General features: G+C 69.4%; 84 protein-coding genes and 1 riboswitch. Of the genes, 48 read left to right on the top strand and 36 right to left on the bottom strand.

The genetic code is table 11. The features are described from left to right. The first annotated feature begins 346 nt into the window (after nt 1-346). On the top strand, nt 347-2,437 hold the full coding sequence (locus ACFKCF_RS43165) for a S9 family peptidase (RefSeq protein ID WP_394501168.1): 2,091 nt from the start codon (nt 347-349) through the stop codon (nt 2,435-2,437). Then, entirely contained in the window at nt 2,434-3,426 is a 993-nt protein-coding gene (gene mgrA, locus ACFKCF_RS43160; protein ID WP_394501167.1) for an L-glyceraldehyde 3-phosphate reductase, read from the top strand. Before ACFKCF_RS43165 ends, mgrA begins: the two co-directional genes overlap by 4 nt. Here mgrA and ACFKCF_RS43155 read toward each other — a convergent pair whose 3' ends face one another. Continuing rightward, the gene (locus ACFKCF_RS43155) at nt 3,427-5,802 is read right to left on the bottom strand and encodes a YbhN family protein (protein WP_394501166.1); all 2,376 of its coding nucleotides are present in this window, start codon (nt 5,800-5,802) and stop codon (nt 3,427-3,429) included. Nucleotides 5,803-6,004: 202 nt separating this feature from the next. Between ACFKCF_RS43155 and ACFKCF_RS43150 the strand changes: the two genes are divergently transcribed. Beyond that, nucleotides 6,005-8,020 (top strand): molybdopterin-dependent oxidoreductase, encoded by a 2,016-nt coding sequence (locus ACFKCF_RS43150; RefSeq protein ID WP_394501165.1) that lies wholly within the window; start codon nt 6,005-6,007, stop codon nt 8,018-8,020. On the opposite strand, the gene ACFKCF_RS43145 is transcribed toward ACFKCF_RS43150, so the two are convergent. After that, nucleotides 7,998-8,771, bottom strand: a complete 774-nt coding sequence (locus tag ACFKCF_RS43145) for an alpha/beta hydrolase (RefSeq protein WP_394501164.1) — start codon at nt 8,769-8,771, stop codon at nt 7,998-8,000. The two genes, ACFKCF_RS43150 and ACFKCF_RS43145, sit on opposite strands and share 23 nt — an antisense overlap. Nucleotides 8,772-8,840: 69 nt before the next feature. On the opposite strand from ACFKCF_RS43145, the gene ACFKCF_RS43140 reads away from it, so the two are divergent. Then, a complete protein-coding gene (locus ACFKCF_RS43140; protein WP_394501163.1) occupies nt 8,841-9,383 on the top strand; it encodes a PadR family transcriptional regulator in 543 nt (180 codons plus the stop codon). On the opposite strand, the gene ACFKCF_RS43135 is transcribed toward ACFKCF_RS43140, so the two are convergent. Next, nucleotides 9,362-9,826: a GNAT family N-acetyltransferase gene (locus ACFKCF_RS43135; protein WP_394501162.1), complete on the bottom strand. Its 465-nt coding sequence runs from the start codon at nt 9,824-9,826 to the stop codon at nt 9,362-9,364. The two genes, ACFKCF_RS43140 and ACFKCF_RS43135, sit on opposite strands and share 22 nt — an antisense overlap. A gap of 76 nt (nt 9,827-9,902) precedes the next feature. Between ACFKCF_RS43135 and ACFKCF_RS43130 the strand changes: the two genes are divergently transcribed. Beyond that, nucleotides 9,903-10,352, top strand: a complete 450-nt coding sequence (locus ACFKCF_RS43130; protein ID WP_394501161.1) for a hypothetical protein — start codon at nt 9,903-9,905, stop codon at nt 10,350-10,352. Nucleotides 10,353-10,354: 2 nt separating this feature from the next. On the opposite strand, the gene ACFKCF_RS43125 is transcribed toward ACFKCF_RS43130, so the two are convergent. The 3 genes from ACFKCF_RS43125 to ACFKCF_RS43115 form a co-directional block, all read right to left on the bottom strand. Then, nucleotides 10,355-10,738, bottom strand: a complete 384-nt coding sequence (locus ACFKCF_RS43125) for a VOC family protein (RefSeq protein ID WP_394501160.1) — start codon at nt 10,736-10,738, stop codon at nt 10,355-10,357. Between the two features lie 37 nt (nt 10,739-10,775). Beyond that, complete coding sequence (locus ACFKCF_RS43120) at nt 10,776-11,090, bottom strand: multidrug efflux SMR transporter (RefSeq protein ID WP_185069007.1); 315 nt, start codon at nt 11,088-11,090, stop codon at nt 10,776-10,778. A gap of 32 nt (nt 11,091-11,122) precedes the next feature. Beyond that, nucleotides 11,123-11,181: riboswitch (guanidine-III (ykkC-III) riboswitch) on the bottom strand. Nucleotides 11,182-11,206: 25 nt separating this feature from the next. Then, nucleotides 11,207-12,004: a class I SAM-dependent methyltransferase gene (locus tag ACFKCF_RS43115; RefSeq protein WP_394501159.1), complete on the bottom strand. Its 798-nt coding sequence runs from the start codon at nt 12,002-12,004 to the stop codon at nt 11,207-11,209. 103 nt (nt 12,005-12,107) lie between these two features. Here ACFKCF_RS43115 and ACFKCF_RS43110 point away from each other — a divergent pair, with 103 nt between their 5' ends. The 3 genes from ACFKCF_RS43110 (at nt 12,108) to ACFKCF_RS43100 (ending at nt 15,197) form a co-directional block, all read left to right on the top strand. Next, nucleotides 12,108-13,913: an acyl-CoA dehydrogenase gene (locus tag ACFKCF_RS43110; RefSeq protein ID WP_394501158.1), complete on the top strand. Its 1,806-nt coding sequence runs from the start codon at nt 12,108-12,110 to the stop codon at nt 13,911-13,913. Between the two features lie 49 nt (nt 13,914-13,962). Further along, complete coding sequence (locus ACFKCF_RS43105; protein ID WP_394501157.1) at nt 13,963-14,901, top strand: MBL fold metallo-hydrolase; 939 nt, start codon at nt 13,963-13,965, stop codon at nt 14,899-14,901. Between the two features lie 71 nt (nt 14,902-14,972). Continuing rightward, nucleotides 14,973-15,197 carry a hypothetical protein gene (locus ACFKCF_RS43100; RefSeq protein WP_394501156.1) on the top strand — a complete coding sequence of 75 codons (225 nt, stop codon included), beginning with the start codon at nt 14,973-14,975 and terminating at the stop codon, nt 15,195-15,197. Here ACFKCF_RS43100 and ACFKCF_RS43095 read toward each other — a convergent pair. From ACFKCF_RS43095 to pdhA, 4 genes are all read right to left on the bottom strand, one after another. After that, a complete protein-coding gene (locus ACFKCF_RS43095; protein ID WP_394501155.1) occupies nt 15,194-15,487 on the bottom strand; it encodes a Dabb family protein in 294 nt (97 codons plus the stop codon). The genes ACFKCF_RS43100 and ACFKCF_RS43095 overlap by 4 nt on opposite strands. A gap of 117 nt (nt 15,488-15,604) precedes the next feature. Further along, nucleotides 15,605-16,987 (bottom strand): dihydrolipoamide acetyltransferase family protein, encoded by a 1,383-nt coding sequence (locus ACFKCF_RS43090; RefSeq protein ID WP_394501154.1) that lies wholly within the window; start codon nt 16,985-16,987, stop codon nt 15,605-15,607. Nucleotides 16,988-17,004: 17 nt separating this feature from the next. Further along, the gene (locus tag ACFKCF_RS43085) at nt 17,005-17,985 is read right to left on the bottom strand and encodes an alpha-ketoacid dehydrogenase subunit beta (protein WP_394501153.1); all 981 of its coding nucleotides are present in this window, start codon (nt 17,983-17,985) and stop codon (nt 17,005-17,007) included. Further along, complete coding sequence (pdhA, locus tag ACFKCF_RS43080) at nt 17,982-19,076, bottom strand: pyruvate dehydrogenase (acetyl-transferring) E1 component subunit alpha (RefSeq protein ID WP_394501152.1); 1,095 nt, start codon at nt 19,074-19,076, stop codon at nt 17,982-17,984. Before pdhA ends, ACFKCF_RS43085 begins: the two co-directional genes overlap by 4 nt. Before the next feature lie 300 nt (nt 19,077-19,376). Here pdhA and purS point away from each other — a divergent pair, with 300 nt between their 5' ends. The 4 genes from purS (at nt 19,377) to purL (ending at nt 23,367) form a co-directional block, all read left to right on the top strand. Then, nucleotides 19,377-19,622: a phosphoribosylformylglycinamidine synthase subunit PurS gene (gene purS, locus ACFKCF_RS43075; protein ID WP_185069016.1), complete on the top strand. Its 246-nt coding sequence runs from the start codon at nt 19,377-19,379 to the stop codon at nt 19,620-19,622. Between the two features lie 219 nt (nt 19,623-19,841). Beyond that, nucleotides 19,842-20,228 (top strand): ATP-binding protein, encoded by a 387-nt coding sequence (locus ACFKCF_RS43070; RefSeq protein ID WP_394501151.1) that lies wholly within the window; start codon nt 19,842-19,844, stop codon nt 20,226-20,228. A 138-nt stretch (nt 20,229-20,366) separates the two neighbouring features. Then, entirely contained in the window at nt 20,367-21,050 is a 684-nt protein-coding gene (purQ, locus tag ACFKCF_RS43065) for a phosphoribosylformylglycinamidine synthase subunit PurQ (RefSeq protein WP_192788396.1), read from the top strand. Between the two features lie 67 nt (nt 21,051-21,117). Beyond that, nucleotides 21,118-23,367 carry a phosphoribosylformylglycinamidine synthase subunit PurL gene (gene purL, locus ACFKCF_RS43060; RefSeq protein WP_394501150.1) on the top strand — a complete coding sequence of 750 codons (2,250 nt, stop codon included), beginning with the start codon at nt 21,118-21,120 and terminating at the stop codon, nt 23,365-23,367. A 52-nt stretch (nt 23,368-23,419) separates the two neighbouring features. Here the strand turns inward: purL and ACFKCF_RS43055 are convergent, their stop codons facing one another. After that, nucleotides 23,420-24,292: a hypothetical protein gene (locus ACFKCF_RS43055; protein WP_394501149.1), complete on the bottom strand. Its 873-nt coding sequence runs from the start codon at nt 24,290-24,292 to the stop codon at nt 23,420-23,422. Between the two features lie 194 nt (nt 24,293-24,486). Here ACFKCF_RS43055 and ACFKCF_RS43050 point away from each other — a divergent pair, with 194 nt between their 5' ends. From ACFKCF_RS43050 to ACFKCF_RS43040, 3 genes are read left to right on the top strand one after another with little or no spacing between them, the layout of a single operon-like run. Further along, complete coding sequence (locus ACFKCF_RS43050) at nt 24,487-26,499, top strand: adenylate/guanylate cyclase domain-containing protein (RefSeq protein ID WP_394501148.1); 2,013 nt, start codon at nt 24,487-24,489, stop codon at nt 26,497-26,499. Nucleotides 26,500-26,532: 33 nt separating this feature from the next. After that, entirely contained in the window at nt 26,533-27,195 is a 663-nt protein-coding gene (locus ACFKCF_RS43045) for a Crp/Fnr family transcriptional regulator (protein ID WP_394501147.1), read from the top strand. A 36-nt stretch (nt 27,196-27,231) separates the two neighbouring features. Next, complete coding sequence (locus tag ACFKCF_RS43040; RefSeq protein WP_394501146.1) at nt 27,232-28,701, top strand: MFS transporter; 1,470 nt, start codon at nt 27,232-27,234, stop codon at nt 28,699-28,701. Here ACFKCF_RS43040 and ACFKCF_RS43035 read toward each other — a convergent pair. After that, on the bottom strand, nt 28,662-29,408 hold the full coding sequence (locus ACFKCF_RS43035; protein WP_394501145.1) for a methylenetetrahydrofolate reductase: 747 nt from the start codon (nt 29,406-29,408) through the stop codon (nt 28,662-28,664). The genes ACFKCF_RS43040 and ACFKCF_RS43035 overlap by 40 nt on opposite strands. Before the next feature lie 10 nt (nt 29,409-29,418). Further along, nucleotides 29,419-30,057, bottom strand: a complete 639-nt coding sequence (locus ACFKCF_RS43030; protein ID WP_394501170.1) for a TetR/AcrR family transcriptional regulator — start codon at nt 30,055-30,057, stop codon at nt 29,419-29,421. A 72-nt stretch (nt 30,058-30,129) separates the two neighbouring features. Between ACFKCF_RS43030 and ACFKCF_RS43025 the strand changes: the two genes are divergently transcribed. Further along, nucleotides 30,130-31,542 carry a DHA2 family efflux MFS transporter permease subunit gene (locus ACFKCF_RS43025; RefSeq protein ID WP_394501143.1) on the top strand — a complete coding sequence of 471 codons (1,413 nt, stop codon included), beginning with the start codon at nt 30,130-30,132 and terminating at the stop codon, nt 31,540-31,542. On the opposite strand, the gene ACFKCF_RS43020 is transcribed toward ACFKCF_RS43025, so the two are convergent. Continuing rightward, nucleotides 31,509-33,383 (bottom strand): ABC transporter ATP-binding protein, encoded by a 1,875-nt coding sequence (locus tag ACFKCF_RS43020; protein ID WP_394501141.1) that lies wholly within the window; start codon nt 33,381-33,383, stop codon nt 31,509-31,511. The genes ACFKCF_RS43025 and ACFKCF_RS43020 overlap by 34 nt on opposite strands. Before the next feature lie 35 nt (nt 33,384-33,418). After that, nucleotides 33,419-35,482, bottom strand: coding sequence for a PhoX family protein (locus ACFKCF_RS43015; RefSeq protein WP_394501140.1), 2,064 nt, complete (start codon nt 35,480-35,482; stop codon nt 33,419-33,421). 114 nt (nt 35,483-35,596) lie between these two features. On the opposite strand from ACFKCF_RS43015, the gene ACFKCF_RS43010 reads away from it, so the two are divergent. Beyond that, on the top strand, nt 35,597-36,034 hold the full coding sequence (locus ACFKCF_RS43010; RefSeq protein ID WP_394501138.1) for a sterol carrier family protein: 438 nt from the start codon (nt 35,597-35,599) through the stop codon (nt 36,032-36,034). A 4-nt stretch (nt 36,035-36,038) separates the two neighbouring features. Here ACFKCF_RS43010 and ACFKCF_RS43005 read toward each other — a convergent pair whose 3' ends face one another. Beyond that, on the bottom strand, nt 36,039-37,013 hold the full coding sequence (locus tag ACFKCF_RS43005) for a hypothetical protein (RefSeq protein WP_394501137.1): 975 nt from the start codon (nt 37,011-37,013) through the stop codon (nt 36,039-36,041). A 138-nt stretch (nt 37,014-37,151) separates the two neighbouring features. Between ACFKCF_RS43005 and ACFKCF_RS43000 the strand changes: the two genes are divergently transcribed. From ACFKCF_RS43000 to purM, 4 genes are all read left to right on the top strand, one after another. After that, nucleotides 37,152-37,559, top strand: a complete 408-nt coding sequence (locus ACFKCF_RS43000; protein ID WP_394501136.1) for a MarR family winged helix-turn-helix transcriptional regulator — start codon at nt 37,152-37,154, stop codon at nt 37,557-37,559. Between the two features lie 91 nt (nt 37,560-37,650). Further along, complete coding sequence (locus tag ACFKCF_RS42995; protein ID WP_394501134.1) at nt 37,651-38,397, top strand: SDR family NAD(P)-dependent oxidoreductase; 747 nt, start codon at nt 37,651-37,653, stop codon at nt 38,395-38,397. 51 nt (nt 38,398-38,448) lie between these two features. After that, on the top strand, nt 38,449-39,885 hold the full coding sequence (gene purF, locus ACFKCF_RS42990; protein WP_394501132.1) for an amidophosphoribosyltransferase: 1,437 nt from the start codon (nt 38,449-38,451) through the stop codon (nt 39,883-39,885). Between the two features lie 67 nt (nt 39,886-39,952). Then, nucleotides 39,953-40,978: a phosphoribosylformylglycinamidine cyclo-ligase gene (gene purM / locus ACFKCF_RS42985; protein ID WP_394501130.1), complete on the top strand. Its 1,026-nt coding sequence runs from the start codon at nt 39,953-39,955 to the stop codon at nt 40,976-40,978. Between the two features lie 7 nt (nt 40,979-40,985). Here purM and ACFKCF_RS42980 read toward each other — a convergent pair whose 3' ends face one another. After that, entirely contained in the window at nt 40,986-41,711 is a 726-nt protein-coding gene (locus tag ACFKCF_RS42980) for a TetR/AcrR family transcriptional regulator C-terminal domain-containing protein (protein WP_394501128.1), read from the bottom strand. 106 nt (nt 41,712-41,817) lie between these two features. Between ACFKCF_RS42980 and ACFKCF_RS42975 the strand changes: the two genes are divergently transcribed. From ACFKCF_RS42975 to ACFKCF_RS42960, 4 genes are all read left to right on the top strand, one after another. After that, on the top strand, nt 41,818-42,411 hold the full coding sequence (locus ACFKCF_RS42975) for an NADPH-dependent FMN reductase (RefSeq protein ID WP_394501127.1): 594 nt from the start codon (nt 41,818-41,820) through the stop codon (nt 42,409-42,411). A gap of 6 nt (nt 42,412-42,417) precedes the next feature. Beyond that, nucleotides 42,418-43,944 (top strand): MDR family MFS transporter, encoded by a 1,527-nt coding sequence (locus ACFKCF_RS42970; RefSeq protein WP_394501126.1) that lies wholly within the window; start codon nt 42,418-42,420, stop codon nt 43,942-43,944. An 83-nt stretch (nt 43,945-44,027) separates the two neighbouring features. Then, on the top strand, nt 44,028-44,312 hold the full coding sequence (locus tag ACFKCF_RS42965) for a hypothetical protein (protein ID WP_394501124.1): 285 nt from the start codon (nt 44,028-44,030) through the stop codon (nt 44,310-44,312). Beyond that, nucleotides 44,309-44,530 carry a hypothetical protein gene (locus tag ACFKCF_RS42960; RefSeq protein ID WP_394501122.1) on the top strand — a complete coding sequence of 74 codons (222 nt, stop codon included), beginning with the start codon at nt 44,309-44,311 and terminating at the stop codon, nt 44,528-44,530. The genes ACFKCF_RS42965 and ACFKCF_RS42960 overlap by 4 nt, the downstream gene beginning before the upstream one ends. 32 nt (nt 44,531-44,562) lie before the next feature. On the opposite strand, the gene ACFKCF_RS42955 is transcribed toward ACFKCF_RS42960, so the two are convergent. After that, the gene (locus tag ACFKCF_RS42955; RefSeq protein ID WP_394501121.1) at nt 44,563-45,096 is read right to left on the bottom strand and encodes a hypothetical protein; all 534 of its coding nucleotides are present in this window, start codon (nt 45,094-45,096) and stop codon (nt 44,563-44,565) included. Nucleotides 45,097-45,250: 154 nt separating this feature from the next. Here ACFKCF_RS42955 and ACFKCF_RS42950 point away from each other — a divergent pair, with 154 nt between their 5' ends. From ACFKCF_RS42950 to ACFKCF_RS42910, 9 genes are all read left to right on the top strand, one after another. Continuing rightward, nucleotides 45,251-45,745, top strand: a complete 495-nt coding sequence (locus ACFKCF_RS42950) for a DUF3592 domain-containing protein (RefSeq protein ID WP_394501120.1) — start codon at nt 45,251-45,253, stop codon at nt 45,743-45,745. A gap of 188 nt (nt 45,746-45,933) precedes the next feature. After that, complete coding sequence (locus tag ACFKCF_RS42945) at nt 45,934-47,106, top strand: helix-turn-helix domain-containing protein (protein WP_394501118.1); 1,173 nt, start codon at nt 45,934-45,936, stop codon at nt 47,104-47,106. A 72-nt stretch (nt 47,107-47,178) separates the two neighbouring features. Continuing rightward, entirely contained in the window at nt 47,179-47,712 is a 534-nt protein-coding gene (locus ACFKCF_RS42940) for a hypothetical protein (protein ID WP_394501116.1), read from the top strand. Further along, the gene (locus tag ACFKCF_RS42935) at nt 47,709-48,032 is read left to right on the top strand and encodes a hypothetical protein (protein ID WP_394501114.1); all 324 of its coding nucleotides are present in this window, start codon (nt 47,709-47,711) and stop codon (nt 48,030-48,032) included. Before ACFKCF_RS42940 ends, ACFKCF_RS42935 begins: the two co-directional genes overlap by 4 nt. Before the next feature lie 736 nt (nt 48,033-48,768). Further along, the gene (locus ACFKCF_RS42930) at nt 48,769-49,086 is read left to right on the top strand and encodes a hypothetical protein (protein ID WP_394501112.1); all 318 of its coding nucleotides are present in this window, start codon (nt 48,769-48,771) and stop codon (nt 49,084-49,086) included. After that, complete coding sequence (locus tag ACFKCF_RS42925; RefSeq protein WP_394501110.1) at nt 49,043-49,570, top strand: DUF6879 family protein; 528 nt, start codon at nt 49,043-49,045, stop codon at nt 49,568-49,570. The genes ACFKCF_RS42930 and ACFKCF_RS42925 overlap by 44 nt, the downstream gene beginning before the upstream one ends. A gap of 46 nt (nt 49,571-49,616) precedes the next feature. Then, the gene (locus tag ACFKCF_RS42920) at nt 49,617-50,483 is read left to right on the top strand and encodes a helix-turn-helix domain-containing protein (protein ID WP_394501108.1); all 867 of its coding nucleotides are present in this window, start codon (nt 49,617-49,619) and stop codon (nt 50,481-50,483) included. Nucleotides 50,484-50,544: 61 nt separating this feature from the next. Continuing rightward, the gene (locus tag ACFKCF_RS42915; protein ID WP_394501106.1) at nt 50,545-50,949 is read left to right on the top strand and encodes a hypothetical protein; all 405 of its coding nucleotides are present in this window, start codon (nt 50,545-50,547) and stop codon (nt 50,947-50,949) included. After that, a complete protein-coding gene (locus tag ACFKCF_RS42910; RefSeq protein ID WP_394501105.1) occupies nt 50,946-51,602 on the top strand; it encodes a hypothetical protein in 657 nt (218 codons plus the stop codon). Before ACFKCF_RS42915 ends, ACFKCF_RS42910 begins: the two co-directional genes overlap by 4 nt. 196 nt (nt 51,603-51,798) lie before the next feature. Here ACFKCF_RS42910 and ACFKCF_RS42905 read toward each other — a convergent pair whose 3' ends face one another. Then, entirely contained in the window at nt 51,799-52,194 is a 396-nt protein-coding gene (locus ACFKCF_RS42905) for a hypothetical protein (protein WP_394501103.1), read from the bottom strand. Between the two features lie 392 nt (nt 52,195-52,586). Between ACFKCF_RS42905 and ACFKCF_RS42900 the strand changes: the two genes are divergently transcribed. Then, nucleotides 52,587-53,789, top strand: a complete 1,203-nt coding sequence (locus tag ACFKCF_RS42900; protein WP_394501101.1) for a tyrosine-type recombinase/integrase — start codon at nt 52,587-52,589, stop codon at nt 53,787-53,789. A gap of 61 nt (nt 53,790-53,850) precedes the next feature. On the opposite strand, the gene lpdA is transcribed toward ACFKCF_RS42900, so the two are convergent. Next, nucleotides 53,851-55,230, bottom strand: a complete 1,380-nt coding sequence (lpdA, locus tag ACFKCF_RS42895; protein ID WP_394501099.1) for a dihydrolipoyl dehydrogenase — start codon at nt 55,228-55,230, stop codon at nt 53,851-53,853. Between the two features lie 20 nt (nt 55,231-55,250). After that, nucleotides 55,251-55,625, bottom strand: coding sequence for a tautomerase family protein (locus ACFKCF_RS42890; protein WP_394501097.1), 375 nt, complete (start codon nt 55,623-55,625; stop codon nt 55,251-55,253). Nucleotides 55,626-55,643: 18 nt separating this feature from the next. Here ACFKCF_RS42890 and ACFKCF_RS42885 point away from each other — a divergent pair, with 18 nt between their 5' ends. Genes ACFKCF_RS42885 through ACFKCF_RS42875 form a run of 3 tightly spaced genes read left to right on the top strand, consistent with a single transcriptional unit; the run spans nt 55,644 to nt 57,927 of the window. Further along, nucleotides 55,644-56,294, top strand: coding sequence for a response regulator (locus tag ACFKCF_RS42885; protein WP_394501096.1), 651 nt, complete (start codon nt 55,644-55,646; stop codon nt 56,292-56,294). 6 nt (nt 56,295-56,300) lie between these two features. Continuing rightward, nucleotides 56,301-57,353, top strand: coding sequence for a quinone-dependent dihydroorotate dehydrogenase (locus ACFKCF_RS42880; RefSeq protein WP_394501094.1), 1,053 nt, complete (start codon nt 56,301-56,303; stop codon nt 57,351-57,353). Nucleotides 57,354-57,372: 19 nt separating this feature from the next. Further along, nucleotides 57,373-57,927 carry a GNAT family N-acetyltransferase gene (locus ACFKCF_RS42875; protein WP_394501092.1) on the top strand — a complete coding sequence of 185 codons (555 nt, stop codon included), beginning with the start codon at nt 57,373-57,375 and terminating at the stop codon, nt 57,925-57,927. A gap of 1 nt (nt 57,928) precedes the next feature. Here the strand turns inward: ACFKCF_RS42875 and ACFKCF_RS42870 are convergent, their stop codons facing one another. From ACFKCF_RS42870 to ACFKCF_RS42855, 4 genes are all read right to left on the bottom strand, one after another. Next, nucleotides 57,929-59,518: a beta-N-acetylhexosaminidase gene (locus ACFKCF_RS42870; RefSeq protein WP_394501091.1), complete on the bottom strand. Its 1,590-nt coding sequence runs from the start codon at nt 59,516-59,518 to the stop codon at nt 57,929-57,931. Continuing rightward, on the bottom strand, nt 59,515-60,351 hold the full coding sequence (locus ACFKCF_RS42865) for an N-acetylmuramoyl-L-alanine amidase (RefSeq protein WP_394501090.1): 837 nt from the start codon (nt 60,349-60,351) through the stop codon (nt 59,515-59,517). The genes ACFKCF_RS42870 and ACFKCF_RS42865 overlap by 4 nt, the downstream gene beginning before the upstream one ends. A 96-nt stretch (nt 60,352-60,447) precedes the next feature. Beyond that, nucleotides 60,448-60,696 carry a hypothetical protein gene (locus ACFKCF_RS42860; protein WP_185069048.1) on the bottom strand — a complete coding sequence of 83 codons (249 nt, stop codon included), beginning with the start codon at nt 60,694-60,696 and terminating at the stop codon, nt 60,448-60,450. 215 nt (nt 60,697-60,911) lie between these two features. Beyond that, complete coding sequence (locus ACFKCF_RS42855) at nt 60,912-61,961, bottom strand: LacI family DNA-binding transcriptional regulator (RefSeq protein ID WP_394501089.1); 1,050 nt, start codon at nt 61,959-61,961, stop codon at nt 60,912-60,914. A gap of 147 nt (nt 61,962-62,108) precedes the next feature. Between ACFKCF_RS42855 and ACFKCF_RS42850 the strand changes: the two genes are divergently transcribed. Further along, entirely contained in the window at nt 62,109-62,759 is a 651-nt protein-coding gene (locus ACFKCF_RS42850; RefSeq protein WP_394501088.1) for a TetR/AcrR family transcriptional regulator, read from the top strand. Between the two features lie 179 nt (nt 62,760-62,938). Here ACFKCF_RS42850 and bldC read toward each other — a convergent pair whose 3' ends face one another. Both bldC and ACFKCF_RS42840 read right to left on the bottom strand, forming a co-directional pair. Next, nucleotides 62,939-63,142, bottom strand: a complete 204-nt coding sequence (gene bldC, locus ACFKCF_RS42845; protein WP_013133571.1) for a developmental transcriptional regulator BldC — start codon at nt 63,140-63,142, stop codon at nt 62,939-62,941. A 322-nt stretch (nt 63,143-63,464) separates the two neighbouring features. Continuing rightward, nucleotides 63,465-64,328, bottom strand: coding sequence for a hypothetical protein (locus tag ACFKCF_RS42840; RefSeq protein ID WP_394501087.1), 864 nt, complete (start codon nt 64,326-64,328; stop codon nt 63,465-63,467). 107 nt (nt 64,329-64,435) lie between these two features. Here ACFKCF_RS42840 and ACFKCF_RS42835 point away from each other — a divergent pair, with 107 nt between their 5' ends. Then, nucleotides 64,436-65,515, top strand: coding sequence for a Glu/Leu/Phe/Val dehydrogenase (locus ACFKCF_RS42835; RefSeq protein WP_394501086.1), 1,080 nt, complete (start codon nt 64,436-64,438; stop codon nt 65,513-65,515). Between the two features lie 151 nt (nt 65,516-65,666). Further along, nucleotides 65,667-65,897 carry a DUF3073 domain-containing protein gene (locus ACFKCF_RS42830; RefSeq protein ID WP_394501085.1) on the top strand — a complete coding sequence of 77 codons (231 nt, stop codon included), beginning with the start codon at nt 65,667-65,669 and terminating at the stop codon, nt 65,895-65,897. Between the two features lie 89 nt (nt 65,898-65,986). On the opposite strand, the gene ACFKCF_RS42825 is transcribed toward ACFKCF_RS42830, so the two are convergent. Continuing rightward, nucleotides 65,987-66,820, bottom strand: coding sequence for an alpha/beta fold hydrolase (locus tag ACFKCF_RS42825; RefSeq protein ID WP_394501084.1), 834 nt, complete (start codon nt 66,818-66,820; stop codon nt 65,987-65,989). Between the two features lie 85 nt (nt 66,821-66,905). Here ACFKCF_RS42825 and ACFKCF_RS42820 point away from each other — a divergent pair, with 85 nt between their 5' ends. Beyond that, nucleotides 66,906-67,463, top strand: coding sequence for a CGNR zinc finger domain-containing protein (locus ACFKCF_RS42820; protein WP_394501083.1), 558 nt, complete (start codon nt 66,906-66,908; stop codon nt 67,461-67,463). Here the strand turns inward: ACFKCF_RS42820 and ACFKCF_RS42815 are convergent. Continuing rightward, a complete protein-coding gene (locus tag ACFKCF_RS42815) occupies nt 67,448-67,915 on the bottom strand; it encodes a DUF1772 domain-containing protein (protein ID WP_394501082.1) in 468 nt (155 codons plus the stop codon). The genes ACFKCF_RS42820 and ACFKCF_RS42815 overlap by 16 nt on opposite strands. A gap of 70 nt (nt 67,916-67,985) precedes the next feature. Here ACFKCF_RS42815 and ACFKCF_RS42810 point away from each other — a divergent pair, with 70 nt between their 5' ends. Continuing rightward, the gene (locus tag ACFKCF_RS42810) at nt 67,986-69,425 is read left to right on the top strand and encodes a hypothetical protein (protein ID WP_394501081.1); all 1,440 of its coding nucleotides are present in this window, start codon (nt 67,986-67,988) and stop codon (nt 69,423-69,425) included. Here ACFKCF_RS42810 and ACFKCF_RS42805 read toward each other — a convergent pair. After that, on the bottom strand, nt 69,396-70,214 hold the full coding sequence (locus ACFKCF_RS42805) for a hypothetical protein (RefSeq protein ID WP_394501080.1): 819 nt from the start codon (nt 70,212-70,214) through the stop codon (nt 69,396-69,398). The two genes, ACFKCF_RS42810 and ACFKCF_RS42805, sit on opposite strands and share 30 nt — an antisense overlap. Before the next feature lie 114 nt (nt 70,215-70,328). Here ACFKCF_RS42805 and ACFKCF_RS42800 point away from each other — a divergent pair, with 114 nt between their 5' ends. The 3 genes from ACFKCF_RS42800 (at nt 70,329) to ACFKCF_RS42790 (ending at nt 72,311) form a co-directional block, all read left to right on the top strand. Continuing rightward, nucleotides 70,329-70,922: an exonuclease gene (locus ACFKCF_RS42800; protein ID WP_394501079.1), complete on the top strand. Its 594-nt coding sequence runs from the start codon at nt 70,329-70,331 to the stop codon at nt 70,920-70,922. 45 nt (nt 70,923-70,967) lie between these two features. Continuing rightward, nucleotides 70,968-71,438 (top strand): hypothetical protein, encoded by a 471-nt coding sequence (locus ACFKCF_RS42795; RefSeq protein WP_394501078.1) that lies wholly within the window; start codon nt 70,968-70,970, stop codon nt 71,436-71,438. 144 nt (nt 71,439-71,582) lie between these two features. After that, the gene (locus tag ACFKCF_RS42790) at nt 71,583-72,311 is read left to right on the top strand and encodes a hypothetical protein (RefSeq protein WP_394501077.1); all 729 of its coding nucleotides are present in this window, start codon (nt 71,583-71,585) and stop codon (nt 72,309-72,311) included. On the opposite strand, the gene ACFKCF_RS42785 is transcribed toward ACFKCF_RS42790, so the two are convergent. Then, nucleotides 72,308-73,168 (bottom strand): fructosamine kinase family protein, encoded by an 861-nt coding sequence (locus ACFKCF_RS42785; protein WP_394501076.1) that lies wholly within the window; start codon nt 73,166-73,168, stop codon nt 72,308-72,310. The genes ACFKCF_RS42790 and ACFKCF_RS42785 overlap by 4 nt on opposite strands. A gap of 123 nt (nt 73,169-73,291) precedes the next feature. On the opposite strand from ACFKCF_RS42785, the gene ACFKCF_RS42780 reads away from it, so the two are divergent. Next, the gene (locus ACFKCF_RS42780; RefSeq protein ID WP_394501075.1) at nt 73,292-75,331 is read left to right on the top strand and encodes a cellulose binding domain-containing protein; all 2,040 of its coding nucleotides are present in this window, start codon (nt 73,292-73,294) and stop codon (nt 75,329-75,331) included. A 137-nt stretch (nt 75,332-75,468) separates the two neighbouring features. On the opposite strand, the gene ACFKCF_RS42775 is transcribed toward ACFKCF_RS42780, so the two are convergent. The 5 genes from ACFKCF_RS42775 to ACFKCF_RS42755 all read right to left on the bottom strand — a co-directional run bounded on the left by ACFKCF_RS42775 (nt 75,469) and on the right by ACFKCF_RS42755 (nt 80,490). After that, complete coding sequence (locus tag ACFKCF_RS42775; protein WP_394501074.1) at nt 75,469-76,677, bottom strand: RICIN domain-containing protein; 1,209 nt, start codon at nt 76,675-76,677, stop codon at nt 75,469-75,471. A gap of 130 nt (nt 76,678-76,807) precedes the next feature. Continuing rightward, nucleotides 76,808-77,449, bottom strand: coding sequence for a response regulator (locus ACFKCF_RS42770; RefSeq protein WP_394501073.1), 642 nt, complete (start codon nt 77,447-77,449; stop codon nt 76,808-76,810). Between the two features lie 78 nt (nt 77,450-77,527). Next, on the bottom strand, nt 77,528-78,691 hold the full coding sequence (locus ACFKCF_RS42765) for a sensor histidine kinase (protein ID WP_394501072.1): 1,164 nt from the start codon (nt 78,689-78,691) through the stop codon (nt 77,528-77,530). 6 nt (nt 78,692-78,697) lie between these two features. Then, complete coding sequence (locus ACFKCF_RS42760; protein ID WP_394501071.1) at nt 78,698-79,393, bottom strand: ABC transporter permease; 696 nt, start codon at nt 79,391-79,393, stop codon at nt 78,698-78,700. A 188-nt stretch (nt 79,394-79,581) separates the two neighbouring features. Then, complete coding sequence (locus ACFKCF_RS42755; protein WP_394501070.1) at nt 79,582-80,490, bottom strand: ABC transporter ATP-binding protein; 909 nt, start codon at nt 80,488-80,490, stop codon at nt 79,582-79,584. A 744-nt stretch (nt 80,491-81,234) separates the two neighbouring features. Between ACFKCF_RS42755 and ACFKCF_RS42750 the strand changes: the two genes are divergently transcribed. Further along, on the top strand, nt 81,235-82,263 hold the full coding sequence (locus ACFKCF_RS42750; RefSeq protein ID WP_394501069.1) for a serine hydrolase domain-containing protein: 1,029 nt from the start codon (nt 81,235-81,237) through the stop codon (nt 82,261-82,263). The last annotated feature ends 370 nt before the right edge of the window (nt 82,264-82,633 follow it).

Raw genomic sequence — 82,633 nt, 5'->3', positions numbered from 1 at the left:
GTTCTCAAGAAACGGACGCGTACTTCCTCACTTGAGACCGTTCAGGTCTTTCGCTCGGAGGCGTTCATTTCGTTGTGTCTTTATTCTTTCAGCCGTTCAAGTCCCTGTCAAATTGACCCGACTCGCTCGACTTGCTGGAATTAAGACCTGCCCCGCTTCCGGGACAACCCCTCTAACTTACCAGCCCTCACGAGTGGACGCGCACGTCCGCCGTGATGGAGGAGGAGAAGAAGGGTTGTGCCGTACTGCTTCGGCTCTTCAAGATTAGCAGCGCTCCCGACCCCTCGGGCCGGATCGCCACGTCCGGCGGACACAGATCGATCACGGCCGAACATAGACTCCCCACGTGAGCAGTTACACGCCGCCAGTGGCGAAGAAGGTTCCGACTGAGCGCACCCACCACGGTGACACCGTCATCGACGAGTACGCCTGGCTGAGCAACAAGGAAGATCCCGATACCACCGCCTATCTGGAGGCGGAGAACGAGTTTCTCAAACAGCAGACCGCTCACCTCTCCGATCTTCAGGAGCAGGTGTTCCAGGAGATCAAGGGCCGCACGCAGGAAACCGACCTCTCGGTGGCCAGTCGCAAGGGCTCCTGGTGGTACTTCTCGCGCACCTCGGAAGGCAAGCAGTACGCCGTCTCCTGCCGGGTCCCGGCCGACAGCGACGCGCCTCCGGAGATCACCCCGGGAGTCACGCTCGAACGCGAGGAGGTGATTCTCGACGGCAACGAGCTCGCCGGCGACAGCCCGTTCTTCTCGATCGGCACCAGCTCCGTGTCCCCCGACGGCACGATGCTGGCCTATTCGACCGACTTCAAGGGCGACGAGCGATTCACGCTGAAGTTCAAGAACCTCGAAACAGGCGAGGCGCTCCCCGACGAGATCACCGACATCTTCTACGGCGGCGCCTGGTCGGCCGACGGCTCGACGTTCTTCTACACGCGCGTCGACGACGCCTGGCGCCCGTACCAGGTCTACCGGCACACCCTCGGCACCGAAGAGGACGTGCTGGTCTACGAGGAGTCCGACGAGCGTTACTGGGTCGGCATCGGCCTCACGCGCAGCGAGAAGTACCTCGTGCTCGGCGCGGGCAGCAAGATCACCAGTGAGGTGCGCATTCTGGACGCCACCGATCCCACCGGTGAGTTCACGGTCGTGCGCCCCAGGAAGACCGGCGTCGAATACGGCGTCGAGCACGCGGGCGACTTCTTCTACGTACTCCACAACGAGAACGCCGAGAACTTCGAGCTGGCCACCGCCCCGCTCGACGCCCCCGGCACCTGGACCCCGCTGATCGCCCACCGCGACGACACCAGGCTCCTGGAGATCGACGCCTTCTCCGACCACGCCGTGGTGCACTTCCGCCGCGACGGGCTGACCGGCCTGCGCGTGCTGCCGTACCCGGGCGACGTCCAGGACGGGCGCGATCGGATCGAGGCCGCCGAGCGGAACGCGTACGAGATCGACTTCCCCGAGCCGCTCTACGACGTCGGCCCCGCGGGCAACCCCGAGTTCACGACGACGCGGCTCCGGCTGGCCTACACGAGCATGGTCACCCCGCCCAGCGTCTACGACTACGAGCTCGACACGCACGAGCTGATCCTGCTCAAGCGGCGCCCGGTGCTGGGCGGCTACGACCCGGCCGACTACGAGCAGTTCCGCGAGTGGGCCACGGCCGAGGACGGCACGAGGATCCCGGTGTCCATCGTGAAGCGCAAGGACGCCGCCAAGCCCGCCCCGACCGTGCTGTACGGGTACGGCAGCTACGAGACCTCCATCGACCCCGGCTTCTCGGTCCCGAGGCTCTCGCTGCTCGACCGCGGGTTCGTCTTCGCCGTCGCGCACATCAGGGGCGGCGGTGAGATGGGCCGCCGCTGGTACGAGGACGGCAAGCTCACCAGCAAGCGCAACACGTTCACCGACTTCGTGGCCGTGGCCAGGCATTTGAAGGCGACCGGCTGGAGCGAGCGGATCATCGCCAGGGGCGGCTCGGCCGGCGGCCTGCTGATGGGCGCGGTCGCGAACCTGGCGCCGGAGGAGTTCGCGGGCGTGGTGGCCGAGGTGCCGTTCGTGGACGCGCTGAACACCATCCTCGATCCGTCGCTCCCGCTCACGGTGATCGAATGGGACGAGTGGGGCGACCCGCTGCACAACGCCGACGTCTACGCCTACATGAAGAGCTACACGCCGTACGAGAACGTGGACGGCCGGTCGTACCCGCCGATCCTGGCCATCACCAGCCTCAACGACACCCGCGTCCTCTACCACGAGCCCGCGAAGTGGATCGCCCGGCTGCGGGCGACGGCGAACGGCGGGCCGTTCCTGCTCAAGACGGAGATGGGCGCCGGGCACGGCGGCCGCAGCGGGCGCTACGACGCCTGGCGCGAGGAGGCCTTCGCGCTCTCCTGGATCATCGAGAGGGGCACCTCATGACCTATCAGGCCGACGACGGGCGCTACGAGCGGCAGCCGTACAACCGCAGCGGTCGCAGCGGGCTGAAGCTGCCCGCGGTCTCCCTGGGCCTGTGGCACAACTTCGGCGACACCCGTCCGATCGAGAACTCGCGGGCGATCCTGCGGCGCGCGTTCGACCTCGGGGTGACGCACTTCGACCTGGCCAACAACTACGGCGTCCCGTACGGCTCGGCGGAGCAGAACTTCGGCCGCATCCTGCGCGAGGACTTCACCCCCTACCGGGACGAGCTGATCATCTCGACCAAGGCCGGCTACGACATGTGGCCGGGCCCGTACGGCGAGTGGGGTTCGCGCAAGTACGTCCTGGCCAGCCTCGACCAGTCACTGCGGCGCATGGGGCTGGAGTACGTCGACATCTTCTACAGCCACCGTCCCGACCCGGAGACGCCGCTGGAGGAGACCATGGGGGCGCTCGACCGGGCCGTGCGCTCGGGCAAGGCGCTCTACGCGGGCATCTCCAACTACTCGGCCGAGCAGACCGCCCAGGCCGCGCGGATCATGCGCGAGCTGGGCACGCCGCTGCTCATCCACCAGCCGTCCTACTCGATGATCAACCGGTGGATCGAGGACGGGCTGCTCGACGCGGTGGAGGAGGCGGGCATGGGCTGCATCGTGTTCTCGCCGCTGGCGCAGGGCCTGCTGACCGACCGCTACCTCGACGGCGTGCCGGCGGACTCGCGGGCGGCGACGAGCAGGTTCCTCAGCGCCGACCGGATCGATGTCGACCTGGCCCGCGACCTCAACGAGATCGCCAGGGGCCGCGGGCAGACGCTGGCCCAGACGGCGCTGTCGTGGACGCTCAGGGACCCGCGGGTGACGAGCGTGCTCATCGGGGCCAGCAGCGTGCGGCAGCTTGAGGACAACGTGGCGTGCGTGGACGGTCCGGACTTCACGGAGGACGAGCTGGAGACCATCGACAAGATCACGGCCGGCTACACGACCCGTTGATCACAGCGCTTCGTGCCGCTGGAGATAGGTGAAGGCGGCCCAGCCGGGCAGCACCGGGAGCCAGAACGTGAGCAGCCGGTGCAGCAGCACGGCCGAGGTGGCCAGCTCGGCGGGCACGCCGGCCACGGTAAGGCCGCCCGCGAGCGCGAGTTCGACCGCGCCCAGACCGCCTGGTGTGGGCGCGGCCGAGCCGATGGCGTTGGCCGTGAGGTAGACGACCGCGACGGCGGTGAAGCTGAGCGTGCCCCCGAACGCGGCCACGCAGGCGTCCAGGCAGAGCACGAACGCCAGGGTGATCATGAGCGTGCCCGTGCACGCCTCCACCATCTTGCGCGGCGACTGCAGCACGTCTAGCAGCCTGGGCAGCACGTTCGAGAACAGCTTGCGCATCCTGGTGGTCACCAGCCTGCGCAGCGGCGGCACGCCGAGCACCACCACGACCAGCACCGCGACCGCGAGCAGCACCACGACGAGGCCGCGCGACGGGGTGAACGACGTGGTCGTGGTGGAGCCGGTGATGTAGGCGAACAGCAGCAGCAGCGCGATGTGGAAGACCAGCATGATGAGCTGCGAGGCCCCCACGCTGGCCACCGCGCTGGCCGGCGGGATGCCGCGCTTCTGCAGGTAGCGGGTGTTGATCGCGACCCCGCCCACGGCGGCGGGCGCGACGAGCTTGACGAACGACGAGGCGAACTGCACGAGCACGGTACGCCAGAGCGGCAGCGGCTCGGGCACGAAGCCCCGCAGCATCAGGGCCGCGGCCACGAAGCTGACGAACGAGGCGACCAGCGCCACCCCGGACCAGGCCCAGTTGGCCGTGGTGACCACGCGGTAGATGTCGACCCGGCTGAGCTGGGAGAGCACGATGTACGCGGCGAGCGTGCTGGCGATGATCGTGATCAGGGTGCGCGGTTTGAAGCGTTCGAGGCGTACTTCCTCGACCTTGCCCTGCGGCTTGAGCGCGACGATGTGCTCGCGGATGCCGGCCAGCAGGTTCTTGTTCTTCGAGAGAGCCGAACGGGTCTCCCTGGTCAGCGCGATGCGCTGGAGCAGCGGCATGGCGGCGGCCAGCGTGTCGGGCCCCATGACGGCCGCCGCCGTCCGCACGGAGCGCTCCGGGCCGACGCGCAGCGCCAGGTAGGTGAGCAGCTGGGCGATGTCGAGCCTGAGCAGCAGGTCTCCGGCGGCGATCTCGCCGCTGCGCGCGTCGGTCAGCACGACGCGGCCCGCCCGGTCGAGGTGGATGCTGTCGCCGGTGAGCCGCCGGTGCGCCAGGCGCTGGATCTGCAGCAGCTCCACCTGCTCCCAGATCTGGGCGAGCAGCTCGTCGTCGATCTGCTCGTCGGGCACCTCGTCGAGGGGGCGCGTCTCGATGTGCTCGTACGCGAGCACCGCGGCCTCGGTGCCGATCTCGCTGGTGCCGAGCAGCCTGGGGGTGCTGGCGCCGGCCGCCTGGGCCGCGTACGCCATGAGCGCCTCGCGCTCCAGCTCTGCCCGGAGCGACCTGATGGCCCTGCGCCGGGTCTCGGAGTTGAGCCGGATGCGCCGCCACAGCCGGTACGGCAGCCCGGCCACCTGCCGGTCGCGGTCGAGCACGGTGACGTCGAGGCTGGTGCCGTCCCTGAGCCCGATGGCGTAGCGGCGGCTGCCCTGGTGGTCGTCCTCGATGCGGCGGGCCGAGACCACCGCGAACGACAGCTTGCGCAGCGCGGTCACCACGGCGCTGCCCGCCGGCCTGGTGTTGGGGCTGCCGACGCCGTAGAGAGTGGCGTAGCCGATGACCATGCCGACCAGCACCGTGACGATGGCGCTCGGGATCGTGATCTGCCGGCCGGAGAAGAAGGCGAGGACGTAGAGGGCGATCGTGGCCCACATCAGCATGCGCCAGGTGGGCCGGCGCGAGATGCGGACGGCGGTGGCGTACGCGACGACCGAGGTGAGCAGCGTGTTGACCGGCTCGATCGTCCGGTCACCGGTCAGCAGCACGCGCAGGTCGTCGGCATTGCCGGCGACCAGCCACTGCCCCAGCAGGAACGACCCGGCCATGCCGATGATCGCGGCGATCAGCCCTTCGGCGACGCGCAGCCCGTCGCGGTGGAAGACCCGCTCGACGGCGAACGCCGCGGGCACGATGAGCACCGCCGCGCCACCGAGGAAGGCGGCGATCCTGCTGAGCAGCGGTACGAGCTGCGCGCCCTCCTTGACGTCGGCCTCCAGGCCGATGAGCGTCTGCTTGGCGACCAGCGCGAGCAGGATCACCGCGCCGAGCACGATGAGCGTGGCGAAGAAGCGCAGCAGGTCGGAGGGGCGGCGAAGACGCTGGGGTAGCAGCGGCTCTACAACGTAGACGTCGCTTTCCGCGCGTGACTCAACCACGGCTGGATCCCCCTCGAGGTCCTCCGTGTCATCTCGTTCCCTGATTTCGGCCACCGACAGCGATTCTGCACCTTCCCGGCCGGACCGTGCGATCTCTAGGTTTCCAGTGTCCTCAATCGTCCCCCGCACACATCGCACCGGGCAGGCTACACGCATTTCCGCGCCTCCCGTCATTCCAGGTACGGGACGTAGTCTGTGTCCCATGTCGGGTGAATTGAGGGTTTTGGGAGCCTGTCCGCTGGACTGCCCGGATGGCTGCTCCTGGGTGGTCACCGTCGAGGACGGCAAGGCCGTCAAGCTCCGGGGCAACCCCGACCACCCGTACACCAGGGGCGCCCTGTGCGTGAAGGTCAACCGTTACCTCGAGCACACCCGGGCGGACGACCGCATCCTCCACCCGATGCGCCGCATCGGGCCCAAGGGCTCCGGCCAGTTCGAGCGCATCTCCTGGGACGAGGCGCTCGACGAGATCTCGCGGCGGCTGCGCGGCATCGTGGAGGAGCACGGCGGGCAGGCCATCTGGCCGTATCTGGGCACCGGCACGCTCGGTTACCTGCAGGGCTGCGAGGGCGTGGCCGGGCGGCGGTTCTGGAACATGCTGGGCGCCTCCAAGCACTGGCTCAACATCTGCTCGGCGGCCGGCAGCAGCGGACTGATGCGCACGAACGGCACCCCGGGCGGCATGGACCCCGAGAACTTCGCGCTGGCCAAGCTGATCCTGCTCTGGGGCACGAACACGCTGACCAGCGGCCACCACCTGTGGAAGTTCATCCAGGACGCGCGGGCGAACGGCGCGCACGTCGTCGCCATCGACCCGATCCGCACCAGGACGGCCGACCAGGCGGACGAGTACCTGGCGATCAGGCCGGGCACGGACGCGGCGCTCGCGCTCGGGCTGCTCAACGTCGTGCTGGCGGAGAACGCGCAGGACGAGGAGTTCCTGGCCGAGCACACCGAGGGCTGGGAGGACTTCCGCCAGGAAATCCTGAAATATCCGGTCGAGACTGTGGCCGAAATCACCGGCATCCCGGCCTCCGTCATCCACAGCCTGGGGATGAGACTCGCCCACACCCGCCCGACCGCCATCCGCGCCACGCAGGGCCTCCAGCGGCACCAGGGCGGCGGCACCGCGCTGCGCACGATCGCCTCGATCCCCGGCGTCACCGGCGACTGGCGCCACCCCGGTGGCGGCATCGCGTACTCCACCAGCGGCCACGTGCACTTCGACATCGACATGCGCGACGATCTGCTGGCCAAGCCCGTCCGCACCCTCGTCATGACCAAGCTGGGGTCCCAGCTCGACGACGTGAAGTGCCTGTGGGTGTACGCGGCCAACCCGGCGGGTTCGAGCCCCGACGCCAACGCGATCAGGCGGCAGCTCGCCCGCGAGGACCTGTTCACGGTGGTCATGGAGCAGTTCCCGACCGACACCGTGGACTACGCCGACATCGTGCTGCCCGCGACCATGCAGACCGAGCACCAGGACCTCCACGCCGGATACGGGCACCTCTACCTGCTCTGGAACGAGCCCGCCGGCCCCCCGCCCGGCGAGTGCCTGTCCACGACGGAGACGTTCCGGCGGCTGGCGGCGCACATGGGGATGACCGAGCCGTCGCTGTTCGACTCGGACCTGGAGCTGGCCGAGCAGCTGCTGTCGAGCGGGCACCCGTCGCTGGAGGGCATCACGCTGGACCGGCTGCGCAAGGAGGGCTGGGTGCGGATGAACTATCCCGAGCCCTTCGCGCCGTTCGCCGAGGGCTTCCCGACGCGGTCGGGCAGGATGCGCTTCCCGCCTGCGGGCAAGGCGTACACGCCGTCCCACACGGCCGACGCGCGGGACGGCTCGCCGTACCCGCTGGCGCTCGTCACGCCGGCGTCGCACACGTTCCTCAACACGACCTTCGGCAACAACCCGGAGCTGCGCCGCCGCGCCAAGGATCCGGTGGTGCTGGTCAACCCGGCCGACGCGGCCGCCAGGGGGCTGGTGGCCGGTCAGCGGGTACGCGTGCACAACGACGGCGGCGAGTTCCTGGCGGACGTGGAGATCAGCGACCGCGTGGCGGCCGGGGTGGTGGCCTCGCCGAAGGGGCGCTGGCCGAAGCTGACCCCCGGCGGCGCCAACCCGAACGCGGTCGTGGCCGAGCGGGACGGGGACATGGGCAAGGGGCCGGGCTTCCACGACAACCTGGTCGAGATCAGCCCTTGTGCCGGTCCATGAACGCCACGATCCGGTCGAGCACGTCCTTGCCGTGAGGACTGGCGAACAGGGCCGAGGCGTGCAGGCTCTCCCCCGGGATGACCATCGTCTGGTTGTCGGGGGCCTTGGTGGCGGCGTCGTGCGCCTTGGCGAGGTCGTCGGCGCCGCCGTACCCGTCGTTCGCGGAGCCGATCTGGAGCAGCGGCACGGTCAGCCTGGCCGCCTTCTCCGCGCTGATCTCGCCTGAGACGGCCACCACGCCGGCCGCCTTCGAGCCGAGCCTCAGGGCCGCAGGGACCGCGGTGGTGGCGCCGATCGAGCCGCCGACCAGGAAGATCCGCTTGATGCCCGGCTCCTTGACCAGGCGCCTGCCCATGGCGACGGCGCCGTCCTCGGGGAGCGTGGCGGAGCTCCTGGCGTACAGCAGGACGCGGTAGCCGGCGGCCACGAGCCGGTCCGACAGCGGCCGCCACGTGCACACGTTGCCCCGGCGCTCGTAGGTGATGACGACGCCCACCGGGCCGTCACCGGTGATCACGCCGGGGAGACCGCCGTCGTGCTTGAAGATCTTGCCGTCCGCCTCGGTGAAGCACCCGGAGACGTTCGGCCCCGTGGGAAGCGGGGCCGACGTCGTCGCCTCGGGGACCGGGGCCGGACTCGTCGCCTCGGGAGCCATGCTCGGGCCGGGCACCGCGGCACCGGTGCTGGCCGCGCCCCCGCAGGCCGTCAGCACTCCCACCATGAGCCCCACCACACCTACCAACGCGCGCATGGCCGCCCTTTCCTCTCAACTATGTCAGTTCTGACATAGTTGCAAGAGCACCATATCCTTGGGCGAACCATGACCTCAACGCTGGGATTCGCGATCCTCGCCGTGCTGGCGCGCGGCGAGCGCACGGGGTACGACCTCGCCGCGGCCATGCGGCGACCCGTCGGCTACTTCTGGACGGCCGGGCACAGCCAGATCCACGCCGAGCTGCAGAAGCTGCGGGCCGGGGGGCTGGTCGGATTCGAGGCCGAGCACGGGCCTGGGCCGCAGGGCAGGAAGGTCTACCACCTGACCGCCGAGGGCGGGGCGGCGCTGCGGGAATGGGTCACCGAGCCGCCCCGCGAGCGGCCGGAGCGCGACGAGCTGGTGCTGAAGACGTACGCGTCGTGGCTGGCCGAGCCGGAGCTGGTCAGGCGGATGTTCGCGGACCAGCTCGCCGCGCACGAGGAGCGGCTGGCCGAGTACGAGCGGCAGGAGGCGTCATTCGACGGGCCGCCCGCCTTCGGCGATCCCCGGTTCGGCAACTACGCCACGTTGCGCTGCGGGCTGAGCTACGAGCGGCACCGGGCCGACTGGTGCCGCTGGATGCTGGCTCAGCTCAGCGAGAGCTTGTAGCCCTCGTGGGAGGCCGTGAAGCCGAGGTTGTCGTAGAAGCGGTGCGCGTCCGTACGTGACTTGTCGGAGGTGAGCTGCACGATGGCGCAGCCGCGCTCCCGGGCCCGGTCGATCGCCCACTCGATCATCCGGCCGCCGAGGCCCTGGCCGCGAGCGGCGGCGGCGACCCTCACGGCCTCGATCTGGCACCGCTCGGCGCCCAGCCGCGAGAGTCCGGCCAGGTACGTGAGCTGCATCGTGCCCACCACCTCGCCGTCCAGCTCGGCCACGATCAACTCGTCGTACGGATTGCCGTCGACCCGCTCGAACGCCGCCAGATAGCGCTCGTCGCCGGGGTCACCCTCGCGCGCGGCGCCGAGATGGTCGTCGGCCAGCATCGCCACGATGGCCGGCACATCCTCCTTGCGGGCCGTGCGGAAGAGCACTTTCTCACTTTGCTGCATGTCCGAATGATGTCAGGGATGGCTCAGGGTCCGTCCCCGATGCCCCCAAGGGGGCCGAAAAGGCACCATGAGTGACATGAACGAAATCAGCCGACGGGATGAAGTCTCGCTGTCGGGCGCCGCGCTCCGCGGCGCCCCCTGGAAGGCCGCCGCCATCGGCGGCGGCGCCATCGCCGCGACCAGCTTCGGCCTGGGCGTGCTCACGGGCGGCGCCGACCTGGTGTGGGCGCTGGGCCTGGGCATCAGCCTGTTCGCCCTGATCGCCGCGATCGGCGCGGTCTCCAAGCCGCACGAGGGCGACCGGGTGACCCGCCAGGCCCGCCTCTGGTCGCTGAAGCACCCGTGGAAGTTCGCGCTGCTGCCCGCGGGCATCACGGCCGTGCTGGACTATCCGGTGCAGCTCGTGCTCGACGGCGAAGGAGTGTTCGGCTCCGGCATCCACGCCCTGTGGCACGGCGCGCTGGTCTATCTGATCGCCGGCATCCTGACCCTCACCATGCAGGGCCGCGCCAATTCGGCCCGGTGAGGTCAGCTCTGCGCCTCCCGCTCCGCCTGGCTCCGGCACACGCAGAACTCGTTGCCCTCCGGGTCGAGCATCGTCACCCAGCCGGTGCCGTCGGGCTGCCGCCGGTCGTCGTGGACGGTCGCGCCCAGCCCGATCAGCCGCTCGACCTCCTGGTCGCGGGTCCTGCCCTCGGTGCCGTTGACGTCGAGGTGGATCCGGTTCTTGACGGTCTTGCCCTCGGGCACCCGGATGAACAGCAGGAACGGGTCCTGCTTGGTACGGAGCATGACCTCGTCGTCGCCCGGTTTGTCGCCCTCGCCGAGCGGCAGCCCGGTGGCCTTGCTCCACCAGGTGGCAATCTCGTACGGGTCGGCGGCGTCGATGGTCACGGCATGAATTTCGATCACCCCGCCACCCAACCGGTGACAGGCCGGAACGTCAAGGTCAGGCGAGCACCCGCAGGCCGATGACCCCCGCCAGGATCAGCGCGATCGAGACGATGCGCGCCGGCGAGACCTCGTCCCCCATGGCGATCATGCCCAGCACCGCGGTGCCCGCGGCGCCGACGCCGGTCCAGACGGCGTACGCGGTGCCGACTTCGAGGGTCTTGAGCGCGTACGAGAGCAGCCCGAAGCTCAGCACGGCCGTGACGAGGAACGACAGGGTCCACCACAGATTGCCGAACCCGTTGCTGAGCTTGAGCGAAAGGGCCATGGCGACTTCGAAGACGCCGGCCAGCACGAGGACGATCCACGCCATGATCAGAACTCCCTTGGGACGAGACTGCGGTGCCTGCGTCGTCTTGGCGTTCCGGGTACGGCGCGTCTCGTCCGGGAGCTGTCAGCTCATGGGCAAGAACGCGGACCTCGACGGGATCATTCCCACCAGATCGTGACCCATCGGTCGCGCGGCAACGGCCACATGCCCAGCTCCAGCACCGTGGCAGCCACCTCCTCGGCCCTGGAGGGGTCGAGGCACACCCTGCGGCACGCGCTGGCCGCCAGGTCCTCCAGCGAGGTGAATCGTTCCAGGGGCGCTTCCCGTTCCTCCACCTGCACCGGGTAGCCGAGCGCCGCCGCCAGCGCCACGCAGTCCTCGGCGATGGGCCGGACCGGCCGGTCGACTCCGTGGAAGTGCTGCCACAGCGGCGTCATCCAGCTCATGGGATGGCGGTGCGTGAGCTCCAGCACCACCCGCCCGTGCGTGCGCCCGTCGAGGGCCCGCAGGAAGCCGGCCAGGTCGAGGACGTTGTAGACCACGTGGGCGGCGACGGTGACGTCCACCACGGGCACCCGGCCGGCCACGTCGGGCCAGCGCCCCTCGATCGCCGTGACCGGCACGCCGAGCTTCTCGGCCCTGGCGGTCAGCCCCTCCAGCATCGACGCCGAGGTGTCCACCGCGTAGAGGTGGCCGATGCGCTCGTGCAGCGGCAGGGACGAGGCACCAGGGCCCGAGCCCACGTCGAGGAGCGTGCCCTTGTCGGGCAGCGCCTCCAAGAGCCGGGTCATGGTGGGACCGTCGTCGGGCTCGGCCAGCGCCCTGTCGGTCCGGGTGCCGAACCGCTCGGGCGAGTGACTCCAGGGGTCGGCAGAAGCCTGGGCCATGATCTGGTCGGGGATGGCCCAGGATTCCAGGCGCTCTCGCCATCTCGCGGCGAGTTCTTCGGCGTCCATGGAGACGAGCATGCCACGCATACCTCGGGTTACCCGCGGGTAGCATTGCAGAGTAAGGTTACTCGCCAGTACGAATACCCCTCGGTTCAAGGAGATCGACCCCATGGGCCACTACAAGAGCAACGTGCGAGACCTGGAATTCAACCTTTTCGAGGTGTTCGGGCGACGCGAGATCCTCGGCACAGGGCCTTTTGCGGACGTGGACGAGGAGGTCGCCCGGGGCATCCTCGACGAGGTCAACAGGCTGGCCACCGGCGTCCTGGCCGACTCCTTCGAGGAGGGCGACAGGAACCCGCCCGTGTTCGACGCCGCGACGAGCTCCGTGAAGGTGCCCGAGGGCTTCAAGAAGTCCTACAAGGCGCTGGTGGACGGCGGCTGGGCCAACCTCGACCTGCCCGCCGAGCTGGGCGGCCCCGGCATCCCGAGGAGCCTGGCCTGGGCCACGGCCGAGCTCGTGCTGGGCTCGAACCCGGCGCTGTATATGTACGCCGCGGGCCCCAACTTCGCCTACACGCTGTGGAAGGTCGGCACGCCGGAGCAGAAACGCTTCGCCGAGCTGGCCATCGAGCGCGAGTGGGGCGCCACGATGGTGCTCACCGAGCCGGACGCCGGCTCCGACGTGGGCGCCGGACGGACCAAGGCGGTGCGCCAGGAGGACGGCAGCTGGCACATCGAGGGCGTCAAGCGCTTCATCACCAGCGCCGAGCACGACTTGTCCGAGAACATCTTCCACCTCGTGCTGGCCCGCCCCGAGGGCCACGGCCCGGGCACCAAGGGGCTGTCGATGTTCCTGGTGCCGAAGTTCCACGTGAATCTCGAGACCGGCGAGCTGGGCGAGCGCAACGGCGTCTACGTCACCAACGTCGAGAAGAAGATGGGGCTGAAGGTCTCCACGACCTGCGAGCTGACGTTCGGCGACAAGCACCCGGCCGTCGGCTGGCTGGTGGGCGACGTCCACGAGGGCATCAGGCAGATGTTCATGGTCATCGAGCACGCCCGCATGATGGTCGGCACCAAGGCCATCGCCACCCTCTCCACCGGCTACCTGAACGCGCTGGAGTACGCCAAGTCCCGCGTGCAGGGCGCGGACCTGACCCGGATGGCCGACAAGGCCGCCCCGCGCGTGACCGTCACCCACCACCCGGACGTGCGGCGCGAGCTCATGCTGCAGAAGTCGTACGCCGAGGGCATGCGGGCCCTGGTGCTCTACACGGCCACGTTCCAGGACGCCCTCCTGGTCGACCCCGGCGACCGGCACGCCAGCGAGATGAACGACCTGCTGCTGCCCATCGTCAAGGGCGTCGGCTCCGAGCGGTCGTACGAGCTGCTCTCCCGCTCGCTGCAGACCCTCGGCGGCTCGGGCTACCTGCAGGACTACCCGATCGAGCAGTACATCCGGGACGCCAAGATCGACTCACTGTACGAGGGCACGACCGCGATCCAGGGCCTGGACCTGTTCTTCCGGAAGATCCTGCGCAACCAGGGCGCGGCGGTCGGGTCGCTGCTGGCCGAGATCGGCGAGTTCGCCGGCTCGGAGGCGGGCAACGGCCGGCTCAAGGAGGAGCGCAAGCTCCTCGCGGAGGCCGCCGGCGAGGTCAAGGCCATGGGCGACACCATGGCGGGCTGGGCGCTGAGCTCGCTGGAGGCACCCGCCGAGGTGTACAAGGTGGGGCTGAACACCAGCCGGCTCCTGCTGGCGCTGGGCGACCTGGTGATCGGCTGGCTGCTGCTGCGGCAGGCCGAGGTGGCCCTGGCCAGGCTGGCCGACGGCGAGGACCCGTTCTACCTCGGCAAGGTGGCCGCGGCCTCGTTCTTCGCCAAGACCGTCCTGCCGCGGCTGGCGGTCGAGCGCCGGGTGCTGGAGTCCACGGGGCAGGAGCTCATGGAGCTTCCCGAGGAGGCCTTCTAACCCGCGGAGGCGGGGGTCGGAGAGCGCTTCGAGGGAGTACGGTCGCGGCATGAGCTCGACTTCTCACGACCATCCCCTTCCCCCGCCCCGGGTCGAAGAGGTGTCCGAGGGTGTCTTCGCCTACATCCAGCCCGACGGGAGCTGGTGGATCAACAACACCGGCTTCCTGGCCGGCCGGCGTGGCGTGATCTGCGTCGACGCCTGCTCGACCGAGCGCCGTACGCGGACGTTCCGGGAGGCCATCGGCAAGGTCACCGACCGGCCGATCACCACGCTGATCAACACCCACCACCACGGCGACCACACGTTCGGCAACTGGCTCTTCCCCGAGGCCACGATCGTCGGGCACGAGGGCGTGCGGGAGCAGATCCTGGCCGAGGGCGTCCCCACCTACCGCGCCGCGTGGTCGCCCGAGGTGGAGTGGGGCGAGATGGAGGTGGCGCCGCCGTTCCTCACCTTCACCGACCGGATCACCCTGCACTCCGACGACCTGCGGTGCGAGGTGCGGCACGTGGGCCATGCCGCGCACACGACGAACGACTCGTACGTGTGGATTCCCGAGCGGCGGCTGCTGTTCGCGGGCGACCTCGTCTTCAACGGCGGGACGCCGTTCGTCCTGATGGGCTCGGTGGCCGGGGCGCTGGACGCGCTCGACCAGCTCAGGGCCTTGGGGGCGGAGACGATCGTGCCGGGGCACGGCGGGGTGTGCGGGCCGGAGGCGTACGACCGGGTCGAGGGTTACCTGCGGTTCGTCCAGGAGACGGCGGCGCGCGGCCGGGCGGCGGGGCTGTCGCCGCTGGAGGTGGCCTGGGAGGCCGACCTGGGCGAGTGGGGCGGGCTGCTGGACTCCGAGCGCATCGTGGGCAACCTGCACCGCGCCTACGCCGAGCTCGACGGCCAGCCGCTGGGTGCGCCGATCGACCTGGTCACCGCCGTGTTCGACATGATCACGTACAACGGCGGCAAGCCATTGTCGTGCCTCGCCTGAGATGTCACGGGTGTGATCTTCTTTACCCGGGTATGACCGTGGCTGTACTCGCCGTTTGCCTGGAGGTCGTCATGGGTGTCGGGGTTAGCATCTTCTTCCTCACGCTTGGCGCCATCCTGAGATTCGCGATCGAGCCCGACGTGTTCGGCAAGGCCGTCCACATGGACGTCGTCGGGCTCATCTTCATGATCGTCGGTGGTGTGGGCGTGGTGCTGAGCATCGTGCTGGCCCCCAGGAGGGGCCACACTTCCGAGGACAGGCTGATGCGCCGCGAGAACAACCCGCCGGAGATCTAGAGGCTGAGCTGCACCGCGGCCCGGGAGGCCAGGATCGGCCTGATGTGCTCCGCGATCACCGCCTGATGCTGCGGGTGGTCGCGGTAGACCAGGTAGTCCTCCACGTCGTCGAAGTCGGCCACCACCGCGTAGTCGTGGTTGCCCTGGTTGATGCCCGCGTCCGCGCCCACGGTGAACGAGCGGAGCTGCGGGATGATGCCGGGCAGCTTGCCCAGCTCGGCGGTCACCGTCTCCTTCTGCTCGTCGGTCGCGGCCTCGGTCCAGGTGAACAGCACGATGTGGCGAATCATGCGATCAGGTGTATCAGATCGCGACGGCGCGACTCTGTACGGGATGGGTGCGGGTGTTCCGGCCTACTGCGACCGCCGGGGGAGGGGTCCTCCCGGCGGTCGCCGTAGTCTCCCCGGCTAGCTCCAGGCCAGCATGTGCAGCGGGTCCTCCAGCATGTCGCCGACGTCGCGCAGGAACATCGAGCCCAGCTCGCCGTCCACGATGCGGTGGTCGAACGAGAGGGCCAGGGTGGTCACCTTGCGCACCGCCAGCTCGCCGTCCACCACCCACGGCATGTCCCTGATCTGGCCGACGGCGAGGATGGCGGCCTCGCCGGGGTTCAGGATGGGGGTGCCGGCGTCGACGCCGAAGACGCCGACGTTGGTGATGGTGAAGGTGCCGCCGGCCATCTCGGCCGGCTGGGTGCGGCCCGCCCTGGCGGTCTCCGTGAGCTCGGCCAGCCGCCCGGCCAGCTCGGGGAGCGACAGGGCGTGGGCGTCCTTGACGTTGGGCACCACCAGGCCGCGGGGGGTGGCGGCGGCTATCCCCAGGTTCACGTAGCGCTTGACCACGATCTCCTGCGCCGCCTCGTCCCACGACGAGTTGATCATCGGGTGGCGTTTGACGGCGGTGAGGACCGCCCTGGCCACCAGCAGCAGCGGGGACACCTTGACGTCCGCGAAGTCCCGGAAGGTGCGCAGCCGCTGCACCGTCTCCATGGTGTTCGTCACATCGAGCTGGAGGAACTCGGTGACGTGCGGAGCGGTGAAGGCGCTGGCGACCATCGCCTGGGCGGTCATCTTGCGCACGCCCTTGACGGGGATGCGCTCCTCCGGCCGCTCGGATGCCGCCACCTCGGCGACCGGGGCCGCCTTGGCCTCCGCCGCGGCGTGGACGTCCTCGCGGGTGATCGAGCCCTCGGGGCCGGTGCCGGCGAGGGTGGCCAGGTCGACGCCGAGGTCCTTGGCCAGCTTCCGTACGGGTGGCTTGGCGAGGACGCCGGCCCGGCCGGCGGGCGGCGCGACAGGGGCAGGAGCAGGGGCGGTGCCGCCGTCCACCTCCACGCGGGAGGGGTTGGCCACCGGGTTCGCCGGGATGCCGGGAACCTGGGGCTTGCGGGGACGGCGCTTGGTGGCGCCGGTCTTGACGCCGTAGCCGACCAGGACCGCCTGGCGCTCCTCCTTGGGAGCGGGGCTGCCGTGGGCCCCGGGCTCGACGGCGCCCTCCGCCGGAGGCGTGGGCACCAGGTCCTCGGCCAGCGCCTTGGTCTCCTCCGAGACCTCGGAGGTGTCGACGGCGATGATGGGGGCGCCGACGTCGACCGTCTGGCCCGCCTCGGCCAGCAGCTCCGCGACCACCCCGTCCCAGGGGATCGGGAGCTCGACGATCGACTTGGCCGTCTCGATCTCCACGACGATCTGGTTGACCTTGACCGCGTCACCCGCCTCGACGTGCCAGCGGACGACCTCGGCCTCCGTCAGCCCTTCGCCGACGTCAGGGAGCTTGAACTCGCGTCGCATGAGAATCCCAACCCCCCTCAGTACCCGAAGGCCCGGTCGACGGCGTCGAGCACCCGGTCCAGGTCGGGCAGGTAGTGTTCCTCCAGCTTCGACGGCGGGTAGGGGGTGGAGAAGCCGCCGACCCTGAGCACCGGCGACTCCAGGTGGTAGAAGCACTGCTCAGTGATCCTGGCCGCCAGCTCGGCCCCGAAACCGCTGTTGACGGGGGCCTCGTGGACGACCACCACCCGTCCGGTACGGCGCGCGGAGTCCATCACGGCCGCCTCGTCCAGCGGGTTGAGCGAGCGCAGGTCGATCACCTCCAGCGAACGGCCGTCCTCCTCGGCGGCCGTGGCGGCCTCCAGGCACGTCTTGACCATGGGGCCGTAGGCCAGCAGCGTGACGTCGGACCCGGGCCGCACGACCCTGGCCGCGTGCAGCGGCGGCCACCAGTCGGTGGAGCCGGTGTCGATGTCGGCCTTCTCCCAGTAGCGCCGCTTGGGCTCGAAGAAGATCACCGGGTCGTCGCTGCGGATGGCCTGCTGGATCATGGTGTACGCGTCGGCCGGGTTGGAGCAGGAGACGACGCGCAGCCCCGCCGTGTGGGTGAAGTACGCCTCGGGCGACTCGCTGTGGTGCTCGACCGCGCCGATGCCGCCGCCGCACGGGATGCGCACGACGACCGGGAGCTTGATCGCGCCCAGCGAGCGCATCGGCATCTTGGCGAGCTGCGTGATGATCTGGTCGGCGGCCGGGAAGACGAACCCGTCGAACTGGATCTCGCACACCGGCCGGTAGCCGCGCAGCGCCAGCCCGATGGCGGTGCCGATGATGCCCGACTCGGCCAGCGGCGTGTCGATGACGCGGTCCTCGCCGAAGTCCTTCTGCAGGCCGTCGGTGACCCGGAAGACGCCGCCCAGCTTGCCGACGTCCTCGCCCATGATGAGGACCTTGGGGTCGTCCTCCATGGCCTTGCGCATGCCCTCGTTGAGCGCCTTGGACAGGCTCATGACCGTCATTTGGCGAACCCCTCCAGGTAGGCCGCGTACTGGGCGCGCTCCTGGTCCATCAGGGCGTGGGGCTCGCGGTAGACGTGGTCGAAGATGTCGAGCGGCTGGGGGTCGGGCATGGCCAGGCAGCGCCTGCGCAGGTCGGCCCCGAGCTGGTCGGCCTCGGCGTCAACGGAGTCGAAGAACGACGGGTCGGCGTGCTCGTTCTTGAAGAGGTACGACCTGACCCGCTCGATCGGGTCCTTGAGCTTCCACGCCTCCAGCTCGCTGGCCACGCGGTAGCGCGTCGGGTCGTCGGTGGTGGTGTGGGCGCCCATCCGGTACGTGAACGCCTCGATGAGCGTCGGCCCCTGACCGGTGCGAGCGGCCTCCAGCGCCTTCCTGGTCACGGCCAGGCAGGCGAACACGTCGTTGCCGTCCACCCTGATCCCCGGGAAGCCGAAGCCGGAGGCGCGCCGGTAGAGGGGGATGCGGGTCTGCTTCTCGAGGGGCTCGGAGATGGCCCACTGGTTGTTCTGGCAGAAGAACACGATCGGCGCGTTGAACACGCTGGCCCAGATGAACGACTCGTTCACGTCGCCCTGCGAGGTGGCGCCGTCGCCGAAGTAGACGATCGTGGCGGCGCTGGCGTCGTCGCGCTGGATGCCCATCGCGTAGCCGACCGCATGGAGGGTCTGGCTGCCGATCACGATCGTGTACAGGTGGAAGTTGTGCTCCTTGGGGTCCCAGCCGCCGTGGTTCACGCCTCTGAACAGGCCGAGCAGCTTCACCGGGTCGACGTCGCGGCACCACGCCACGCCGTGCTCGCGGTAGGTGGGGAAGGCCATGTCGGAGTCGGTCAATGCGCGGCCCGAGCCGATCTGGGCCGCCTCCTGGCCCAGCAGCGAGGCCCAGATGCCCAGCTCGCCCTGGCGTTGCAGCGCCACGGCCTCCAGGTCGATGCGCCGTACGAGGACCAGGTCGCGGTAGAGCGACCGGACCTCCTCATCGGTCAGGTCGATGTCGTAGTCGGGGTGCTCTACCCGCTCCCCCTCGGGGGTGAGCAACTGGACGAGCTCCGGAGGTGCGTCAGAGGCACCACGAGAGGCGTCGACTGTCACGAGGCCTCCTTTGTCGGCCTCGTGACACATGTGCTGTGTCTATCGATGACCTCGACAAGCTCGGTCATGAGCCACTCCTGTTGCGTTCGTCAGGGCAGGTCCTCGATGGGGTTGCCACCTTGGGCCGGCCTTCCAGGCGATGAACCATCTGGTGGTGGTTCGTACGCGTTTGGGGACATCGTGGCAGACGTCACAGCCCTGCGCGCAAGCCCCATGTCCTCCCCGTTCCCGTTGTGTCGGCAGCCACACGCGCCGGTAGGCTGTGCTTCCCAGTCACCCACCGCATCCAGGAGGAACGCAGTGGCCCGCGTCATCGTGGACGTCATGTTGAAGCCCGAGATCCTCGATCCGCAGGGCCAGGCGATCGCCAGGGCGCTGCCCAGGCTCGGCTTCTCCGGCGTCTCGGCCGTGCGCCAGGGCAAGCGCTTCGAGGTCGAGCTCGACGGGCCGGCCGACGAGGCGGCGCTCGAGGAGGTCCGCAAGATGGCCGAGACCCTGCTGGCCAACACGGTGATCGAGGACTACAGCGTCCGGGTTGAGGATTAGGGGAGATTTGCCGCCCGCATTCCCCCCTGGCCGGTTAAAGCGGGGTTCGGGGGAGGCACAATGCCACGGGCGTGCCAACACTAAATAACAACAACGTGATTTTGCGGTTAGCCCCGTTTTCACAGGGAAACCTACTCCAGGTGACGTTCTGGCGCCCGGAGGAGTCCGGTGGATATTGAGTTCTCGTTGGCACTGCCTCGGGATGCGATCGGCATACCGATGGTCAGGCGAGTGCTGGGCGATGCCATGCGTTCACTCAACGTGAGTGAGACGTGCATCGCCGACATGCTCCTCGCCGTCTCCGAGGCGTGCTCCAACGCGGTCCGGCACGGGGGTCCCGCCAACCGCTACGAAGTGAGCGCGGCGATCGGCTATGGCCGCTGCGACGTGCGCGTCGCGGACAGCGGCGACGGGCTGCCGACGATGCCGCCGCACTTCCCTCCACCCGACACGGAGAACGGCCGTGGTCTGCTGATCATGCGCTCCGTGGTGGACGAGATCTCCTTCGGCATCACGCCCGGCCGCGGCACCACGGTCCACCTGCGCAAGCACCTCGCCTGGGACGACGCGGCGGATGCCCGTCCCCGTGAGCTGGCAGCCGTCTGACCTGCGCCTCCGCCCGACGCACGAGCCGATGTGGACCACCCGGCAGCACCCGATAATCTGAAGACACCGCCGCAGACCGCCGTCCACCCGAAGAGACGGTGGCGCGTGCGCGCGCATTCCTCGGAGGGGACGACTGTCATGAGCGCTGCCCGTGTGGGCGTAGTCACGTTTCCAGGAACTCTCGACGACCAGGACGCCGCCAGGGCCGTACGCCTCGTGGGCGCGGAGGCGGTGCCGCTGTGGCACGCCGACCACGACCTGAAGGGGGTCGACGCCGTCTTCCTGCCCGGCGGCTTCTCCTACGGCGACTACCTGCGCTGCGGCGCCATCTCCCGGTTCGCGCCGCTGATGGACGAGCTCATCCCGGCCGCCAGGGCGGGGCTGCCCGTGATCGGCACCTGCAACGGGTTCCAGATCCTCTGCGAGGCCCACCTGCTGCCCGGCGCGCTGACCCGCAATGCCTCGCTCCACTACGTCTGCCGTGACCAGCGGGTCCGGATCGAGCAGACGGCCACCCCCTGGACCAGCTCCTTCGAGCCCGGCCAGGAGATCGTGCTGCCGGTCAAGCACGGCGAAGGCCGCTACGTGGCCTCCGAGGACACCCTGGCCGCGCTGGAGTCGGGCGGCCACGTGGTCGTGCGCTACGTCGGCGGCAACCCCAACGGCTCGCTCAACGACATCGCGGGCATCCGTAACGAGGCGGGCAACGTGGTCGGCCTCATGCCGCACCCCGAGCACGCGGTCGAGGACCTGGTCGGCGCGCCCAGCACCGACGGCCTCGGATTCTTCACCTCCGTCCTCAAGAAGCTGGTGAACGCATGAGCGAGCGAAGCGAGCGACCAATGGGCGCAGTCGACAAGTCGGCCATTCGACCGACGAAGGAGGGCGAATGACCGACAGCGTGAAGCGGGCGGCGGAGACGCCCGAAGAGCCGATGCCCTTCGCCGAGCTGGGGATGAAGCAGGACGAGTACGACCGGGTCAAGGAGATCCTGGGTCGCCGTCCCACCGGCTCCGAGCTGGCCATCTACAGCGTCATGTGGTCCGAGCACTGCTCGTACAAGTCGTCCAAGGTGCATCTCAAGCAGTTCGCCACCAAGGCGCCCAAGTCTGACGCGCTGCTCGTGGGCATGGGTGAGAACGCGGGCGTGGTGGACATCGGCGACGGCTGGGCGGCCACGTTCAAGATCGAGTCGCACAACCACCCGTCCTACGTCGAGCCGCACCAGGGCGCGGCCACCGGCGTCGGCGGGATCGTCCGCGACATCATGTCGATGGGCGCGCGCCCGATCGCGGTGATGGACGCGCTGCGCTTCGGCGGCGCGGACGCCGTGGACACCCGCCGGGTCCTGCCCGGCGTGGTCGAGGGCATCAGCCACTACGGAAACTGCCTGGGCCTGCCCAACATCGGCGGCGAGGTCGCCTTCGACCCCTGCTACATCGGCAACCCGCTGGTCAACGCCCTGTGCGTGGGCCTGCTGCGCAAGGACCAGATCAAGCTGGCCACCGCGCCCGGCCCGGGCAACAAGGTCGTGCTGTTCGGCGCGTCCACCGGCCCCGACGGCATCGGCGGCGCCTCCGTGCTGGCGTCGGCGACCTTCGAGGACGAGTCGCAGGCCAAGCGGCCCGCCGTGCAGGTGGGCGACCCGTTCATGGAGAAGCTGCTCATCGAGTGCTGCCTGGAGCTGTACGCGGCCGACGTGGTCGTCGGCATCCAGGACCTCGGCGCGGCCGGGGTGTCGTGCGCGACGACCGAGCTGGCCGCCAAGGGCACCGGCGGCATGCACGTCGACCTCAACCTCGTCCCGCTCCGCGACCCCTCGCTCAGGCCCGAGGAGATCCTCATGAGCGAGTCGCAGGAGCGGATGATGGCCGTGGTCCGGCCCGACGACATCGCGGCGTTCATGGCGATCTGCGACAGGTGGGACGTCCCCGCCACCGTCATCGGCGAGGTCACCGACACCGGTCGCCTGGTCATGACCTGGGACGGCGAGGTCATTGTGGACATCCCGCCGGGCACGGCGGCCGACGACGGGCCCGTCTACGAGCGTCCCTACCACGAGCCGTCCGGGCAGGCCGCGCTCAACGCCGACACGCCCGACCGGCTGGAGCGGCCCGCGGACCTGCGGGCCACGCTGTTCCAGCTCCTCGGCTCGCCCAACCTCGCCTCCAAGGAGTGGGTGACCTCCCAGTACGACCGCTACGTCCGCTCCAACACCGTGCTGGCCCAGCCGGCCGACGCGGGCATGGTGCGGATCTCGGAGGTCATGGCGGGCGCGGAGCCGACCACCAGGGGCATCGCGCTGTCCACCGACGGCAACGGCCGCTACGCCAAGCTCGACCCGTACGCGGGGGCGCAGCTGGCGCTGGCCGAGGCGTACCGGAACGTGGCCGTGACCGGCGCCAAGCCGCTGGCCGTGACCAACTGCCTCAACTTCGGCTCGCCCGAGGACCCCGAGGTCATGTGGCAGTTCGCCGAGGCCGTGCGCGGCCTGGCCGACGCGTGCCGCACCCTGGGCGTGCCGGTGACCGGCGGGAACGTCTCCTTCTACAACCAGACGGGCTCGACGGCCATCCACCCGACGCCGGTCGTGGGCGTGCTGGGCGTCATCGAGGATGTGGCCAAGCGGGTGCCGTCCGGCTTCACCGCCGAGGGGCTGAAGGTCGTGCTGCTCGGCGACACGCACGAGGAGTTCGGCGGCTCGGAGTGGGCGCACGTCGCCCACCGTCACCTCGGCGGGCTGCCGCCGCGGGCCGATCTGCAGGCCGAGCAGGCGCTGGCGACCGTGCTGGTCGAGGCCGCCAGGCGGGGGCTGCTGGAGGGCTCGCACGACCTGTCGGACGGCGGGCTGGCCGTCGCGCTGGCGGAGTCGTGCCTGGCGCGGGGCGTCGGGGCCTCGGTGGCGCTGAGCGGTGACGCCTTCACCGACCTGTTCAGCGAGTCGGCCGCGCGGGCGCTGGTCACGGTGCGGCCGGAGGCCTACGAGGAGTTCGCGTCGCTGTGCGGGCGGCACGAGGTGCCCTGCTACGGGCTCGGCACGACCGGAGGCGCTTCGCTGGTGGTCGAGGGCGTGTTCGAGGTGCCGGTCGAGGAGCTGCGGGAGACGCACTCGGCGGCGCTGCCCGCGCTGTTCGGCTGACGGTCTTCCGGAGGGCCGGTACGGATCGCCCGTACCGGCCCTCTTTCGCGTGTTACGCCTTCTTCTGGCCCAGGCACACGACGTAGACGGTGCCGCTGACGCTGGTGCCGTGGTTGGCGCTGCTGGTGGTCTTCTGGTCCGTGTCGGTGGCGGAGTAGGTGTTGCTGCCGTTGTCGTCCTTGGCCACGCTCACCGTCCATCCGGTGCCGCCGCTGGGCGCGCTGCTCATGACGACGGCGTTCTTGAGGGCGGTGAACGAGAAGCCGCCGCCGGTCGCCATGCCGCCCTTGTCGCAGCTGGCCGTCGCCGAGCCGGTCGAGGTCAGGGACGCGGTCTTGGTGTAGGTGGCGTAGTCGGCGCCGTCGCCGGGCTCGCCCTGCGGACCCTGGGGGCCCCGCGGGCCCTGGTCGCCCTTCTCGCCCTGCTTGCCGGGCAGACCGTCCTTGCCGTCCTTGCCGTCCTGGCCGTTCTTGCCGGGGAGGCCGTCCTTGCCGTCCTGGCCGTTCTTGCCGGGCAGGCCGTCCTTGCCGTCCGCGCCCTTCGGCCCCTGCGGGCCGGTCTCGCCCTTCGGGCCCTGGGGGCCGGTGGCGCCCTTGAGGCCCTGCGGACCCTTCGGGCCCATCTCGCCCTTGGGCCCCTGCGGGCCGGCCGGGCCGGTCTCGCCCTTCGGGCCCTGAGCCCCCTGCTGGCCCTGCTGGATGGTCGTCTGGGAGGCGCCGCCGATCAGGATCCGCTCCTCCGTCTTCCGGCACTTCGTGCCGGGGTTGACGATGCGGGCGTACCGCGTCTTCTTGTGCACGCAGGCGTGCACCTCGCCGGCGGCCGACGATGCGGTGGCGACGCCACCGACGGTGAGGAGCGAGGCGGCCAGCGCCCCCACGGCGGCGAGGGTGAGCGTGCGCCCACCGCGAACCTTGTTAGCCACGGCTGTCCTTCCGGAACCAGTGATGCTCATGTTGTCCATGAGATGCACGTTTCAATCGTTCCAAGAGATGACAGAAACTACATAACGCATCCATCACGAAACGGAGGGTTACTGACCAGATTGACAGGATTTCGAAACGCCGGTGAGTAAAACGACGCATTGGCGGCGTCGATCTCCGGTGGATAATCGGGTCTGTGTCAACCCCCTACCTGCCCAAGGCCACCCAGCCCGTGCGCGGTGTGGTCTGGGGCATCCACCTGGTCCTGCCACTGCTGGGGCTCTGGCTGCTGCTCGCCCAGCCGACGATCAACATCATGTGGCACCACAACCTCAGCCACTTCTGGATGATCATCACGGTGGCCGGGATCAACGTGGTCCTCGGAGTGATGATCAGCGAGGCGTCGCGGCGCCGCCAGGACGCCCGGCTGTTCCTCGTGTCCATGGTCTTCCTGAGCAGCGCCGGCTTCTTCTTCATGCACGGCCTGGCCACGCCGCAGATCATCCTGCCGATCGGTTCCCTGGGCTTCGACGTGGGGCAGCAGGTGGGGCTCTCCGTCGCGGCGGCGTTCGCGTTCGCCTCGGCGCTGCCGCTGGGCGACGCGGCCGCCAAGAAGGTGCTGGACGCCCAGCACTTCATCCGCGCGGTGCTGTTCGGCTTCATGGTCGTCTGGGGCGTCACGTCCCTGATCCCGGGGCTGACGCAGCTCAGTGAGCCGCCGCTGGCGTCGCCGGTCGACTGGCTGGCCTGGGCGTCCGTCCCCGGCGTCCTGCTGTACGGCGCGGCGAGCGTGATGATGTTCCTGCTGCACCGCAAGCGGCCGTCGGCCATGCTCGTCAGCCTCATCACGGCGTACGCGCTGCTGGCCGAGGCCATGATCGCCGGGATGTCGCAGCTCAACTGGCATCTGTCCTGGTGGGAGTGGCACCTGCTGCTCACGCTGGCCTTCGTGTTCGTGGCCTACAGCGCCTACCTGCAGTTCAGGCGGGAGGGGTCGAGCGCGGGCCTGTTCGACTCGGTGACGCTGGCGGCGACCGTGCGGCGCATCCAGCAGGACTACGACAAGGCCCTTGAGGAGCTGGTCGAGCACGTACGGCGGGGCGAGCCGCTGGCCGCGGCCCGGCTGTCGGGCAAGTTCCGGCTGAACGAGAGCCAGGTCGCGGTGCTCGACCGGGCGGGCGAGGCGCTGGCCAACGAGCGCGAGCTGTCCGGGCGGCTGGCCGCCCTGGTGTCCGTCAGCGCCCAGACCCGGGTGGGGCTGCCGGAGGACCAGCTCCTGGCCACGGCCCTCGACCGGGTGCGGCAGGCGTACGGCGACGTGAAGATCGGCCTGGTCGCGGAGGGCAGGACGGAGATCGGCTCGCGCGAGTACGAGTTTGCCGGCAACCAGCCCGTCAGGCGCGACAACCTGCTGGCCTTCCCCCTGACGGTCAAGGGCCATCTGGCGGGCGTGCTGGAGGTGCCCATCGGGCGCACCCAGCAGGACGAGGCGCTGGCCGCCACGCTGGCCGGGCAGCTGTCGATCTCCCTGGAGAACGCCCGCCTCTACCAGGAGCTCGACACGCTCTTCCGGCAGTACATGTCGCCCGACGTGGCCAACGCCCTGCTGGCCGACCCGGCGCAGGCCGCGCTGGGCGGCGAGCTGAAGGAGCTGACCGCGCTCTTCGCCGACCTCAAGGGCTTCACGACGTTCTCCGAGAAGGTCACGCCGGGCGAGATCGTCGAGATGCTCAACCGCTACCACACGGCCGCCGTCCCCTGCATCCTCAGCAACGGCGGCACGATCGTGCAGTTCGTCGGCGACGCGCTGCTGGCCCTGTTCAACGCCCCCGCCACCCAGGCCGGTCATGCGCGGGCCGCCTGCAAGGCCGCGCTGGAGATGCAGCGGGCCGCCGCCGAGGTGGCCGAGGAGATGGCGTGGAAGCGGGTGGACGACGTCCCGTGGCCGACGTTCAGGGTGGGCGTCAACACCGGTCCCGCGCTGGTCGGCAACATCGGCAGCCCGGAGCTGCGCGGCTTCAACGCGATGGGCGACTGCGTGAACGTGGCCGCCAGGCTCGAAGGCATCGCCGAGCCGGGCACCGTCGTCATCGGGGAGACGACGCTCAGGCAACTGGGGCCTGGCGCGTCGGTGAACCCTCTGGGGCCGCTCAACCTCAAGGGCAAGGAAGAGCTCGTCAATGCGTACGTTCTGACTGATTTGCAATAGAAGGGTGACTCCCGTACCGACATAATCGGGCGCATGGAGCCAGAGTCCGGCGAGTTTCTGTCCATGCTCACCGATGAGGAGGTCGCGGCCCTGCGCGCGGCCGGCCGTCCGCGGCGTTGGGATCGCGGCACCACCGTGATCAACGAGGGCGACACGTCCGACTGGGTCCTCGTGCTGACGGATGGCCGGGTCAAGTGCTCGTCTCACACGAGCGCCGGCACCGAGGTGGTGCTGGCCGTGCGCGGCCCCGGTGCGCTGCTCGGGGAGATGTCGGCCATCGACGGGTCGCCCCGCTCGGCCACGGTGACCGCACTGGAGCCGATCTCGGGCATCGTGGTGCGGGACTTCTCGTCGTTCCTGGAGTCCCACGGGCGCATCGCCGTGCTGCTCATGCAGCTCGTCACCGGCAGGCTGCGGGACGCGGACAGGAAGCGCATCGAGTACGGCGCGTTCGACACCACGGGCCGGGTCGCGACGCGCCTGCTGGAGCTGGCCGACCGGTACGGCGAGAAGACCAACAGCGGGGTACGCGTGGCGCTGCCCCTGTCGCAGGACGAGCTGGCCGGCTGGACGGGCGCCTCCCGCGAGGCGGTCAGCAAGGCGCTGCGCACGCTGCGCGACCGGGGGCTCATCGAGACCGGGCGGCGGCGCGTGGTCATCCACGACATCGACGGCCTGCGCAGGAGGGCCCGCTAGAAGCCCATACGTACGCCGTACGTCATAGTGGAGGGCATGGTCGCGGTCATTCCTCAGGACGCCAGCCGCTTACGCTACGCCTGGCGGGTCTGCGCGGTCACCAGCCTGGGGCTGGTGCTCATCGGCATCGCCGGCAGCACGCTCAACGTCGCGCTCCCGACGGTCGTGCGGCACTTCCACGCCAACGCCCTGGAGTCGGGGTGGATCCTCCTGGCGTTCCTGCTGGTCAACACCGCGAGCCTGGTGTTCTTCGGCCGGGTGGCCGACCTGCTGGGCAGGCGGGAGGTCTACCTGACGGGGTTCGCCATCTTCACCGTGGCCTCGCTGCTGGCCGGGCTGTCGCCGAGCGTGTGGTTTCTCATCGCGATGCGGGTGCTGCAGGCGGTCGGGGCGGCGATGATCCTGGCGAACGGCACGGTGATCATCACGGACGCGTTCCCGCCCGACCGGCTGAGCCAGGGCATGGGCGTCTACATCGGCACGCTGTCGGTGGCGCAGCTGGCCGGGCCCACCCTGGGCGGGCTGATCGCGGAGACCGCGGGCTGGCAGTGGATCTTCTGGGTGAACGTGCCCGCCGGGCTGGCCGCGCTGAGCGTGGGGGCGGTGCTCCTGCGCAGGATGCCCAGGCGGCCGAAGGAGCCCGTGGACGCGCTGGGCAACGTGCTGCTGTTCGCGGCGCTGACGGCGGTGCTGCTGGCACTGTCGGAGGCGGGCTCGGCCGGGCTGACCAGTCCCGTGGTGCTGACGGGGGCGGCGGTCTTCCTGGTGCTGCTGCCGCTGATCGTGCTGGCCGAGCGGCGCTCCTCGAATCCGGTGCTGGACCTGCGGCTCTTCGGCGGGCGGCTGCTGACCTACGCGAATCTGGCCTCGTTCTGCAACGCCCTGGCCCGATCTGCGCTGATCCTGGTGGTGGCGCTGTACTTCCAGGCGGCCAGGGGGGTGGACGCGTTCACGGCGGGGCTGAGCGTGCTGCCGGTGCCCGTCGGGATCGGGCTGGCCTCGCCGATCGTGGGCCTGCTGGGGCGGCGGGTGTCGCCGTACGCGCTGTCCATCGGCGGGGCGGTGCTCAGCGCCCTGGGGCTCGGGACGCTGATGCTGACCGCCGATCCCGCCACGCCGTACTGGGTGATCGGGATCGGCCTGTTCGTTGCCGGCTGCGGCAGCGGAACGTTCCTGACCGGCAACACCACCCAGGTCATGCGAGCCCTGCCGACCGGGAGCCTGGGCGTGGTCAACGGGTTCCGGGTCATGATCATGAACGTCGGCATCGTGATCAGCGTCGGCCTGTCGCTCAGCGTCCTGACCGCCTCCGTGGGGCCCGGGCTGCGGGCCCAGGTGTACGCGGGCACGCTGTCCAGGCTTTCACCGGTGGCCGTGGGACAGCTGATGGACGGCTTCCAGCGCGCGTACGCCGTGCTGTTCGCCGTGGCCCTCGCGGGCGCGCTGCTCGCGGCCCTGGCGCGCCCTCAGAGGGCGGCGGCGAGCCTGGACTCCACGTCGCGGTAGCGGGAGACCGGGATGAGGTGGACGCCGTCGAAGGCGCCCGACTCGCGCAGGGCGAGCACCTGCTCGCAGGCCGCCTCGACGCCCGCCATGCGGTCCGCTGCCACCTTCGCGATCAGCTCTTCCGGCAGGTCGATGGCGGGGATGCTGGCGGCCAGGGCGCGGGCGTGCTTCTCGCTGGCCAGGACCATGACGCCCGCGTAGACCGGCACGTCCACCGGGTGGGCCTCGCGCCAGCGCAGCTGCGCTTCCAGGGAGAAGCCGACCTGCAGGAACAGGAAGTCGGCCGCGCGCTTCCACGCGGGCAGCGAGCGCATCGAGGCCGCCGCGCCCAGCCGCATGCCGGGCGAGAACTCCCGGGCCTCCTCGATCATCGAGCGCACGGTCAGGTCGCTGGTCCGGTTGCCGCTCGTGGGCTTGTCGCCGTAGACGAACAGGAACTGGTCCACCCCGTACGCCGCCGCCGTGAGCAGGTCGCGGCGGAAGCCCAGCAGGTTGCGGTCGCGCGAGTTGAGGCAGGCGATGCCGCGCCCGCCCATGGCCTGAACCTCGTGCGCCACCGCCACGCTCGACACCGTCGCGCGCCCGATGTGGTTGTCAGGGATGAGGAACGAATGGGCGATCTTGCTCATGGTGCCGATCTGGTGTCTGACGTGCTTCAGATCGGGCTTGGTGGGAGGTTCGATCTCGCAGATCAGCTCGAAGGACATGATCGAGACTCTAACCTTTGGGTGCGAGCGCCTCTATGCCGCTGAGCACCAGATCGACGCCGAACGTGTCGTACAACCCCTTCTCCGTCCCCCTGACCAGCGGTGAGGCCATCTCGACCAGGTGCGGGTACGTCTCCTCCGGCAGCGACCGCAGGCCCGCCAGCTTGGCCCTGACCGCCTCCGGGTCGATCGTCTTGACGTGCACGGGGGCGTCGGCGATGGCGATGGCGCTCTGCAGCAGATATTTGCTGATCAGGCAGCTCTCGTCGATGCCGAACCCGGCGCTGCGGGCCAGGCCGAGCGACTGGTCCCAGACGGCCAGGAAGTTCGGCACCTCGATGGGGTCGATCTGCTCGAGCACGCTCTTGGCGCAGGGATGCGTGCGCAGCGTCCTGATCAGGCCCTCGATCAGGTCGCGGAACTGCTCCCGCCAGGGGCGCTCGTCGGCCTGCTTGGGCGCGAAGCCGCCGATCAGGTGGTCAGCCATGCCGACGAGCAGCTGCTCTTTGTTCTTGTAGTGCCAGTAGAGGGCCATCGGGGTCACGCCCAGGTCCGTGGCCAGGCGCCGGATCGTCACGGTGTCGAGCCCTTCGGCGTCACCGATCTCCAGAGCTCGCTCCGCGATCGCCTGCGCGGTCAGTTTTCCCATCACGGTTGACAACTATACGCCGTACAAGTTCAACTATACGACGTACAAGTACGGCGTATAGGAGGAAATGACGTGCGGTGGTGGGCGCTGGTCGCGGTGACCTTGGGCACCTTCATGACTTACTTGGACAACAACGTCGGCAACGTTGCGTTGCCGACGATCCAGCGGGAGCTGGGGCTGACGATCTCGGGCCTCGAATGGATCGTGAGCTCGTACATCCTGGTCTTCGCCGGCCTGATGCTGGTCGGCGGCCGGCTGGCGGACGTGTTCGGGGCCCGCCGGGTGTTCCTCGGCGGGCTGGCCGTCTTCACGCTGGCCTCGATGGCGGCCGGGCTGGCCACGTCCGGCGCGGCGCTGATCGCCGCGCGGGCCGTGCAGGGCGTGGGGGCGGCGCTGCTCACGCCCACCGCGCTGACGCTGATCAGCCAGATCTTCCCCGACCCCGGCGAGCGCGGCCGGGCCGTGGGCATCTGGAGCGCCGCGGGGGCGCTCTCCATGGCGCTCGGGCCGATCACGGGCGGCTTCATCAGCCAGAACCTGCACTGGGGCTGGATCTACCTGATCAACGTGCCGATCGGCGTGGTGACGTTCGGCCTGGGGATGTGGGCGGTCAGGCCCGCCTTCACCCGCGTGCGGCACCGGATCGACGTGCCCGGGCTGGCCACGTCCGCCCTCGCCCTGTTCGCCCTGACATATGCGCTCATCGAGGGTGAGAGCGCCGGATGGACCTCGCCGGAGATCCTGGCCGCGTTCGGCGTGTTCGCGGCGGCGGCCGTGGCGTTCGTGCTGGTCGAGGCGCGGGCCGCCGAGCCGATGATCGCGATCTCGCTCTTCAGGTCCAGGGTGTTCAGCGGCGGGCTGCTCACCAGCGGCATCTGGTCGTTCGGCGTGTTCGGGATCTACTTCTTCAGCGCCCTGTGGCTGCAGAACGTGCTCGGCTTCTCCCCCACCCAGGCGGGCGCGGCGTTCGTGCCGATGGCCCTGGTCATGGCCGTGATCGCGATCCTGTCGCAGCGGATCAGCGCGCGCATCGGCATCGGCCCCACGGTGGCGCTGGGCATGGCGCTCATGGGCACGGCGATCTACCTGCTCTCCGGCGTGGGCGCCGACGCCGACTACGCCGACGTGGCCCCCTGGTTCCTGCTGTACGGGCTCGGCGGCGGCATGCTGGTGCCCCTGACGGCCGCGATCCTCGGGGGCATGCCCCAGGGCAGGTCGGGCGTGGCCTCGGGCGTCCTGAACGTGTCACGCGAGGTGTTCGGGCTGCTCGGCATCACCGTGCTGGGGGCGATCCTGAGCGCCAGGCAGAGCGGCAGCGACCGGGCGCCGCTGCTCGCCTTCCTGGACGCTTACCAGTTCACGCTGGTGATCGCCGCTGTCGTGGTGCTGGCTGCGATCCCGGTCGCCCTCTACTCGTTGCGAGCCCGACGTGAGATCCAGCGCGACGAACCTCAGGCCATGGCCACCGTAGGTTCGTCGAACTGAGTGCGATAAAGCTCCTCGTAGCGGCCGCCGGCGGCGAGCAGGTCGGCGTGCGTGCCGCGCTCGACCACGTGCCCGTCCTCGATCACCAGGATGAGGTCGGCGGCGCGGATGGTGGAGAGCCGGTGGGCGATCACCACGGCGGTCCTGCCGTCGAGCGCCTCCCCGAGCGCCGCCTGCACGGCCGCCTCGGAGGTGGAGTCGAGCGCCGCCGTGGCCTCGTCCAGGATCACCACCCTGGGCCTGGCCAGCAGCAGCCGAGCGATCGTCAGCCGCTGGCGCTCGCCGCCCGACAGGCGGTAGCCGCGCTCGCCCACGACCGTGTCGAGCCCGTCGGGCAACGACTCGATCAGGGTGGCCAGCCTGGCCCTGGTGAGGGCGTCCCAGATGTCGTCCTCAGTGGCCTCGGGCCTGGCCAGCAGCAGGTTCGCCCTGATCGTGTCGTGGAAGAGGTGGCCGTCCTGGGTGACCATGCCGAGCGTGTCACGGAGGGAGTCGGCGGTCAGGTCGCGTACGTCCACGCCGCCGAGCCGTACCGCGCCGGAGTCCACGTCGTACAGCCTGGGCAGGAGCTGGGCGATCGTGGACTTGCCCGCGCCGGACGAGCCGACCAGCGCCACCATCTGGCCCGGCTCGGCCCGGAACGAGACGCCGTGCAGCACCTCGACGCCGCCGCGCGAGTCGAGCGTGGCGACCTCCTCCAGCGAGGCGAGCGAGACCTTGTCGGCCGAGGGGTAGGCGAAGCGGACGTCGTCGAACTCGACGGAGACCGGGCCCTCCGGGACCTCTCGGGCGCCGGGCTTCTCCTTGATGAGCGGCTCCAGGTCGAGCACCTCGAAGACGCGCTCGAAGCTGACGACCGCGCTCATGACGTCCACGCGGGCGCTGGCGAGCGCGGTCAGGGGCGCGTACAGGCGGGTGAGCAGCATGGCCATCGACACGAGCGCGCCGGGCGCGAGTTGGTCGCGCAGGGCGTAGAAGCCGCCGAGGCCGTACACGAGCGCCAGGGCCAGCGCCGAGACCAGCGTCAGCGCGGTGACGAAGGCCGACTGGGTCATGGCCGAGCGCACGCCGATGTCGCGCACACGCCTGGCCCGGGCGGCGAACTCGGCCGACTCGCGCGCGGGCCGGCCGAACAGCTTGACCAGCGTCGCCCCGGGCGCCGAGAAGCGCTCGGTCATCTGCGTGCCCATGGCCGCGTTGTGGTCGGCCGCCTCGCGCCGCAGCCTGGCGATCCTGGTGCCCATCCGCCGGGCGGGCAGCACGAAGATCGGGAGCAGCAGGAGCGCGAGCAGCGTGATCTGCCAGGAGATGCCGATCATGGCGATGAGCGTCAGCACGAGCGTCACGATGTTGCCCGCCACGCCGGACAGGGTGTCGGTGAACGCCCGCTGCGCCCCGATCACGTCGTTGTTCAGGCGGCTGACCAGCGCGCCGGTGCGCGTCCTCATGAAGAACGCGACGGGCATCTTCTGCACGTGGTCGAAGACGGCCGTACGCAGGTCCAGGATCAGGTCCTCGCCCAGGCTCGCCGACAACCACCGGTTGAGCAGCCCGAGCCCCGCCTCCGCGAGGGCCAGGCCCGCGATCGCGAGCGACACCATGACGACCACGTCGAGCGGCTCGCCCTTGAAGATCGCGTCCACCACCCGCCCCGCGAGCAGCGGGGACCCCACCGCCAGACCTGCCATCACCACGCTGAGCACCAGGAACAGCGCTAATTTCCGGCGGTGCGGGCGTGCGAACCCGCCGATGCGCCGGAGCGTCGCCCTGGAGACAGGGCGACGCTCCTTCTGGTTGTTCATCGAATACAGCTGGTGCCAGGCGGTCATCTCCATGCTCATGGCATGGAACGGTATTGCCTCAAGTTAACTTGAGGTCAAGCGCCGATCTTCTTGCCCTGGCCGTGCCAGACCACCGCGACCGACGGGCGCGGCTGATCGCCGTCGGGCCAGTGGCTGCTGGGGTTGTCGGGGTTCGCGCCGTCGGTCTCGCCGGGGTGCTGCACCGCCACGAAGACGCTGCGCTGGTCAGCGGTCACCAGCGGGCCGCAGGTCTCCGCGCCGAACGGGACGGTGAGGAACTGGCGCAGGTGGCCGCGCTCCTTGCCGCGCACGGGCATCACGAACATGCCGTCGTTGCTGCCGAGCTGGTTGCCGTCCGTGGAGATCCACAGGTTGCCGTCACGGTCGAACGCCAGGTTGTCCGGGCACGAGATCGGCGAGACCTTGGTCTTGTCGTAGCCGGCGAAGTAGGTGCCGGGGTCGTTCGGGTCGCCGCAGACCAGCGGGAGCGACCACGCGAACGTCTTCTCGCCCGCGTCGTTGCGCCGCTCGACGATCTCCAGGACGTGGCCGTGCTTGTTCGAGGGGCGCGGGTTGGCCTCGTCCACCTGGGCCGCGGTGCGGTTGGTGTTGTTGGTGAGCGCCACGTACACGGCGCCGGTGACGGGGTTGCGCTCCATGTCCTCCGGGCGGTCCATCTTGGTCGCGCCCACCTTGTCGGCGGCCAGGCGGGTGTAGACCAGGACCTCGACGGCGGTCATGCCGTCCACGTACGACTTGCCGCCCGAGACGAGCGGGATCCACTCGCCCGAGCCGTCGAACTCGCCGTCGGAGGGCAGCTTGCCGCTGCCGTCGATCTCGGAGGCGGGGCTGTCGCCGGTGAACTTGGCCACGTACAGGGTGCCCTCGTCCAGCAGCGTCCGGTTGTGGCGGTCGAAGCCGGGGATGTAGCGGTTCTTGGAGACGAACTTGTAGATGTACTCCGAGCGCGAGTCGTCGCCCATGTACACGACCAGGCGGCCGTCGCGGGCCAGCGTGGTGTTGGCGGCCTCGTGCTTGAAGCGCCCGAGCGCGGTCCGCTTGATCGGCGTGGAGTCGGGGTCGAACGGGTCGATCTCCACGATCCAGCCGAACCTGTTCGCCTCCAGCGGGTGCTTGGCCAGGTCGAAGCGCTCCTCCACCCGGTCGAAGCGGCGGCTGCCCGACGGGGTGCCGGTGGTGATGGTGTAGCGGGTGATGTACGGCTTCTGCGCCTCGGGCACCTTGTCGCCGTTGACGAAGTACTGGTCGAAGTTCTCCTCGGCGGTCAGCACGGTGCCCCAGGGGGTGGTGCCGCCCGAGCAGTTGTTCAGCATGCCGACGGGGTTGCGCCCCTCGGGGTCGGCGGCCGTCTTGAGCAGGTCGCTCCCGGCCGCGGGGCCGGAGAACGTCATCCTGGTCTGGGCGGTGATGCGGCGGTTGTAGCGGCGGCGGCCCCTGGTGACCAGCTTCCACTCGCCCGCGCCGGCCCGCTCGATCTCCACGACCGAGCCGCCGTGCGCGGCCAGCGCGATCTTGATCTGCTCCTCGGTCGCGGCGGCGCCGCCGGTGTAACCGCGGAACATCAGGGCCTCGTTGGTGTACTCGTGGTTCACCCACAGCAGGGCGCGGTCGCGGCCCATGGGGAGGAGCGTGACGTAGTCGCAGTTGTAGCCGAACTGCTTGGCCTGCGCGTCGGCGCTCTGGTTGGCGAAGTCGAAGGCCGGGGCGTCGGGCAGCACGGGGTCGCCCCAGCGCACGACCACGGACGAGCGGTAGCCATCGGGGATGGTCAACTTGTCGTCCTTGTTCGGCGCGACCGGGGTGAACCGGAGGTCGCCGGAATTCCCACCTCGGGCGAGCTCAGCGGCCTGCGCCTCGGGGTCGTCGGCCATGGCCGGCGCGGCCCCCGCGATCCCCGCGCCCGCCACGAGGGCGCCCAGCGCGCCGGCGCGCAGCACGCCGCGGCGCGACAGCGCCTCCTTCACCACATCACCGAAATAGGCGTTGCCACTGGTGTTCGCCACGTCATGCGCGCACGCGTTCCCGCAGCGGAACTGACACGTCATCGCGGAGCGACCGCCGTTGTGCGGGGTGGAAAGCAGCGGCAGCAGCCGCCCGCCCGCGTTCCGGTTCGCCACAGATCCTCCATATATGTGCGCGGTTGTACGGCGGGGACGTTACGGCCGTTGTCAAAACCGGAGGTGAACGATGACCTCCGTCTCGATGAACGCTGCCAGGGAGACAATGGTGGGGTGCCACCACGCAAACTGGATCAGGAAAAGCTGAGATCGGCGCTCGACGGCCAGCTCGTCGCCCTCGACGAGCCTCCCTACGACGGTCCCGCGTCGTCGCTGCCCGACGCGCTCGTGGCCGCCGTGCTGGCCGCCTACGACCGGGGGCTCGAGCCCGAGCGCGCCGCGGCCAGGCAGGCGGTGCGCTACCTGCTCGACCGGCTGGCGACCGCCGCGCCCGGCAGGACCGTGGAGGTACGCGTGCCGCCGTACGCCGCCGTCCAGGCCGTCGAGGGCCCCCGCCACACCCGGGGCACGCCGCCCAACGTGGTCGAGATGGACGGGCGCACCTGGATGGAGCTGGCCCTGGGCCGCCTCACCTGGGCGGAGGCGATGGCGAAGAACCTGGTGTCCGCCAGCGGGTCGCGGGCGGACCTGTCAGATCATCTGCCGCTCTAGCCCGCTAGCCGCGCGTGCCGCTCATCCAGGGAAACTTGTCCTGGACACACTTGTCCACGAGCGGGCTGGGCAGGTTGGCGCACTCCTGCACCACGTTCCAGAACCAGAGCGCCACGATCGCGAACAGGACCAGCGAGAGCACGCTGATCACGATGCCGGCGACGGCGCGGCCCTTGCCGACGCGCTTGGCGAGCGCCACGCAGCCGAAGACGATCGACAGGATGGCGGTGATCAGGCCCGTGAAGCAGACGAAGACCAGAAAGGGGCTGGCCACGCCCAGCACCAGCGACGCCGTGGCCAGGCCGCTGCCGGGCTGGGCCTGCTGGTAGGGGACGCCGTAGGGCGGCGGGCCGTAGCCGGGCGGGCCGCCGTACGGGCTGGAGGGCGTCGTGCCGGGGACGGCCGGCTCGTGGCCCGGCGGTGGGGCGGCGTACCCGCCCTGGTAGGGAGCGCCGCCGACCGGCGCTCCTTGGTCCGGCGGCGGGTAGGGCCGCTGGTCGTCCTGCTCGTAGCGGGACGGCGCCGGCCTGGCCGGCGGCTCCCCCTGGGCGCCTCCCCAGCCTGGATACGTCGGGGTGGCGCCGGGGATCGGATACGCCTGGGTCGCCTCGGCGTCGCCCTCCGTCGGCGGCATGGCCCTGGTCTCCCCGGCGTCGCCCCCAGTGGGCGGCAGGGTCTGCGTCTCCTCGGCGTCGCCTCCCGTGGGCGGCGGGGTCTCGGGTGAGGTGGGCAGGTCGGGATGGGTCGGCTCACCGCCCGGCCTGGGCTCGTGCGTGGGCGGCACGTCGGGCGGGGGCACCACAGGCGGCACGGGAGCGATCGGCTCCTCGCCCTCCTGTGCGGGCTCCCGCCGCTCCTCCTCCGGCTCGCCGTCGCGCCACCATTCGGGCGCGTGCCGGCCGGGCTCTTCCTCTTCCCTACTGCCTTCGCGCGGGCCCTGGCCCGGGCGGGGCTCGTTCGGGTCCCCAGGTGTGGTCATGCCTCTCCCCGACGGCTCAACTGCCGGATACTTCACCCTTGCGCGGAGAGGGTCGGCTAAACCGCGCGACACGGTAAAAGGCTTCCGATACTTGGGTCACCATGCGCCAAAACCGCAGGCGGCGGGCAAGATGGGGGCATGCTGGAGGAGACCCTGACGTACGCGCTGATCAAGGTCATGAAGGCGCACCGCAACCGGTTGGCCGCCGAGCTGGGCCCGCTCGGGCTGCACGCCGGGCAGGAGTTGCTGCTCAACCAGCTGTGGCGGCAGGACGGCCTCTGCCAGGGCGAGCTCATCACCAGGCTCGGCGTCGAGCCGCCCACTGTCACCAAGACCCTCCAGCGCCTGGAGCGCGCCGGGCTCGTCCACCGCGCGCCCGACCCCGGCCGGGCGCGGGTGACCCGGGTCTACCTCACGGACGCGGGCAAGGCGCTGCAGAAGCCGGTGGAGGACATCTGGAACCGCCTGGACGAGGAGCTCCTGCGCGGGTTCGACGCCGATGAGCGGGCGCTGCTGGCCCGGCTCGTACGCGTCATCCCCCATTAGTCGTTTCACTCCCAGCGAAACCCCCTTGCGAGCAGGGCGAGATCTCCAGTTAGCTGGCTAATTAGTCGGCTAACTCGAAGGGAATGTCTCCATGCACGTACTGATCACGGGTGGTTCGTCGGGCATCGGCGCCGCCACCGCGCTCGCGTACGCCAAGGCCGGGGCGCGCGTCACGATCACCTACAACACGGGCGCGGACCGGGCGGCCGGGGTCGTCAAGCGGATCGAGGAGGAGGGCGGCCAGGCCGCGGCCGTACACCTGGACCTGGAGGACCACGCGACCATCGCTCCCGCGGCCGCCGAGGCGGGCGAGGTGGACGCCCTGGTGGCCAACGCCGTCCGCTGGGGCACGATCATGCCCAACAGCGTGCCCTTCGAAGGCGTGCCCGCGGCCGAGTGGTCGGCGGTCATGCACGCGAACGTGGTGGCCAACGCGCTGCTGGTGCAGGCCGTGCTGCCCGGGATGCGGCGCAGGAAGTTCGGGCGGATCGTGTTCGTCTCGTCGGGCGCGGGCGAGGAGGGGCTGCCGGGGCCGGGCGCGTACGGCACCGCCAAGATGGCCCTGCACGGCATGGCCCGCGCGCTGGCCTGGGACGCCGGCAAGGACGGCGTTCTGGTGAACGTGGCGGTCGCCGGCCTCACGCTGACCGAGCGGGAGCGCCCGGTGTCGCAGGAGGCGCTGGACGCCATCGCGGCCCGCACCCCCACCCGCAGGCTGTCCACCGCGGACGACCTGGCCGCGCTGATCCTTTTCCTCGGATCCGCGGCGAACCGAAACCTCACCGGAGAGATCATCCGGGACGGTTCCAATGCCGGTAGATCCAGCCACGTCGCCTGATATCGCCCCCGAGTGTGCGAGCACAGAAGCGGCCGACCTAAACTGAGCCATGTGCTGAAGGGCGACGGCCGGCTCGGCCATGACCTGGACCCCGATGACCGCGCTCCTAAAGACGCCTGTGGCGTCTTCGGCGTCTGGGCTCCGGGCGAGGAAGTTTCCAAACTCACCTACTACGGGCTGTACGCGTTGCAGCACCGCGGGCAGGAGTCCGCGGGCATCGCGGTCAGCGAGGGCAGCCGCATTCTCGTCTACAAGGACATGGGCCTGGTGGCCCAGGTCTTCGACGAGTCGGTGCTCAGCACCCTGCGCGGCCACCTGGCCATCGGACACTGCCGCTACTCCACCACCGGATCGAGCGTGTGGGAGAACGCGCAGCCCACGCTGAGCTCCACCGACGTCGGCGGCCTCGCGCTCGCCCACAACGGCAACCTGATCAACACCCCGGAGCTGGCCCAGCGCCTGGCTCCGGGCTCCACCCGCGCGACGACCGACACCGAGGTCCTGACCACGCTGCTCGCGCAGGACCGCACGCGTTCCATCGAGGACTCGGCGGCGGAGCTGCTCCCGCAGGTCAAGGGCGCCTACTCGCTGGTGTTCATGGACGAGAAGACGCTCTATGCGGCCCGCGACCCGCAGGGCATCCGCCCGCTGGTCCTGGGCCGGCTGGAGCGCGGCTGGGTGGTGGCCTCCGAGACGGCCGCGCTCGACATCGTGGGCGCCACGTTCGTCCGCGAGATCGAGCCGGGCGAGATGCTGACCATCGACGAGCGCGGCGTCAGGTCGCGCCGCTTCGCGCTGGCCGAGCCCAAGGGCTGCCTCTTCGAGTACGTCTACCTCGCCCGCCCCGACACCACCATCGCGGGGCGCGGCGTCCAGGTCACCAGGGTCGAGGTGGGCCGCGTGCTGGCCCGCGAGCACCCCGTGGAGGCCGACCTGGTCATCCCCACGCCCGAGTCCGGCACCCCGGCGGCCGTCGGCTACGCCCAGGAGAGCGGGATCCCTTACGGGCAGGGCCTGGTCAAGAACTCCTACGTGGGCCGCACCTTCATCCAGCCCTCGCAGACCATCCGCCAGCTCGGCATCCGCCTGAAGCTCAACCCGCTGCGCGAGGTGGTCGAGGGCAAGCGGCTGGTGGTCGTGGACGACTCGATCGTGCGCGGCAACACCCAGCGGGCCATCGTCCGGATGCTGCGCGAGGCCGGGGCCAAAGAGGTGCACGTACGCATCTCCTCACCGCCCGTGGCCTGGCCGTGCTTCTACGGCATCGACTTCGCCACCAGGGCCGAGCTGATCGCGGGCTCGCTGTCGGTCGAGGAGATCCGCGCCTCGCTCGGCGCCGACACGCTCGGCTACATCTCCCTGGAGGGCCTGACCAAGGCCACCACCATTCCCGCGGACCGCCTGTGCAGGGCCTGCTTCGACGGCTCCTACCCGATCCCCATCGACCAGGACAACGTGGGCAAGTTCGTGTTGGAGAGCAAAGCGTGAGCGAGCGTAGCGAGCGAACCAATAGACACAGCAGTACTGTGCTCACGCTGCCGACGAAGGAGGCTGCGTGAGTACCTACGAGGCCGCAGGGGTCGACATCGAGGCGGGCGAGCGTGCCGTCGACCTGATGAAGAGCAAGGTCGCGCGCTCGCGGCGGCCCGAGGTGGTCGACGACGCCAGCGGGTTCGCCGGGCTGTTCGACGCCTCGGCGCTCCTGCGTTACGAGCGGCCGCTGCTCGCCACCTCCACCGACGGCGTGGGCACCAAGGTCATGATCGCCCAGCGCTACGGCAAGCACGACACCATCGGCATCGACCTGGTCGGCATGGTCCTCGACGACCTGGTGGTGTGCGGCGCCGAGCCGCTGTTCATGACCGACTACATCGCCTGCGGGAAGGTGGTGCCCGAGCGCGTCGCCGAGATCGTCGGCGGCGTGGCCGAGGGCTGCCGCCTGGCCGGGGCCGCGCTGGTGGGCGGGGAGACGGCCGAGCATCCCGGGGCCATGGGGCCGGACGAGTACGACCTGGCGGGCGCCGGGACGGGCGTCGTGGAGGCCTCCGCCATGCTGGGGCCCTCCCGGGTCGTGGCGGGTGACGTGGTGCTGGGGCTGGCGTCCTCCGGGATCCACTCCAACGGCTACTCCCTGGTGCGCCACGTGCTCCGCGAGGCCTCCCTGTCGCTCGACGCCGTCCTGCCCGAGCTGGGGCGCCCGCTGGGCGAGGAGCTGCTGGAGCCGACCCGGATCTACTCCCTCGACTGCCTGGAGCTGGCCCGGACCGTCGAGGTGCACGCCTACGCCCACATCACCGGCGGCGGCATCGAGGGCAACGTGTCGCGGTCGCTGCCGGATCACCTGGACGCCGTGCTGGACCGTTCGTCCTGGACGCCGCCCGCCGTCTTCGGGGTGCTCGCCGGGCACGGGCAGATCGCCCAGAAGGACCTGGACCGCACGTTCAACCTCGGCGTCGGGATGGCGGCCATCGTGCCCGCCGACTCGGCGGACGAGGCCGTCAGGGTGCTGGGGGCACGCGGGCTGGACGCCTGGGTGCTCGGGGAAGTGGTGCCGGGCGAGGGCCGCGCCCGCTACCGGTAGCCGTCACTCAGATGCCCAGCTTGGCGGCGATGCCGTCGAGGACGTACTCGAGGCCGGTCTCGAACCGCCAGAGCACGTCGTCCTTGCGGGCCGCCGTCATCAGGTAGCCCTCGAAGGTGGGGTAGCGTCCGGTCTGGATGTGCCACGTCATCTGCGGGGCGAGCTCGCTGCGCAGCTCGCCCCCGTCGGCCCAGCCCTGCTGGTCCATGAAGCTCTGCACGGCGATCTCGTACGCCATGGCGCCGTTCGCGTAGGCGTCCACGGCACGGAACACGCTCATCATCGTGTCGGGGTCGAGGCCCGGCCCGGCCAGGGCCGACAGGGAGCGTTCGGTGACGGCCATGCGGCGCGGGGTGAGCGCGAGCATGGCCTGCGGGGACAGCTGCGCCAGCCACGGATGCCGCAGCATCATCTCGCGGGTGCCGTGCCCCAATGCGCGCATCGTCTCGCGCCAGCCGAGGCCCTCGGGCAGCCGCAGCTCCTCGTAGACGTGGTCGACCATCAGCTCCAGCAGCTCGTCCTTGCCTGACACGTACCGGTAGGGCGCCATGGGCGCGACGCCCAGCTCGGTGGCCAGGCGGCGCATGGTGACCGCGTCCAGGCCCTCGCCGTCGGCGATCCCGACCGCGGCCGTGGCGATGCGCTGCGGTGTGAGGGTCTGCCGCGGAGCGGGAGCCGGACGTTCCAGGCGCGCCCAGAGCGGTTCGCGCGGTTTCTCTTTCTCGACGGCCATGTGGCTCCCCTTCCGGTGTCCGATACAGCGTATCTGAAGTAGACAACGTACATTCTCGTGTGTACGTTGTATCTCGCTAAATACGATGTACACAACTGGAGTCCTCATGAACGACAGCCCGCTCAAGGTCGCGGTCATCCTCGGCAGCACCCGCGACGGCCGCCTCGGCACGGTCGTGAGCAACTGGATCGTCGGCCGGCTGGGCCAGCGCGGCGACATGGAAGCCGACCTCATCGACCTGGTCGAGACGCCGCTGCCGACCGTCTTCCCGGTCCTCGGCCAGCCCCCGGCCTCTCAGGAGGCCAGAGACCTGCTGGCCGCGGTGTCACCGCGGATGGCGGCGGCCGACGCCTTCGTGATCGTCACGCCGGAGTACAACCGCAGCTTCCCGGCCGCGCTGAAGAACGCCATCGACTGGCACGGCCCGGAGTGGCACGCCAAGCCGGTCGCCTTCGTCTCCTACGGCGGCTTCTCCGCCGGGACGCGCGCGGTCGAGCAGCTGCGCCTGGTCATGGCCGAGCTGCACGCGGTCACCATTCGTGACAGCATCGGCTTCCAGCGCGTCTGGGAGCAGTTCGACGGCGAGGGCAGGACGGTCGACCCGGCCGTCGAGCCCGCCGCCAAGGTGATGCTGGACCGGCTCGCCTGGTGGGCGCAGGCCCTGCGCGAGGCCAAGGCCGTCCGGCCGTACGCGGCGTGACGCGCCATGACCCGATCCCTCTACGTCGGCGTGTTCGGCCTGCTGCTCGGCATGTTCCTGGCCATGCTGGACGGCCTGATCGTGGGCACCGCGCTGCCCACGATCGCGGGTGACCTCGGCGGCCTGGACCGCCTGCCCTGGGTGGTGACCGCCTACCTGCTCGCCGCCGCGGCCACCACCCCGATCTGGGGCAAGGTCGGCGACCTGTTCGGCCGCAAGGCGACCTTCCTCAGCGCGATCGCGCTCTTCCTGGCCGGGTCGGGGCTGGCCGGCCTGTCGCAGGACATGGGGCAGCTCATCGCCTTCCGTGCCGTGCAGGGGCTCGGCGCGGGCGGGCTCATGGTCGGGGCGCTGGCCATCATCGGCGTGCTCGTGCCGCCCCGCGAGAGCGGGCGGCTGCAGTCGCTGATCGGCGTCATCATGCCGATCGCGTACGTCGGCGGGCCCCTCCTGGGCGGCCTGCTCACCGACTACCTGAGCTGGCGCTGGACCTTCTACGTCAACCTGCCCGTCGGCGCCGTGGCACTGCTGATCATCTCCACCCGGATCCACCTCCCGCCCGCCGAACGCGTCAAGCCCCGCATCGACTACGGCGGCGCGGCCCTGCTCACCACCGCCATCGTGGCCCTGACCCTGCTGGCCGGCTGGGCGGGCACCGCGTACGCCTGGACCTCACCCCAGGTCCTCGCCCTGGGGGCGCTCTCCGTGCTCGCCCTGGCGGGATTCGTCGCCGTCGAACGCCGGGCCGCCGAACCGGTCATCCCGCCCCGGCTGTTCGCCGACCGCGGCTTCACCCTGGCCCAGGTCCTCAGCTTCCTCGTCGGCGCCGCCATGGTCAGCGTGACCAACTACCTGCCCCAGTACATGCAGTTCGTCCAGGGCGCCTCGCCGGCGGCGGCCGGCATGCTGCTGCTGCCGCTGATGTTCGGCATGCTCGCCGCGCAACTGGTCACCGGCCGGCTCATCAGCCGCGACGGCCGCTACCGCCGCTACCCGATCCTCGGCGGCGCGCTCATGACCGCCGGGTCGCTGGTCCTGCTCCTGCTCGACGCCTCCACCCCCGCGCCGGCCGCCTCGGCGCTCACCCTGGTCATCGGGACGGGGATCGGTCTGGTGATGCAGAGCACGACGCTCATCACGATCAACGGCGCCGACCCGCGCGACATGGGGGCGGCCAGCGGCACGGTCACCTTGCTGCGCACCGTCGGCGGATCGCTGGGCATCGCCGTGCTCGGCACCCTGTACGCCGCCCGGATGCGCACCCACCTGACCGCCCGCCTCGGCCCCGGCCAGGCCGAACGGTTGGAGCGGGGCGGCGAGCTGACGCCCGGCTCCCTGCCCCACCTGCCCGTCCCCGTGGCCGGCGCCGTCCGCGAGGCCGTCACCAGCGGCCTGCACGCCCTCCTCCTCGGCGCCGCCGCCCTGGCGGCGATCTCCTTCGGGATCGCCTGGCTCATCCGCGAGATCCCGCTCCGCACCGAAACCGCCCCCCGGCCCGACCCCGAACCGGCGCCCCTGCCCCGGAAAGGCTGAGTCAAGATTCCCGCGGCAACGGGATCCGCGCCCAGAAAAAGGGAATCGCGCCGATAGCGGGCATTGCGATTCCAGAGGGGGCCATGAACGGATTCTATTGGGGATTCGCCACGGCGGCACTGGCGGCCACGGCCTTGACGATGGCCCGCAGCTCCGGCACTCGCGCGGCTCTCCGCGCCATATTCAGGCGCCCGCTCGGGGAGCTGACCCTGATCGCGAAAGCCGGGACCACGCTCGAGTCCCAGCAGGGGGCGCGGCCCGCCATGGAGGAAGAGGTCATCCCCATAGACAAGCTGATCATCAAGGTCGAGGAGGACCGGAGCGGCCCGGTAGCACGTCACCACCGATACGCAGGAGGGCCGGAATGAGCCCGGGCGGCGGCGCGACGACCGTGGACCGGAATTTCCGGCTCGTGTTCTTCGTGGTGCTCGGCTTCACGGTCCTCTTCGTGGGCGGCGCGATATATACGGGCCTCTTCATCGAAAATCCCTCCCCCTCGCAGACGTCAACGATCGAATGGCTGCAAAGAGCCGCGTGGGCCGGCCTGGGCGTGATTTTCGGACTGCTCGGGGGCAAAACCGTTTGATGCCACCCGCCATGGCATCGCAGGAAATCAGGTCAGCTCTCGTGGCTCGGCGGGGCGCCAGGCTCAGGCAAGGGTCGCAGGCCATGAGGCTTCGTCAGGCCGACCACGTCCCGCGACGCATGGGCCACGAATTGGGTAAGCAGGCGGTCGCTCTGCTTGACCTTTACGTCGAACTCCGATCGCGACAGGGTGGGACGCATCTCATCGATCGTCTCGAGCACGCTCCGAGCGCAGGCCGTCACGTCGTTGTCGCCGGCGATGATCTGGGCGCGGAACAGGGCATGCAGGGCCGCTCCTTGAGCGCGGTCGCTCTCGGCACGAGCTTCGCGATAGGTCGGCCCTTCACGATCGTCCTGCTGTCTGTACCAACGCGTGATGCGCGCCTGTCGGTAAGTAGTTGAAGCGGCGGCGAAGGCTCCATATGCCTCGATCCGCTCTTCTCGGAGCTTGGATTCTCGGGACCGTATCTCCATCTGGTCGGTCGTACGGCGCTGTAACCAATGCGTGACGATGGACCCCAGGAGGGTTCCCACTATGGCGACGACTCCTGCGAGCACGGCTTCCATGACCTCATGGCATCACATTCAACGATCTCTTTCCAATGGGGCGGCGCTGGTCAGACATTCAACGCGAAGACCGGTGCCCGGCACCCTCCAGGTGGCGGGAACCCATGACCCTCCAAGACGTTCTGAAGTGCAGACCGACCCGAGGAGATCTGCATTGAAAGACCTGTTCCCGTACCTCCCGCTGCTCTTTGTGGCGTTCGGATTGGTGATCGTTCTCGTTTCGATCAAAGGGATCATCAACGGCAGGCGGTTCGTACGGCAGGCGCAGCGGGTGCAAGGCGTGGTCAGCGACGTCCGGACCAGGTTCACGGGACAGGGCGAGCGCTTGAGGGCGAACCAGTGGCCGGTCCTGACCTTCACGACCCTGGAGGGGCAGGAGATCACCACCGAGGCGGCGACCACCTCCGGCCTCGGCACCGGCGACGAGACCGAGGTGCTCTACGACCCGCAGGACCCGACCATGGCCGTGCCCGCGGAGAACGCCGGCGGCAGCTACGGCGGCATAGTCGTCGGACTCATTGCGGTCGTGATCGGCGTGGTCTTCTTCGGCTTCTGGGACGGCGGCAGTAGGAGCGGGTGCGAGATCCAGCGCCCCGATGGCTCCTTCGAGAGCGTCGCCTGCCCGCCCGGCATCGGAACCGGCGGATGACCAACCTCCAGGCCGTGGGTTGCCAGTGCCACGTCAGGCCGCGTTTGTCCTCTTGACGATCCTGCTTAGACGCTCGTCTTGGGGGTGGCGGTTACGCCGCCTCACCGTCGAGATCACCAGAGGATTCGGGGGTCCTCCCGTCCTCTGTCGCGCCCCCCTGTAGACCCGTTCTGGCGCAGGATAGAGGCATGCTGGGTGAGCGCCTTCAATCCGTCCGCAAGCGGCGCGGCCTGAGCCAGCGCGAGCTGGCCGTGCGGTCTGGCGTCGCCCTGTCCCTGGTCCGGAAGGTGGAGCAAGGAGAGCGCAAGAGCGTGCGTGTTGAGACGCTACGCAAGTGGGCCGAAGCGCTCGGGGTAACCACCACCACGCTTCTGGAGGCTGATAGAGCATCCCAGCCGGAGAACAGGCACCCGGACAACCTCGCGCCGCTCCGGGAAGCGCTCCAGGCTGGCGCCACGGACCTGGAAGATGTCCCTACTGTGGACGGCTTGCGGTCGGCTGTGGCCGGAGCGGTGCGGCTGTACCACGACGGCCGATACGCCGAACTGATCGCTGTCCTGCCCGTACTCGTGAAGGAAGCGCAAACGCTGGTCGAGCAAGGCGGACCGGAAGCGCTGGCCGTCCGCGCGAGGGCTTTGCAGGTGGCCGGCTCGCTGGCGACGCAGACCCAGGCGTTCGACGTCGCAGAGATCGCCCTGGAAGGGGCAGTAACCGACGCGATCGAGACCGGAGACCGAATTGAGGCGGCATCAGCCGTCATCACGCTCTGCTGGCTGCTGTTGCGGGAACGTCGTCTCGATGAGGCGCGTGTGCGCGCCGTCGATTGGGCCGACGAGATCGAGCCGCGCATGTCGAGGACGAGTAACACGGAGCTTTCAGCCTGGGGTTGGCTGCTGTTGCGGGGAAGCGCGGCGGCGATCAGGGACAACCGGCCGGATGAGGCTGACGAGATGATGCGCCTTGCGCTGTCCGGCGCCGTGCGCATGGGGCGCGAGCACGGCAGCTATCACGAGTACTTCACGACTTTCGGCCCCGCCACGGTCCAGATGAAGCGGGTGGAGAACGCCATCATCGAGTCGCAGCCGGAGCGAGCCCTGCAGCTCGCGCGGGAGGTACCGCCCGGCTTGAGGCCGACCAGCGACAACCGGAATCGGCATCTGTTGGACGTGGCGAACGCCCGCGTCATGCTGCGTGAGTACGACAAAGCCCTAGGCATCCTGGCCCAGCTCATGCGACAGGCCCCAGAGTGGTTGCCGAATCAGCGCTACGCCAAAGACCTGCTCAGAACGATCATCGGCAGGCGTCGGACCCTGACACCAGAGATGCGGGTGCTCGCCAACGCGATCGGCCTTGAGCCGTAGACGTGGCACTTCCCGCCAGGGCCAGATGAAAGTGCCACAGACACCCTGACCTGGGCTTCCTACGGTTGAGGCATGGCGGGTACAGACACAATGGGGTCGGGTGGCGTTCTGCTCTGCCAAGCCGTCACACGAGAGACGGCAGAAGCACAGAACGCAGCCTTCGACCGCGTTCTGGAGCATCTGACGGTCGCAGGCCTCAACGCCCAACTGATCAAGCGCCGCGCCGACCGATGCCCGATCACGCTCTACGCAACCGGCGAGAACCTGTGGCATCCACCGGAACTCATCATCTACGCCGATGCTGGTTGGGAGATCGCCACCGTGAGGGTCGGGGAACGCTCCGGAAGCTACATGGTCGAGCTACCGCGCGTTGGCCCTGGCCATGAGCCGCGGGCCGATCGGATCCAGGCTCTACCGGCCGGCTTCCCAGAGCGTGTTGCTCTCCTGGTAGCGCGGAACGCGGAGATGTTCGCTTACGGTGCCGATGCCTGCGGGCGCACGTACCTCACGGCCGCCGATCTCGGACGCCATTCAGTGAACTTCATGTGCGCCGGCAACCTGGACGGGCCGGCGTGGAAACCGGCCACGCAGGAAACCACGCCATGAGCGCCCAGCCTGTGATCAGCCGGGGGCGGTTGAACCGCCTGCCTGAGCTCGAATGGAAGCCGTCCCCGGGTTCCATGACTTGCGAGAAGGGTTGGGTCGGCTCCCGATTGCTGTTCTCGATCGTCGATTACCACCACAAGCTGGTGCTTTACCCGCGCCTGTTCGGGCGCGACGGCATCGCTATGAACAGCGAGACATTCGAGGTGGCTCAGTCCATGGAGCAGGCACGCGCCAAGGCGCATGCACGCGCGGAGGCGATGTTGAGTGACTTCTTGTCCGATGTCCTGACGCCACGAGCACAGCGGAAACGCGCGAGTTAGACGCCCCGGCTATATGAGCTTGTCCATCACGCAGCCGGGACATCGACCGGACAGGAGCTTGACCTCGCCTGCCTCATGGAGGCCTTGGTGCCGCGCCTGCATGCGGGCCAGCGCAAGTGAAATCCTGACGCTCCGCCGCCCGCGACCGCCCTTCGAGCTACCGCTTCACGGCCGACGACGCGCCCGTGGCGAACGCCGCCCACAGCCGGGGGAGCGTGAGGGGGCCGGCAGGCCACCTCACCCGGGGATCGGGGCGAAGCCCCGATCCCCCATCAGCACGCCCGAGCGTCAGCGAGGACCGCGCCTTTGGGGGATCGAAAGGGGCTCGCCCCCTTGGGAGGCAGGGCCCGAGCACTCGCATGGCACGAAGTGCCTCCCGACGCGAGGACCTTGCTTTTCCCCCTGGGAGGTCACATGTTGATCGTGTGGTGCGGTTTCCAGTAGCACAGCGCCTCTGATCTCGTCAAACAAGAGACATAGCCCCAGTTCATGGCGTTTGCCAGGAGTCTGGGGCTTCTTGTTGTTCAGGGTTGATCGCGGCTGTTGTCAGCACCGGTGCTGACCTTGTGCTGACCCTCGGAGGATGCATCCGCTCCGATCGCCTAGTTAGGCGACCACCGCATCTAGACCGGCTTTCAGGCGATACCCAACTCTTCCCTTGACGCTCCAGTCCCACAGGGCGCAGGCTCACCGTGACAGGGCAACATTGGGCAACTCCACCAGTAGGGAGAGGCGCATGCGGCTAGAGTTCGTGGGCGTAGACCCGAACAACGCCACCGACGATTGTCCGGCAGTGTTCGTAGATCCGGAGACGGGCAACTTCTATTTCCAGGGCGATCTGGTGACGGACCCTGACATCCTCGCGTGGATCAACTCCGACAGCAGGATCAAGGACACCGAGGCGGTTGTGATGCTTCCGGCCGCCATGGCGGAAATCATCATGGAGGCGGTCAGTGGGAGCTACGAACGCGGAAAACGCCGGTTCGCCGAAGGGCAGCACCCCCGGCCCGATGAAGATATTCGGACCCAGCGAGAAAAAGCCGACGTTCGCTGAGCTGCTCGCAGACTGCACCATGTCGGCCGTACACCTGGAGATCCACGACGCTCACATGACGTCAGATCCAGGGTTCATCGCGTTCAAGGCCGGGCGAGACTTCATCAACCACGACCAAGCCCGTGCATGGGTCGATGTCGTAGCGCCCGCTGTCGCGCGAGGCGTGGCCGTCCGGCGGGCTCGCATTGTCTCGGAGCCCGTGAGCGACTACACCAGGTACATGCACGCCGTTGCGCCCGCGTTTCAACTGGCAGCCGGAGAACAACTGCGCTGGCTGCCCCGGCATCTGTCGTCAGCGCTGGCCCTGCCGGGCAACCCCTTCTGGGTGTTCGACAACCGCCTGGTCAGGTTCTCGGTGTTCGACGGTGCCGGGGAAGTCGTGGGGCATCAGTTCAGCGACGATTCCAGCGTGGTCGAGCTGTGTGCGACAGCGTTCGAGGCGGTATGGGATCTCGCCATCCCGCACGACGAGTACCGGCTATGAGCTGCCCCGTGTCGAGTAACCGCGCCGACTCTGCGCACTGGTAGCCGTGCCCTCGTCGTCCTCTTCCAGCGCCCAGCAGGCCAGACAGGCGCTTGCCGGTCAGCTCCGCGAGATCCGCGAGGATGCGGGGCTGACCGGTGACGAGCTGGCCAAGGCTGCCGGATGGCACGGGCGATCCAAGGTATCCAAGATCGAGAGTGGGGCACGCCCGATCTCGGCTGAAGATCTGCGGGATTGGTGCCGTGCCTGCGGGGTGTCGCCAGAGCGCACGAACGAACTGCTCGCCGCGCGCCGCGAGGCAGCCGGGATGTGGACCGATTCCCGCCGGATCAACCGCGCCGGGTTGCGCGCCGCCCAAAAGGGCGTGCGCCCGATCTTCGATCGAGCTACATCCGTACGCACGTATCAGCCGAGAATGATCCCCGGGTTACTCCAGACAGCGGACTATGCGACGGCAGTTCTCACCGCAGTGCAGCAGCGTCACCACGTCCAGGCCGACGACGTGGCGGCAGCCGTCCAAGAGCGCCTAGCGAGGCAAGCGATTCTCCGGCAGCCGGGACGCACCTTCGCGTTCCTGCTTGAGGAGGCAGCTCTCAGGTATCAGCTGTATGGCCGGGAAATTCTCCAGGCGCAGCTAGCCCATCTTGAAGACGTCACACGCCTGCCGTCTGTGTCGCTCGGGATCGTCCCCTTGGGTGCGTCAAGAGCCCATTCGCCACATGCTGCACCCGTTGAAGGGTTCACCATGTTCGATGACGAGATGGTCAGCGTTGAACTGGTGTCCGGCCATCTTCAGCTAACGCAAAAGTGGGAGATCGCCCTCTATGCGGGACGCTTCGCGGCCCTGGCGAACATCGCGGTCTACGGTGCCCAGGCACGGCGACTGATCGCCGCCGCCAAGGGGGCTGGCTGATTAGGGGCAACAAGGGGCAACATCATTGCCCCTGGAAAACGCCCACTTCTAGCGTCGAACCATGGCGCCCACACACACCACAGGACCAGGTGGCATCCTGCTCTGCCAGCCAATCACCGGGGAGGAAGCCGCCACGCACCATGCGGCCCTTGACCGGGTTCTTGGGCATCTGAAAGCGGCAGGCATCAACGCCCAACTGATCCAGCGGCGTGCCGACCGGTGTGCAATCACGATCGCCGTAACCCGTGAGCCCCTTTGGCATCCTCCGGAACTCATCATCTACGCGAACGCCGGATGGAGAATCGCCACGGTGACCATCGGCCCTCGCTCCGGTAGCTACGCGGTCGAACTGGCGCGCGTCGAGGCCGACAATGTGCCGTTGGCCGACAGGATCGAACTTGTCCCAGCATCCCAGCCGCAACGCGTCGGCCTGCTGGTGGCACAGAACGCCGGAGCGTCGGCATGACCACTGCCACCACCACGGCCACGGCAAGGGAGCGAGCGTTCCGCTATCCGTACGTGATCGGGTGGACAGGAGAGGCCCAGAACCCTCCACTGAAGTGGGTACCGCGTCGTGGCGGGTTGCGACTGAGCTACGCCGTGCCCCAACGGGACGACTTCCGCAACGGTGTCCTCCTTCTGCGGCAGAGCCAGAACCGTACGGGCCGACCCGACTTCAAGACGGTCAACACGCTGAGGCAGTGGCGTTGCATGGACAAGCGGCTGTGCCAGGTGTGCGCGCGGTCGGCTGTAGATCGGGAGACGGGCCGGATCTGGTGGCTGCTGTCGTCCGGCTACGGCGGTGACGGCGACGGCTATACCAACGCCCCGCCGACGTGCCCGGCGTGCATCCCGGAAGCGATCTCACGGTGTTCCCACCTGCGGCGCAACGCCGCCGTCTTCACCGTAGGCGACTGCTCACCCTTCGGAGTGCGGGCGGATGTGTTTGTTTCCTACTTGCCGCCAGTGGTGCCGTTCGAGAGGAACGCTGTCCTCAGGTTCGATGAGTACGACATGCATCATGTGGTGGCTCGTGAGCTGCTGATGCGGCTACATGACGTGCAGCCGGCCGTGACAGAGGGCGATGAGTCATGGGCGGTACCATCCGTTCGCGGATGACTGGGCAACCGGCGATCTCAAGCTCTTGACGGAGATCCGCCTCAACGAGGGAAGGCTTGGCGCGATTGTGCGCGACCGACAGAGCTTGCGCATGAAGCTCGACCGCATCAAGGACGAGGCCGAGGCAGACGAGCTGCCCGAGGGAGTCGTCGACATGGACCTCTACAGGGAGCTGGGCGGCGCGTGATTCCGTCAGCTACTTGAAGATCACGTCCAACAGCCTGCTGATCGGCCAAGCGACGATCGCGCCCGACAGGGCAGACAGCCACATGACGGTCTTCCAGCCTGGCTGACGCCGCCCCACGCCAAGCGGGCGACGGTGATGCCCTTCTTTCGCTCCGGTGTCGTGCCGGAACCAGATAATCCAGTGAATCAGAAACGAAAGCACTGCGACGGTGCCCACAATCACGGCCAGTAGTGGCGCGGGGCGGAGGTAGTGGTTCAGCCAGGCGGCGAGACCACATACGCCAATGACGCTGCCTGCGGATACGCCGACGTACCAGCACATCCTCCGCTGAGTGCGGCGTCTTTCGATGCGGCTTTGGCGTTGCCAATCTTCTTCCGCAGATAAGGCGTGCGGTTCCGAATCCACAACTTAATCGTAGCTCCGTAGAGCTGTCGAAGGGGTGATGCCGGATGCAGACAGGCAACCTTCCGGAAGGAGTTCCCCACCCGAGCAGGAGCTTGGGCTACCAGATCCTTCGCTGGACTGAAACGTACATCGTCCAGTCTGTAACGCATGCTCGGCCGTCCCCCGGTGCCCTTGGCGCTGTGTCCCTTGACAATCTCGATCGTGTCGAGCTGAGCCACGATCTCCCGAAGATCGGCCGCCTTGATGTTGAGAGCCCGGTAGATCTCCGTGGCCGTACGGCCCTCAGATCCGGCCTCACGAACGAAGTTCTCTACCTTCACGGCCAAGCTGGCCTCCTCCGAGGCTTCGGCCTCAGGAAGCACAACTCAAGGAAGACGAGGGAACTAACTAACGTGGCCAGCCTGATCAAGAAGTGTGAGTGCGCCGACACCAAAGCCGGGCGCACACTCGACCTCCGCAAGGCCGACGATCGCAAGAGCGCCGAACGTGCCTGGGGCAAGTGCGGGCACTCCTGGGTGGTCCGCTACCGGCTCGGCGGGCGCGGCACCAAGCAACAGGAGCAGCCCTACCCCCACGACATGAAGAAAGACGCCGAAGCGTTCATTCTGGAGATCAAGTCAGACAAGGTGAGCGGCCTACGCCGCACCATCGACCCGAAGGCCGGAGCGGTGACCTTCGCGGACTATGCCGACAGGTGGCTCTCTGACCGCGTCGGACTGTCGGGCAAGAGCATCGAGATCTACGGCAGCGCACTGAAGAACCAGATCAACCCCAACATCGGGCACCTTCGGCCCAACGCCATCACGCGGCAGACCATCAAGAACTTCGTCTCGGCGCTGATCAAGGCCGGGTACGCACCGAACACCATTCACAGCGCCTTCACTGTCGTCGCTGCGGTCCTCAACGAGGCGGTGAAGGACAAACTCATCCCCGAATCGCCCTGCACCGACATCGAACTGCCCAGCACCGCCCAGAAACAGGAATTCCTAGTCCCCACCTGGACCCAGATCAAGAAGCTCGCTGACGCCATGCCAGCCCCGTGGGCGGCATCGGTGTGGCTTATGGCGGGATGCGGCCTCCGAGTATCGGAGGCGTTCGCAGTCGCCGAGGGGTGCGTGATGTTCGGCGGCCGGAGACTGCGCATCCATGAGCAAGTGACCAGAAAACGCGTGTTAGGTCCGCTCAAGCACCGCGAGGAAGGGGACTACCGGGACATGCCGTTGCCCCCGTTCGTTCACTCGGCCATCGCTGCGCACATCGACAGCCATGGCACCGCAGACGGGTACCTGTTCCAGGCGACCAGGGGAGGCTGGAACAGGTACGACACCTATCGAGTGGCGTTCGCCGCCGCAACCAAGACGGCGGGCCTTCCCGAGGACTTCACCCCTCACGGACTCCGCCACGCCTACGCCTCGATGCAACTGGCTCAAGGCATTCCCATCACGGACGTGTCCCGATGGCTGGGACACCAGGACATCGGGATCACCTTCCGTACGTACGGTCACTTCGTGGACGAGTCATGGGATAGAGCGCTCGACGTGATGGAGGCGGCCTACCAGACGGGCATCACCGAAGTCGCAGCAGCGGCGTGCTGACTTCGTGCTGACCACGGAGACCCGGAAATGCCTGTCTACCTCGGACTTTTGCTCCAACCGATCACATGTTGATCATGTGGCCGGCGAGGCCGTGGATCGCCTCCTTGACCGCTTCCCCCAGGGTCGGGTGCGCGTGGACGTTGCGGGCGACCTCGTGCACGGTCAGGTCCCACTGCTGGGCCAGCGTCAACTCGGGCAGCAGCTCGGTGACCTCGGGCCCGATCAGGTGGGCGCCGAGCAGCTCGCCGTGCGTGTTGTCGCTGATGATCTTGACGAAGCCGGCCGAGTCGCCCAGGCCGTGCGCCTTGCCGTTGGCCGTGAAGGGGAACTTCGCCACCTTCACGTCATAGCCCAGGTCGCGCGCCTGCGCCTCGGTGTAGCCGAAGCTCGCCACCTGCGGCTGGCAGTACGTGGCCCGCGGGATCATCACGTAGTCGAGCTCCATGGTCTCCGCGTCGGCGATCGTCTCGGCGGCGATGATGCCCATGGACTCCGCGGCGTGCGCCAGCATCAGCTTGGCGGTGACGTCGCCGATGGCGAAGATGTGCGGCACGCTCGTACGGCATCGCCCGTCGACCGCGATGGCGCCCCGGTCGGTCAGCGCCACGCCCGTCTTCTCCAGGCCGTAGCCCTCGACGCGCGGCTGGAAGCCGATGGCCTGCAGCACCTTGTCGGCCTCGAGCACCTGGGTCTCGCCGCCGCGGGTGACGGTGACCTTGACGGAGGCGCCGGTGTCCTCGATGGCGTCCACGCGGGTCGAGGTCAGCACCTCGATGCCGAGCCGCTTGTAGCGCTTGGCCAGCTCGGCCGACACCTCCTCGTCCTCGAGCGGCACGACCCGGTCGAGGAACTCCACGATCGTCACCTTGACGCCGTAGTTGTGCAGCACGTACGCGAACTCCACCCCGATGGCGCCGGCGCCCGCGATGATGATGCTCTCCGGCAGCTCCTCGGTGAGGATCTGCTCCTCGTACGTCACCACGCGCTCGGAAAGCTGCGTGCCCGGGATCAGCCGGGTGGTCGCGCCAGCCGCGATGATGCAGTGGGAGAACGTGATCGTCTCGCCGTTCACCTGGATCGTGTTCGCGTCCAGGAACGTGCCGCGGCCGTCGTACTCGGTGATGGCGTTCTTCTTCATCAGGTAGTGAACGCCCTTGACCCGCCCGTCGGCCACCTTGCGGCTGCGCTGGAAGGCCGCCCCGTAGTCGAAGGTGACCTGGCCGCTGATGCCGAACGTCTTGGCCTCGTTGTTGAAGATGTGGGCCAGTTCGGCGTTGCGCAGCAGCGCCTTGGACGGGATGCAGCCCACGTTCAGGCAGACGCCACCCCAGTACTTCTCCTCGACGACCGCAGCGCGCAGTCCGAGCTGGGCGGCGCGGACGGCGGCCGTATACCCTCCGGGACCCGCGCCGAGAACGACGACGTCATAGTGAGTGCTCATGAGTCGGACCATACCGTCAGCTAGACCTCGACCTTGTACGAGAGGGTGAGCTCGTCGGCGGGCACCCCGCGGATCCCCCAGTTCGTCTTGGGCATCTCGATGATCGTGATCTCCACATCCTCGGGCTCGTAGCCGGATCTGTCGTAGATCTCCCTGATCAGCGCCCGCTTGGCGTCGTCGCTGCGCCCGGTGAAGCAGATCACCTCGATGATGAGGTAATTGTCACTGCGCGCAGGGCAGACGAAGTCGTCCTCCTCCAGCAGCAGGAACCGGTGGAACCGCTTCTCCGGCGGTATGCCCCACGCGCTCACCAGGCATGACTGCACCAGATCGGAGATCTCCCGTTGCCGCCCGGCCCACACGTCCCGGCGCCCGTACACCTTCACTTGTGCCATATCGGCAATATAGAGGGCGTGATCCGCATACTCCTGGCCGACGACGAGGCCATGATCCGGGCCGGGGTCAAGGCGATCCTCGCCTCCGACCCGTCGCTGGAGGTGGTGGCCGAGGCCGGTGACGGCAGGCAGGCCGTCGACCTGGCCATCAGCCACCACCCCGACGTGGCGCTGCTCGACATCCGCATGCCCCGGCTCGACGGCCTGGGCGCGGCGAGCGAGATGCGCCGCGTCGCGCCGCGTACGGCCGTGGTGATGCTGACCACATTCGGGGAGGACGACTACATCGCCAAGGCGCTCGACATCGGGGCGAGCGGGTTCCTGCTCAAGTCGGGCGACCCACGCGAGCTGATCGCCGGGATCCACGCGGTGGCCGACGGGGCCGCGTACCTATCGCCCAGGGTCGCCCAACGGGTGATCGCGCACTTCGCCGGCGGAAAGATGACCAAGGGGGCGCAGGCCCGCGACCGCGTCGGCCCGCTCACCGACCGGGAGCGCGAGGTGCTCGCCCTGCTGGGCGCGGGCATGTCCAACGGCGAGATCGCCCGCGAGCTGCACATCGTCGAGGGCACGGTGAAGGCGTACGTGAGCGCCATCCTCACCAGACTCGGCGTGCGCAACCGCGTGCAGGCCGCGATCATCGCCCACGAGGCCGGGTTGGTAGCCTGACCCGTGATGTATCGCCTCGTGTTCACGCAGGTCTTGCGGCGTTTCGACGCCGAGGCCGTGCACCATCAGACCGTGAGCGCCCTCGCGCTCCTCGCGCGGCTGCCCGTGGTCAAGCGGCTGCTCTTCCGCGCGCTCGCGCCCCACGATCCGGCCCTGCGGGTGAGCGCGTTCGGCGTGCACTTCCCGGGCCCGCTGGGCCTGGCCGCCGGGTTCGACAAGGACGCCGCGTGCGCCGAGGGCGTCGCCGCGCTCGGCTTCGGCCACGTCGAGGTCGGCACGATCACCGCGCACGCCCAGCCGGGCAACCCGCGCCCGCGCCTGTTCAGGCTGGTGGGCGAGCGCGCGGTGATCAACCGGATGGGCTTCAACAACGCCGGGGCGGCCGCCGCCGCCCGCAGGCTGCGCCGCGCCCGCGGCGTCCCCGTCGTGGTCGGGGTGAACATCGGCAAGACCAAGGTGGTGCCCGAGTCGGAGGCCGTGGCCGACTACGTGGCCAGCGCCAGGGAGCTCGCGCCGCTGGCCGACTACCTCGTGGTCAACGTCAGCTCGCCCAACACGCCGGGGCTGCGCAACCTCCAGGCGGTCTCGCTGCTGCGGCCGCTGCTCACGGCGGTCAAGGAGGTCGCGGACGGCACGCCCCGCCGCACCCCGCTGCTGGTGAAGATCGCGCCCGACCTCGCGGACGAGGACGTGGACGCGGTCGCCGACCTGGCGTTGGAGCTGGGCCTGGACGGCATCATCGCCACCAACACCACGATCAGGCACGGCGGCGAGACGGGCGGGCTGTCGGGCCGCCCGCTCAAGGGCCGCTCGCTGGAGGTGCTCAGGCGCCTGCGCGCCAGGGTCGGCGACCGGCTCACGCTGGTGTCGGTCGGCGGGGTGGAGGACGTGGACGACGTCTGGGAGCGGCTGCTCGCCGGGGCGACCCTGGTCCAGGGCTATACGGGCTGGGTCTACGGCGGCCCGTTCTGGGCCTCGCGCATCCACCGGCAGCTCTCCAGGCGCGTACGCCGCCACGGCCTCAAGTCCGTCACGGAGGCCATCGGCCGTACCGCCTGAATCCCTTATCGTGGGGCGAATGATCGAAGAGGTACCTCTAGCGGACGGCATCGTCCTGCGACCGGCCGCCGAACAGGACGCCGAGGCCCTGGTACGCGCCTACGACCGCAACCGCGACCACCTGAAGCGGTGGGAGCCCCGCAGGCCCGACGAGTTCTTCACCCTGGAGGGTCAGGCCAAGCGGCTCAAGGGCCTGCTCGAAGATCAGGCGCAGGGCCGGGCGATGGCGTGGATGCTCGCGGACGGTGACGAGATCGTGGGCCGCGCGACGCTCAGCGGCATCGTCCGCGGCCCCTGGCTGAGCGCCGACCTCGGCTACTGGGTGGACGGCGGCTACGTCGGGCGCGGCCTGGCCACCGGCGCGGTGCGTGAGGTGTGCCGGATGGCCGACGAGGAGCTGCGCCTGCACCGGATCGCGGCCAGCACCCTGCTCGACAACGCGGCCTCGCAGAACGTGCTGGTCAAGACCGGGTTCGAGCCGTACGGCACCGCCGAGCGCTACCTCGAGATCGACGGCAGGTGGCAGGCCTGCCGCCTCTTCCAGCGCATCCTCAACGACCGCCCGGCCTTCTGAGTCACACGCTGGGGCGGGTCGACTCCGCGTCGTGCGTCATGCCGTCGATGTGGGCCATCACCTCGGAGACGCGCACCACGCCCGGCCGGTGCGGGCGCCGCCGCTGCCACGGGTGCGGCCCCGCCGGCGGGCGGTACTCCACCCCGAGCGCGTCCAGCCGCCCCAGGTGCTCCTCCAGCCGGCCCTCGAAGCCGTCGGCGGGGCCCGCCCACCCGACCTCGGCCAGCGCGCACGCCCGCGGCCACAGGCGGTAGTCGACCGTGCGGGCGTCGGGCACGCGCTCGGTCCAGAGCTGCGCCTGGACGCCCAGGACCCGGGCGCGCTCCTCCTCCGTCCAGGAGGCCGGGGCGGGGTCGAAGGCGGCCACGTCCGAGACGGTGACGGCGTCGCCGATGGCCATGGGCTCGTCCGCCGAAGCCGCCTCCGCGTAGTCGAAGTACAGCGGGAACACCGGGGTCGCCACCACGTCGTGCCCGGCAGCCGCGGCCCGGCGGCCCACCCCCATGCCCCGCCACGGCATCACCACGGTGTCCTCCCGCAGCCCGCCGCTGACGAACGCCTCGTCCCACACCACGGCCCGCGTGCCCCGCTCGGCCAGCGCGTCCGCGAGCCGCCGCAGGAACCACGCCTGCAGGTCGTTGGATGTGGCCAGCCCCAGCGAGTCGCGGTACGCGGTGATCTCCGCGGACTCGCCCCAATGGTCCAGCACGACCTCGTCGCCGCCGATGTGCACGTAGGGCGTCTCGCCCAGCGCCCCGATCAGCTCGTCGAAGATCGTGGTCAGGAACTCGACGGTCGGCGGCAGCGGCGACAGGATCGCCGAGGAGATGCCCCACCGGTCGAGCACGTCGTACCGCTCCCCGGTGGCTCCGAGCGCCGGGTAGGCCGCCAGGATCGCCGACGCGTGTCCGGGCACGTCGATCTCGGGGACGACCGTGACGCACCGGGCGCGGGCGTAGGCGCCGATCTCGGCCAGGTCGTCGAGCGTGTAGTAGCCCCCGTGCGGCAGGTCGTCGTACGCGTCCGGCTCCCGCCAGTGGTTGGTCGCCGTGCGCGGCCGGTGCGAGGAGACCTCGTGCAGGAGGGGGTACGCCCGGCTCTCCACCCGCCACCCCTGGTCGTCCACCAGGTGCAGGTGGAGCCGGTTGAGCTTGTGCGTCGCCATCAGGTCGAGCAGGCGGAAGATCTCCCGCTTGGGGAAGAAGTGCCGCGCCACGTCCAGGTGCAGCCCGCGCCAGGCGAAGCGCGGCGCGTCCTCGATCCGCACCCCTGGAACGGGCCACGAGGCCCCGGTGGAGAACCGGTAGGAGGCGGCGGGCAGCAACTGGTGCAGCGACTGCGCCGCGTAGAAGGCCCCGGCCGGCCCGCCGGCCACGATCTCCACGCCCCGCGAACCCGCCGTCAGCCGGTACGCCTCCTCGCCGAGCGCCGGATCCCGCCGGACGTCGATCTCACCCGCGTCGCCGGGCCGCAGGTCGAGCAGCGGGAGCGCGCGGCGTACGGCGTCCACCAGGTCGCCGGACACGATCGCGCCCGAGGTCAGCTCGAAGGAACCGGAAAGATCGCTGCGCAGCTCTGGGCGAGGAATCATGTTTCGAGATAGTGCTGCAATCCGTTCGCCAGCGCCAGCGCGATCCTCTGCCGGAAGGCGGGATCCTGGAACTTGGCCGCCTCGGCGGCGTTGCGCATGTTGCCGCACTCGATGAAGATCTTCGGCACGGTCGACAGGTTGAGGCCGCCGAGGTCGTTGCGGTAGTCGAGCGCGTCGCGGCCGACGTAGTTGGAGTACGGCAGGCCCGTGCCCTTGGCGAACGCGTCGCGCACGTCGATGCCGAGCCTGCTCGACGCGCCCACGACCTTGTCCACGGGGCCCTTGATCTTCTTCGGCATGATGATGTGGAAGCCGTGGTTGGCGGGGGCCGAACCGTCGCCGTGGATGGAGATCGCGGCGTCGGCGTGCGCCTTGTTGCCGATCGCGGCCCGCTGGGTGATGCACGGCCCCACGCCGTTGTTGTTCGTCCTGGTCAGCTTGACCGTGGCCCCGCGGGCTTCGAGGATCTTGACGAGCCGCTTGGAGACGTCGAAGGAGAAGGCGGCCTCGCTGTAGCCGCTGTTGGTCTGGGTGCCCGTCGTGTCGCAGGGCTTCCACTTGGTCAGCACGTTGACCTGGCGGTTGACGGCCGCGGGGTTGCGGTAGTTGCCGCCGTTGTGGCCCGGGTCGATCACGACGACCTTGCCCTCGAGCGGCTTGGCGTCGGGCGGGGACTGCTTGGCGGGAGATTGCTGCGCGGAGGTCGCGGAAGCCTGCTCCGTCGCTGTCGCGGGAGCGGCCTGACCTGCCGCGGCGTCACCGGTGCCGGTGCCGCCACACGCGGAGGCGATCAGGCCGCAAACGGCGAGAACTGAGGCTGGCAGAGCACGCATGGCTTCCAACTTACGGCACGCCCGGAGCTCAAGCCCGTCTTATGGCAACTACGGCGGGTGGAGGGGAATCGTACGCACTGGCAGGGCCCTAGGCCCTCACCAGACGCGCTCGCCGATCTCCTGGCGCTCCAGCAGCGCGGCCAGCTCCCGCGCGTCCTCGGCGTCGAGCCCGAGGACGACGCGGGGCCGGCCCCACGGGTGGTCGAGGGAGTGGGCGACGTAGCTGGCGACCGACTCAGCGGCGCCGTCGACGCCCCGCCCCCTCCCGGCCCGCCAGTGGCCCCAGGCGCGCTCGAGCTCGGCCGCCGCGCGCTGGGCGCAAGACACTAGTTCCGGATCACGCATGACTGTTCCCCCGGATCAGATCATGACCGGATCGGATCCGGTCACAAATAGCATGACCCTGCCGAGTAAACAGCCGCGCGGCCACGTCTCCGCGCGGCTTGACCCAGCCTTGGGGCTTTGCGAACAAGAAACCTGCTCCAGCAGACCGCCGCCCTACTTTCGTCTGCGCGATCCTCGCCACAGCGGCGGCCGGCTTTGCAGATTTCTTGTTCGTTTCAGACGGGACCCGTGCTGCGCCGCACGATCAGTTCGGGGCGGATCTCACGCAGGCGCGAGCCCTTGGCGGGATCCCCGATCCGGTCGCTCAGCAGCGCCGCCGCCGACCTTCCCATGGTGCGGCGGGGCTGGTCGACCGAGGTGAGCGAGATGTGGTGGGAGGCCGACAGGTGCGTGTTGTCGTAGCCGACCACCGAGAGGTCTTGCGGGACTCGCAGGCCCAGGTCGCTGGCGGCCGAGAGCACGCCGAGCGCGACCACGTCATTGGCGGCGAAGATCGCCGTGGGCCTGGGGTCGCGGGTGAGCAGCGCCGTTGCCGCCTCCCTGCCACCCTCCTCGGTCGAGTCCGCGGCCTCGACCATGATGTACGGCGCCAGCGAGTGCCTGCGCATGGCCACGAGGTAACCCTCGCAGCGCGAGGAGCGCCGGCCCTCGATGTGCGCGATGCGCTTGTGGCCCAGCTCGACCAGGTGGTCGATGGCCAGGCGGGCGCCGAGCTGGTCGTCGTCGACCACGATGTCGACTCCGTCGAGCTCGATGTCACGTTCCCCTACGACGACGGTCGGGGTGTAGGCGGTGGCCTCGATCAGCGTCTCGCTGGTCGGCGCGATGCCCAGGAGGACCAGCCCGTCCACCCTGAGCTCGAGGAAGGCCTCGACGGCCTCGTCCTCGAACGCCGGGTCCCACTGGCTGTTCCCTATGAGCATGCGCAGGCCGTCGCCGTGCAGGCTCTCCTGCAGACCGTCGAGGAACTCCGCGTAGAACGGATTGTGCAGGTCGGCGACGAGCGCGCCCACCAGATGCGTACGGCCTTCGACCAGGCTCCGCGCGACCGCGTTCGGCCGGTAGCCGAGTTCGCGGGCGGCCTGCAGCACGGCCTGGCGCCGGTGCTCGCTCACGTGCGGGGATCCGCGTAGCACGAGAGAGACCAGCGATTTCGAGACGCCGGCTCGTTCGGCGACGTTGCGGATGGTCGGTCTGGGCCGAGGCAGCGTGTCTACCTCTCTGAGCTCGGTAATGGTTGAAGTGTTGACGGGCGGTCCTGACATGTGTCTCCCCCGCGATGCGGATATGGGCACCTGTCTGACCAAACGATCGAGTTCGCGGCAGGGTACGGCCTTCTCACCGTTTGACTCAGGGAATCATCGCGAGTTGCCCCGGGGAACCGGCCGCACGGCGTCGGCTACTGTGCAGGTGTGACACCCGGGAAGTCAGCCGAGACGGCACGGCCGGCGCGGCGCAGGCTCAGTGTCGACCGGCGTCGCGAGGAGCTGATGGCGGCCGCGCTCGAGCTGTTCAGCACCCGTGACGCGGAAGACGTCTCGATCGACGACGTGGCCTCGGCGGCGGGCGCTTCGCGGGCCCTGGTCTACCACTACTTCGGCGGTAAGCAGGAGCTCTATGTGGCCGCGCTGAAGAGCGCGGCGGAGCAGCTGGAGTCCCGGCTTCGCCCTCATGAGGGCGGCAGGCCGCTCGAAGAGCTGGCCTCCGGGCTCAGGCGCTACTTCGACTTCGTCGAGGAGCACGCGGCCGGGTTCGCCGCGTTGCTGCGCGGAGGCCCCGCCAACAGGGCGGGGGAGGTCGGCGAGATCGTCGACGGCGTGCGCCGGCGGCTCTTCCACCTCATCCTGAAGCAGATGCGGGTCGAAGAGGCCGGCCCGGTGCTGCGCACGACCCTGCGATCGTGGATCGCCTCGGTGGAGACGGCCGGCCTCGACTGGCTCGAGCACCGTGACATAGAGCGACCGGCGCTGGAAAAGATGCTCGTCGATCACATGGTCGCGCTGCTCGGCGTGGCCGCCACCTACGAGAGCGACGTGGCCACGCTGTTGGAACGACTCAAGTAGAGGTGCTCATTCGCCTCGCTGCGTGAGGCGGCTCGGTCGCTCAGATCCGTCGCGCCGGAAGGATGGCGCCGGGCGGGCGGCGCCAACTCTCCCATGCGACGTCTTTTCGTCACAACGGTGGACCAGGCCGTCGGCCTGGCTCACCCTCAACCCCCCTGAGGATTCGTGACGACCCTCACTTACTCCGAGCGCTGCTGCGGAATCCCCGCGAGCAGTGCCCGGACCTCGGTCTCCCGGTAACGCCGATGACCGCCGAGGGTGCGAATCGACGTCAACTTACCCGCCTTGGCCCACCGCGTAACGGTCTTGGGGTCGACCCTGAACATGGTCGCGACCTCAGCGGGCGTGAGCAGTGGCTCGGCCTCGGGTGTACGAGCTGACATTTGTGCGGCCTCTCCTCCGTGTGGACCGGCTTAGCGATCCTGTGACTGCCTTTGCGCGTGTCACGGATGTCCCCCTATGGCACAGAGCGTGCGGCTTTTCTGAGCCATATGCGGCATCACCCGATGTGACCATACCGCCACGCAGAGCGATTGGCGAGCCCTTCTTTGACCCAACTGCCCGCCCCCGCAGCGATGTCACGCTCGGTGATTCTAGCGACACGGTTCGTGGTATCGCAGTGAAAACGGCAAACTACTCAGTTCGCAGAAGAGAGCAGCCGTGAGACGTGACCTACTCATGCAGGTCAGACGGTCGTATTGAGCCTCAGTTGGCAGATTCCAGCTGTTGCATTGACTTCCACCGGAGGATCACCCTCTGGTACATGGCGTAGGCAAGTTCTTCTTGACCCGTGTCCAGGCCCGTCAGAGCGGCCGACAGCTCCGCGACCGACTGGTCGGCCTGCAGCGCGTCGTCGTCCATGAGGTGGACGAGGCCGCCGTAGTCGAGCTCGACCAGCGAGTGCGGGTGGAACTCCTCCAGCCACCTGGCGACGTCCTCCACGTCGAAGTTGGCCGCCGCGTCGCCCAGGTGCCTGCGCAGCACGTTGAGCGCCCTGGCGGCCCGCCTCCTGGCCTGTGCCATGGAGGTGACGTAGATGAGGTTGCGTCCGGTAGCGGTCGTCACGTCCTGTCCCGGGTTGGCGGAGCCGAGCACCAGCCAGCGCTCGTTCCCATCAAACGGCACGAACCACGATGGCGGCACATGCCACGCCGTGGTGCGAATGTGCGTACGCAACGCGGACGAACCGGCCTGCCGCTTGTACCGGTCGAAGTCGTCCGCCACCTGGTCGGCGATCGCCTTGGGCACCAGGCGGTCCATCAGCTTCACAGGAGTGGCGCCACGCAGCCTTGAGAACGCCAGCCACGAGCGCAAACGCGTTTGCCAGGGACAGACATAGAGACGGTCCTCAACACGCCGCAGATAGGCGTTGGGGCTCTCCTGGGCGGGAACGGGTTGAGGGGGCATACCGAGAAGGCGCATGACCGACTCGCCGTGCTCCGCATTGAGCGCGTTCGCGCGGCGCGGGCGGTCCCGTGAGTCGGCGTAGTCGGCCCACACCTTGCGCTCGGGTTCGGCGAACGCGGTCAGTGGCTCATAGACGCGGAGGTAGGCGGCATAGGGCAGCACGGAGGCATCGTGTCATGAAGCGAACCTGCGTGCACCGTTGTGGCTTACTACGCTGTGAGGTGATCTCCGTCGCAAAGGTGCGGCGGACCGGACAGGGAGTCACTACCGTGACCGACGTCTTCGGTTCGTCCCAAAAGGACGTCCACGAGCAGGTCGTGTTCTGCGCCGACGAGCAGAGCGGCCTGCGTGCCATCATCGCCATCCACAACACGGCCCTGGGCCCGGGGCTGGGAGGCACCCGCTTCTATCCGTACGAGAGCGAGAGCGCGGCCCTGGCCGACGTGCTCAACCTCGCCAAGGGCATGTCCTACAAGAACGCGCTGGCCGGACTCGACCTGGGCGGCGGCAAGGCCGTCATCATCGGCGACCCGGCCCACGACAAGAACGAGGCGCTGCTGCGCGCGTACGGGAGGTTCGTCCAGTCGCTCGGCGGGCGCTACATCACGGCCTGCGACGTGGGCACCTACAGCGAGGACATGGACGTCATCGCCCGCGAGTCACGCTTCGTGACCGGCCGCTCGCCGGCCTACGGCGGGGCGGGGGATTCGTCCATCCTCACGGCGTTCGGTGTGTTCCAGGGCATGCGGGCCTCGGCCGAGCGCGTGTACGGCACCCCGTCGCTGCACGGCAGGCGCGTCGGCGTCGAAGGGGTCGGCAAGGTGGGCCACCGCCTGGTCGAGCTCCTGCGCGAGGACGGCGCCGAGGTCGTGATCTGCGACGTAGCCCCCAAGGCCGTCGAGCGGGTGCGCCTGCGCCACCCGGAGGTCGACGTGGTGGCCGACGCGGCCGAGCTGACCGGATCCGACATCGACGTGTTCGCGCCGTGCGCGCTGGGCGGCGCCCTCGACGACGCGACGGTCGCCAGGCTCCGCGCGAAGATCGTCTGCGGCGGGGCCAACAACCAGCTCGCCCACCCCGGGGTCGAGAAGCAACTCGCCGAGCGCGGCATCCTCTACGCACCCGACTATGTCGTCAATTCGGGAGGCGTGATCCAGGTCGCGGACGAGATCGAAGGCTTCGACATGGAACGAGCCAGATCGAAGGCCACCCAGATCTACGACACGACCCTGAAGATCTTCCAAATCGCTGCCGATGAGGGCGTTCCTCCCGCTGTCGCAGCGGATAGGCTAGCCGAGCGCAGAATGTCGGAAGTCGGGCGGATTAGGGGCATTTGGCTGGGGCGCTGACGCCCCACGCCCATACGACGTACCGAGCTGGGCACAAAACAGGTACGGTAATAGGCGAACGATAGGCTGACGCCCAAAGAGAAGCGGCGTCAGTGTGTGGTGCGTTAGCGACGAGGGGTCGGGGACGACCCCACACGAGGGGGTCGAGCCAATGGGGCGCGGCCGAGCAAAGGCCAAGCAGGTCAAGGTTGCTCGCCAGCTGAAGTACAACAGCGGTGGCACGGATCTTGATCGTCTTCGCGATGAACTCGGGGTCGGAGACTCCAGCAGCAATGACGACGCCGACGACCTCAACGATGAGCTGGCGGATCGCTATGCCGATTACGCCGATGACTATGGCGCCGGAGACGACGAAGACGACCGCCCTTCTGGCCGTCGGTAGCCGTTCCTGGTTGACGTGACGGAGGTCGGCGTCCGCGCTGGATTCTCCTTCACGCTCGTCGGGCCCCACGGGCAACCGTGGGGCTTTCGTCACGTGGTCGTCCTTTCCAGGAAGTCCGCGATGACCGGCGCGATCTCCGGCAGCTTCTCCTCCAGCGCGAAGTGCCCGGTGTCGAACACGTGCACCTCCGCCTCGGGCACGTCCCGCCGGTACGCGTGGGCGCCCGCCTCCAGGAAGATCGCGTCTCCCCGCCCCCAGAGCACCAGGGTGGGCGGGCGGTGCAGGCGCAGCCATGCCTGCCAGGCCGGGTAGCGCGCGAGGTTGCCGGCGTAGTCGCGGGCGAGGGCCAGCTGCGCCTCCTTGCGTCCCGGCAGATCCAGGAAGTGCTGGTCGAGCGTCCATCCGTCGGGCGCCACGAGCGCCGGGTCCGCCGCGCCGCCCTCGTACTGGCCGCGGGTGAACGGCAGCGTGAACAGCTCGCCGGACGGCGCCTTGACGGCCTGGCGCGCCACCTCGGACAGCCCTTCGTCGTACGCGTTGGCGTTCTGCACGATGAGCCCCGCGATCCACTCGGGATGCCGCTCGGCCACCCGGAACCCGACGGGCCCGCCGAAGTCGAACGCGTACAGCACGAACGGCCCGAGCCCGATCGCCCGTACGAACCCCTCGACGACGTCGGCCAGCCGGTCGAAGGAGTACTCGAACCCGTCGGGAGCCCGCGTGTGCCCGAATCCGGGATAGTCGGGCGCGATCACCCGATAGCGGGTGCCCAGGACGTCCATGAGCCGCCGGTACTGGTGCGAGGCGGACGGGAAGCCGTGGAGCAACAGCAGCGGGACGCCGCCCTCCGGCCCCGCCTCCCGGTAGAACACCTCGACTCCCTCGACGTCCACGAACCCGTGCCTGACGTATGGAACCTGCATCTCACATGCCTCTTTCTCCTGAAGACGCATTAGTTATAGACCGAAAGGACCTAATGGGTCAACTCGTAGATGTACCATTAGCGGCATGGAGTTGCTGACGGGTGAGCCCCTGGCCCTGGACCTGGTCAACACGCGGTCCCGCGACCACGACGCCCTGGCCGAGGCCGCCGACTTCGACGAGTGGCTGGCCAGGCAGTCCGACCGCCTCACCCTGCCCGAGGGGCCCTTCCCGGCCGACGACCTGGCCGCCGTCCGCCGGCTGCGCGGTCATGTGGAGGCGGCCCTGGAGGCCGCCCGTCAGGCCGTGCCCGCGCCGCCCGAGTCGATCGCGGCGATCAACGAGGCCCTGCGGCTCTCCCCGCCGTACCCTCGGCTGGAGGCCCGGGGAGTCGTCTTCGCGAGCGTCGCGCGGCGGGACGGCACGGGCGTCAGCCGCCTGCTCACGCAGCTCGCCGAGGCGGCCGTGGAGCTGCTGACGGACCCCAACGTGGGCAAGGTCCGCTCCTGCGAGGCCCCCGACTGCCGGATGCTCTTCCTGCCGGCCCACCCCCGCCGCCGCTGGTGCTCACCGACGCTCTGCGGCAACCGGATCCGGGTCGCCCGCTACTACCAGCGGCACAAGCCGGATCAATCCCAGACGTAGAGCGCGGCGCCCAGGAGCACGACGGTGAGCGCGCAGGCCCAGCCGCGCACGGTGTTGAAGCGGGTCCAGCGGGGCAGATAGTCCGCCCAGTCGGCCTCGCCCGCGTCGATCGCGTTGTTCAGCGGGATGTTGACCACTCTCGTCACCATGATCGAGCCGGCGAAGGCGACGATGGCGCCCGCGACGGCCAGCAGGCCCGGCAGGCTGCCCGGCCCGGCCACGAACAGCAGGATCCCGGCGATCAGCGCGACGAACGGCGCCAGCGTGAACGTGGACAGGAACGCCGGATTGAGGATCTTCTGGTTGATGCTCCGCATGACGGCTGCCGCCTGCTCCTTGCCGACGGCGTCGAGACCCGGCATCACCGACGTCGAGAACGCGAAGTAGACCCCTGCCATGAGGCCGTTGAGCACGAGCGCGAGGATCACCGCGACGGCCGCGAGTACGTCCATGCGGCAATGATCCCGCGCTGATGGGATCTTTTCCACAGGCTTGTCGCCCGCGGTTGCTAGCCTGCCGGGCATGCTGGAGATCGGTGAGGTCGTGGCCATGCCGCTGCCGCTCGGCGGTTTCGGCGCCTGCCAGGTGACGGCGGCGGGCGGCGAGCTGACGGTGTGCCTGTTCGACTGGCACTCCGACGCGGTGCCCACGCTCGACGACCTGCGCGGGGCCCGCCCGCTGATCATCGACCACCACAGCTGGGAGGGCGTGCCCCAGATCCTGTCCGTCGACGCCTCCGCGCCGCTGCCCGCCGGTTTCGTCCGGCTCGGGGCGATGCCGGTGGACGCCGCCATGCCGCGCTCGACCAGCGCGTACGGCGGATGGCCCGCCCTGGGCGTGCAGGTCGTCCTCCAGCGGCACTGGGACCTGCGGGTGCCCGACGAGGTGAAGGCCGCCTACAAGGGCGCCGCTCCCGGGCAGATCGAGGCCGACTTCGGCGGTCTGCGGATCCGCAGGCCCGCCATGGTGTCCGGGCTCGACCTGCGGGAGCTCCACGGCGAGGTGCGCTGGGCCGGGCTGGACGCGCTGCCCCGGGTGACCTCGCTGACCTGGGCCGGCCCCGACCGCGGCCTGGCCGCCGCACTCTCGTCCCGGCCGATCATCACCAGCCTGCACTGGACCGATCCGCCCGGCGAGGTCGATCTGGGCGGCACGCATCTCAACGATCTGACGTTCGCCGGAGCCTCGCCGCGCCGGCTCGTCCTGCCGCCCACCCTGACCCGCCTGCGCCTGGACGCTGCGCCGCCCGAGCTCGTCACGGCGGCCGCCGCGGGGCGGTGGATCCGCCTGACGACCCGCTCCGGCGTCCCCGCCGGGCTGAGCGGCATGCGCGAGGTGGCGATGGAGGTGGCGGGCGACCTGCGGCTCGCCGAGTTGGACGGGCTCCCCGAGCTGGAGTCGCTGCGGATCCAGTGGCTGCGCTCCTACGGCGGGCTCGTCGGCGCGGCCGCGTTCCCCAAGCTGCACACGCTGGAGCTGGTCGACGCGTACGGCGTCGACGCGTCGATGCTGCCCCCGCCCGGCGGCGCCCTGCGGCACCTCAGCGTCGCCTCGCTCAGGAGCAGCCAGAGCGGGCCGATCAAGCAGCGCTACCGGGGCTCGGAGGTTCACGTCCGGCTGCGCGGCGCCAAGTCGGACAAGTGGCTGGCCGCCAACATCGACAACCCGCTGCGCAACTGGGTGGACGACGACCGGCGGGCCGGGGCGGCGGCGTGCCGGGCTTACACGACGGCCTCCGAGGCCATCGGGCGGCTGAGCGCCGACGACCCGGGCGGAGTGGCCGACGCCAGGCAGACGCTGCGGGAGTTCGTGGAGAGGCTCAACGACCTCGACGGACGGCACGGCATGATCGACACGCTGCGGCGGGAGGAGGCGGGCGACGCCTTCATGGCGCTGGCGGCTCGGGCGGGCGTGCCCTCGGGCGAGGCCGGGTCATGGTTCGACGAGTGGCGCGACTTCTGAGGCCAGCGTCTGGCCCGCCTCGACCGCCTCACGCAGGCTCCTGGCCAGCGTGTCCGCCTGCCCGGTCAGGTCGCGCAGGCCCTCGGCGTCGCCGGTCTGCGCCAGCAGGTCCCGATACCTGTCGTTGCTGTGCTGCAACTCCTGGGCGCGCAGGGCCGAGTCGGCCGCCTTGACGAGGCCGGCGTACACCTCCAGCTCCCACACCCGCTCGGTGACCGCCGCCACGGAGCGCCGCAGGGCCTCCTGCTGGGGTTCGAGCACGGCGGCCAGCTCGGGCGTCATCAGCTCGGCCCGCGCCTCGGCCTGCTCGGCCCGCAGCTCCGTCTGCGTGCGCAGGAGGCGGGCGACGTGCCACAGCCGCTCGGGGAGCACGATGTCGTTGGCGACGGTGTCGAGGAGCCCCAGGCGGTTCACCCGGGAGTCGGTCACCTCCAGGATCGCCTGCCTGGCCCGGGCCAGCAGGGTGAGGGCCTGGGAGTCCAGCTCGGCGGGGTGGACGTGATGCTCGCCGCCCCTGCGCTCCGGCTCGGGCAGGGAGAGGCCGAGATAGAGCACGGCGACGAGGAAGACCATCAGGCCCGCCATCCCCGCCGACTCGTGGTCGGTCCTGAGGGCCGCGACGCCGAACAGCGCGCCGCTCAGCCCCGTGACCCCCGCGGCGACGGCGAGCAGGCGTCTCGTCCACGGCGGCGGCGCGGGCTCGCGGTGCCCGAGCAACCGCGTCCGGACACCGAAGATCCGCCGCCGCTCCCGCCGGGAGGCGGCGGGGTCCACGATCGGTTCGTCCATGCGCAACGCCTCCCCCACTAGGCTGCTCTTCGAGCACACCGCGTGCGGCCCCGCCGGATCCACCAGCCCCGTGTGCGGATGTGGTGCAGATGTCGTGCAGCTACGCTTTCAGCCGTGTCCCGACTTCCTGAGCTGTACGTCGCCGTGGACGTGGAGGCCGACGGGCCGATCCCGGGCCCCTACAGCATGATCTCCCTGGGGATGGCCGTGGCCGGACGGCCCCACCTGACCTTCTACACGGAGCTGCGGCCGATCTCCGACGACTTCGTGCCCGAGGCGCTGGCCGTCTCGGGCCTGGACCGCGACCGGCTGCTGCGGGAGGCGCCAGCGCCGGAGGTGGCCATGGCGGCGGCCGCCCGCTGGGTCGACAACCTGCGGAAGGTCGGCCGCCCGGTGTTCCTCGCCGCGCCCGCGGTGTGGGACGGGATGTTCGTGCACTGGTATTTCGTGCGGTTCACCGGCAAGAGCCCGTTCGGGGCGACCGGCTCGGGCGTCGACCTGCGCAGCTACTGGATGGGACAGACCGGCTGCGAGTGGTCCCAGACGGGCAAGAGGACCATGAAGCGACGGCTGGGGCTCGAAGGGCTGCCGCACACGCATCACGCCGGGGAGGACGCGGCGGAGCTGGCGCGGATGTTCGAGGCGGTCATTCTCACGAGATCTTCAGAATCCGCACAGGAAGCTCTGAGGGAGCCTGGAGAGCGTTGAGGGGATCGGAGATTCCCCCTCGCTCGTATCGGACGGTGGTCCCGCATGACCTCGACCTCGGTGAAGCCCGCTGCCCTCTCGACGGGGCGCGCGGTGGTGCGTCTCGGCCTCCTGGGGCTGGTCGCGATCGGCATCATGGGCGCCGCTCTGGAGCTCGCCTTCGAACGCCACTGGCAGAGCCCGGTGCAGCTGATCCCGTGGGTGGCCCTGGCGCTGCTGGGGTCCGCGCTGGTGCTGCTGGCCCTGCGCGACACTCCCCGGGCGGTCACCGTGGTACGGGTGACCGCGCTCGTCGTGCTGCTCGCCTCCGCGTACGGCGTCTTCATGCACGTGTCCGTCAACCACGGCGCGGGCGCGGCCGATCCCACGTGGGACACCCTCTCCCCGCTCACCCAGTGGTGGTACGCGCTCACCAAGTCGGTCGGCCAGGCGCCGCCGCTCGCGCCCGGCATGCTCGCCCAGAGCGCGCTGTTGCTCTCGCTGGCCACGCTGACGTCCAAGACCGATCGTCCGTGAACGGCGACTGAACGCCCCCAGATCGGAACCTTTCCCGCATCTTTCGCGTCACACCCACACAAAGCGCGTGTGACTTGTAAAGCTGGTGAGGTTCGAGTGGCGTTAGGTCGTACATTCATAGCGGCGGTCGCGGTGGCGGCCACCGTGTTCAGCGCTGACGGGGCCGCGGCGAAGACGGAGCCCGCGCCCAAGGCTGAGCCCCGGCCGGCCGTCCCGGCGGTGGCCGTGTCCACGCCCGCCGCCGCGGTCGCGGCGGAGCCCGAGTGCGTCCGGATCAAGGGCGCGGAGGCCTGCGTGGGGCCGGACGGGAGCGACCGTCCGGGCATCACGATCGAGGACACGGCGAACGAGGAGCTCCACGCCACCGTGGAGTACTACCTCAACGGTTACCTGGGCACCAAGTACGCCATCCACAACCTGGGGCGTAAGGGCGAGGTCCGGGGCAACCGAGAGATCGGGAAGATCGTGACGTTCCGGGCGGCGGTTTACGAGGGCAACCACCGGGTGCGGGCCGGACGGTGGAAGACCGTCCGCAATATCACGAAATATCCGATCAAGCGGGAAACGCGGGTCACGCCGGCCGGCGCCCGGTCCCGCTCCAAGGCGTGCACCTCCACGAAGGGCGCCTCCCTCCTGTGCTTCAACGAGCGCAACACCGTCGTCTTCGCCTGTGACACGAGCGCCGACCAGTACCAGGCCCGCGCCGAATACTTCATCGCCGGGGACCCGACCGCGCGTTTCGAGATCCACCAGCTGGCCGGGGTGAACACCTGCGGCAAGGCCGAGCACGGCGACCTCGCCGTCAGCATGTACCGCGCCTCGCTGTTCAACCACAACCGGCGGGTCGCCACCAGGCTGTACAAGTACAACTAGGCGAAGGGCCTGATGATCTCCCGTACGGCCTCGGCGGACTCCCGGGGGTTGTCGTCGTGGGCGAGGCTGCTCAGCAGCTCGCGCAGATGGAACACCCGCATGCGGTCCCGCCAGCCGTCGGCCAGGTGCGCCGCGTCCGCGTACACCTCGAAGAAGCGGTCCGAGGCGGCCGGGCGTGGCGAGCACCAGAGCATGCTGAGGTCGGCCTCGGCCCAGCTGTAGGAGACGGCCGGGTCGATCAGCGCCGGGTCGCCCGCCCGGCCGGACAGGATGTTCTCGCGCCACAGGTCGCCGTGCGTCAGCACCGGCGGCCGCGGCGGGAGCAGGTCGGGCAGGGCCGCGCACAGGCGTTCGAGCGCCCGCCGCTCCTCGCGGCCGAACGCCGCCTCCACCAGCGGCTCCGGCAGCCAGCGCAGGATCCTGCGCTCGGCGAAGAACGCGTGGCCGTCGGAGTCCCAGGTGTTGTCCTGGCGCAGCCGCCCCAGCCAGCCGTCCCGGTGCCAGCCGAACCTGTCGGCCGCGGTCGTGGTGTGGAGGCCGGCGACGGTGCGGCCCAGGCCCTCCCAGAAGCCCTCGTCGTCGTCGCGGCGTGGTGGCAGGGGTTCGAGCACGAGCAGGTCGGGGGTGGCCGCCAGCACCTCGGGCGTGGTGACGCCGCCCAGCTCGCGCAGCGCCCGCAGCCCCTCGGCCTCCACCTCGAACAGGCCCGGCACCGGGGTGCGCAGGGTCTTCGCGAACACCCGCGAGCCGTCGCGCAGGGCCGCCAGGCCGGCCAGCGCCACCACTCCCCCGCCGGCCGCCTCCGCGGACACGGCATCGAACCCGGCCTGTCGCAGCCGTGCGAGCAGGAGTTTCACGATCGGCCCCCATGAAAGTTTCAACGGTGTTTGACGGGCGCGGCGACGCACCTCATGATCATGATGCCTCCTGGTCAGGAGGAGGCGTCGAGTGAATTCCGCTATCCATGGCGAGGTACGCCGATGCCCACACTGCTGTTACGAGCCGCGTCCGCCCTGCTGCTGACGCTGACCGCCCTCAACGCCCCCGCGGCGTACGCCGACGACGTCACCCCGGTAGCGGTGACCGTCAACGCGCGTGCCGCGCTCGCCACCGTCCCCGGAACCGGCATCGGCTCCAACCATGCGATCTGGGACACCAATCTCGGGACGGACGAGACCGCCGACCGGCTCAAGGACGCCGGCGTGAAGATGCTGCGCTATCCCGGCGGGTCGTACTCCGACATCTACCACTGGGCCACCCACACCGCCCCCGGCGGCTACGTGGCGCCCAACACCGACTTCGACACCTTCATGCGCGGCGTGCGGCGTACCGGGGCGCAGGCCATGGTGACCGCCAACTACGGCACCGGCACCGCCGACGAGGCCGCGGCCTGGGTCCGCCAGGCCAACGTCACCAAGGGTTACGGCATCAAGTACTGGGAGATCGGCAACGAGAACTACGGCAACGGCCACTACGGCTCGGCCTGGGAGGCCGACGACCACGCCGACAAGAGCCCGGCCGAGTACGCCCGCAACGTCGTGGCCTACGCGGACGCGATGAAGGCGGTCGACCCGACCATCAAGATCGGCGCGGTGCTGACCACGGCCGCCAACTGGCCCGACGCCATCACCGCCGACGGCGACAGCGGCACCTGGAACAAGGTGGTCCTCTCGAACGCCGGATCGAAGATCGACTTCGTGATCCTGCACTGGTACCCCGGCGCCCTCGACAGGGCCGGCCACGTGACCGACATGATCCAGCTCACCCGCCAGCAGCTCGCCAAGTACGTGGGGCCCGGCTCGGAGCGGATCGGCATCGCGATGACCGAGTTCAACACCGGGTCCAGCAGCAACGGCGCCAACACCCAGCCGGGCGCGCTGGCCGCCGCCGACGCGTACGCGACGCTGCTGGCCAACGGAGTCTTCACGGTCGACTGGTGGAACGTCCACAATGGCATCGGCACCGTCACCCAGGTCGAGGGGCACACCGACTACGGCGACTTCGGCCTGCTGTCGAGCGGCACGTGCACCTCCGACAACAGCGTCTGCGAGCCCGCGCTCAACACGCCCTTCGCCCCCTATTACGCGCTGCAGATGGTGAGCAAGTTCGCCCGGCCGGGAGACCAGTTCGTCCGGGCCGCGACCGACCAGGCCAAGGTCGTCGCGCACGCCGCCCGCCGGCCCAACGGGGACCTGGCGGTCATGCTGATCAACACCTCGAACGACACGTCGTACCCCGTCGCGATCGACTACTCCGGCTACACGCCCGCGGCCGGCGCCCCCACCGTACTGACCCACACCAACGGCGCCACCGGCATCACCACCTCGACCGGCGGGACGGCGGCCGGCCAGACGCTGCCGCCCCTCTCCCTGACCACCCTCGTCCTGCACCCCGCCTCCCCGCAGACCGGCCTCCCCGGCGCCCCCGGCCAGCCGGCGGCCTCGCAGGTGACGGACACGACCGCCACGATCTCCTGGCCCGGCGCCTCCCCAGGCTCGCGCCCCATCGCCAAGTACGAGCTCTACCGCCAGCACGGAGCCGTCAGCGAGCAGCTCGGCGAGACCTCCGGCACCTCGTTGACCGTGAACAACCTCAAGCCGGGCACCCGATACACGGTCAACGTGATCGCCCGTGACAGCGGCGGCGGCCTGTCATGGGCCTCCCCGCCGCTGACGTTCACGACCGGCACGCCCGCTTCCAGCTCCTGCTCGGTACGGCTGACCGTCACGACCGACTGGGCCAGCGGCTACGTCGGCGCCATCGACATCACCAACAACGGCGCCCCCGTCAGCGGCTGGACGCTGAACTTCGGCTGGCCCAGGTCGTGGCAGAGCCTGGGCAGCGGCTGGGGCGGCGTCTGGACGCAGACCGGGTCGGACGTGAAGGTCGTCAACGAGGCGGGCAACGGCGCGCTCGCCACGGGGGCGACCGCCACGGTCGGCTTCGTCGGCAACTACTCCGGCCCGAACGTCCTGCCCGCCGTCTTCACCCTCAACGGATCCGTCTGCACGACCCGGTGACAGCTGTCAGAACGATCCCGATCTCGCGGGGCTCCACCGCTTCCCTTAGCGGCGCTTCGTGAGAGAGCGCGTTCTCATCGTTTCCGACATTGATAAAGGGCTCCTCCCCGGCCGGGAGGAGCCCTTTCGCGGTGTGTCTAGGCGCGGGTCCACTTCTGGTTGGCGCTGCCCGCGCAGTCCCAGATCTGCAGCCGGGTGCCGTTGGCCGAGCTGGCACCGGTCGCGTCGAGGCACCTGCCGGACTGGGGATTGACGATCCGGCCGGTGCCGGAGTCGTAGGTCCATCGCTGGGCGCCGGTGCCGTTGCAGTCGTACAGCTGCACCTTCGCGCCGTTGGCCGTGGCGCCGTCGGTGACGTCCATGCACTTGCCGAGCGCGCGTACCGAGCCGTCGGCGTTCCACGTCCAGTTCTGGGCCGCGGTGTCGTTGCAGTCGTAGAGCTGGACGGCGGTGCCGTTGGCGGTGGCCGCGCCGGCCACGTCGACGCACTTGCCGCCGATGCCGGTGATCCGGCCGCCGGAGCCGCCGGTGGGCGGGGCGTAGACGCGGACATAGTCCACGGACATGGCCTGCGGGAAGGTCGTGGTGCCGTCGGGGTAGCCGGGCCAGTAGCCGCCGACCGCCACGTTCATGATCATGAAGAACGGGTGGTCGAAGACCCATCGGTTGCCGCCGAGGTCGGCGGGCGTCCGGCGCTGGTATTCGACGCCGTCGACGTACCAGATGATCAGGTTCGGGGACCAGTCGACGGCGAAGGTGTGGAACGCGTCGGCGAACGCGCCGCCGATCGAGTACGGGGCGCCGATGCCGCCCGAGCCGGAGTAGCCGGGGCCGTGGATGGTGCCGTGCACGGTGCTGGGCTCGCGGCCGATGTTCTCCATGATGTCGATCTCGCCGCTGTCGGGCCAGCCGACCGGCCCGATGTTGTCGCCGAGCATCCAGAAGGCCGGCCAGATGCCCTGGCCCCGGGGCAGTTTCATGCGCGCCTCGAACCGCCCGTACGCCCTGGTGAAGGTGGCGGCAGTGAGCAGGCGGGCGGAGGTGTACTGGCAGGTGCCGTAGTGGCACTGGTAGTTGGCCGGGTTCTCGCGGCGGGCGGTGATCACGAGGTTGCCGGCGCCGTCCATGGCGGCGTTGCGGGTGCTGTTGGTGTAGTACTGCTGCTCGTTGTTGCCCCAGCCGCTGCCACCGATGTCGAAGCGCCACTTCGACTGGTCGACGGCACTGCCTGCGGCCCCGTTGAACTCGTCGGACCAGACCAGCGGCCCGGGGGCGGGGGCGGCGCCGGCGGTGCCCGCCAAGGGGGCGAGCAGCGCGACGAGAACGGCGCCGACGGTGAATAACACTCTGAAATGGGGGGTGCGGACCATGCTGATTACCTCATCGGATCCACGGCTGTCGCTTTACGGAAACCATCCGGCAACATCACACCCATTGTCAAGAGAGCGCTCTCTCACTTGTCGGCAGGACTTTCGGTCACCCGTTCTCGAGGGTGAGCAGGCCGCGGCGGAAGGCGACGGCGACGGCGGCCGCGCGGTCGTTGACGCCGAGCTTGGTGTAGATGTGCAGCACGTGGCTCTTCACCGTGGCCTCGCTGATGAACAGGCGCGTGGCGACCTCGCGATTGGTGGCGCCGTCGGCGATGAGCTGGAGGACCTCCAGCTCACGGGCGCTCAGCGGGTCGGCGGGCGCGCGGACCTGGCCGAGGAGCCGGGTGGCGACCGACGGGGAGAGCACGGCCTCGCCCCGCGCCGCCGTACGGACCGCGCGGACGAGCTCGTCGCGGGCGGTGTCCTTGAGGAGGTAGCCGGTGGCTCCGGCCTCGATGGCGGGCAGGACATCCCGGTCGGTGTCGTAGGTGGTGAGCACGAGGACCCGGGCCGCGATGCCGAGCCTGGCCAGCTCCTTGATGGCCGCGACGCCGTCCATCCTGGGCATGCGGAGGTCCATGAGGATCACGTCGGGGTTCAGCGCCCGCGCGAGCTCGACGGCCTGGGCGCCGTCTCCGGCCTCGCCGAGCACCTCGAAGTCGGGGTCGCCGGCGAACATGCCGCGGAGGCCGTCACGGACGATGGGATGATCGTCGGCGATCAGCAACCGGATCACAGTCTCAACCACGCGCCACCGCCGGAACGCTCGCGGTAATACGGACCTCAGCCATGCGCCACCGCCGGAGCACTCGCCGTAATACGGACCTCAACCACGCGCCACCGCCGGAACGCTCGCGGAGATCGCGGTGCCGGAGCCGGGCTCGGACTCGATCTCCAGCGTGCCCGCGATGCGGCTCACCCGCTTCCGCATCGAGGTCAGCCCGAAGCCGCCGCCGTCACTGACCCGCTCGGGATCGAACCCGGCGCCGTCGTCCCGCACGTCCAGGGTGACCACATCCTCCATGTACGACAGGGTCAGCCCGACCCGGGACGCTCCGGCGTGCTTGGCCGCGTTGGCCAGGGCCTCCTGCGCGGTGCGGAGCAGCGTCTCCTCGACCTCGGGATGCATGGGACGGACCGTACCAGTGATGGTGAGATCCGCCCGTACCCCATTGAGCTCGCCCCACTGCGTGACGACCTCCGCCAGCGCGTCGGGCAGCGGCGCGGCCTCCAGCTGTCCCGGCCCCACCGCGTGCACGGAGCGCCGGGCCTCGGCCAGGCTCTCGCGCGCCAGCCGGATCGCGTTGTCCACGTGACGCCGCCAGTCCTCGGTCCGGTGCGCCGCCTGGAGCTGGGTGATGATGCCGGTGAGGCCCTGGGCGAGCGTGTCGTGGATCTCCGCCGCCATGCGCTGCCGTTCGTCGAGAACGCCTGCCTCGCGGGCCTGGACCAGCAACTGGGCGTGCAGTCCGGCGTTCTCCATCATGGTCGCTTCGAGCTGAGCCACCATCCGCTTGCGCTCGGCGCTCCGCTCGGCGGTGATCTCGCCGACGAAGCTGAACAGGCCCACCAGCGCCACGATGGCGGCGGTGAAGAACAGATAGGTGAGGATCCCGGTCGGGGTGGGATCGGGCAGACCGCCGTTGTAGGTCGCGACGCTGATCGCCGCCGTGGCGGTCACCCCGGCGAACCGCCACTTCCCCTTCAGGTACTGCCACGAGTGGAGATAGCCGGCGAACCCGAAGAAGCTCGCGAACCACACCCCCTGCGTACAGAGCGCTCCGATCAGCACCACCAGCCCGGCCACGTACACCGCGCCCCGGGGCATCAGCCAGATCCAGACGGCCGCGAGCGCCGCCAGGGCGAGCATGACCCACGACGTGCCATCTGTGAGCAGGGAGAGCACCGCGGAGGTACCGAGCAGAACGTACGGAGCGGCCGCCATCTGGCGCTCCAGCAGCCGCTCCCATCGATCGAGCCGCCCGGTCATACCTCACTACTCCCAGCGGAAGAACTTGGCCGCAGCGATGCTGATGACCACAGCGTACGCGGCCATCACGGCGAGCAGCAGCGGGCTGGGAGCGCCGCCTTCCCAGACGTCCCGCAGGCTCTGCCGGAACGCGCCCAGAGGGGTGTACTCGCCGATGCGGGCCACGAAAGCGGGCATCTGATCCGCGGGCTGGATGAGTCCGGCGAGGTAGGCCATCGGGAAGTACAGCAGGACCCCGATCCCGTTCGCGCTTCGGCCGTTCTTGGCCAGGGCCGCGATGAGCAGGCCGATGGCGAACATGGCCGCCGTACCGACCAGGAAGACCAGCACGCCGGGCAGCACCTGGGCCGGCAGATGGGCTCTCAGCACGGTGCCGGCGACCGTCACCAGCAGGGCGCACGCGGTCAGCGCGAGGACGAGCTGCAGGAGCAACTGCACCACCAGCATGTTCACCGGGCTTACCGGCGTGATGGAGAGCCTGCGCAGGATGCCCCGTTCGCGGTAGGTGGCCATGGTGGTCGGCAGCATGTACAGGCCCACGAGCCCCACGGCGATCGCCAGCGCCATCGGCAGCAGCACGGTGTCGCCCGGCTCGATCGAACTCCCGAAGACCACCATGATGAACAGCGGGATGAGCAGCGAGAACATCGCTCCGGGCTCGCGGGTCAGCAGTTTGAGTTCGACGATGGCGAGCTTGGTCATGATCTTCCTCCGTGAGTGGATCGGACGTTCAGTCGTCGGCGGGTCACGCGTTCAACAGCCCGGACATGCACCGGCCCGGACATTCACCGGCCCGGTCGCCGGCGGACCCTGGACATCAGCGCGGCGGAACTTGGACATCCGGGGCAGACATCCGGGAGACGGACGTCAGGGAGTCAGGGAGACGGACGTCAGGGGGCGTCGAACGAACGGCCGGTCAGCGCGACGAACGCGTCGTCAAGGGTGCGCTTGTCGATGCGCAGATCGCTGACCAGCACGTGGTGGCGGGCGAGCTGCGCGGTAACCGCCGTGGCGAAGTCGCCCCTGCCCGTGACGACCACCCTGTCCCCCGTCCTGACCACGCCGGTCACCCCCGGCAACCCGCCCAGCTCGACCATGTCCCCCGCCATCAGCGTGAACCGCATCTGGTGCTCAGCATCGATCCCGTCGACCAGCCCGGCCGGGGTGTCGAGCGCGACGACCCGGCCGCGGTCGAAGACGGCCACGCGGTCGCAGAGCTCCTCCACCTCATCCATGAAGTGGCTGACCAGCACCACCGTCACGCCGCTCGCCCGGACCCGCTTGATCAGCTCCCAGGTGGTACGGCGAGCCTGCGGGTCGAGCCCCGTGGTCAGCTCGTCGAGGAACGCCACCCGAGGATTGCCCACCAGAGCCAGCGCGATGAACAACCGCTGCTTCTGCCCACCCGACAACTTCCCGAACTGGCCGTTGCGCTTGTCCGCCAGCCCCCACTCCTCCAGCAGCTCACGCCAGTCGCGCGGCTGCGCGTAGAAGGAGGCGTACAGGTCGAGCGCCTCCCACACCTTGATGTTCTCCGGTAGCTGCGTGTGCTGGAGCTGCACCCCGATCTGCTCACGCACCGTGGGCCCGTCCTTGACCGGATCGAGCCCGAGCACCTCGACCGACCCGCTGTCGGCCCGCCTCAACCCCTCCACGCACTCCACGGTGGTGGTCTTCCCGGCGCCGTTCGGCCCCAGGATGCCGAAGATCTCGCCCTCCTCCACGGAGAACGACACCCCATCCAGAACCGTCAGATCCGCGTACCTCTTGCGGAGGTCTGTGACTTCGATGACTGCCATGGCCCAAGCATCCTTTTCCCGCCCCCGGACCGAATCGATCTGCCGGCCATGCTCTCCGGTGAATGCTGCTGACCCGAAAATCCACCGAACGGTTGATGCGCCCGCGCCACCAAACGAAAACGCCCGGGGCGGCGATCGCTCATCGTGCACGCGCAGCTGCACCCCGGCGAAGCCGGAACCGACGACCTCGTGGATGGCCTCCCGCAGCTCCGCGCGCTCCTGCCCGGCAACAGCCTTCGAACGGCTCTGCTCCCCGCAGTGGCCATCCCGGTGCGGCCACCCCAGCCGGCAGTGAGCCTCTGACCTACTGTCGTGAAAGCGCCAGTCCTTTCATCGCCTGAACGGAGGCGGCCCGGCCGACATTTTGGTTGAGATGGCCAGCGACTATCGAACAGCACCAACAAAGGGATATACAGAAGGAAAAAGGCGTCGATCGCCGTTTGCAACTCCAGCGAACGGAAAGCAACCCCCCAGAAAAGGATAGTCCGCCGGGCACTCTCGAACGATACTCGCCCGATTCGGATAAATGCCCAAATTTCGGGACTGCGGTACGTTCCGGGGGAGAATATGCCTAGATTTCCTAATATTGCCTGGCTTCTTGCGGTCGGTGCCGCACTGACTGGCGGGCTCATGCCTGCGGGCGCTCCCGCCATCGCCGTATCCACCGTCACGAGCCACGCACCTCAGAACCCGGACCCGCTGGCCACCACGCCGGCACCGCGGGGCGACCGGACCGCCGCGGCGATGCGGGAGTACCTCCGGGACCTGGGCCGGAGGAAGCAGTTCGCCGGCTCGGTGCTGGTAGTGCGGCGTGGGCAGGTGCTGCTGCGCACCGCTGCCGGCGCGGCCGACGAGGAGAGGCACATCCCCAACCGGCCCGACACGGTCTTCCGCATCGCCTCGGTCACCAAGCAGTTCACCTCGATGATCATGCTGAAGCTGCGTGACCGCGGGTTGCTCGGCCTGGACGACCCGATCTGCCGCCATCTCGTCCCGGCATACATCGAGACCTGCCCGCAGGCGTGGCGACCGGTCACGATCCGCCAGATCCTCACGCACACCTCCGGCATCGTCAACATCCAGGACCTGCCGGGCTTCTATGCCGAGCTCTCGCAACCGACCACGACCCGGGAGCTCATCCAGCGGTTCGTGCACAGGCCGCTGGACTTCAAGCCCGGGACCAACTGGAAGTACAGCAACGGCGGCTACGTCCTGGCCGGGGCGATCATCCAGGCGGTGACGCACAAGCCGTACGGCACCGTACTGCATGAAGAGATCACCGGCCCGCTCCACCTCCGGCACACCGGCTACAGCAGGGGCAATCCGCCCCCCGGGTACGCGAAGGGCTACTTCACGGTCGGATCACCGGCCCCGCCCACCAATGGCTCCCAGGCGTTCTCCGCGACCGGCATCTACGCCACCGTCGACGACATCGCCCGCTGGGACCGCTCGTTCGGGGCCGATCTGGTCGCGCCGCCCGCCACCGTCAGGCTGGCGTTCACCCCGCAGGCCCCGTGTCCCCCCAACGGCTGCCTCACCCTGCCGTCGACCGCGTACGCCTTCGGCTGGGCCGTCGACCGGCTCCACGGGCACCGGCTCCGGTACCACCACGGACTTCTCCAGGGCTACGCGGCGATGAACATGTACCTGCCCGATGACGACATCGAGGTAGTCGTGCTCAGCAACGTCCAGGACACCGACACGTACGGCATCGGCCGCCACCTCGTCACGATGGCCCTCGAGCCCTCGAACGCGGGACGGTCCTCGCGATGACGGGGCGCCTGTGACGGGCAAGCCCGGCGATGGCGTGGTGCCGTTGCCCCCTGAGCGAGGAACCCATTGAAACGACCTGAGGCGCCACCCACCAGGGTGGCGCCTCAGCCGTTCGGCCCCGTCCCTGATTGGTGCCTGTCGGCTTCGGGCCGTGGTTCGGCGTTCAGCTCGTCGGCCTCTTTCTTGACCACCTCCACGGTCTCCTCCTCCAGTACCGCTGTCGCTTCTCGCAGACATGGCCATCTCGCCCGGGTGCTCCACATTGACGCTGGTCAGCGATATCCGTTGTGGTTTTCCGCGATTACTACCGGGACCCGTCACAACTCGTTCAATAGTGGTAGGCGCGGGCCGTCACGCTCCCAAGCCCATT

Origin of the sequence: Nonomuraea sp. JJY05, assembly GCF_043496855.1 — a bacterium.
Lineage (GTDB): Bacteria > Actinomycetota > Actinomycetes > Streptosporangiales > Streptosporangiaceae > Nonomuraea.
This window is presented reverse-complemented; position numbering and strand designations above follow the sequence as displayed.

Excerpts from the sequence above, each read along its gene's own strand:
- mgrA (WP_394501167.1), top strand. The coding sequence starts at position 2,434 with ATGACCTATCAGGCCGACGACGGGCGCTACGAGCGGCAGCCGTACAAC.
- ACFKCF_RS43150 (WP_394501165.1), top strand. The coding sequence starts at position 6,005 with ATGTCGGGTGAATTGAGGGTTTTGGGAGCCTGTCCGCTGGACTGCCCG.
- ACFKCF_RS43145 (WP_394501164.1), bottom strand. The coding sequence starts at position 8,771 with ATGCGCGCGTTGGTAGGTGTGGTGGGGCTCATGGTGGGAGTGCTGACG.
- ACFKCF_RS43140 (WP_394501163.1), top strand. The coding sequence starts at position 8,841 with ATGACCTCAACGCTGGGATTCGCGATCCTCGCCGTGCTGGCGCGCGGC.
- ACFKCF_RS43135 (WP_394501162.1), bottom strand. The coding sequence starts at position 9,826 with ATGCAGCAAAGTGAGAAAGTGCTCTTCCGCACGGCCCGCAAGGAGGAT.
- ACFKCF_RS43130 (WP_394501161.1), top strand. The coding sequence starts at position 9,903 with ATGAACGAAATCAGCCGACGGGATGAAGTCTCGCTGTCGGGCGCCGCG.
- ACFKCF_RS43120 (WP_185069007.1), bottom strand. The coding sequence starts at position 11,090 with ATGGCGTGGATCGTCCTCGTGCTGGCCGGCGTCTTCGAAGTCGCCATG.
- ACFKCF_RS43115 (WP_394501159.1), bottom strand. The coding sequence starts at position 12,004 with ATGGACGCCGAAGAACTCGCCGCGAGATGGCGAGAGCGCCTGGAATCC.
- ACFKCF_RS43110 (WP_394501158.1), top strand. The coding sequence starts at position 12,108 with ATGGGCCACTACAAGAGCAACGTGCGAGACCTGGAATTCAACCTTTTC.
- ACFKCF_RS43105 (WP_394501157.1), top strand. The coding sequence starts at position 13,963 with ATGAGCTCGACTTCTCACGACCATCCCCTTCCCCCGCCCCGGGTCGAA.
- ACFKCF_RS43100 (WP_394501156.1), top strand. The coding sequence starts at position 14,973 with ATGGGTGTCGGGGTTAGCATCTTCTTCCTCACGCTTGGCGCCATCCTG.
- ACFKCF_RS43095 (WP_394501155.1), bottom strand. The coding sequence starts at position 15,487 with ATGATTCGCCACATCGTGCTGTTCACCTGGACCGAGGCCGCGACCGAC.
- ACFKCF_RS43090 (WP_394501154.1), bottom strand. The coding sequence starts at position 16,987 with ATGCGACGCGAGTTCAAGCTCCCTGACGTCGGCGAAGGGCTGACGGAG.
- ACFKCF_RS43085 (WP_394501153.1), bottom strand. The coding sequence starts at position 17,985 with ATGACGGTCATGAGCCTGTCCAAGGCGCTCAACGAGGGCATGCGCAAG.
- ACFKCF_RS43070 (WP_394501151.1), top strand. The coding sequence starts at position 19,842 with ATGGTCAGGCGAGTGCTGGGCGATGCCATGCGTTCACTCAACGTGAGT.
- purQ (WP_192788396.1), top strand. The coding sequence starts at position 20,367 with ATGAGCGCTGCCCGTGTGGGCGTAGTCACGTTTCCAGGAACTCTCGAC.
- purL (WP_394501150.1), top strand. The coding sequence starts at position 21,118 with ATGACCGACAGCGTGAAGCGGGCGGCGGAGACGCCCGAAGAGCCGATG.
- ACFKCF_RS43045 (WP_394501147.1), top strand. The coding sequence starts at position 26,533 with ATGGAGCCAGAGTCCGGCGAGTTTCTGTCCATGCTCACCGATGAGGAG.
- ACFKCF_RS43040 (WP_394501146.1), top strand. The coding sequence starts at position 27,232 with ATGGTCGCGGTCATTCCTCAGGACGCCAGCCGCTTACGCTACGCCTGG.
- ACFKCF_RS43035 (WP_394501145.1), bottom strand. The coding sequence starts at position 29,408 with ATGTCCTTCGAGCTGATCTGCGAGATCGAACCTCCCACCAAGCCCGAT.
- ACFKCF_RS43030 (WP_394501170.1), bottom strand. The coding sequence starts at position 30,057 with ATGGGAAAACTGACCGCGCAGGCGATCGCGGAGCGAGCTCTGGAGATC.
- ACFKCF_RS43020 (WP_394501141.1), bottom strand. The coding sequence starts at position 33,383 with ATGAGCATGGAGATGACCGCCTGGCACCAGCTGTATTCGATGAACAAC.
- ACFKCF_RS43005 (WP_394501137.1), bottom strand. The coding sequence starts at position 37,013 with ATGACCACACCTGGGGACCCGAACGAGCCCCGCCCGGGCCAGGGCCCG.
- ACFKCF_RS43000 (WP_394501136.1), top strand. The coding sequence starts at position 37,152 with ATGCTGGAGGAGACCCTGACGTACGCGCTGATCAAGGTCATGAAGGCG.
- ACFKCF_RS42995 (WP_394501134.1), top strand. The coding sequence starts at position 37,651 with ATGCACGTACTGATCACGGGTGGTTCGTCGGGCATCGGCGCCGCCACC.
- ACFKCF_RS42980 (WP_394501128.1), bottom strand. The coding sequence starts at position 41,711 with ATGGCCGTCGAGAAAGAGAAACCGCGCGAACCGCTCTGGGCGCGCCTG.
- ACFKCF_RS42975 (WP_394501127.1), top strand. The coding sequence starts at position 41,818 with ATGAACGACAGCCCGCTCAAGGTCGCGGTCATCCTCGGCAGCACCCGC.
- ACFKCF_RS42970 (WP_394501126.1), top strand. The coding sequence starts at position 42,418 with ATGACCCGATCCCTCTACGTCGGCGTGTTCGGCCTGCTGCTCGGCATG.
- ACFKCF_RS42965 (WP_394501124.1), top strand. The coding sequence starts at position 44,028 with ATGAACGGATTCTATTGGGGATTCGCCACGGCGGCACTGGCGGCCACG.
- ACFKCF_RS42960 (WP_394501122.1), top strand. The coding sequence starts at position 44,309 with ATGAGCCCGGGCGGCGGCGCGACGACCGTGGACCGGAATTTCCGGCTC.
- ACFKCF_RS42955 (WP_394501121.1), bottom strand. The coding sequence starts at position 45,096 with ATGGAAGCCGTGCTCGCAGGAGTCGTCGCCATAGTGGGAACCCTCCTG.
- ACFKCF_RS42945 (WP_394501118.1), top strand. The coding sequence starts at position 45,934 with ATGCTGGGTGAGCGCCTTCAATCCGTCCGCAAGCGGCGCGGCCTGAGC.
- ACFKCF_RS42940 (WP_394501116.1), top strand. The coding sequence starts at position 47,179 with ATGGCGGGTACAGACACAATGGGGTCGGGTGGCGTTCTGCTCTGCCAA.
- ACFKCF_RS42935 (WP_394501114.1), top strand. The coding sequence starts at position 47,709 with ATGAGCGCCCAGCCTGTGATCAGCCGGGGGCGGTTGAACCGCCTGCCT.
- ACFKCF_RS42930 (WP_394501112.1), top strand. The coding sequence starts at position 48,769 with ATGCGGCTAGAGTTCGTGGGCGTAGACCCGAACAACGCCACCGACGAT.
- ACFKCF_RS42925 (WP_394501110.1), top strand. The coding sequence starts at position 49,043 with ATGAAGATATTCGGACCCAGCGAGAAAAAGCCGACGTTCGCTGAGCTG.
- ACFKCF_RS42915 (WP_394501106.1), top strand. The coding sequence starts at position 50,545 with ATGGCGCCCACACACACCACAGGACCAGGTGGCATCCTGCTCTGCCAG.
- ACFKCF_RS42910 (WP_394501105.1), top strand. The coding sequence starts at position 50,946 with ATGACCACTGCCACCACCACGGCCACGGCAAGGGAGCGAGCGTTCCGC.
- lpdA (WP_394501099.1), bottom strand. The coding sequence starts at position 55,230 with ATGAGCACTCACTATGACGTCGTCGTTCTCGGCGCGGGTCCCGGAGGG.
- ACFKCF_RS42890 (WP_394501097.1), bottom strand. The coding sequence starts at position 55,625 with ATGGCACAAGTGAAGGTGTACGGGCGCCGGGACGTGTGGGCCGGGCGG.
- ACFKCF_RS42880 (WP_394501094.1), top strand. The coding sequence starts at position 56,301 with ATGTATCGCCTCGTGTTCACGCAGGTCTTGCGGCGTTTCGACGCCGAG.
- ACFKCF_RS42875 (WP_394501092.1), top strand. The coding sequence starts at position 57,373 with ATGATCGAAGAGGTACCTCTAGCGGACGGCATCGTCCTGCGACCGGCC.
- ACFKCF_RS42870 (WP_394501091.1), bottom strand. The coding sequence starts at position 59,518 with ATGATTCCTCGCCCAGAGCTGCGCAGCGATCTTTCCGGTTCCTTCGAG.
- ACFKCF_RS42865 (WP_394501090.1), bottom strand. The coding sequence starts at position 60,351 with ATGCGTGCTCTGCCAGCCTCAGTTCTCGCCGTTTGCGGCCTGATCGCC.
- ACFKCF_RS42860 (WP_185069048.1), bottom strand. The coding sequence starts at position 60,696 with ATGCGTGATCCGGAACTAGTGTCTTGCGCCCAGCGCGCGGCGGCCGAG.
- ACFKCF_RS42855 (WP_394501089.1), bottom strand. The coding sequence starts at position 61,961 with ATGTCAGGACCGCCCGTCAACACTTCAACCATTACCGAGCTCAGAGAG.
- bldC (WP_013133571.1), bottom strand. The coding sequence starts at position 63,142 with ATGTCAGCTCGTACACCCGAGGCCGAGCCACTGCTCACGCCCGCTGAG.
- ACFKCF_RS42830 (WP_394501085.1), top strand. The coding sequence starts at position 65,667 with ATGGGGCGCGGCCGAGCAAAGGCCAAGCAGGTCAAGGTTGCTCGCCAG.
- ACFKCF_RS42825 (WP_394501084.1), bottom strand. The coding sequence starts at position 66,820 with ATGCAGGTTCCATACGTCAGGCACGGGTTCGTGGACGTCGAGGGAGTC.
- ACFKCF_RS42820 (WP_394501083.1), top strand. The coding sequence starts at position 66,906 with ATGGAGTTGCTGACGGGTGAGCCCCTGGCCCTGGACCTGGTCAACACG.
- ACFKCF_RS42815 (WP_394501082.1), bottom strand. The coding sequence starts at position 67,915 with ATGGACGTACTCGCGGCCGTCGCGGTGATCCTCGCGCTCGTGCTCAAC.
- ACFKCF_RS42810 (WP_394501081.1), top strand. The coding sequence starts at position 67,986 with ATGCTGGAGATCGGTGAGGTCGTGGCCATGCCGCTGCCGCTCGGCGGT.
- ACFKCF_RS42805 (WP_394501080.1), bottom strand. The coding sequence starts at position 70,214 with ATGGACGAACCGATCGTGGACCCCGCCGCCTCCCGGCGGGAGCGGCGG.
- ACFKCF_RS42795 (WP_394501078.1), top strand. The coding sequence starts at position 70,968 with ATGACCTCGACCTCGGTGAAGCCCGCTGCCCTCTCGACGGGGCGCGCG.
- ACFKCF_RS42780 (WP_394501075.1), top strand. The coding sequence starts at position 73,292 with ATGCCCACACTGCTGTTACGAGCCGCGTCCGCCCTGCTGCTGACGCTG.
- ACFKCF_RS42765 (WP_394501072.1), bottom strand. The coding sequence starts at position 78,691 with ATGACCGGGCGGCTCGATCGATGGGAGCGGCTGCTGGAGCGCCAGATG.
- ACFKCF_RS42760 (WP_394501071.1), bottom strand. The coding sequence starts at position 79,393 with ATGACCAAGCTCGCCATCGTCGAACTCAAACTGCTGACCCGCGAGCCC.
- ACFKCF_RS42755 (WP_394501070.1), bottom strand. The coding sequence starts at position 80,490 with ATGGCAGTCATCGAAGTCACAGACCTCCGCAAGAGGTACGCGGATCTG.
- ACFKCF_RS42750 (WP_394501069.1), top strand. The coding sequence starts at position 81,235 with ATGCGGGAGTACCTCCGGGACCTGGGCCGGAGGAAGCAGTTCGCCGGC.